A 115,343-nucleotide genomic window follows, 5' to 3' on the forward strand; every position below is an offset into this window, starting at 1 on the left:
GCGCAACACGCGCAGCAACGCCTCGTCCATGCCGATGCCGGACAAGTCGGGAATCAGGTCCACGCGCGGCTTGATGTGCGTGGCGTCGCGGTGCATGCGCGGCGGCTTGCCGAACAGCACGTCCATCGGCAGATCGATCACCGTCAGCCCGCGGCGCGGATCGGTCAGCTTCAGCACGCGCTCGGCGGTGGCCGTGCCGACCACGGCGTACGGGCAGCGCTCGCGTTGGCAATACGCCTCGAATTCGGCCAGGTCGGGCTGCGCGATGCCCAATACATAGCGTTCCTGCGACTCGTTGCTCCACACCTGCATCGGCGACAGCGAGGGGTCGTCGCACGGCACTTTCGACAGGTCGATGTCACCGCCCACGCCGGCATCGTTGAGCAGCTCGGGAATCGCGTTGGACAAACCGCCCGCACCCACGTCGTGGATGCTGACGATGGGGTTGTGCTCGCCGCGCGCCCAGCAGGCGTCGATCACCTGCTGGCAGCGACGCTCCATCTCGGCGTTGTCGCGCTGCACCGAGGCGAAATCCAGTTCGGCGCTGGACGCACCACCCGCCACCGACGAAGCCGCGCCGCCGCCCAGGCCGATCAGCATGGCCGGGCCGCCCAGCACGATCACCGCGTGGTCCGGTTCCAGCATGCGCTTTTGCACGTGGTCGTGGCGGATGTTGGCAAGTCCGCCGGCCAGCATGATCGGCTTGTCGTAGCCGCGACGCACGCCGGTCTCGCCGGTTTCCATCTCGAAGCTGCGGAAGTAGCCGCCCAGGCACGGGCGGCCGAATTCGTTGTTGAACGCGGCGGCGCCCAGCGGGCCATCGCGCATGATCTCGAACGCGCTGGCCATGCGCGGCGGCAGTGGGCGCTCCACTTCCCACGGCTGCGGATGACCGGGAATGCGCAGGTCCGACACCGAGAAACCGGTAAGCCCGGCCTTCGGCTTGGCGCCGCGGCCGGTGGCGCCTTCGTCGCGAATTTCGCCGCCGGCACCGGTGGCCGCACCGGGCCACGGCGCGATGGCGGTGGGATGGTTGTGCGTTTCCACCTTGATCGCGAAATCGATCGGTTCCTGGTGCGCACGCCACACGCCATCGGCGTCGGCGAAGAAGCGCTGGCCTTCGCTGCCGGCGATCACCGCCGCGTTGTCGTGGTAGGCGGACAGCGTGTGCGCAGGCGCGTGCTGATGCGTGTTCTTGATCATCGCGAACAGGCTCTTGTCCTGTTCCTCACCATCCAGCGTCCAACTGGCGTTGAACACCTTGTGGCGGCAATGCTCGGAGTTGGCCTGCGCGAACATGAAGAGTTCAGCATCGGTGGGATCGCGGCCCAGCTCGGCATAGCACTTGGCGAGGTAGTCGATCTCGTCCTCGGCCAGCGCCAGGCCCAGTTCGGCATTGGCCTTCGCCAGTGCCGCGCGGGCATCGCCGCCCAGCGTCACGTGCACCAGGTCACCCGGCGTACCAGCCAGGAACAGGCCCTGCGCCTGGTCCAGCGAGGTGAGCACCGATTGCGTCATCGCATCGTGCAGCACCGCCAGCACCGCCGCATGCGCGGGGTCATCGGCTTCCGGCAGGCCGACCACCTGCCAGGCAATGCCGCGTTCCACCCGGCGCACGTCGAAGCCGGCACCATGCAGGATGTCGGTGGCCTTGCTCGACCACGGCGAGATCGTGCCCAGTCGCGGCCCTACCCACAGCGTGGCCGGCGCGGGCGCCGCATCCTTCGCCTCCAGCACGGCCAGCAGGCGCTGGCGCGCCTCGCCTGCCGGTGCGGCGTCAGCATCGATGAAATAGACAAACCACGAGGCCTGCACGCAGGCGCCACGATGCAAGGCATCGAGACGTGCATTCAGGCGATCGAGACGGAACGGCGAGAGGGCGTTCTGCCCGTCGAGTGCGATCATGCGGGGAACGGCGCTATGCAAGTGGAAACCGCCATTCTACCTGATGCTGCAATACGGCATAACCTGCCGCCCCAGACCGCGCGGTTGAGCCCCTCGCCCATCGGGAGAGGGGTCGGGGTAAGGGTTCGGCAACGCTGTAACGCCACGCTCCGCCCGTACCCTCTTCCGCCTGCGGCCCCCTCTCTCGACGGGAGAGGGACAACAGCAGAAGCGTCAGCCCTCGCTGTGCTTGCGCACGGCCTGCAGCATCTGTTCCGGGGTGAGATAGCCGCCGATCATGGTGCCGTCTTCGGCCACGATGGTCGGGGTGCCGGTGACGCCCAGCTTCACGCCCAGGTCGAATTGCGATTTCACCGGGTTGTCGCAGGTGGCCGGCTTGGGCGCATGTCCTTCCATCGCCGCCGACAGCGCATCCTTGCGGTCGCTCGGGCACCACACCGAGACCATCTCGGTATAGGTCTGCGTGGGTCGGCCGCTGGTGCTGGTCACGCCTTCGCGCGGCCATGCCAGGTAGTCCACCGCGATGCCTTCCTTGTTGAACTCGGCGATGTGCTTGTGCAGCGCCCGGCAGAACCCGCAATTGACGTCGGTAAACACGGTGACGGTGTATTTCGGATGCGGCGGCGCGAACACGATGCGCTGGGCGGCCGGCACCTTGGCCAGTTCCGACTTGCGGAACTGCGCCCATGCGACATCGCCCAGGCTCTTGTGCTTGGCCAGGTCGACCAGGTCGCCATGCAGCATGTATTTGCCATCGGCGCTGACGTAGACCAGCTGGCCGGCGGCGATCACCTGGTAGAAGCCGGGCATCGGCGCCGGCTCGACCACATCCACCTTCAGCCCGGGCGCGAATTTCTCGAGTGCCTGGCGCACCTCGGCCGGCGCGTTCGCGGCATTCGCGGGGGTCGCGGCCGTGCTCGCTACGGTGGAAGCCGCGTCGGAGTTACCGGCCGCACAGGCGCTGAGCGCGAATCCGCCGACGCAAATCGCCAGCAAGCATTTCTTCAACATCGTTACACCTCGAAGGCCGTCGGGGATGCCGGCATGCCGGCCGATTCTCGCACAGCAGCGGGTGCGGGGCGCGGACGTGCTCGTCATTGCGACATCACATCCCGGCACGACGCCGTCAACCGCGTGGATGATGCTGGGCATGCAGACGCTTGAGACCCTCCCGCGCCACCAGCGTGTAGATCTGCGTGGTGCTGAGCGAACTGTGGCCCAGCAGCATCTGCAAGGCGCGCAGGTCGGCGCCGTGGTTGAGCAGATGGGTGGCGAAGGAGTGCCTGAGTACGTGCGGCGAGATGCGTTTGGGCTGGATGCCGACCTTGAGCGCATGGCGCTTCACCAGCGTCCAGAACATCTGCCGCGTCATGCCGGCGCCGCGATTGCTGAGGAACAGCGCCACCGGCTGGCGCCCCTTCGCCAGCGCGGGGCGGGCGTCGGCGAGATAGGCTTCGATGCGTTCCAGCGCCATCTCGCCTACCGGCACCAGTCGGTCCTTGCCGCCCTTGCCGGTGATGCGCAGCACGCCCTGACGGGCGTTGAGCGCGGCCAGCGGCAATTCCACCAATTCGGATACCCGCAGACCCGAGGCGTACATCAGCTCCAGCATCGCGCGATCACGCAAGCCGAGCGTGCTGCTGACATCGGGCGCATCGAGCAGGCTTTCGATCTCGCGCTCGGCCAGCGCCTTGGGCAGGCTGCGCGGCATTCTCGGGCGCTCGATCAGCAACGTGGGATCGTCGAAACCCGGTTCGTCGCGCACGCGGAACGCGTAATAACGCCGGAACGCCGATTGCCGCCGCGCCATCGTACGCACCGCCACAGGGCGATGACCCTGGAACGCGGAAAGATCCTCGCGGCGCGCCGTGCCCAGATTGCGCCCGCGCGCCGCCAGCCAACCGGCCAGCGCCTCCAGGTCACGGCGATAGGCATCCAGTGTGCGGTCGGCCAAGCCGTCTTCCGACCAGATGCGTTCGAGGAATGCGGCGATGCTGGCGGCATCCGCGGCGGAGGGGGTAGCGGCATTCGTGTCCTGCATCTGCATGATGCTTACCGCGGTGTGCACCCGACGCAAGCAAAATCACGCAACGCAGAGCCCACGCTCCTAACCACCCGGTCCGAACCGGCGCTGGCGAACCACCCGAAACCCATGCGCTGGATGCGCTCTTTATCGCGGTAAAATGAGCCACTCATACAGGTATATTCATCAACAGGATGACCATGCCCACCGCGAACGACAACCCGCTCGGCACGTACCTGAAGGACCGCCGCAGCAAGCTCGATGCGGCGGCCCTCGGCTACCCGTCGGAGCGTCGGCGCACGCCGGGACTGCGGCGCGAGGAGGTGGCCCAGCGCGCGCATATCAGCGCCACCTGGTACACGTGGCTGGAACAGGGCCGTGGCGGCGCGCCTTCGGCCGAGGTGCTCGAGCGCATCGCGAGCGCATTGATGCTGACGGATATCGAACGCGAGCACCTGTTCCTGCTCGGCCTGGGCCGGCCGCCCGAGGTCCGTTACCGGGCCGGCGAGGGCGTGACGCCACGACTGCAGCACGTCCTCGACGCGCTGCCCTACAGCCCGGCGCTGGTGAAAACGACCACCTGGGACGTGGTCGCCTGGAACCGCGCCGCGACCCTCTTGCTGACCGACTACAGCGCACTGGCGCCGAAACAGCGCAACGTCCTGCGCATGATCTTCTGTGATCCCCGCGTTCGCGCCGCCCAGTTCGACTGGGACAGCGTCGCCCGCTTCGTGGTGGCCACCTTCCGCGCGGACACGGCTCGCGCCGGCGCCACCGGGGAAGTGGGTGCGCTGGTGGACGAACTGTGCCGGTCGAGCCCCGAATTCGAAGCCCTGTGGCGCGCTCACGACGTGAGTGCCCATGGCAATGGCATCAAGCGCCTGCATCATCCGGCCATCGGCGCGATCGCGTACGAGTATTCGTCCTTTGCCGTCGACGGGCGGCCCGACCTCGGCCTGGTGATCTACAATCCGGCGACCGCGGCCGACGCGCAGCGGATACGCTCGATACTCGATGCAACGTCCGACACGTCCACTGGTCGGACCTGGTCCGGTCACGCGCCGCCCGACATCGACACACCGCCAGGAACGCCATCCGCCCGATGACCATTCACGCCGCAACGCCCTGCCCGCTGTGGCGTCGACTGATCGCGCTGGTCTACGACCTGCTGATCGTGGTGGCGCTGGTGATGGTGGTGGGCCTGCTCAGCCAGTTGGCCACGCACGGACAACTGATCACCACCGACACGCAGACGCACATCGCCTGGTGGTACCAGCCGTTGCAGGGGCTGGTGGTCGCCGCCTATTTTCTCGCGTCATGGCGGCGCGGCGGGCAAACGGTGGGCATGCGTCCATGGCGCATCCGTGTGCTGGCCGCCGACGGCTCGGGGGTGACATGGCGACAGGCGGTGCTGCGCCTGATCGTGGCCGCATTGCCGCTGCTGGGACTGGGACTGGCGCCGTGGCTGGGACAAGCGAGCGCACTGTGGGTGATCGGCATCGCCTGGGCCGCGTGGTTCGGCATCGGCCTGTTCGATCCGCAGCGGCGCGCGTTGCATGACATCGCCGCCGGCACCTTCGTCGCCCGGTAGCCCGACGCCCGCGGACATGTGGCGGTGCAACAAATTCACCCGCCACGCGCTAGAATCCGCATTTTGGTCTTCCGGGGGCATCCCCATGCTCTATCAGATCCATGAATGGCAGCGCGCCTTCCTTGGCCCGCTCAGCCATTTCGCCGAAGCCAGCGCACGCATGCTCAACGAACCGGGCAATCCGATGTCGCAATGGCCCGGCACGCAGCGCATGGCGGCCGGCTACGAGTTGATCCACCGCCTTGGCAAGGATTACGAAAAGCCGGCTTTCGACATCCACAGCGTCGAAGCCCACGGCCACGAGATCGCGGTGATCGAACGCGTGGCGCTGGATACGCCGTTCTGCCAGTTGAAGCGTTTCAAGCGCTTCAGCGACGATCCGGCCACCATCGAGGCGATGAAAAACGAGCCGGTGGTACTGGTGGTGGCGCCGTTGTCCGGCCATCACGCCACGCTGTTGCGCGACACCGTGCGCACGCTGCTGCGCGAACACAAGGTTTACGTCACCGACTGGGTCGACGCACGCATGGTGCCCACCGACGCCGGCCCGTTCGGGCTGGATGACTACGTGGCGCTGATCGAGCAATGCATCCGCCACATCGGCGCCGACCATTTGCACGTGATCTCGGTCTGCCAGCCCACCGTGCCGGTGCTTGCGGCGGTGTCGCTGATGGCCGCGCGCGGCGAAGCCACCCCGCGCAGCCTGACCATGATGGGCGGCCCGATCGATCCGCGACGCAGCCCCACCAGCGTCAACAATCTGGCCACCACGCAGCCGTTGTCGTGGTTCAAGGGCAACGTGATCCACACCGTGCCGGCCAACTATCCCGGCCATGGCCGCGAGGTGTATCCGGGCTTCCTGCAACACGCCGGCTTCATCGCGATGAACCCCAGCCGCCACCTGCAATCGCACTGGGACTTCTACCAGAACCTGCTGCGCGGCGACCTGGAAGACGCCCAGTCGCACCGCAAGTTCTACGACGAATACAACGCCGTGCTGGACATGCCGGCGGAGTTCTACCTCGACACCATCGCCACCGTGTTCCAGCAATTCCTGCTGCCCCGCGGCCTGTGGGACGTGGCCGGTGAACGCGTGAACCCCGCCGCGATCAAGCACAGCGCCCTGCTCACCGTGGAAGGTGAACTGGACGACATCGCCGGCCTCGGCCAGACCCAGGCCGCGCACGACCTGTGCAGCGGCATCCCGGCGAAGCGGCGCGCGCACAAGGTGATCGAGGGTGCCGGTCATTACGGCATTTTCAGTGGGCGTCGCTGGCGCGAAGTGGTGTATCCGCAGGTACGGGATTTCATCCGCAAGTTCGATCAGGCGACCGGCTGACCCTCGCCGGCTTTCGGTAGGAGCGCACCCTGTGCGCGATGGCTTTTGGCTCGGATGGAGCGCCAGAGCCTTCGCGCACAGGGTGCGCTCCTACAAGAGTTTCGGGTGAATCTGCGCTCAACGCAGCGGATGCCGCTCCACTCCGCGCCGGGTGATCTTCACCGGCAGGATGAAACCCTTGGCGTCGAAGTACAGCCGATCGATGCAGACCACCCGATGGTTGGCCGCCGTCTCGCCCTTCGGCCGGCGGTGGTAAACGATGTACCAGTTGCCGTCCGGGGTGTGCAGCAGCGAATGGTGGCCGGCGCCGGTGGCGATCGCCGGGTCCTGCTGCAGGATCTTGCCGATGCGCTTGAACGGCCCCAGCGGCGAGTCGCCGATGGCGTACGCCACCGAGTAGTCCGGCCCGGTCCAGCCGCCTTCCGACCACATCAGGTAATACTTGCCGTCGCGGCGGAACATCAGCGGCCCTTCCACGTAGTGTTCGGGCGTGATCTCCTTGAACGTCTGGCCGTCGGGCAGCGGCTCGAAGCCGGTGAAGTCCGGTTTCAGGTGCGCGATGACGAGATGGCCCCAGCCGCCGTAGAGCAGGTAATAGCTGCCATCGTCGTCGCGGAACACGCCCGGGTCGATCGGCTGCGCGCCGTGGTGGAAGGCGCCGACCAGCGGCTTGCCCAGCAGGTCGCGGAACGGCCCCTGCGGCCGGTCGGCCACCGCCACGCCGATGCCGCCCACTTCGCTGTCACTGTGGATGTCGTTGGCGGCGAAAAACAGGTAGTACTTGCCGTCCTTGTGCACGATCGCCGGCGCCCACAGGGCCTTCTTCACCCACGCCACCGCGCGGGCGTCCAGCACGTGCGGATGCTTGGTCCAGTGCACCAGGTCGGGCGAGGAGAACGCATCGAAGAACAATTGCTTGTCGTAGTCCGCCGAGTAGGTGGGATAGATCCAGTACTGCTTGCCGAAGATCGCCGACTCGGGGTCCGCGTACCAGCCGTGCAGGATCGGGTTGCCGGAGAACTGTTTCGTTCCGGTGGCGACGGGCGTACCACTCCACGCCGCGGTCGCGACGATCCACAGGCCCCAGGCCAGGATCACGGAAAGCCGTCGGCCTGCCGCCAGGCGTGGGCGCTGCGCGCGCTGCTGCAATCGAATCATCACCACCTCTCTCAACGTGCGAAAAACCGTGCGAACGCCTCAAGCGTGCGCTGCACGCCGTCGTCGTCGATATCCAGGTGCGTCACCAGGCGCAAGGTCGGAAGGTAACCGATGCTGATGCGGACGCTCGCCGCCTGCAAATGGACGTCCAGATCACGCAGGCGATCAGCCGGCACATCGACGAAAGCCATGTTGGTGTGGTGACCCAGCAGGTGCACGCCCGGGATCTCGCGCAAGCCATCAGCCAGCCGTGCGGCGCGCGCATGGTCCTCGGCCAGACGTTCGACGTGATGATCCAGCGCATGCAAACCCGCCGCAGCGAGAATACCCGCCTGGCGCCAGCCGCCACCGGTCACCTTGCGCCAGCGCCGGGCCTTGTCGATCAGCGCCGCGGAACCCACCAGCACCGAACCCACCGGTGCGCCCAGCCCCTTGGACAGGCAGATCGATACGCTGTCGAAAAGCTGCGCGATCTCGCGTGCCGGCACGCCATCGGCCACTGCCGCGTTGAACAGGCGCGCGCCATCCAGATGCAAGGCCAGGCCGCGCTCGCGGGCAAAGTCATGCGCGGCCCGCAGGTAATCCCGCGGCAACACGCGACCGTGCCAGGTGTTTTCCAGCGCCAGCAATTTCGTGCGTGCAAAATGCGGATCGACCGGCTTGATCGCCGCCGCGATCTTCTCCAGCGGCAGCGTGCCATCCACGTCATGCGGAATCGGCTGCGGCTGGATCGAACCCAGCACCGCCGCGCCGCCGCCTTCGAACTTGTAGGTATGCGCATCGGCGCCGACCAGGTATTCGTCGCCGCGTTCGCAATGCGACATCAGCGCCAGCAGGTTGGACTGCGTGCCGCTGGGTACGAACAACCCCGCCTCGAAACCGAGATCACTGGCCAGTCGCTGCTGCAAGGCGTTGACGGTGGGGTCTTCACCGTAGACGTCGTCGCCCACTTCGGCCTCGACCATCGCCACGCGCATCGCGGGCGTGGGCCGGGTCACCGTGTCGCTGCGCAGATCCACCCATTCCACGGCACACCTCGTCGTATTCCGGAAAACGGTCAGATTGGAAGATGTGCGCTGCCACGGCAAGTGCGGGATGGCGCTGAATCAGCGCGACCGATGCCGACGTCCCATCAGGCCGACTCGATTTCGTGCCATGCCCACGGTGGCAGGATGGCGAACAGTCCGTCGCGCTGCGTACGACGGGCCAGCCGCAGCAAGGCGTCGTCACGACTGAGCAAGACCTGCGCACCGGCCATCGCGGCCAGCTCCAGGAATTTCTGGTCATCCGGATCGGCGCAGCGCGGCAAGCGCGCATCCACCGGTGTCGATGGCAGGCAGCGGACGCAGGCATCGAACGCGGCAGCAGCCTGCGCGCGTCGTTCCGGCGCGAGTGCCAGCCGCGGATACGCCAGCACGGCCAGCCATTCGGCGCGGCAATCGTCGCGCGTCACCGCCTCGACGCGGCCTTCGCGCAAGGCCGCCCGCAGGTCCGCGCAACGCGGATCGTCGAACACGAACAGGTCGAGGCAGACATTGGTGTCCAGCACAAGGCGCGGTCGCGCCGGCGGTTGCCGCTCAGACACGCTTGCGGAAATACAGCCATGCCAGCCCCGCCAGCAGGATCGCGGGCAAGACGTTGGCCACCCCCGGCGGCACGCCGTAGACGGTGCCGAAACTGACCATCGCCTTCTGCAGGAAATACCAGCCGATTGCCAGCAGCATGCCGATGAAGATGCGTTTGCCCAGACCACCCGAACGCAGCGTGCCAAACGCGAACGGCATCGCGCACAACACCAGCACCAGCACGTTGAATGGATACAGTGCGCGCGCCCAGAATGCGATGGCGTAAGGGCCGGGATTCTCGCCGTTGCTTTCCAGGTAACGCATGCTGCGATGCAGATCGCGCATCGGCAGGTACTGCGGCTGGATCAGCGACTGTTCGAGGATGCGCGGGTTGAGATGCGACGCCCACAGCACGCGCGCGGACTGGCTGCTGTGCGTGCCCTTGTCGTCCAGGGTGGTGGTGCGAACGTTGTTCAGTACCCACTGACCGCCCACGTGCTCGGCGGTCTTGGCCCAGTCGAAGCGGCTGAGCTGGCCATCCGGAGTCAGCGTGAACACGCGCACGTCGGCCAGTTGCACTTCGCTGTGGCCGTCCTCGTGCTTGAGCATGCTGGCGCGGGCATTGATGATGCGATCGCCGTCGCGCGCCCACAGCCCGCTGCCGTTGGTCAGGCCGAGGTTGCCGGACTTCATGCGCAACTGCATGGCCTGGGCTTGCTGGTCGCCCCACGGCCCCACCGTCTCGCCCATGACCACCACGGCCACCAGCAGCACAGCCACCACGCCGGCGGCCGAGGCGGCAATGCGCATGCGCGACATGCCCGCCGCGCGCAACGCGGTCAGCTCGCCGCTGGAAGCCAGCGCACCGAGGCCGAGCAGGCCGCCGATCAGCGCGGCATTCGGAAACATCTCGTACATGCGTCGCGGCACGGTGACCAGGATGTACACCGCCGCGTTGCTGACCGTATAACCGTTCTTGCCCACGTTGCCGAGCTGGCGCAGGAATTCGAACACTGCGTCAAAACCGGTCAGTACCAGCCATACCATGAGCATCGAGCCGAGCACGCTCAGGCTGACCAGCCAGTCGACGCGCTTGATGCGCCAAGCCTCCATCAGGCATTCCCCCCGCGCGGCTTACGCGCGGCGTATTGCCGTTGGAACAGCCATGCCCCGAGCACGAATACCAGTGCACTCACTACCCACAATGCGCCGGCATGGTGCCAGTGGCCCTTGACGATCTGGCCGCGGCACAGCGCCAGCACCAGGTAATAGGCATAGAACCCGAGCACCGCCAGCAGCATGCGACCGAAGCGCGGTTCGCGCGGACTTTGCCGCGCCATCGGCAGCGCCAGCATCACCAGCACCAGTGCCATCGCCGGGGCGATGGTGCGCCAGGCGAACTCGGCCCGCGCGTCGGCGTTGTCGACATGCGCCAGGGTGAAGGTATCCAGCGTATGTGCCGGATCGTCGCCATCATCCGACTGCACATTGGTCAGCGAGGTGTCGTTGCGCTGGTACTGCATGCGGCGCCAGTTGTCGCCACCCAGCGGAATCTCGTACTGCCAGCCATCGTCCAGCGACAGGTAACGGTCCTCGCCGTTGCTGCCCTGGTACAGGTGGCCCTTGGTTCCCGTGATCAGCTTGACCTGCTGAACGCCGTCCTTGCCAGTGCGTTCGGTGGCGATGAAGGTGCGCCCGAGCTGGCTGCCATCGCGGCTCAAGGTATCGACCAGGATGATGCCACCCTTGCCGGGCAACTCGGTGAAGCGCCCCGCGTCGAGGCCGGCCGCGATCACCGAACGGTTCGCCGCCGCCACCACCTGGTTGGACTTGGCGGCAGCCCACGGCCCCAGCCATAGCGAGACCACGCCCACCACCAACGCGAGAATCAGCGCCAGCAGCGCCACCGGCCGCAACAACCCGCGCGGGCCCATGCCGGACGAGGCCAGCACGTGCATCTCGCTCTCGCGGTACATCCGACCCAGCGCCAGCAGGATGCCGATGAAGCCGGCCAGCAGCAGCAACGTGGACAGGCTGTCGAGCATGTTCAGCCCCAGCACCTGGAACATCACGCTGGCCGGGAAGCTGCCGTTGGCGACCTGCTTGAGCACCTGCGCGAAGGTGGTGCCGGACATGATCGCCAGCAACACGATGGCGGTCGCAGCCACGGTCTGGCCCAGCTCACGCAGGAAGTAGCGGTCGAGGATGCTCAGCATGCGATAGAATCAATGGCTTCACGCCGCGCCACGCGGCCGGCAAACCCCAAGTCTAGCCGGTTCCACCCCGCCGGCGCTCTGCAGGACATTTCCGATGACGCTTCAGTTCAGCCTTGCCTCCGCCGCCCCCGAAACCGTCGACAGCCCCTGCGTGGTGGTCGGTGTGTACGAGAACGGCCTGCTCACCAGCGCCGCCGCGCGCATCGATGGTGCCGCCGGCGGCGTGATCAAGCGGCAGGTGGAAAGCGGCGACATCAACGGCAAGGCCGGCAGCGTCACCGTGCTGTTCGCGCCCGAGGGCGTCAGCGCCAAGCGCGTGCTGGTGGTGGGCTTGGGTGCGCAGAAAAGCTTCGACGCCGCCCGCTTCCAGAAGGTGAACATCGAAGCCGCCCGCGCCCTGGGCAAGTTGCCGCTGGACAATGCCGCATCCTGGCTCACCGAGCTGGACGTGCCCGGCCACGATACCGCCTGGCGCGTGCGCACCGCTGCGCTGGCCGCCGACTACGCCGCCTACCGCTACACCGCCACCGTCAAGCCGCGCGATCAAGGCAAGCCGGCGCTGACCACGCTCGCCTTTGCCGCCGCTGACGACGCCCACGCCGGGCTCGACCAGGCCCGCGGCATCGCCGAAGGCGTGCGCTTCGCCCGCGAGCTGGCCAACCTGCCGCCGAATATCTGCACTCCCGCCTATATCGCCGAACAGGCGCAGGCCTTCGCCGATGCGCATGACAAGGTCAGCTGCCGCGTGCTCGATCACGTGGAAATGGAAAAGCTCGGCTTCGGCTCGCTGCTTGCGGTGGGTCGCGGCTCGGCCAACAAGCCGAAACTGATCGCGCTGGAATATCGCGGTGGCGCCGAGGGTGACAAGCCCTACGCCTTCGTCGGCAAGGGCATCACTTTCGACACCGGCGGTATCAGCCTGAAGCCCGGCCCCGGCATGGACGAAATGAAGTTCGACATGGGTGGCGCCGCCGGCGTGCTGGGTGGCTTCGTCTCTGCGGTGAAGATGGGCCTGCCACTCAACCTGGTCTGCGTGGTGCCCTCGGCCGAGAACATGCCCGACGGCGACAGCTATCGCCCCGGCGACGTGCTGACCAGCCTGTCCGGCCAGACCATCGAAGTGCTCAACACCGATGCCGAAGGGCGCCTGATCCTGTGCGATGCACTGACTTGGACCGCGCAGACGTTCCAGCCGGTCTCGATCATCGACGCCGCCACGCTGACCGGCGCCTGCGTGATCGCGCTGGGCAAGCATGCCAGCGGCCTGATGAGCAAGCACGACGACCTCGCCGCCGAACTGCTCGCCGCCGGCGAAACCACGCTGGACCGCGCCTGGCGCCTGCCGTTGTGGGACGACTACCAGGTGCAGCTGGAATCCGGCTTCGCCGACATGGCCAACATCGGCGGCAAGAGCGCCGGTGCGATCACCGCCGGCTGCTTCCTGTCGCGCTTCACCGACGGCCAGCGCTGGGCCCACCTGGACATCGCCGGCACCGCCTGGGACGAAGGCCGCAAGGGCGGCTCCACCGGCCGCCCGGTGGCGCTGCTGGCGCAGTGGCTGATCGATCGGAGCGAGAAGCGAGTGAAGAGAAGTTGAGGAGTGAGAGATGCGCGTTTGAGGCATCATCACGCTCACCGTTTTCTCTCACTTCTCTCTCCTCTCCACTCACTCCTGCCCTATGCGCGCCGACTTTTACCTGATCGACAAGCCGCGCTTTCGCGAGCAGCCGCTGTTGCTGGTTTGCGAACTGGCGAAGAAAGCCTGCGCGGCGGCACAGCCCACGCTGATCCTGTGCCGCGACTTCGCCCAGGCCGAGGCGCTGGATGATCTGCTGTGGGCGTTCGACGACGACGCCTTCATCCCGCACCAGCTCGCCGGCGACGACGACGATGCCGACACTGCGGTGCTGGTCGCGCCGCCCGGCATCGACACGCCGCCGCGACCGCTGATGATCAACCTGCGCGACGATTGCCCCGATGCCGTCGGCGAACGCGTGCTGGAAGTGGTGGCGGCCGATCCCTCCGCCCGCGAAGGCTCGCGCACCCGTTGGCGCGAATACCTGCGTCGCGGATTCCAGGTGAACAAGTTCGACATGTGAGGGGCGGCGGCCCCTGCAGCCAGCCACCCCGCTTTTCACAGGAGCGCACCCTGTGCGCGAATGCCCTCGGTTCTGATCAAGCGCAGAGCATTCGCGCACAGGGTGCGCTCCTACCCGGTTACGGCGAGAACACACGTGGTGTTTTTGGCGATCGTCTTACACCGAATCGGTTTCGACGGCGCCCGCAACAGGCACCATCGCCAGCACCTCGGCCAGTTGCGCACCGGTCAGCGGTTTGCGCAGAAAATCGTCCATGCCGGCAGCGCGGCTGCGTGCTTCCTCGTCACCGCCGGATCGCGCGGTGATCGCGACGATCCACACGCGGGCGTGCTCGCCCTGGCGGATCAGCCGGGCCAGCTGCAGGCCGTCGACACCGGGCAAGTCCAGGTCCAGCAGGATCGCATCGCACGGCCCCTGCTCCAGTTCGGCCAGCGCCTGCAAGCCGTTGCCGGCGTAGCGCACGCGATGCCCCTGGTGTTCCAGCAGGCCGCGTACCACCGCGGCCACGATGGCATCGTCCTCCACCAGCAGCACGTCGAGCACGCGCCCATTCCCGCTGGGTTTCGTCTTGGCCGTGCGCTTCGTCATGCTCGGCGCCAGCTTCAGCGGCAAGCGCACGCTGAAGGTGCTGCCCTGCCCGGACGCCGAGTGCAGGCTGATCGTGCCCTCCATCAACGCGACCAGTTCGCGACAGATCGCCAGGCCCAGCCCGCTGCCGGAGCGCCGCTGCGGGCCATCGTCCTGTTCGAACCGCTCGAACAGGCGCGCCTGGCTTTCCTTGGGAATGCCCGGGCCGGTGTCGATGACCGTGCACACCAGCGCATCGCCGCGCCAACGCATCGCCAGCGTCACGCTGCCGCGCTCGGTGAATTTCAGTGCATTGTTGACCAGGTTGAACAACACCTGCTTGATGCGCATCGCATCGCCAACCAGGCGCAGAGGCAGCTCATCATCCAGTTCCGTCTTCATGACCAGGCCCTTGGCCTGGGCCTGCCCGCACTCCAGTCGCGCCACATCCTCCGCCAGCAGGCGCGGACTGAACGGCGCCAGCTCCAGCTCCAGCTTGCCGGCCTCGATGCGGGCCAGGTCCAGCGCATCGTTCACCAGCTTCAGCAACAAGCCGCCGGAACGCTGCATGGCCTCGGTGTAGTCGCGCTGCTGCTCGGTCTGCGACGTGCTCAGCAGCAATTCGGCCATGCCCATCACGCCGGTCATCGGCGTACGGATCTCGTGGCTCAGCGTGGCCAGGAACTGGCTCTTCGCCGCGCTGGCCTGCTCGGCCAGGTTGCGCCGCTGCTCGGCCATCAACATCTGGTGCCGATGTGCCAGCCGGCGGCGCCAGGCCAGCAAGATCAGCCATATCAGCAAGCCCAGCAGCGCGACGTACACCAGCCATGCCCACCAACGCAGCCAGGGTGGCGACTGCACCCGGATCTGCAATGGCGTGGCCAGCCGGCCCCACACGCCATTGGCGCCGGCAGCCATGACCTGCAGCTGGTAATCGCCATTGGCCAGTCCGGCAAAGTCGCGCTCGCCGCGACTGCCGGTATCGACCCAGTCGGCATCGAAGCCGCTCAAGCGGAACCGGTAGTCGTTGGCCGTCGGATTCATGTACGAGGCCACCCGCGCGCTGACGTGCAGATCGCGATCGCGCCAACCCAGATGGATCGTCGCGTCGTCGATGGGCAAGGACTGGACCTGGCCATCGCGACGCACCTCGATGCCGGCCAGTCTGACCAGGGGCACTCCTGCTTTCACCGCGCTTTTTCGACGCAGCGCGCGAAACCCGATCACGCCGCTTTTGGATACCGCGTAGATGCTGCCATCGGCGGTAGTGGCCGTGATCTCGTTGAGGAATTGCGCATCCGTCAGCCCATCCTTCGGACCGTAGCGATACGTGGCACGCGTCACGGGATCGAAACGTCGAAGCCCGTTCATGTCGAGCAGCCAGACCTGGTCCAGCGCGTCGACCTTGATGCCCATCAGGTTCTGCGCCGACCAGTCCGGCAGGTCGTCGACGCGATCATCCAGCACCGCGTGCAAGTCATGCCCGGGGCTGCCGGCGAGGTGGTAGTGCTGCAATCCCTGGTCCAGCGCCAGCCAGAAGCCGTGCGAATCGAAATCGATCGAGTAGATGGGCACCCGCGGCACACCCGACACGAACCGCATGCGCTGGGCGCCGTCGTCCAGCCGCAACAAGCCTTTTTTCGAGGCATACCAGAGCGTGTCGGCATGCGCCAGCAACTGATTGGGCAGCGGCACCGTGCCCCCCGAGCCGGCCAGCGGCAACGGCTTCAACGCGAGACTGTCCGGGTCGATCGCGAACAGGCCCTTGTGCCAACAGGCCAGGAAAACCCGCCCATCGGCAAACGTCGCCAGCCTGACCGGGCGGGTGACACCCGCCTTGCCGAGATCCAGCGGCGTCAGCTTGCCCCGGTCGAACAGGGACACGCTGCCTTCGGCATTGATCCATACGCGCCCGCGCACGTCCTCGACGATGTCGATGACCGCGCCACGCAGCCCGGTGACCACATGCTGCGCATGGCCGGTAACCGGGTCGAGCCGATCAACCCAGCCGGTACCGCCCACCCAGAGCGAACCATGGTCGCCCAGGGCAATCGTCTGCGCCGACGTGCCGGCCAGGCTGTCCGCCTGGTCGGGGATGTGCGTGAAGCGGGTGAAGTGGTCCCAGCCCGGTGGCAGGTAGGCGACGCCGCCGTCTTCGCCGGCCAGCCACAAGCCGCCTTCGCGATCGCGGCACAGCTGCCAGATCCAGCTGCCCGGCAAGCCACCTTGCAACAACGGCTCGCCACCGATCAGTTGCCACTGGCCCGGGGCCTTCTCGAAAAACATCCCTTTCTCGGTCGCGACCCACAGGCGCCCGGCATGGTCATGCACGCTGCTCATCACGCGCTGGCCGGCCAGACCGTCGATCTTCAGCGGGTGCGCCACGCCATCGGCGCCGACTTTCAGCAGCCCGCCGGTCACCGCTATCCGCACGTCGTCGCCGCTGCCGTCGATGCGCCAGATCTTCAGCTTTGCCGTGAATGCCGGATCCACCGGCACGCGCTGCAGCCGGCCATCGAGCTGGCGCAGGTAGATGCCCGTGGAGGTGCCCAGCCACATCCGGCCATCGGCTTCGACATGCAAGGCACGAACCGCGCCGAGGTCGCGCAAGCCCGGAACGTTGCCGTAGACATGGGTAAAACCTTTCCGATCGGCATTCATGCGATCGAGGCCGGCGTCCGTGGCCACCCATAGGCGGCCATCGGGTGTGGTGGCGGTGGCCCACACTTCGTCGTTCGACAGGCTGGCCGGATCCTTGTCGCTGTGCTGCCAGTTGCGAAAGTCACCGGTGGTGGGATCGTACCGGCTCAGGCCCTTGTCGATGCCACCGATCCAGAGCATGTCGTGGCTATCCACCGACAAGCTGTAAATGTTGCCGCCGACGAGCGAATCGGGATTGCCGGCCTCGTGCAGGAAGGTCTTGAAGCTGACGCCGTCGTAGCGCACCAGGCCACCGGACATGCCGAACCACATGTTGCCCCGCCGGTCCTGGGTGACGGCGTAAACCACGCCACCGGGCAAGCCGTCGCTCACGCTGTAGGAACGAAATTGCGGCGTCAGCGTGGGCGCAGTCACCGCGATCCCGGGCACAGCCGCGCGCGCACCTTCCGCCACCGGCCTGGCCGATGCCGCGAATGCCGATAACGCCAGCACGAAGCCGAATAACCAGGACGCCCGCACGCGATTCCCCTGCAGCTGCCTTGCATCATGCCCAAGCCCCGCCGTCACGACGAATCGATCGAGGTTCGGGAGCGCTGGCCGAGAAAGATCCGTCATTGTAGTCAATATCGAAATCGCCATCCCGATGCCTTTCGGGCCAATGAATGCAAGACCCGCCCCGACACGGGACGGTCGACTCGCGCAGACCGGCGGTCAAACCGCCGCGAATGGCATTCCCGGCATCCTCGCCAGCCCCTCGGTCCCTTGCCTCAACTCGTCGACGCGGTCGACGGCGAGGCCCATTCCGCCAGCACTTCAGCCAATTGCGCACCGGTCAGCGGCTTGCGCAGGAAATCGTCCATGCCGGCGGCACGACTGCGGGCCTCGTCGTCACCACCGGTGCGGGCGGTGACGGCAATGATCGGCACATGCTCGCCGGGCGCTTCGTTCTGGCGAATCAGACGCGCTACCTGGAAGCCGTCGAGACCGGGCAGGTCCAGATCCATCAACACCAGGTCGCAAGGTTCTTGTGCCAGTTCGGCCATCGCCTCCAGTCCGTTCACCGCGTGGCGAACGCCGTGCCCCAGGCGTTCGAGCAAGCCACGGACGACTGCTGCCACGATGGCGTCGTCTTCCACCAGCAGGATCTGGCGCGTCGTGCCATCGCCCCGGCGTGGCACCGGCAATGTCCGCGGTGCCGGCGTGCTGACCTCGTGCAGTGGCAGGTGCAACCGGAAAATGCTGCCCTCGCCCATCCGCGATTCCAGCCCGATGCGCCCATCCAGCAGCAAGGCCAGTTCGCGACAGATCGACAGGCCAAGGCCCGTGCCCACGCGGCGTTGCGGACTCTCGCCCTGCTCGAACGGTTCGAACAGATGCGCCTGCACGTCCTCGGGAATGCCCGGGCCAGTGTCGCAGACGCTGAACACCAGTTCCTCGCCGTAGCACCCCACGCCAAGCACCACGCGACCGTGTTCGGTGAACTTCAATGCGTTGTTGGCGAGGTTCAGCAGGATCTGGCGGATGCGGAACACGTCGCCCATCGCGCGCGGCGGCAGGTCGGTTTCGATTTCCACGTCGAACTCCAGCCCCTTGGCACGCGCGTGGCCGGTTTGCAGGCGGCCGATCTCCTGCACCAGGGCGCAGGGATCGAATGGTGCCGGCTCCAGTTGCAATCGGCCCGATTCGATGCGAGCCAGGTCCAACGCATCGTTGAGCAATTTCAGCAGCAGCTCGCCGGAACGCTGCATGGTTTCGGCGTAACTGTGCTGGACGGCATTGAGCGGCGTGGCGAGCAGCAGTTCGGCCATGCCCATCACGCCGGTCATCGGCGTGCGGATCTCGTGGCTCAGCGTAGCCAGGAACTGGCTTTTTGCCGCGCTGGCCTGCTCGGCCAGGCTGCGCCGCTGCTCGGCCAGCATGATCTGTTGCCGGCTTGCCATGCGCCGCCGCCATGCCAGCAGGATGGCCCATGCCAGCAACACGATCAGCACGGCGTAAACCAGCCACGCCCACCAGCGCAGCCACGGTGGCGACTGCACATGGATGCGCAACGGCGCGGCCAGCGAGGTCCAGTGGCCGTTGACGAAAGCATGCACTTCCAGCGTGTAATCGCCTGCGCTCAGGCCGATGAACGTGCGTTCGCCGCGATTGCCGGTATCGACCCAGCCATTGTCGAAACCGACCAGCTTGAAGCAGTAGAGCGTCGACGGCGGATCGAGGTAACTGAATGCCCGCGTCTGCACCATCAAGCGGTGTTCGCCCCAACCCATGTGCAACACGCCATTGCGGACTGGCACCGCAGTCCAGTTCTTGCCGGCGTTGATGCTGACCTGGGTGATGGCCAGATGCGGCTTGCCGGGATGGTCCTGCACCCGATCGGGATCGAACGCGACCACCCCGCCAAGCGTGGGTGCGTAGATGTAGCCACTCGGCATCAGCGCATAGCCACGCGTGAACTCGCCGTTGGTCAGTCCATCCTGCAACCCGAGCGCACGGAATTTCCCGCTGGCCGGATCGAAGCACCACAGGCCGTCGTGGCCGAATATCCAGACCCGGCCATGCGCATCCACGCGCAGATCCACCACGCTGACCGGCGGCCAGCCATGCGCGCTGTCGACGGTGCGATCCAGCGCGATGCCGTCGCCCTGATAGTGGTAATGGGTCAGGCCGTTGTCGTTGGCCATCCACAAGCCATGCGCATCGAACGAGAAGGCATCCACCGATTGCCCCACCGGTCCGCCGGGTACCATCTCGAAACGGCTGTTGGTGGCGTTCAGGCGCATCATGCCGCCATCGCTGGCATACCAGAAAACGCCGCCATGCTCGGTCATCTGGCTGCCCCACAGCACCTTGTCGCTGGGCTGGTCCATCGGCATCCGCGTGACCTTCAGGCTGTCCGGGTCGATCCGGAACACGCCATGGCCGAATGTACGCGCATACATCTGGCCATCGGGACCGGGCTCCACTTCAAGCGGGCGCTTGGCACCGGCCGATCCGATATCCACCTTGGTGCAGCGCCAGGACGAAATCGCGCACACGTAGAGCCCGCCCTGCACCGCCACCCACAGCCGGTGCCGATTGTCCTGGGTCATCCCGACCACGTCGCCGACAAGCCCGGAGATCACCTGCTCGACATGGCCGGTGGCCGGATCGAGCCGATCCACCCGCCCCCGCCGCTCGCCCACCCAGACGTGTCGGCCGTCACGCCCACGCGCCATCGTGGTGGCCATCGCGTCGCGCAGGCTGGACGGATCATCCGGCACATGGGTGAAGCGGCTGAAGCTGTTCCAGCCGGGCGCCAGATAAGCCACGCCACCGTCGAACAAGGCCATCCAAACGCCGCCCTCGCGGTCGGTCATGATCTGCCACACCCAGGTGCCGGGCAGGTTGCCGTACAGCACCGGATGATTGCTGACCGGCGTAACCGGTCCGCCCGCCGTCGTCTGCACGAACAGGCCCTTCTGCGTGCCCACCCACAAGCGACCGGCCGCATCGCGGACGCTCGACATCACGTTGGTGGCCGGAATCGTCGGCGCACCGAAAGGATGCGCATAGCCGTCCTTGCCCACGATCATCAAGCCATCGACGGTCGCGATGCGCACCTCGTCGCCGGTGCCCTCGATGCGCCAGGGCACGACGCGCCGCTTGCTGCCCGCCTCCAGCACTTCGTGCATGCTGCCGTCGGCTTCGCGCACGAAGGTGCCGTGGTCGCTGCCGATCCACAGCCGCCCCTTCGCATCCACGTAGAGCGCGCCCACCGGGCCAAAGTCGCCCGGCTTGTCGCCCAGCAACGGATTGACGATATGCTCGAAATCCTTGCCATCCGGACTCATGCGATCGAGGCCGGCGCTGGTGCCCACCCACAGGCTGCCATCGGCGGTCTGCGCGATCGACCAGACGCGGTCGCTGACCAGACTGTGCGGATCGGCCGGGTCGTGGCCCCAGTGCAGGAACGTGCCGGTGGCGGCGACATAACGGTTCAGGCCCGCGTTCAGGCCCCCGGCCCAGAGACGCCCCTGGTGGTCGACCAGCAACGCGTCGATGCCATTGTCGAAAAGCGACCCCGGATCGTTCTTGGCATGCCGGAAAACCTGGAACTGCACGCCATCGAAGCGGGCGATGCCCCCCTTGGTACCGAACCAGATCGCGCCGTCAGGCGATTGCGCCACGGCATAGACATGCGTGCTGGGCAGGCCATCGCTGGTGCCATAGCGGCGAAACTGCGGGGTTGGCAGCGGCGTATTCGTTGCCGATACGGAGGCCACCGGCGCCGTACCGACCATCGGCGCATGGGGCGTTGGCGCACGCACCGAAGCACCAGGCATCGTGGTACCCAGCAGCATCGCCATTCCCAGCAAAAGCGTCCCCGCCATGAGCCTCCCCCATGCCTCCCTGGACGACGGACGACCGTGTCGCGGTCCGTCACAACCCGTGCATGATGCCAAAACCCCGCCGTTCGGGCGAGTCGGCGACCCTGCCGCTACACTTCGGCGCATGACCCGACGCCCCCGACTGCTGCTCGCCGCACTCGCCATCGCCGCGCTGTCATGGCTGCTGTTTGCCGCCGCCGACCGCGCGCTGGCGCTGGCCCAACGCTTCCTCACCCTGCCCACGTGGCTGCAATGGACCCTGGGCCTCGTGCTGCTGGTCTTCGCGCTGATCGGGCTGGGCGTGCTGTGGTGGCTGCTGCGTCCGCGCCGCAAGCGTCGTCCCGTGCCGGCGCCCGATCGCGGCAGCCTGGAGCGCCGCATCGGCCAGCTGCGCGAACGCGGGACCGACACCGCGGCGCTCAACGCGGAATTGTCCGAACTCGATCGCCGCCGCAGTAGCGCCCGTGTCTACGTGGCGTTATTCGGCGAAATCTCCAGCGGCAAAAGCAGCCTGATCCGTGCGCTGGCGCCGCAAGCGCTGGCCACCAGCGATGTGCGCGGCGGCACCACGCAAAGCGTCACCCATCACGACGGCCAGTTGCCCGATGGCCGCGTGCTGGTGCTGGCCGACGTCCCCGGCAGCCGCGAGGCCGGCGGCGAGACGCACGAAACCCTGGCCCGCCACGAAGCCCTGCGCGCGCATGCCGTGGTTTACCTGTGCGCCGGCGACCTCACCCGCACCCAGATGGATGAACTGCGCTGGCTCGGCGATTTCGGCAAGCCGCTGCTGCTGGCACTGAACAAGGCCGACCAGTGGAACGAGGCCGAGCGCGCGCAACTGCTCGATCGCCTGCGCCGGCAGACCCGCGGGATCGCCGCCACCGTGGTGGCGATCAGCGCCGGCGGCAGCGAGCGTTTCCAGCGCCGGCTCGCCGACGGCAGCACCGAGCAGGTCGAACGCCAGCGCACGCCCGACATCGAGCCGTTGCTGCACGCCCTGGCCCGACTCACCGCCCCCGGCGCCGAAGGGCTGGAGCCACTGCGCGAACACGCCGTGCTGGCCGGCGTGCACGAACGCACCGGCGTCCTCGAGGCGCAAACCCGCGCCGCCGAATCCGAACGCATCGTGCGCAAGTACGCGCGGCGCGCCATCGTCGGCGCACTGGCGGCGGTGGTGCCAGGCAGCGACCTGGTGATCCAGGGCGCACTGGCCACCGCGCTCACCCGCGAACTGGCCGCGTTGTACGGCGTGCGCGTCAGCGACGTCCAGATCGAGGACTTCATCCAGCAAGCCCGGCTCACCCTGCGCACCGGCAGTTCCATCGTGCTGGCCGTGGCCGGCAATGCACTGAAGGCCTTCCCCGGACTCGGTACATTGGGCGGCGGCGTGCTGCACGCATTCGCTTACGCCTTGATCTTCGATTCGATGGGCCGCGCGCTGTCCGCCTCGCTGGCCGAGCGCAAGACGCTGGATCAGCAGGATGCCGGGGAACGGTTGAAGGGGTTGCTGGCGGATGCGCGGGGGGCGCGGATGCGGCAGTTGGCGGCGCTGACGATGGAGGCCTGGCGGGAGCGGGACGAGGATCACGCCTCGTAGGCTTCGCTGTCTGTTTGTTGTTTCGCCCTGTTGAAGGTGGTCGACAAGTGGCTCGCCTGCGGCGGGCTTTCGAGCGCCTGCCGGCGCCCGAGTTACCTCTCTTTGCTGGCCCAAAGAGACGTAACCCAGAGAAATGGCCTGATGGGACCCGCCGACCCTACAAGCCTTGTCGGTCGAGGTGTTTGGAACTTGCGTGACTCTTCCTGTTACACGGGCGGCCACACCGCGCCGTCACCGTTAACTGAAGGCTAGGGAGGGCAGGCTCGCGTAATTGAACTCGACGCTTGGGTGTGCGGCTCTTGGGTTACTTTCTCTCGGGCAAGCGAGAGAAAGTGACTCGGCCGTCGGCAGACGGGTGAAACCCCGACACCTTAGATGGCGGCACGCGGCCGAAACATTTCAGTCAAGGCAAAACACCACTCAAAGCGCCTCGGGCAACAGCAGCAAACCGGCGAAACAAGTGCGCGCAACGAGCAGCACCGCATCGCGAACACTTTGTTCGCAACTGGCAACTGGCATCGCCCGCATCATTCGGCCAGACTTCGCCCATGCCCCGTTTCCGCCCCACATGCTGGTTGTCGTTTGCCCTGGCCATCCTGCTATTGCCAGCAGCGGCGCAAGCCGCCACGCACACCTACCGCTATGACACGGTGCACAGCCAGATCGTCTTCAGCATCGACCACGACGGCTATTCGCGGCCGTTCGGGCGGCTGCATATCGCGCGCGGCTGGTTGCGCTTCGATCCGGATGACTGGAGCCATGCGTCCACGGTGCTGGATATCGACATGGGCAGCGTCGACATGGGCGATGCGAAGTGGAATGACGCAGTCTGCGGCGGCTCGCTGCTCGATTGCTCGCACGAACGTTACGCCCATTTCGTCAGCACCTCGGTGGAACGCAAGGATGCCAGCCACGGTGTGTTGCATGGCGAATTGACCCTGCATGGCGTGACCCGGCCGGTCGCGTTGCCGTTCACCCTCAACCGGCTGGCGCGCACGATCTTCGGCATGCACGTGGTGGCCGGCTTCTCGGCCACTGCCACGCTGGACCGCACCGCCTTCGGCATCACCGCGTTTCCGAACGCCATCGGTCACAACGTCGCCGTATGGCTGGAACTCGAGGCGATTCGCGATGATCACATCGACACCACTTCCGGAGCCAAACCATGAGTCTGCGCAGCAACCATCGCCAATGGGGCAGCGTCATCAAGTGCTTCCACTGGATCATGGCGCTGGGCATTCTCGGCAATGGTGTGTGGGGCTTGCTGATGGTCGGCATGTCGCCGTCGATCTCGAAGATCAACGTGTTCGCGCTGCACAAGTCGATCGGCCTGACCCTGCTGGCCTTGCTGCTGCTGCGGCTGGCGTGGCGACTGAGCGAACGCGCGCCACCGGATGAACCGATGCCGTGCTGGCAGCGCCGGGTCGCGCACGCCACGCATGCCTTCCTGTACGTGCTGATCGCGGCGATTCCGCTCAGCGGCTGGTGGTTCAACTCGGTCACCGGCAAGCCGCTGCAATGGTTCAAGCTGTTCAACCTGCCCGCGCTGACGGCGAAGAACGAGGGCATCAGCCATGTCGTGCGCGACGTGCACGAATACCTGTTTTTCCTGCTGTTGCTGGTGCTGGTGTCGCATGTGGGCGCCGCCCTGAAGCATCACGTATTCGATCGCGACAATGTGCTGCGCCGGATGCTGCCGTTCGGCCGCCCGCGCACGCCGCCCGAAGGAGACCATCGATGAAACATCCCGCCCTGAAATCCCTGCTGTTACTCGCTGCACTGACGCTGCCCTGCGCGGGCTTCGCCACCGATTACACCGTGCAACCGGCCGCCAGCAAGCTCGGTTTTGTCGGCGTTTTCCAGGGCGCCAATTTCGATGGCAGCTTCAGCCAGTGGACCGCGACGATCAGCTACGACCCGGCACATCTGGCCAGCTCGAAGTTCGACGTCGACGTGAACCTGGCCAGTGCGAAAACCGGCGACAGTGATCGTGACAGCGCCCTGCCCGGCCCCGACTTCTTCGATGTGGCCAAATTTCCCACCGCGCACTTTGTCACCACCGGTTTCCGCGATGTTGGCGGCAAGGTGATCGCCGATGGCCAGCTCACCCTGCGTGGCGTGACCAAGCCAGTCAGCCTGACGGTGGATTTCAAGCCGCAGGGCAGCGGTGCCACGCTGGATGTCAGCGGCAACCTCAAGCGCCTCGATTTCAACGTGGGCGGCGGCCAGTACGCCGATACCTCGGTGATCGGCGCTGACGTGAAAGTCAGCGCACACCTCGTGCTCGCTGCCAAGTAGCCGATCACGCGTGGATTTCGACGCACTCTGGCAGCGATTGCGCAACCGGCTCACGCCGGAGCCTGCGCCCGCGCCGACGCGTACAGCCTCCGGCAACGCCGATACGCGCGTGGCCGACAGCCTGCGCAAGCTGATCGATGATCCCGCCATTCCGCCGTCGGTTCGCCACGAACTGGCCGCCGATTTCGCGCGCATCGAGTCGATGCTGGCCCGGCTGGAGCGCGGTGAATTGCACGTGGCGGTGTTCGGCCGCGTCTCCGCCGGCAAGTCGTCGCTGGCCAACGCGTTGCTTGGACACGAGGCATTCGCGGTCGGCGTCCTGCACGGCACCACCACCCAGGCTGCGCAGGCCACGCTGGACGAGGCGCAGCACGACGGTCTGGTATTGATCGACACGCCCGGCATCAACGAGCTGGATGGCGAAGCACGCGAGAAGCTGGCCTTCGATGTCGCCGAAATATGCGATTTGGTGATCTTCGTCTGTGATGGCGACCTGACCCGCGAAGAACTCGACGCACTGAAAACCCTGGCCGCCACCCAGCGCCCGCTGCTGCTGGCGTTGAACAAGGCCGACCGCTACAGCGCGGCCGAGCGTGTGGATCTGCTCGATCACCTGCGCCAGCGCACGCAGGGGCTGCTGCGCGCGCAGGATGTGCTGGCGGTGGCGGCACGCCCGGCCGCACAATACGTCGTCGATGACACCGTGAACAGGCACGGGCTTTCGTCCGAACAAGCCACACCACCCGACGTCGCCGCCCTGCGCGAACGGCTGCTGGCCATCGCCGCGCGCGAAGGCAAGACGCTGTCCGCGCTCAATGCCGGCTTGTACGCAGGGCGACTTACCGATCAGGTCAGCGCACGCATCGCCGAAACGCGCCGCGCGGTGGCCAGCAAGCTGATCCGCCATTACTGCATCGCCAAGGGCGTGGCGGTGGCGCTGAATCCGATTCCCGTCGCCGACCTGCTCGCCGCCGCCGGCCTCGATGCGGCGATGGTGGTGCAACTGTCGCGCGTCTACGGTCTGCCGCTGACCCGCGCCGAATCCGGACGGTTGGTGGCGGTGATCTCCGCCCAGCTCGCCGCCTTGATGGGCGCGATCTGGGGCGTGCAACTGGTGGCCTCGGCGCTGAAAGGCGTCAGTGCCGGGCTGTCCACCGTAGTCACTGCCGCGGCCCAGGGCGCGCTCGGCTGGTACGCCACGGTGCTGATCGGCCGCGCGGCCGAACGCTATCTGATCGCCGGCAAGTCCTGGGGCGAACAAGGCGCCAAACGCGCCGTCGCCGAGATCGTCGCCAGCCTCGACCGTGATTCGATCCTGCGCGAAGCGCGCGAGGAGATTCTCAAGCGGTTGAGACGCGCACCGTAGGTCGCTCGCATCACCTGCCCCATCATGCAGGAGCGCACCCTGTGCGCGATGCTTTGCGGCGCAAACGCCACAGGAAGAGCATCGCGCACAGGGTGCGCTCCTACAGGAGGCGTTTGCTGCCCAGGAATGCCCGCACCGCGGCCGCGTCGAACGGCCAGTCCAGCTCGCGGCCGTCGTCGAGATTGCGCAATACCGGCACGCGCGTGCCGTATCGCCGCTCCAGTTCCTCGCTGTCGTCCACCCACACGCTGTCGAATTCCGGCGTGCGCGCTTCGGCCAGTACGGCCAGCGCCATGTCGCAAAGGTGACAGTAGTCGCGTTGGTAGAGGATCAGTCGGGGCATGCGGCTGCGGATGGATGGAGATCCCGCGTAGAATAACCGTTCATCCCCATCTTCCCAGCAGCGTAGCCATGGCCGTCAGCGTATTCGACCTGTTCAAGATCGGCATCGGGCCGTCCTCCTCCCACACCGTGGGGCCGATGCGCGCCGCCGCGCGTTTTGCCGAACGCTGGCTGGAAGAGAAAGGCGTGCTTGCCAACGTAGTGCGCGTGCGCGCGGAACTGTACGGCTCGCTGGCGATGACCGGGCGCGGCCACGGTACCGACAAGGCGGTGTTGCTCGGCTTCACCGGCGAGCATCCGGATACGGTCGATCCCGACCGGATTCCGGCCACGCTGGAACACATTCGCGGCAGCGGTCGCCTGTCGTTGCTGGGCAAGCACGAGATCGAGTTCGACGAGAAGCGCGACCTGGTTTTCAACAAGCGCCAGAAGCTGCCGTTCCACACCAATGGCATGCGTTTTTCCGCCTACGATGCCGACGGCAACGAACTGGCCACGCGCGATTACTACTCGGTCGGCGGCGGCTTCGTGGTCAACACCGATGAAGCGGCGGAAGACCGCATCGTCGCCGACACCACCGCACAGCCCTACCCGTTCTCCACCGGCGACGAACTGCTGGCGCAGTGCGAAAAGCATCACCTCAGCATCGCCCAGTTGATGCTGGCCAACGAAAGCGTGTGGCGCCCCGAGGCGGAAACCCGCGCCGGCCTGCTGGTGATCTGGAAGGCCATGCGCGACTGCGTGGCTCGCGGCCTGCGCTCGCCCGGCACCCTGCCCGGCGGCCTGCACGTGACGCGCCGCGCCCCGGCGATGGCCGATGAATTGCGCAACCAGCCGGAAGCCTCGCTGAAGGATCCGCTGACCATCCTGGACTGGGTCAACCTGTACGCGCTGGCGGTGAACGAGGAAAACGCCGCCGGCGGCCGCGTGGTCACCGCACCCACCAACGGTGCCGCCGGCATCGTGCCGGCCGTGGGGCATTACTACCTGCACTTCTGCCCCAAGGCCGACGAGAACGGCATCGTCGACTACCTGCTCACCGCCGCCGCCATCGGCATCCTGTACAAGGAAAACGCCTCGATCTCCGGCGCCGAAGTGGGCTGCCAGGGCGAAGTCGGCGTGGCCTGCTCGATGGCCGCGGGCGGCCTCACCGCCGCACTGGGTGGCAATATCCACCAGGTCGAGAACGCCGCCGAGATCGGCATGGAACACAACCTCGGCCTCACCTGCGACCCGATCGGCGGCCTGGTGCAGATTCCCTGCATCGAACGCAACGCGATGGGCTCGGTCAAGGCGATCAACGCCAGCCGCATGGCGATGAAGAGCGACGGCAAGCACCGCGTCTCGCTCGACAAGGTCATCAAGACCATGCGCGACACCGGCCGCGACATGAAGGACAAGTACAAGGAAACCAGCCGCGGCGGCCTGGCGGTCAACGTCATCGAGTGCTGAGCGCCCCCATGCAGGAGCGCACCCTGTGCGCGAAGGCTTTTGCTTCGATCAGCGCCAGCGCCTTCGCGCACAAGGTGCGCTCCTACAGGTACGGGTCGAGTACAGCCTGGAGGGCGAGGGTTGGTTCAGTCGAACACGATGCTCGCAATGGCGCCGTTGGCGTCGCTGCGTGGGCGCATCGATACGTTCCAGCCGTAGAGGTCGCACAGGCGGCGCACGATGGCCAGGCCGAGCCCGGCACCGCTGCCGCCGGCGCCTTCGCCGCGCACGCCGCGCTGGAACAGGCGTTCGGCATCTTCGGGCTTGATGCCGGGGCCGGTGTCGATCACTTCGATGCGGCCTTTCCCCACTTCCACGCGCACGGTGCCTTCCAGCGTGTATTTGATGGCGTTGCCGATCAGGTTGGTCAGCGCCACTGACAGCACCGAGGCCGGGGCGTTGACGCTCACCGCCTCGTTCGTCGCCAGCTCGATCTCCACCGGCTTGCCGCGCAGCTGCGGACGCTGGCTTTCGATCACGTCGGCGGCAACCTTGCCCACGTCGGTGGTTTCGCCGCGGGTAGGGCCGCGACGCTCGGCGCGCGACAGCAGCAGCAACGCCTCGATCAGTTCGGTCGCCTGGCGCGACGCGCGCTCGATGCGCTTGAGCCGCTCGGCGAGCTTCGGCGTCAGGTCGGGCGATCCCTGCAGCAACTCGGTGGTACTGGCGACCACCGCCAGCGGCGTGCGCAATTCATGGCTGACGTCGGAGTTGAATTCGCGGTCGCGCTCGACCATCGCGGTGAGCCGCGCGGCGTATTCGTCCAGCGCCAGCGCCAGTTCGCCCACTTCGTCGTCGGCGAAGTTCGCCGCCAGCGGCTCGGCCTTGCCGGCCTTGCGGAAGTCGCGCAGCCGCTGCGCCAGTTGGGTCACCGGTTTGAGCACCTTTCGCGACAGCCACAGGCCGATCGCCAGCGAGAGCAGGCTGAAAAGAAACACGGCTGCGATCAGCGAAGTGATCAGTTGCCGCTTGCCCAGCTCCTCGCGCCCCACGTCGTAGCGCACAAAGCCGATGATGCCATCCTTCCGGCGCACCGCCAGTTTGTAGTGCTTGACCGTACCGTCGGCATTGGTTTCGGTGATGTCGTGCACACCACTCTGCAGGTTCTGCCAAGCCAATGGCATCTTGTAAAGCGTACGTTCGCTCTTGAACCATGCCTCCAGCAATTCAGAATGCGACTGCTGATCAGGGTGCGCAATGATCTGATTCACTGCCTGATCAACGTCGTGCTGCAACGCCGAGACCACCAACTGATCTTCCACCTTGGCGCGCACGTACAACGAGGCCACGGCAAACAACGCGCTGAGGCCGAAGCCGAACAGCGCGAAGGAAACGACGAGGCGAAACCGCAGCTTACGCCTGGACTGCATCCGGATCGACCATGCGGTAGCCGATGCCGTGCCGCGTGTGGATCAGCGGCTTGTCGAACGGCTTGTCGATCGCGGCGCGCAGGCCGTGGATGTGTACGCGCAGGGAGTCGCTGTCGGGCAGTTCCTCGCCCCACACTTTCTGCTCCAGGTCCTGCCGTGTCACCACCGAGGGGCTGGCTTCCATCAGCGCCTGCAGCAGTTTCAGGCCGATCGGGTTGAGCTGGATCGACTTGCCATCGCGATTCACGGTAAGCGTGTCGAGGTTGTAGGTCAGGTCGGACACCTTCAGCACCCGGCTCTGCGGGCCCTTGCCGCGGCGCGCCAGCACTTCCAGCCGCGCGGCCAGCTCCTGCAGCGCGAACGGCTTGGTCATGTAGTCGTCGGCACCGGATTCGAAGCCGGTGAGCTTCTGTTCCAGTGCGTCGCGCGCGGTCAGCATCAGCACCGGGGTCTGCTTGTGCGCCTCGTGGCGCAGCTTGCGCGCCACGTCCAGGCCGTCCATGCCGGGCAGGGTCAGATCCAGCACGATCACGTCGAAATCGTGCACCACGGCAAGATGCAGGCCGGTCACGCCATCGCCGGCGAAATCCACCACATGGCCGCGGTCTTCCAGATAATCGCCGATGTTCGTCGCGATATCGCTGTTGTCTTCAATCACCAGAACGCGCATGCGTCACTCCGCTACGCTGCCGGCACACAGTCCGGCGGAAGCTCAAGCTTAAACGGTGTGCCGCACCGACGTAAGCGGTAAAGCTGAATGCATCGTGGTGAATCGCGGCCGAAACCGCCCCACCCAGCTCTTTTGCAGGAGCGCACCCTGTGCGCGAAGGCTCTTGGCCGGGTATCGCGAGAAGCCTTTCGCGCACAGAGTGCGCCCCTGCAAAGGACATGGCATGGCCGGTTTCGGCCGCGATCCACCCAACAGCACAAAAAAGCCCGGGCGCATGACCTTGCGGCCACCCTGCCCGGGCTGAAGCTACTTGCCCCGATACCGTCATCTGCTGCCACCGTAGCCTTGCGGTTGAAGTGTCCAGCAAAAAACAGTGGGGTCTTTATAGGGGTGGCAGGGTTACGCGGCAGTTAATCCCATCCATACGCGGTCGCACAGTGTTCATGAAACCTCTCGAAATGCGCAGCGCCGCACATTCACTTTGCCGTGTTCCGCTCCAGGTGTTCGATGATGCAGGTGGATACATCCACGCCAGTCGCCGCTTCGATGCCTTCGAGCCCCGGCGAGGCATTCACTTCCAGCACCAGCGGGCCACGATGGGAGCGCAGCAGGTCGACGCCGGCGATACCCAGACCCAACGCACCGGCCGCGCGTACCGCGATGCGTTTTTCCGCCGCGCTCAGCACGGCCGCGCTGGCGCTGCCGCCACGATGCAGGTTGGCGCGAAAATCGCCGGGGCTGGCCTCGCGTTGCATCGCCGCGACCACCTTGCCGCCGACCACGAAACAGCGCAGGTCGCAGCCCTTCGCTTCGGCCACGAATTCCTGCACCAGGAAGTTGGCGTACAAGCCGCGAAACGCCTCGACCACGCTCTGCGAGGCGCTGCGCTTTTCCGCCAGCACCACACCGGTGCCTTGGCTTCCCTCGTTGAGCTTGATCACGTGCGGCGGCTCGCCCAGCATCGCCAGCACGTCGTCGGTGTCGTCGGGGTTGTCGCCGAACACCGTCACCGGCATGGCAATGCCTTGGGCGGCAAGGATTTGCAGGCTGCGCAGCTTGTCGCGCGCGCGCAGCACCGCGTCGGACGGGTTGGGCGTGTACACGCCCATCATTTCCAGCTGGCGCAATACCGCCGTGCCGTAGAACGTGGTGTTGGTGCCGATGCGCGGGATCACCGCGTCGATATCGCGCAGCGGCTTGCCCTTGTAGCGCATCTGCACCGCCTCCGGCGCGATGCGCACGTAGCAGCGCAACGGGTCGAGCACGCGTACCACGTGGTCGCGGGCACGGGCCGCCTCCACCAGCCGACGCGTGGAATACAGCCGCGCATTGCGCGAGAGAATGGCGATCTTCATGGGGTTCCGGGATGACCAGCGCGGCTGTCGTCGAAAAAGCGCGACCGGTTCAGTTGTACGTTTCGGTGATCTTCGTCACGCGACCATCCTGGCCGACGTAGATGGAGATGGTCTTGTTGCCTTCGTCGTAGTCCAGCCGATGCGCGACCACGGCGCCAAAGCGGTTCTGCACATCGCTCTGTATCGCGGGCTTGCCGGCCACCTTCAGCACATGCGCCTGGGTATCGCCAAGCACCACCAGGCTGGAACCGAAGCGCACGCTGTCGGCAGCCGCTGCGGAAAACGCCAGCACCAGGCCGGCCATCAGGACAATCCATCGTTTCATGACTCCATCTCCATGCCACCGCGGGGAAATCCAAGCTTATACAACCCGGCACCCGAGGCAAATGTTGCAACGACGTCATCTCACGCATGTGACGAAAGCCCGGCGACCGCGGCGTGAGCGAGCGTTGCCGCCACGTAGGACAAGGCCGGATCCACGCGGAACCGCTGATGCAGCGCGGTGCGCCCCAGCAGCAGCGGAAAACGCATGCCGCGGCGGTCGGTCAGGCTGATCTCGGCATCGAAGCAATGCCCCGCGAGCAGGATCTGGCTGCGGATGAACCAGCGTTCGGCACGATGGCCGCTGCTGTTGGTCACCACGCGCCGGCCCAGCGCCGGTGCCTCGCACGTCACACCGTACTGCGCATGCCGCCCCTGGCTCACGTCAAAGCGCAGCCAGACCGAACCATCGCGCATGAACGTTTCAAGGGAATCCACATGCAGCGCACTGGAACGCGCGCCGGTGTCGAGCTTGGCGCGCAGCCGCTCGATGCCAAGTTGCGGCAACCCGACCCGCTCCCGCCAACCAAGAGTCATCACGCCTGCAGTCATCGGCACACGCTGGTTGCTTGGAGGATTCGGGGAAGTTCGACGGGGATCGAACCGGTCGTTCAAACCAGCTGCGGGGACAGCGTGGTGGAGCGGGTGAAGGGAATCGAACCCTCGTCAGTAGTCGGGTGGGAAGGTGGCCTCGCGGCCACCCTCCCCCCTAAGAACCGTACGTGAGACTTTCGCCTCATACGGCTCAAGCAGCCAAGAACTCGACCGACACCCGCGCCGGTGGAGCGGCAGCCTATCCCTTTGTGGCACGAGCGTGCAACTGCGCGTGACACGTCGGGTGGAGCAACTGCAAGTTGGACAACCGATCCGAACCGCCATAGACCCGCCAGACCACGTGATGAACATGCCATCCCGTAGCTTTTGTGATCTTGGCGGCGCAAATCGGACAGAGCCCTTCTTGCCGATTCCAAAGCCAAAACAACTTCCTGCGTCCCTGCAGGCTTGCCCCCATCCGGCGAGTCATCCGCTCGTCGAAGTAGGTTTCATCCTTGGGATCGTAGGGGTTTGCGTCGGACCGTACCTTGATGTGATTGCCCACGGAAATGCTGGACAATCGCACTAGCGGGTACTTCTCCGCCTGAAAGAGCCAATCGCGAGAGCCATTCGAGCGGAAATACCGCCGCTTGACCCAGCGCTTGCCTTTCGTCGGATGCCGACGTACTGCCCAACGCCACAGCGCATGCCATAGCTGGTGGTCCATCCTTGCAAACGGACGGGATGCATGCACGACCCGGTGATAGTTGCCCCAGCCCCGAATCATCGGGTTGAGGGCAAAGATCACGTCGTCTTGCCGGGCACCCCGCAGCTCACGCAGACGTTCCCTGACCTTGGCGTAGAACGCTTTGGCGTTTCGCCTCGACGGCACGATGCGCAGGAAATCCTTTCGAGCGTTCTCCTTGACGTGCTTCTGCACATGCCATCCAAGAAAATCGAACCCTTCCGTTACGTGGGTGATCTTCGTTTTCTGCACCGAGAGCTGCAAACCGCGCTCGGCAAGAAATCCCACGATCAGCGGCTTGACCCGCGCTTCCAGAATCTCTTTCGAGACCCCGGTCACGATGAAGTCATCCGCATAACGGACAAAGTTGATCTTGGCGCGGCGTGGAAGACTGTCTTTCAACAACCGTTCCATGCCATCCAGCACCAGGTTTGCCAAGGTCGGAGAAATGATTCCTCCCTGTGGCGTACCGGCGACCGTCGGAAACAACGTACGACCCTCGACATATCCGGCCTTTAGCCATCCCAACAACACGCGCTTGTCCATAGGCACGTGGCGCATCAGCCATTCATGGCTAATGTTGTCGAAACAACCTTTGATGTCGCCCTCCAGCACCCATTCCGGCGAATGCTTTCTCGCCAGCCCGTTGTGGCACTGGGCGATGGCATCCGCAGTAGAGCGTCCGGATCGAAAGCCGTAGGAGTTTAAGTCCCCTCGGGTTTCCGCGACGGGATCGAGCGCAAGCCAGTAAAGCGCCTGCATTGCCCGATCTTTCATCGTCGGAATCCCAAGAGGGCGCATCCCTCCGTTGGCCTTCGGGATATGCACCCGTCGGAGCGGCTTCGGACGATAGCCTCGCGTCTCCAGCGCGGTTATCGCCCTCCCCTTCTCCGTGGGTGTGGACCAAGTAACGCCATCCACTCCCGGGGTCTTGCGGCCTTGGTTCTCCGTAACTCGACGCACCGCGACTGCTTTTGCGGTGGTCGAGCGGACGAGCAACCGTTGCAGGAAACGAACCCTGCGCCAGTCTTCGTCCTTGGCTGCCTTCGCTATGCGGATCTGCAACCTCCGGACACCCTGGAACGTCTCGGCCCACGGGATCGTGTGCCAATCAGTCCAGCGCGTGGAGGCAATATCACCATCGATGATGGCGTCCATATCAGTCCTCCAGAGTTGGAGCGGGTGAAGGGAATCGAACCCTCGTCAGTTGCTTGGGAAGCAACAGCTCTACCATTGAGCTACACCCGCCCATGACCCTCTGGGGATGGACGTCTCCCCTGATGGGGGTTCGTCACCCCATCGGGAGTAGGTTGTCAGACCTGTCTAGCGACAGGCCACCACGCGGAAGTCTGCACCCTTTCGGGTCGGGGCGATCGTTCCATCCCCTATCCCGGCCATTACAGCCGAGCCTTCGCTTCTTCCGCGATCCTGTGCCCGCTAGGCATTCAACACCCCTTGCGGGGGGCCTAGTCGGCGCCGAAGCGCAGACAGCCTAACGGGATTTCCACGTTCCGCACAAGTAACAGCACAACGAGGATCCCATCTTTTCGCCGGAGGTACCGGTATCAGCGCACTTCCACCAAGCAGGGAAGTGACCGACCTCGTCCCATTTTGGGTAGGGCCTATCAGATGTTTTGGCCCGTCTAGCTTGACGACGTTTAGATGATGGTTCGCTTGCGCTAACCCTTGTTGCGCAGCCTAGCGTCTACTCGGATACATCTTCCGAGGTCACGCCAACCCCTCACGGGGCAGACGTACCCGCGAGGGTGACTACATTGTCAGATCGCTCAGCACCGGGCAGTTACCCGCCCCGCACCGATCCTAGGCTACTGATGGCTGAACATCAGGTCAGGTTGAAATGCATGCACTCCACCTGACAATTACTTGCACGGCCTTCGCCGCGAAACATCGTGGCCACGTGTTTCTTGTGGACACGACTCTCCCTTGCTGCGTCCAGACATAACAGACCTGTCTGGAACAACCGGCAATCAGCGCCGGGTACCGCCCCTGTTTACGATGGGGAATCGGCTGCTACAGCAAAGGCGTGTGACTCGCAGCTCGTGTCGCACGCTTGGGAAGCTACAGCTCTACCATTGAGCTACACCCGCGTTGCCGGCGGATGGTAACCCGGGATCGGCTGATTTTGGAATCCCGGTCGCTCGTCATTCCTGCGAAGGCAGCAATCCAGCACCATTGGTTTCGATGGCCCGGAGTCGAGGAGTTTCGTACTGAGCGGCGGTTCGGCTGGCGAGGTTCGTTGGACGACGGCGGCTTCCGGGGTCCTTCAGACGTCGCAGCCACGCATGAATCCGGTCGAAACCGACTCATCGATGGCCTTGCCCGCCACCTCGCCCGCTGTCATCGTCATGGCCATTCGCACGTTATTCCGGGTGCAGGACTCACGAAAGCGCGTCCCCGCGCGCTCCCGCAAGAAGAGGATGTCATGCGCATGCCCACCAGCCTGCCCCCATCACTTCGCCGCTGGCGCGTAACCGCGCTGCTTTTGCTGCTGAGCCTGACCGCCACCGCATGGGCACAAACCACCGACACCACCGCCGTCGACCCGCCCACACGGGTGGCGCGCCTGTCTTACCTGGCCGGGGATGTCGGCGTACTGCCGGCCGGTGCGCATGACTGGAGCGATGCCGACGTCAACCGCCCGCTGACCGACGGTGACCGGCTTTCCAGCGGTGCCGACGCGCGTGCCGAGCTGGAACTGGGCGGCGCCACGCTGCACGTCGATGGCGATACCGACCTGGGCCTGCTCGCCCTGAACGGGCAGCTTGGCCAGTTCGAGCTGACCCAGGGCACGCTGGAGCTCAGCGTGCGCAGCCTCGCCAACGGCCAGAGCTACGAGATCGACACGCCCACCGTGGCGCTGGTGATGGACCAGCCGGGCTCGTTCCGCGTGGATATCGGCGCCGATGGCCGATCCACCACGGTCACCGCCTTCAACGGCAATGCGGTGGTGTTCGGCCAGAACAACGCACAGCAGGATGTGATCGCCGGACGCAGCTACCAGTTCGACGACGCGTCGCTGAGCGACGTGGGAATCACCGATGTGGGCGGCAGCGACGCGTTCGATGCCTGGTGCAGCGACCGCGACCGCCGCTACACCGACGCGATGACGCCGCGCTACGTCTCCACCGAAGTGGTAGGCGCCGAGGACCTGGGCAACTACGGCGACTGGAACGACGACCCCGAATATGGCGAAGTGTGGTATCCCGCCCATGTCGTCGCCGGCTGGGCACCGTACCGGTTCGGCCACTGGGTATGGATCACGCCATGGGGCTGGACCTGGGTGGATGACGCGCCGTGGGGCTTCGCCCCGTTCCACTACGGTCGCTGGGCCTATATCCGCGGCGCATGGGGCTGGCTGCCCGGTCCGCGTTACGCGCGGCCGATCTATGCGCCGGCGCTGGTCGCCTTCGTCGGCGGCGGGCGACACTGGGGCGTATCGGTGGGCCTGGGTGCACCGGTGGGCTGGTTTCCGCTCGGCCCGGGCGAGATCTTCAACCCGTGGTACCACGCCAGCCGCGGTTACTACTCGCGCGTCAACATCGCCGACCTGCGCGATCGCCACGGGCACAGCCCGCACGACATCGCCGGCCGCATCGAACGCGATTACGGCGACTTCCATCGCGGCCGTACAGCCCCGGGCATGGACTACGCCCACCATCACCCGCACGGCTTCACCGCCGTACCCGAACGCAGCTTCGCCGAGGCGCACGACGTGCATCGGCATCTGCTGCATGTCGACCCCCGCCGCCTGGCCCGTGCGCCGATCGAAGCCCGCGGGGTTCGCGTGAAGCCCGTGCCGGTCAACCCACTGTCGTCGCGCAACCCGCGCCTGCGCTCACTGCCCACGGCCGGCTTCCGCCGCCCCGTGGTGATGCGCCACGCGCCAGACGACGACCGCTTTGCCCGTGCCGGACGCTACAACGTGGCGCACTCGGACTACCGCGTGTCCGCCGGGGCTGCCCGTCCGGACGCACCACCAGCCCCGCCGCGCAGCAACGTGCGCGCCTACGGCGGCAACCACCCGGCGACACTGCCAACGCCGCCGCGCCTCATCACCGCGCATGACCCGCAACGCACCGGCGAGCTTCCTTCTGCCCGCTTCGCGCAGCAACACCGGGACACGCGTCGCGAATACGTGCAACGTCCCGGCGTGAGTTTTGTGGGTCGCGGATCGGAACCATCACGGGAAACACAGCATCCCGTGGGCGCACTGCCGCCGGAACCGCGTTTCGAACGCGTGCAATCCCTGCCACGCGACACCGGCGCCCGTGAATCCGCCGCGCGCTTCGAAGCAGCCCGGCGCATGCGCGACGAACGCGCGCCTCCAGCCACCTACCGCACACATGTCGACGCGATGCCGCGCAGCTACAACAACGCCGCGCCACGCCCATACAACAACATCCCCCAGCGCAGCTACAACAGTGCGCCGCACCCGGATTACCGCGGGCCCGCCTTCCGTCCGCCACCGCGGGTAGAGCCGGAACGGCGTGCACCCCAAGCCCATTCGGCGCCCAGCCGCAGACATGGCGGGCACGCACCGGCGTCCCATCAAAGCAACGATCGGCAGCACTGAAACAGCCGTTTCGACGCCACTGTAGGAGCGCACCCTGTGCGCGATGCTTTTTCGCAGTGTGCTACCGAGAGCATCGCGCACAGGGTGCGCTCCTACCTCCTCCGCGCGACGGACTACATCCGGACAAAATGACTTTCGATACGTTCCATCATCCTGGCGCCAAGGCCGGGCCGCTCCCAACAGCCCCGGGCACAACCGCTACAATGGGCGGATGCATATCACGCTCAATGGCCAGCCGCGCGATTGCACGGCCTCGATCACCATCGCCCACCTGCTCAATGAAGCCGGTTATGCCGGCCGTCGCGTGGCGGTGGAAGTGAACCGCGAGATCATTCCGCGCAGCCGCCATGCCGAGCATGCGCTGGCCGAAGGCGATGAGGTGGAAATCGTCCACGCCATCGGCGGCGGCTGACCGCACGCTTCGCCCTTTCCCCCACATTCCGGCCACGTCATGAACCTGAAAACCACCGACATCGTCGACCCGTTGATCATCGCTGGCAAAAGCTACGGCTCGCGCCTGCTCACCGGCACCGGCAAGTACAAGGATTTCGATGAAACCCGCGCCGCCTCGCAGGCTGCGGGCGCCGAGATCGTCACGGTGGCGATCCGTCGCGTGAACATCGGCCAGGACGCCAGCCAGCCCAGCCTGCTCGATGCACTGCCGCCCGACGAGTTCACCCTGCTGCCGAATACCGCCGGCTGCTACAACGCGGTCGACGCCGTGCGCACCTGCAAGCTGGCGCGCGAGCTGCTGGACGGCCACAAGCTGGTGAAGCTGGAAGTGCTGGGCGACCCGAAGACCCTGTTCCCGGACGTGGTGGAAACCCTGAAGGCGGCAGAGGAACTGGTCGCCGACGGTTTCGACGTGATGGTCTACACCAGCGACGATCCGATCCTGGCCAAGCGGCTGGAGCAGATCGGCTGTGTAGCAGTGATGCCGCTGGCCGCGCCGATCGGCTCGGGCCTGGGCATCCAGAACCGCTACAACCTGCTGGAGATCGTGGAGAACGCCACGGTACCGATCATCGTCGACGCCGGCGTGGGCACCGCGTCCGACGCCGCCGTGGCGATGGAACTAGGCTGCGACGGCGTGCTGATGAACACCGCCATCGCCGGCGCGAAGGATCCCGTGCTGATGGCCCACGCGATGAAACTGGCGATCCAGGCTGGCCGCGCTGCATTCAAGGCCGGACGGATTCCGCGCAAGCGCTATGCTTCGGCCTCCAGCCCGGTCGACGGCATCATCGGCTGATCGCACTCCCCTCTCCCGCCGGGAGAGGAACTTCACCCTACGCCGTTCGCCCTGAGCGTAGGCCCGCAGGGGCCGAAGTCGAAGGGCAGCCCTTCGACTTCGCTACGCTCAGGGCGAACGGTGAAAAACCACGCTCACTGCTGCGAAAAGCCTGCACCTACTCGCTCCGCCCGCACCCTCACCCGCCTGCCGGCACCCTCTCCCAAAGGGAGAGGGACTCACTCGATAGCTTTCGCCCGACATGACCGACCATCCCGTTCCCGAACATCTCCGCCGCATCCGCAGCTTCGTGCTGCGCGAGGGCCGCATGACGCCCGCGCAACAGCGCGCCTTCGACGATCACTGGGCCCGTTTCGGCATCGATTACACCGGCTGTGCGCAGGACTTCGCCACCCGCTTCGGACGCACCGCGCCACTGGTGATGGAAATCGGTTTCGGCAACGGCGAGGCGTTGGCGTGGGCCAGCGAGTACGATCCGGCGCGTGATTACCTCGGCGTGGAAGTACACGGTCCCGGCGTCGGCCGGCTGATGAACGTGCTGGCAGCGCGCGATGCCGGCAATGTGCGCCTGTATCGGCACGACGCGGTGGAAGTGCTGGAAAACGAGATCGCCCCGGACACCCTGGCCGAAGCGCGCATCTGGTTTCCCGACCCGTGGCACAAGAAGCGCCACAACAAGCGCCGCATTATCCAGCCCGGGTTCGTCGCCCAGCTCGCCACGCGCATGGCCCCCGGCGGCCTGCTGCACCTGGCCACCGACTGGCAGGCCTACGCCGAGCACATGCTCGAAGTGATGGAAGCCGCGCCGGCCTGGTCCAATGCCATCGCCCCCGGCGAGTACGCCGAGAAACCCGCCTGGCGCATCGAAACCCACTTCGAACGGCGCGGATTGAAGTTGGGTCACGGGGTGTGGGATCTGCTTTACCGTCGCGTCTGACGCCCGCGAAGCACAAGATCCACCACATCGAATGACCTACCTGGCAGGAGCGCACCCTGTGCGCGATGCTTTCGGTATTTACTGGCGAAGGCATCGCGCACAGGGTGCGCTCCTGCAATCAGCAACGGCATGGAGGGGGATGTTGGGAGGGGGTCAATCACTCGCGCCACAAGCTTGCCTACCCCACCCCAACCCACCCCTGCTGGCAGGGGTGGGGGCAAAAGCGAGAACTGCGGTGATCCACTTGCTCCCGATTCACCAGCCCTTGCACTTGGCCGCTTATACTTGCGATCAATCAGGGACCCAAGCTGCCGCAGCGTGAATCATCCACTGCCCATCCATCGCCAGACTGATCGCTCGCCCCGCCGGGACGCTCGCTAGTGGGACTGACCCTCACACCCGACATGATGCTGGTGCTCGGGCTGGTGGTCTTCACCATGCTGATGCTGGTGCTGGAGTGGATCCGCGCCGACATGGTGGCGCTGCTGGTGGTGGTGGTGATCGGCCTGACCGGGCTGATTCCGGCCGACAAGGTCTTCAACGGATTCGCCGGCAACGCGGTCATCGCGATCATCGCGATCATGATCATGGGCGAAGGGTTGGACCGCGCCGGCGTGCTGAGCCTGACCGCCCGTTTCGTGATGCGCATGGCGCGTGGCAAGGAATCCCGGCTGGGCGTGGTGATCAACTCGGTCGCCAGCCTGTTCAGCGCGGTGATCCCCAGTCAGGCGCTGGCGGCGCTGATGATTCCCGTGTCCAGCCGCCTGTCTGCGCGCACCGGCGTGCCGATCTCGCGGCTGTTGCTGCCGATGGCGTTTTGTATCCTCACCGCCACCAACACCACTCTGATCGCGAATTCCCCGCTGATCATGCTGAACGACCTGATCGCCAGCGCCAACAACAACCTGCCGCCGGGCGCGCAGACCATTCCCAAGTTCGGCCTGTTCAGCGTGACCCCGGTGGGCCTGGCGCTGGCCATTACCGGTGTGCTGTTCTTCTGGCTGTTCACCCGCAAGGTGCTGCCCGAGCGCGAAGACGCGCGCCAGAAGGTGACCCCGGGCCGTACCGAAAGCTACTTCGCCGAGACCTACGGCATCGTCGGCGAGACCGCCGAGCTCACCGTCACCGCGGAAAGCCCGCTGGTGGGCATGAGCATCGGCGAAGCGGAACAACTGCACGGCGCGCCGTTGATCCTGGCCATCAAGAGCGGCAACGATGCACGCATGGCCCCGCCGGCGGACCACGTGATCTGGGTCGGCTCGGTGCTGGGCGTGCTCGGCCCCCGCGAGCAGCTCAACCAGTTCGCCAACAACCAGTTGTGCCGTCTGCTGCCACGCATGCGCCAGTTGGGCGAGCTGTTCAATCCGACCCGCGCGGGCATTTCCGAGGCGGTAATTCCACCCAACTCACGCTTCATCAAGCAGACCATCGGCGACCTGCACCTGCGCAAACGCCACGGCATCTCGGTGTTGGCGGTGACCCGTGGCGAGCACGTGTATCGCGACGACGTGCGCGCGGTCAGCCTGCGTGCCGGCGACACCATGGTGCTGCATTCAAGCTGGCGCGAACTGGCGCAAACCGCCGAGGACCGCGATCTGGTGGTGGTCACCGACATTCCGCGCGAAGAGCAGCGCCCGAACAAGATCTGGCAGGCGGTAGGCTTCTTCTTCACCGCCAAGTGCCTGGCCCTGTTCACCAATCTGGATCTATCCATCGCCATGATGACCGGCGCCATCGGCATGCTGCTGTCCGGCGTGCTGAACATGGACGAGGCCTACAAGGCGATCAACTGGAAGACCATCTTCGTCACCGCCTGCCTGATCCCGCTGGGCTGGTCGATGGACTCCACCGGCACCGCCGCGTGGCTGGCGCAGGAAGTGCTGGTGCACATGGGCGGCGCCTCGCCGTGGGTGCTGCAACTGGCACTGGCGACGCTCACCCTGCTGTTCTCGCAGGTGATGTCCAACGTGGGCGCCACCGTGATGATGGTGCCCGTGGCGATCAGCGTGGCCGTGGCCACCGGCGGCAATCCGTCCGCCTATGCGCTGATTGTGGCCGTGTCCTCGTCCAACACCTTCCTGATCAGCTCCGGCCACCCCGCCCTGATGATGGTCACCGGCCCCGGCGGCTACAAGAGCAAGGACTTCCTGCGCGCCGGCATCCCGCTGACCTTCGTGGTCCTGGCCATCACTCTGGTGGCGATCAACCTGATGTTCCATTGAGGGCTCCCACGCCTCCGCGCGATGATTTCTCCACCCGCGCGGGCACCCGAGCCGGGGACCGCAACCGATACGTGCCTCCAGGCAAATCTGGTCGCGGCCGAAATCGCCTCCGTCAAAAAGGTTCTTGTCTCATTGAACGCACACCGGGAACCTCAAAAATCTCTCAAAGTGCGTCATTCCGGCGAAGGCCGGAGGCGCCTTTCAACAGACGGCTGTCTGGTCATCCAGTGGCCGCATGGCCTGAACAAGCGTGGTCGCTACTGGATCCCGGCCTTCGCCGGGATGACGAGCACGATAGGTCGTCGCTGGCCGATTTTGAGTCGCTCCGTTACCAGTCCCATAGAAGTCTCCACAGCCCTCATGCATCAGGGCTATGCCCAGATTATTCCGGACAGCAATCGGCGCAGGCCGGGATGACGAACAAATAAAGCGGTTATTCGAGATACCCAGTGGGAGGTGCGCGCTTCACGCAACTTGCCATCATCACGCGCAGCCATCGGCGGCAACAACATCGAGTCGACGCTGCAAGGCACGCAGTCGTTGTTGCAGCGCCGCTGGCGGCAGCGTCATCGACAAGGCACCCAGGCAGTGCTGCAAATGCACTGGATCGCCGCGCAGACGCTTCAATGCCTTGTCCAGATCGATGCGCACGACATCGCCATAGGCACACCGCGCTTTCTCCAGCGCAGGGCGCAGCCGGCGTGGTGGCTGGTTCATCATGGCCAGATCGATCGCGTCACGGGAAAAAACGCTGTCGTCGCGCCAACGGTCGGCATTGGCCAGCAATTTACTGGCGGCCGCGTCTATATCAGTGAGTGTCCCGATGCCGCATAGCCGGTCATTACGACCAGGCGGATCCAGCACGATGCGCGCTTCGTGCACAATCTCAAACTTGATTTCGCTGCTTTCAACCTGCAGCACGGTGAGGATACCGCATTGGTCGATCCGCCACGGGCGCAGCAGGCGGATCGGTGCAACGCCTGCTTGCAGCAGCGGCGCCAGGTCATCGGCACCGGCAAGGCATTGACGCAGCTCACGGTAGGCTTCTGCATCGGAGACGAGGAAGTCCATGTCGACGGACTCGCGGAATTCGCCCCAGCGCAAGGCGATGGCCGTACCCCCGCCGAAGCGGCATTGCATGGCATCCAGCCGTCCACCATCCAGGGCCAGCAATACCTGGGCGACACGGCGATGATGCAGGCGTTCAAACATCCAGTAGTCCCTTGCCATAGACCTGTTGCAATGCCTTGATCAGGGCACGTTCCCGCAGCTCGAGAGCCTCAAGTTCAACGTGCCGCCAATTGCGCTCATACAAATCCAGCGCTTCGCGTGGCGTGAGCACCTGCGTATCGTCGGCTACCTGCCAAGCCAGCCGGCGCAATTGCGGAAAATCGTGCAGACGGATATGCAATGGCAAATGATCCGCCAGGGGGCCCGTAGCCGTCGCCTGCTCCGGTATCGAAGCAGGCGCAAGCAGCTCGACACGCAAGCCGAGTACCTCGGCAGCGGCCAATAGCGAACCGGCCGCCACGCTGGCCTCACCCTTTTCCAGTCGATGCCAGGTCACACGGGAAATCCCGGCGGCTTCTGCAGCCGCCACTGCGCTCAGACCCAGCGACTTGCGCCGGATGCGCAATGTTTGCCCGAGCGTGAGGGCAGTTTCCAACTTGGATACGAGAAGATTCATGGTGCCAACTTCCGTAAAGTGTTTCTTATAATGATCATTTATCAAAAAATGTCAACTTAAAGAAACATTTTTCGGCGCAGCGCGCCCTGCAAAAGGTCCGCCCGAGTGCGGCATTCCGCTGACCTTCGTGGTCCTGGCCATCACCTTGGTGGCAATCAACCTGATTGTTCCATTGAGGGCGTCACGGAAGGCCGCTTTAAGGACCCTCGAGCACCCCTTTTTGGTCGTCATCCGGCCCGACCAGCCCTTCGGCTGTCGAAAGGCACCTCGCCGGAATGACGCAAATTGATGGGTCTTCCGAGGAACCCTTCGGGGCCCCTCGAACAATTCTGTTGCAGGAGCCCGTTCGCGGGCGATGCTTTTCTGGAGGGAATAGCTGCAAGAGCATCGCCCGCCAACGGGCTACAAGCATCGGTCGCAAATTGGAGCCCAAGATCATGACCTCCGATCATCCTGCCTTGCACCACGACGATTTTGACGCCGCCTCCGGGCGGCAACCAGTCGGCGCGGCAATAACGCAAACGGCGAGTTCCCGCCAAAACGTCCCTGAATATGCCGTCCTTCACCACCTCTACACATATTCGGCAAAATCATGGACATACAGCCGTTTTATTTCGCTCCGGTTTAGTTTCGGGCTTGTAATGACATGCTAGAATCACGGTTCGTTTGACGTCTATGGCACGGAGTGGAACGGACGCATCAGACAGGGGGCGGTTCCAAATCTTCATGCGTATGTCATCCGGGCGTCGTTGATCGATGTCAAGGATTGCTTTACCGCCCCTATCGGACAGTTTTGTCTGCCCGGTGCCTTTCAACAGGGATGGATTGAGGAGAATCCAATGCTCGACACACGGATCGTTCTCGCCTGCGCCTTGGCAGCAGGCGTCTCGGCCATCGCACTGTTCATACTGGCAAACCTTGCCGAGCGGCTCGGCCTGGTTGACCGGCCCAACAAACGCAAACTGCACCAAGGCAACATCCCGCTGGTGGGCGGCCTTTCCGTCTTCATCGGCATGCTGGTGGCCGCGCTGTGGTTCGACGGCTTCTCGTATTTCGTGAAGATGCTGCTCGCCACCTCGGCAGTACTCGCCTTGCTCGGCGCCCTGGACGACCGCTACGACCTGAGCGTGCGCGCCCGTCTGCTGGTGCAAACCGCCGCCATCCTCACCGTGGTCGGGACGACGGGCGTCTACATTCACAGCGTGGGTCACCTGTTCGGTCACGAGCTGCTCCTCGGTTGGCTGGGCGTGCCCTTTACCGTGGTCGCAGTCATCGGCCTGCTCAACGCCTTCAACATGATGGACGGCATCGATGGCCTGGCCGGCAGCCTGTCGCTGGTCACCATTGGCGCCATCCTGCTGTACAGCAATGCTGCACAAATGCACGGCCCGACCGCGCTGATGCTGCTCACGGGCTGCGCCCTGCTGCCTTATCTGGCCGCCAATCTCGGCTTGGTCGGCCGCAAGATTTTCCTGGGCGACGCCGGCTCCATGGTGCTGGGCTACCTGTTTGCCCGGACCCTGATCGACTTCAGCCAGGCTTCGCCGAGACATATTTCTCCCATTGACGTGCTGTGGTGCGTCGCGCTTCCCGTACTCGACACCATCGCCGTGATGTACCGCCGACTGCGCCAAGGTAAGTCGCCGTTCAAGCCGGATCGCGGGCATATCCACCACATCCTCATGGGCGCCGGCCTGAGTTCCCGCCGCACCCTTGTCTGCCTGATCGCACTGGCCGCCACCCTCGCTTTCTGCGGCTCGGTCACGCGCATGCTGGGCACCGAAGCCAGCCTATTGGCGTTTAGCACCCTGCTGGCCGTGTACGTCGTCATGGTTACGCGTATTTGGCTGCGGCAGGAATCGCGTCGTCGCGGCTTGGTCGGGCCACCGGCTGCCAATGATGCTGATATCACCGCGGGCATCCTGGCAAACCGAAACGTGTTCCAAGACGGGACACAAGGCAGCTAAAGAGACTTTGATTTTGCTCGTCATTCCTGCGAGGCGCCTTTCAACAGCCGAAGGGGCTGGTCAAGCAGGAGGTGATTTTCAACAGACGAATGTCTGGTCATCCAGCGCCGGTGTTTTCAATGGCTTACAGACACTGGATCCCAGCTTTGCTGGGATAACGCGCAGAAAGTCGATTGATCAGATTTCCCCTAAGAAGCGGCAGGATACCGACAGCCGACGATAGAGCGGGGAGCTGCCGCTACTGGCCACCTCGAAAGAAAGGCGAGAACAAGCGAGCCAAGGTACGGGAACCGAGAACCGAAGGCGCTGTCGTAGTAAAACGCATCTGGCTACAAAAGGAATCGCGCCGCTGAGGTTTTGGGCGAGCAATCAACCTCCCAAGGCATGGGACTCAAACCGAACAGCCTTCGGTAAACTCCGAGACGAGTCATGTCATCGAATAATTAATTGGACTCAAAGTCAGTCGGAGTCGATATATTGATAAGCCGACTCAACTCTGGAGTAAAATGGCGATGATTTCCACCTCGCGTCGTAAGTTCATAACAACGTTGACGATAGGGATGCTTAGCCTTTGCTGCGAAAGGGCATCTGCGTCATCCGAGTCCACCCTTCCGACTGTTAAACTGGCATCTTTCTCTGATGGCGCCACAGATGCCACAGCCGCCATTCAGTCGCTTATTGATTCTTGCCCCAGCGCGGGTGGCGTTATAAGTATTCCAAAAGGGAAATATCTGATCGACTGTGTGAAGGGTGTCACTTTACGCTCCGGTGTGCATTTGATTCTTAGCAGTGATGCATACTTGTTGGCCAAACCAACGTCCATGGGGACGTATGCCATCTTGAAAATATATAACGTAAAGAATGTTACTATTGAGGGAGGAAACATAGTAGGCGAGCGGGGCAAGCACTTGGGCACGGTTGGAGAGTGGGGTTTCGGAATCGATATACGTGGAAGCTCCAACGTCATAATTCGCGACTCACATATCAGTAATTGCTGGGGTGACGGAATTTATGTGGCCGCGTCGAATAGATATGGAAAAGAAGTTGATTGTCACAATGTAACCATCGAAAGAGTGACATGCAAAAATAATCGACGACAGGGGTTGAGCATAACCGGCTGCGAAACGGCTTTAATATTGGATTCAACTTTTTCTTTCACTCATGGAACACGTCCAGCGAGCGGAATAGATCTTGAAGCCGAAAAAGGAGGGACGGTTGACAGTATCGTAATAAAAAATTGTGATGTTAGTGATAATTTTGGGCGCGGAATTCAGTTAAATAACAAGAACTCTATGATTAAGATAATTAATTGCACGATTAATCGTAATCACGAATATGGTGTATGGATCGGTGGAGAGACTGAAGGGATTGAAATTTCAGGAAACGAAGCCAGAAACAATGGGATTTATGATCTTTTCGTAGGGAAAAGCGTGAACCTTCTGAGACTTGGATCAAAGATGATGACCTCCACTACGCCCGGCTCAGGCGGCTTCAAGCTCATTTATATCGATAGAAAGTGAGTGGTGTATGAATTTATGAATATGAATACTGCGTCTGTTCAACTAAGTTACCGTTGCATGCTAAGGCTGTTATCCATTTTTAAGGGAAAGGCTTGGCTCGCCCGACGACTTGGAGTCATTATTGGTTCCGATTGTCGTATTTATATATCGACGTGGGGCTCCGAACCTTTTCTTATTACATTGGGAAACAGGGTTACCGTGACATCTGGTGTCAAGTTTTTGACGCACGATGGCGCCACATGGCTCGTTCGAACCGACGGTGTCCGACGTCAAAGATATGGCAGCATCTTGGTCGGGGATGATGTTTTTATCGGCGTCAATGCCATCATTATGCCCGGAGTGGTAATAGGCTCGAAAGTTGTAATCGGATCGGGAAGCGTTGTAACAAAAAATGTCGCTGACAATTCCGTTGTCGCGGGAGCCCCTGCCAGGAAATTGGATTCATTTGACGGTTATTGCGAGAAAATCAACAATACTTGCCCATTGAATTCGGATCTCACAGGTAGTGATTATAAGGCCAAGGTTTTTAGTGCCCTCCATATTCAGGCGGAGATGGAACGACAATGAGGTTGTGCTGGCGCCCCAGACTGATCTTGCCCCCGAATTTCGGACACTCGGTTAAGCCGCGTGAGCCCGCTCGAACTGCTCTGGGCTGAGATAATCCAGGGTCGAGTGGAGCCGGGTTCGATTGTAATCAACCTCGATGTACTCGAACACGTGCGCACGAGCCTGCTCGTGTGTGGCAAAGCGTTCGCCGTGGATCGCCTCGACCTTCAGGCTGTGGTTCCAGCTCTCCATCGCCGCGTTGTCGTAGCAGTTGCCCCTGGCGCTCATGCTGGCGATGAAACCGTGTTCGTCCAGAAGTTTGCGGTGCTCATGCGTGTAATGACCCAGCAAATCCTGCACAGGTCAGGCCGCTAAAGCATACGCCTGAGCGGGTGTTTTCATGCCCAGCGACTAGTGGGGCCGTCGGTGGTTGTAGAACGCGATCCAGTCGCTGATCACGCGGCTGGCATGTTGCTGGGTTTCGAAGCGATGGCGGTGAGCACACTGTCCGTGTAACGGGGGCAGGATCAACCTAGCGCCGCGTTAGCGACGGGGCACGTCTATTAAGAGTTCCTCGTACACACCCAGCGTGAGCTGAGTAACAATGCGCTCGTCAAAAAACAACTCCACCTTTCTACGAGCTGCTGCGCCCAGACGGGCCGCCAACGGGCGGTCATCCGTCAGACGCGCAATCGCGCACGCGAGGGCACGTGCATCACGCACGGGGACAAGAAGTCCATCAGCGCCATCAGTCACCACCTCGCGACAGCCCGGAACGTCTGTTGCAATCAATGGCAAACCACACGCAGCGGCCTCAACCAGGATCGTTGGCAATCCCTCGCGGTAACTCGGAAGGACGACTAGGTCGACAGACCCCAGTAGTGCCCGCATATCACTCACGTGCCCAAGCCATTCCACGATGCCCTCATTCACCCACGCCCGTATGACATCCTCAGGTATCGCTGCAGGGTTGCCAAGATCTGAAGATCCAGCTAATAGAAAGCGGATCTCCCGACCTTGCGCCAGTAAATATCTACAGGCCTGAATGTACTCCCCAACGCCCTTGTCCCACAGCAGTCGCGCCGCCAAGAGCACTCGCGAAGGCGTTCCCGTGCTCGCAGTGGAGGATCGCGAGAAAAGATTAAGATCGACGCCCACGCCCCGAATGAGTCTTATCTGATCTAATCTAGCAAGTCTGTCCTCTAAAAACTGACTGACATCGTCCGAATTAAGCAATATTACCTTTGCTCGCCCGCCACGAAGAGACTGGCGCAAAAGCATCCGCACTACCGGACGAAGAATCCCAGCAACTTTGTCGTTACTTGTGAAAACATAGCCAAGCCCATCTATAGACATGATTCTTGCCCTGACGCCAGCTATGCGTGAGGCGATAGAACCGTAAATGGCTCCTTTAATAGTGAAGCCGTGGACCAGCGCCGGCTTCTCACGTCGGATAAGTCTGATAAGCTGCAGTAAAAAGCGAAATTCATTTAGTGGATTCAGGCTGCGGCGCCTCATGGTCAAGGGCTTCCAGCTCAAACCAAGCGCCATGAGCTTTGCACCAAAGTTTCCTGGCGGCGAAATAAGCAGCACGTCATACCCTCTAGCTTGAAGCTCCAAGGCTAGCGAGCGTCGGAAGTTGTATAAATACCAGTCTGTATTTGCAAACAAAATAACCTTAATTCCAGCCACTGCGGCTCCTAAACAATTCCAGTTGGATAATTAACATTCTATTTATCTTTATCAAAAGAATCGAAAATATGAAAAATATGGCATCACTCATCTGGTTGGCACACGGACTTCCAGGCTTTCTCATAGGCCAATACCATCCCTCCGATCGAATATCGATCTTCAATGCTTTTCCGAGCCGCCTCGCATAACTTTATCAACCGCGAGGAGGGTTCGCCAAGCGCCTCACGCAGTGCAGCTGATAGTGCAAATGAATCGGACGGTGGAACCACCCAGCCGTTGTTACCTACAATTTCCCTTACATCCCCAACATCGGTGGCAACGCACGGAATGCCACAGGCCATTGCTTCAACTACCACGTTAGGAAAAGCCTCTCCAACTGAACTCAATACGAACACGTCGAAAGAGCGCATAACCATGGGGATATCATTTTGAGGTCCCATCGCAATTATATAATCACGAACATCATAACGATCAAGTAGCGCCTCAAGATACGGATCACCACTCGCAAGTCCCTTCCCAACAAGGACTAGATACACACCAGACGTCATTTCAAGCAATCTAGAAAATGATGAAATGAGATTTAGATGATCCTTCTGAGGATCTGCTCGACCTATGTGCCCAAGCACTCGCACACCTGGCGGCAGCCCGATTTCGCCCCGGACGCTACATTGCTCGGCGCGACTGGGAGAATATTCATTTAGGTCAATGCCATTAGGTATTACAATGAACTTCTTAGCATATAGGAACCTTCGATGCACCAATATTGCACGACGACTACAGGATATAATTAGACTGGGTATAAAGTGAGATAACACGGCACAAATTAAAACAACGATCAGTGTAGTAAATTTGTTATATCTCGGAGACAAATTACTATGCCTAATCCCCCAACAGACTTTTATTCCCACACATCTAGCAGCTATTCCGCCAATAAGATCTGCGTGATACATCCATGTCTGCGCAACTTGAGGATTAATTTTCCTTAGAATTCGGGACAGTCGAAATATTACAAATGGCGACGGGATATTCCGCCGCATACCGAGACTTATGACCTCGACTCCAATAGAACGCAGGCGATTACCATAAAAACCATCATCCGTAAGGCTGACGACACAAGTTTTTTCTGAATTTTCTCGTGCCGAAAGAAGTCGGTACAACGCATTTTCTGCACCGCCTCGCCCAAGCCCAGTGATTATATGCACCACTTTTACATCGGATAATATTTTAGACATAAAAGCGGAAAATTTCTGCAAGTTGTGTGGCAACTTTTTCAGTCGCATAAAAGCGGCACACAGCGTTTCTGGCTTCTTTTGCGAGTTTACCCCGCAGCGAATCGTCGACCAATATTGACACAATTGCCTCCTGCCATTCACTGAGTGTTGCGGCAAGTAGAGCGCCGCCTTTCTCCGCAACTTGCACATTCATTCCAACTGGCGAAACGACCGCAGGAACGGAGCATGACATATATTGAAGCATCTTGAAGCTACACTTCCCCTGTGCCCAAGGACTATCTGCAAGCGGCATCAAGCCTAATGTCATTGACTGAATGTCAGACACTTCGTTTTCCTCGCTCCATGTTCGATAATATACTCTACTAGGCGCAAGCGATTTAAATTCTGGCGCCTTGTCGCTTACTACCAATAAGTCCACGTCATCGTAAAGCTTCAAAACATTCTCGATTACCTTCTCGATTGCATAGAGATATTTCAAATTACCAGAAGTCCCTACCCAACCTATTTTACGCCTGACCGATTTATCATCAGAATTTTTAGGAATAAATATACGCACATCAATTGCGGTCGGTATAATGTATATGCATCTATTCAACCGCGAAAAGTGATCGGCAATTCTATCGTTTCCGCAAATTACTCCGTCACAGCGCTTCGCCAAACTGTCAACCGAGCCAAACCGAGCCGACATCCAGATCGCATCGTCGACATCTAGCAGTCGCGGTCTCTTCGTAAATCGTTCCAACGTGTTAATTGTGGAAACCATTTGGCGCTGTAGTAATGTAATATCCGATGCCATTGAACTGCCCAAATCAGAAAACCTTTGTGAAAGCAGAGATGGCAGCCATCGAATACGATCAAGTGTGCCACGCGGCGGGTAAGCGCTTCCTTTCCGAGGGAAATATTCATTCATGAGAACTCCGCTCGCTCGCAAATCCCCAATGTACTGACGCACGCGAAATCGCGCCGATGGCGCTACGCTACCGGCAGTAAAAGCAGCAATGCGGATTAATGACTCATTCATTTGTAAACAACGTCCATCTTCATTAAAAATCTTGCGAAGAGCACCCCGGTAATAATTACAAAGAATTCACTACATAACTAATGACTATAATTGTAACTAGAAGCCAGTTTATACGCTGGCAATAGATCAGATCTGCTCAATATTATTAGCAATAAAATGCAATAGGCTGCACCCACGAGCCATGTGCTCGTGGTTTTTTTAAGTAACGCGGCAGCAACGATAAAGACGCTAAAGGCGTCAAACAATGCATACACTCTGAATGCAAGCCATGTTGCGGAATGCATAAACATAAGAAGGAAAGCCAAGCCAACCCACGAAAATATGCAACATTGAATGAGCAATCTTCGCTGCGGGATATCGACCTGGCCCTTCACTAATATGGCGGCCATATAACTGAGTACGCCAGATTTGAATAAAGCTACCAGGACCATGCTAACCGTCATGTCGAAGTGCTCTCCAACATACTCAAGGACCCTTCCGTCGAACTTGCCCATCTGAGAAAGGATATTTCCGACTCCCGCAATAACCAAAAGCATAAAAACGCTAATAATCCACTGGTATCTCTGAAGTCCGAATAGCATTGGCAGCTCAAATATCACAACCAAGATGGCCGACGCATGGAATCCGACAGCCAGCATGCTGTATATTAACCACCTTACTTTCTTCCCATTACATATTTCCAATAATGCCAAAAAGCTAAATCCAAGAGCAATTGCTAACCTTATCTGGGCAAATTCGTGCGAGAAATATGATAGGCAAACCATAACAAAAAACGGCGTTATGTAGGCTCCAAAGATGCGCTGAAACGCTCTTGCTTTAAGACTGAGCCCGAATCCAACCGCAACCAAGAACATCCACTGAGAGCCGAGGCCAACGGCTTGAATCCAAGTTATTAGAACCCCGAAAAGCGGGTCCTTGCCGAGGAAAACCTTTTCTGGATACGCTAATGCCGACGCGCCTATTTCCTGAAACATATTTATGTAGTTGGAATAATCTTTACTCGAAGACGAAATCCCCGCAAAAAGCACCGCGTAGGCGAAAAGGATCATACCCAAGTATTTTGCATATTTTGGGCATAACCACGACCATGCCGTTAAAAAAAACGCGCAAAATATAAAAGCTACATATGCCATGTCATGTTTCTCGAGCCATTGATTACAGATTGATCTGTATTTTCGGGAGCGCACGAAACGATAATATCCATTTAAATGATTTCGAAGCGATACGAAAGTTTTACCGGACTCAACATCTGCCAACCTGAACTATCCGCCCGAGACTATTTTTGCTGAAGTGTACCGGCTAAGAGCGACTATTGCTCTTCCGGCCCATCAATCTACTCACAAAGAAACGTGCGGCTCGATGAAACAAATGCCAAATCACGATTGGCGACGGGTTTGTCTTAAATCCAAGAAAGAAGGTCGCAAGCCCTTTGCGCCAACAGCCTTCATAGAGAAGTGCTAACCCGATTTTGATTCGCACATTCCCTTGGCAAGTGCGCCGATATCGGGGCGGTACAAGAGTGGCTGCCACCTGCTCTGTAACACGAAGATGCCGATCCAATTGAGCATGGATTCCCTGTGCATGCACGCGGTATCGGCACAACTGTACCGAAGATGCGTACTTTATATTGGCAGAGAGTTGCGCTTCGGCTGCAAAGACCCTGATGAACGTTGGCCAGTCGTCCAGTTCGAGAGAATCCTCCCAAGGATGCAGGCTTCGGAGGAAATGAGTATTGAACACTGTAGCCTGAAGAAGCATTGGGGAGGGCGGCGCTGTCCATACTTTCTCTAACCTACTAAATGCATTCTTTTCAAAAAGACGCTCCATATCCAACCCATACACCATTCGGTCCACAAGACCCACTGTTCGTGCTTGGCATAATAATGCGTCAATAGGGCGACTTTCCTTCTCGAGTAAACTCAATGCCGCCTCCAGCCCCCCTCTCTCGTAAAAGTCGTCTGATGCCATGGCCGCGAAATACGTACCTCGCGCTAGGCTGAGGCCTAACCGTAGCGAGTCCACCAGCCCCTTATTCGTCTTGGTATAAACACGAACGGCGATTCCTTCGCGATACGGAAACTTGAGGCACTTTTCGAACGTGTCATCCGGTGAGCCGTCGTCTATTACCAGCAGCTCGATTGACGTGACCATCGAGTCATTAATGCTCCGCAAACACTCCTCAATGTAATCCGAATGCCGATATGCACAAACCGCTATCGTTAAATGCGGTTCCGCGACGGAAGTTGAGAGGCCCGACTCCAACATTAGCCGCGCACTTGAGCTATTTTGTACTTTTTTATCTTGCCTCATATACGACAACCATTATTCCAATTCAGACTCGACCAAATTAGATTGTTAATGTAATCATGCGAAAGAGCGCTTGAAACCAACTTTATCACGCGAAAACTTACCACTAACGCTTGCCGCACAATGTTTTTCGAAGCCATCCGCTTATATCCCCACCGAACCCACCTATTTCTGATAGTCGATTCAATGCGTAAACGCCCAATGAGATGGCCAAGAAAACTCCTATTACGGCAGCAGCAGTTACGCTTCGACCAGCGAGTGCGTGTACGAGAGTAGTCATAAGTACCAAGACGAGTAGTTGCATGCGCACCCTCGAGTCCCAGCGAAAACCGGTTCGTCGCCGGGCCAGCCAATACATCAGCGGCAGATGCAAAAGGTACATGATAAAGAATGCGACTCCCGTGACTTCTACACCAATCAGCGGCAAGCCACACCAAACCAGTGCGACAAAGATGCCGATGATCGACGACTCGGTCAAGACATAAGTCCGGCCATCACCGGAAGCCAAAATGATAAAACCCAGTGGCCAGCTAGCAACCTTCAGCACATCGCCAAGCACCTGCCAACGAAAAATCAGAGTGGCCTCAACAAACTCACTTGAATACAACAGCTTGATCAACCAAGGCGCCAATGCCAGCATGACCAAAAATACCGGGCCGGCGAGTAAAAACGCGACTTCGGTTTGTTCGTTCACCATGCGATTAACTACAACATGATCACCAATGGCCGCCGTCAGGCGCGGGTAATAGTCCGTACCCATCGCCGCCAGCACGAATCCGATGTATGTCATCGAGATAGCCCAGGCTGCTTGGAACTGGCCCAACGCCATCGAGCCCAATTCACGCTGAACCAGTGCGCGCACCACCAGCTGACCCAATGTTCCGGCGGCGCCAGCCACCATGAAGGCGGCGCCCAATCGTACTAGCACATTCCATTGGGACATCAATTGCGAAAATGGAGTTCGCGGGAACACTACTTTGGGTAGCCGCGCCACGTACAGGTGTCCCATCACGAAGCTGGCCAGTGGAGCTGCGAGCACGAATGCCAACAAGCCTTGCGCGCCCCATAGCCATAACGCACCAACGCCAAGCGTGGTAGATAGGACAGCCGACGACACGCTAACGCGGGCGATGTCTCCGATCTTGCGCAAGCCGTTCAGTAATGCGGCCTGAGAGCCGGCCGCTACCGTAAGCACCACGCCAAGTGTTAACCAGCCAACGTCTCCAGTGAGGGCCGGATTCCCCAATATGCGTTTCGCCAGAACGGCGCGTAGCATCCAGAATACGATGCCACCGATGAAAGCCAAAACCAACGTACCCAAGAACAACGCCCGGCGTGCAGCAGCAGCAGCAGCGTTATCTTCTTGGCCGACAGCCTCGGCGATCTGTCGCGTACCCACGCTTCCAAAACCCAGCGATGCCACAGCTGAAGCAGTCAAGACGAGATTTTGGAACAACCCGATCAGACCCACACCGGCGGGGCCTAATAACAGCGCTGCCGCCTTGGTGCGCAACAGGCTAATCAGAATGTTAATAACCGATGCACCGCCTATGATCGAGGATGACCGAAGGATCTGGCGATAGGAGTTAGCCATTCGCGTCAATCGTCTTGAGCAATTTGGCCGGATTCCCCCCCGCGATCGCGCCACTAGGTACACTCTTTGTTACTACGGAACCATTGGCAATTATCGCACCACTACCAATCGTTACGCCTTTCATAATCTTTACGTTCGATCCAATAAACACATTGTCCTCGATTACCACTGGCTTGGCCCATTCAGGACGAGACAATCTGCGCTCCTCAACCCTTATTCCATGAAAGTCGCTGTCAAGAATCTCGACATTGGACCCGACGAGGCAATTTCTCCCAATTGCAATCGACGTATATTCAGCAATTGCGCAAAAGTTGTTGTTCAACCAGGTCCCGCGCCCGATCGAAATCGTTGCGGAATGATGTCGCGCCTCTAGATATGCATACGTCGAGAAAAAAAAAGGCGACGGATATACTCCGATACTGACGTTACTTTCGACGCCAATAGCCCCCTTTCCCGCACACTGCAGCGGCTGATAAAGACACGGCGCCCCCTGCACCGAATTCGTTGAAATGCATCGATAAAAAAATATCCTTGGAAGCTGTGCAAGTCGCAAAGCAAAGCGCTGAATGCTCTTGGCACCTATGTTAAACATATGAATCAATTGCACCGATGACCGCAGCCTGCTTTGACAACTCCAAGTGAGGACCCATCGGAAGACTCAGTACTTCCTTTGCCATTCGCGATGCCAGTGGGAACGGATCCAATGGCCAATTCACATATGCGTAGGCCTGCTGTTTATGCGGTGGAATCGGGTAATGGATCAAGCTACCAACGCCAGCGCCAGTCAGATGCTCTTGTAAGGTATCACGCTGGGGGTGACGCACCACGAACAAATGCCACACAGGAGAAGCCCACACAGGTACCTGAGGCAACACCAGCCCAGAATCTGCAAGCCCTCGCAGATACTGCGCCGCTAACGACGCGCGACGCGCGTTCCATTCATCAAGCTTTTTCAGTTTGACGCGTAGCACCGCCGCTTGGATGGGGTCCAGTCGGCTGTTAAATCCCTGCACCTCATTGACGTACTTCGCCCTCGAGCCATAGTTGCGCAGGACACGGATACGATCGGCCAGCTCCGCATCATTGGTCGTGATTGCGCCACCATCGCCGAGCGCGCCCAAGTTCTTGCCGGGGTAGAAACTCCAGGCGACCACGTCACCATGCGCACCGAGGCGCCGCCCCTTGTAGCGTGCTCCATGCGCCTGAGCACCGTCTTCGAGCACGCGGAGACCATGCTTGCGGGCGATTGCAAGAATGGGGTCCATGTCGGCCGGTTGACCGTACAGGTGCACCGGAAGAACAACTTTGGTGCGCGGCGTGAGCGCCGCCTCAATCAGGGCTGGATCAATATTGTACGTCGCCTCCACTGGCTCCACGGGCACCGGCGTCGCCCCACACTGGCTGACAGCCAGCCAGGTCGCGATGTAGGTATTGGATGGCACTATGACTTCATCGCCCGGCCCAACACCCATGGCGCGCAACGCAAGATGCAGCGCATCAAGGCCATTAGCAAGGCTGACGCAATGCGAAGCCTCGCAATAGGTCGCGTACTCGGCTTCGAATGCTTCCACTTCCGGGCCAAGCACGTACCAGCCAGATGACACCACACGGTCGATTGCCGCGTTGATTTCATCGCGCAATTCGATGTGGGGAGCTTTCAGATCAAGGAACGGAATCATGCGCTGGCACCTGTTAGCTTCACAAACTCGCTGTAATCCCGAATGTAATCAGCACCATCGTAGTAGTGCGATGCGAAAACCAGTAGCACAGCATCGGCAGAGTACTTGTACTGGATTCCCCATACCATCGGCGACAAGTGCAAGCCAAGGTTAGGGCGATCAAGCAGAAACTCCTCGCGATGAACGCCGTCATCGGCCACGACCGAAACCCTCCCGCGCACGCAGATAAGAAATTGATGGCATTGACGATGGGCATGCTCACCGCGCGTCTCCACGCTGGGTACGTCGAACACCATGAAGTAGCGTTTGGCTTCGAATGGCACGACGCGCTGAAATTCACCGACCGTGAGGCTACCCCGAATGTCCGTTATACGGGGCAGCGTTACCAGGCTCACGCCTGCAACCCGCGAAGACTGTACCGTGCCAGTTGCAGCTGCTTCCGTCACCTTGTCGAGCGAACCACCACTTTGTGCATCTGCATAACCTACGATCCTGGCGGGATTTCCCACGACGATCGCGTTGGCAGGCACAGATCGCGTAACCACAGCACCAGCACCCACCATCGCATGACGACCAATCTTCAAGCCCGGGAGGATGGTTGCGCCAGCGCCCAGCGATGCACCGGATTCAATCTCGGTCAGTAGCGCGGTCGCCAGGTGCTGCTTGCTGCGCGGAAACTTGTCATTGCTGAAAGTGACATTGGGGCCGATGAAAACGTCATCGCCGACACGTAAACCGTCCCATAGCTGCACGCCATTCTTGATGGTGACGCGATCGCCGATGACCACGTCGTTTTCGATGAAGCAGTGCGAGCAGATGTTGCAGTCGTTGCCGATGCGAGCGCCCGGCAAGGCCACCACGAATTGCCAGATGTGCGTACCCGCACCGATGCTGGCGGTCTGCACATCGGCCAGCGCATGGACGTGGACAGGTTGAGGCATTCTCATGACCTCACTCCGATGTATTCCTTGTACCAGCGCACAAAGTTCGCCACGCCCTCCTCCACGCCGACTTGCGGGCGGTACTCGACCGAGGCAATGAGAGCGGACACATCGGCTTCCGTACCAGTGAGCAATATTTTCATGAGTGCATTTTCAATGTTGGTAATTACGTCTTCGCCAAACCAGCGAACACGCTCGCGCTGAACCTTAGGCACGTGGTCTCATATACCAAGGCATGGCCAAGGCCAGCCCTTGCCCAATATTTTGCGTCGGTGTGAACCCAAGCTTCGCCGTCGCCTTGCTTATGTCGGCCAGACTGTGCCGCACATCACCCTCGCGAAACTCACGATACACGGGCTGTGCATCTTGCAGATGCGGGTAATGCGGCAGCAAGTTGGTCACAAGCTGGGCGTAAAGCTCGTTGAGTGTCGTACGGTCACCTACCGCCACGTTGTAAACCTGATTCACGGCCGCGGGACTTTCCGCCGTCGCAGCCAGCAAGTTCGCCTGCACGACGTTTGCCACATAACAGAAATCACGACTGGTCTCGCCGTCACCATTGATGAAGACCGACTCGCCCTTGATCAGGCTGTCGATCCACTTGGGAATGACGGCGGCATAGGCCCCATCGGGATCCTGGCGCGGACCGAATACGTTGAAGTAACGCAAACCGATGGCATTGAAACCGTAGCACCGTGCGAAAACGCTGGCATACAACTCATTGACATATTTCGTTACGGCGTAAGGACTCAGGGGATTGCCAATCTGATCTTCCACCTTGGGCAACCCGGGGTGATCGCCATAGGTGGAACTGCTGGCGGCATAGGTAAAGCTTCGCACCTTGGCATCCCGCGCAGCCACCAGCATGTTGAGTGAGCCGGTGCAATTGGCGTCATGCGTTGCCAGCGGATCTTCCATCGAACGAGGTACCGACCCCAGCGCCGCCTGATGCAGTACGTGCTGTACGCCTGCGCACGCCTTGCGGCAGTCTTCGATACTCCGGATGTCGCCCTCGATGAAATGGAACCGTGACCAGGCCTGCGCTCCCACGATCTGTTCGACTTCATCCAGATTGCGCTGGTAGCCCGTAGCGAAATTGTCCAAGCCAACCACATCCTGACCTAGCCCAAGCAGTGCCTCGACAAGATTGGAACCGATGAAACCCGCCGCACCCGTGACTAACCATTTTTGGCGTGATGCGAGCACACGTTCCTTGAGCGCGGCTGGAAGTACCTTGACCAATGCGCTCATCACAGCCTCCCGTCCACTGCACCACGCGGCAAGACGTATTTCACGTCATAGACAATAGACTCCACTTTACCGAACGCGCGGATGCCTTTGCCACCTAGCGCCACAAACTGCTGATGCCCAACTGCAACGATCACCGCGTCATAGCCGCCCCGCTGCGGCTGCGCGATGGTAGTTATACCGTATTCGCGCACAGCCTCAGCAGCGTCGACCCATGGATCGTGAATATCGACTTTAGCGTTGTAGCCGCGCAGCGACTGCACGATGTCCACTACGCGGGTATTGCGTAGATCTGGGCAATTCTCCTTGAACGCCAGACCCAACACCAAGACGCGCGCGCGCACCGGATTGATGCCTTTACATACCATCAGGCGGATCACTTCGCTCGCTATATACGGGCCCATCCCATCGTTAGTGCGGCGCCCAGCCAAGATCACATCCGGGTGGTGCCCCACTTCCTGGGCTTTGTGGGTGAGATAGTAGGGATCAACACTGATGCAGTGCCCACCAACCAAGCCAGGACGGAATGGCAGGAAGTTCCACTTGGTACCGGCGGCCTCCAGTACTTCCAGCGTGTCGATGCCGAGCTTGTTGAACAGCATGGCCAAATCATTGACCAAGGCGATATTGAGATCTCGCTGGGTGTTCTCGATGACCTTGGCGGCTTCGGCCACTTTCAATGAGCTCGCTTTGTGCGTTCCCGCAGTGATGATGCTGGCATAGAGGCTATCGACAAAGTCGGCTGCCTCGGGAGTTGATCCCGAGGTAACCTTGAGAATGGTGGTCACGCGATGTTGTTTGTCGCCGGGATTGATCCGCTCGGGGCTATAGCCCGCAAAGAAGTCCTCGTTGAACTTCAAGCCAGATACCTGTTCCAGCAATGGCACACACACTTCTTCGGTGCAGCCAGGATAAACAGTGGATTCGTAGATCACGATATCACCACGCTTGAGCACCTTGCCCAGGCTTTGGCTAGCCTTGATCAACGGGGTGAGGTCGGGACGCTTGGCGGAGTCAATGGGCGTCGGCACGGTCACGATGAATACCGTGCAATCACGCAGAGCTTCAAGATCGGTGGTGTAGCGAAGTTGGCTCGCAGACGCCAACTCCTCGGCCGAGGTCTCCTGGGTATGGTCGACTCCGGCGCGCAATTGCTCGATGCGCGCGGCATGGATATCGAAACCTGTCACGTCGAATTGCTTGCCGAATTCCACCGCCAGTGGCAGGCCGACGTAACCCAAACCGATGATGGCAATCTTCGCGTTGTCCAGTGACTGCATGAGGCTTCCGTTGGGTGATGTTCGAAGGGGAATCCGTTCGTTCCGGTACGAGACGGACTGGGGGACTGTTGGTCAATCAAGCATGGTTGGGAATGATGGGCTTGAAATGTTTCATGGGGCGCGCGGGCGTGTGACCTGGTATTTTTTGAGCGTTGTGCATTGGAACCTAAGGGGCTTTATCTCCCCCCCCCAAAGCTTTACCCCTCCCCAGCCCTCCCCTGCAGGCAGGGGAGGGAGTTAAGGGCGTCGCAGCCCTCCCCCTGCTTGCGAGGGAGGGAGTTAACGGCGGGAGTTATTTGGCGGTTTTGTATTCGTAGTAGCCGTAGGAGTAGTAGCCGGCGCTACGCTTCTCCACTGCGTTGAAGATGGCACCCTTGATTTCCACACCATTCTGTTCGAAGCGCTGTTTGGCCAAGGCAATTTCGCGCGCCTGATTCAGGCCGAAGCGCACCACCAGCAGGCTGGTACCCGCGTGATGGCCGATCACGGCGGCGTCGGTCACGGCCAGGATCGGCGGTGTATCGACAATGATCAGGTCGTAAAGCGGCATCAGCTGCTTCAGCAGGGCGGTGAAGCCGGAGTGCATCAGCAGCTCGGACGGATTCGGCGGCACCTTGCCGCGGGCGATGAAGTGCAGGCTGTCCAATCCTGTCACGGGGCGAATGGCTGCGGCCAGTTCGAGCTGCCCGGAGATCAATTCGGACAGACCGTTTTCGGCACGCCCACCCAACACCTTGTGCTGGCTGCCTTTGCGCATGTCAGCATCAATCAGCAGCACTTTTTGCCCTGCCTGGGCGATCACCGCAGCCAGGTTGGCGGACACGAAGGTTTTGCCGGCGCCAGGGCTGGAGCCGGAGATCATCAGCAGGTTGTTCTTCGCTTCCAGCCGGGCGAAATGCAGGCTGGTACGCAGGCTGCGCAAGGCTTCGGTGGCCAAGTCCGCGGGGTCGGTCACGGCCAGCAGATGTTGTCGCCCGTCGCCGTGCTGATGTGTGCCGCGCAACGAAATATCGCGTTCCTTGTCGCTCTGCGGGATGGAGGCATACACCGGCAAGCCCAGTTGCTCGATATCGGCGGGATCTTCCACGCCGCGGTTCAGCATCTGGCGAAGGAAGATGAAAGCAATCGCCAGGAAACCACCCAGGAACGTGCCGCCCAACACGATAATGGCCTTCTTCGGCTTTACCGGGTGGGTGACATCGACGGCGGCTGTATCCACCACTCGCACATTGCCCACGGTGCCGGCGCGAGCAATTTCCAGTTGCTGCGCCTGGTTAAGCAAACCGGTATAGGTGCTGTCACTGACCTGCACATCGCGCGTCAAGCGCAGCAGTTCCTGTTGGGTATCCGGCAGGCTTCCCACCTGCTTTTCCATGCCCGCTTTCTGCGCCTGCAACTGGCCAATCTGCTGCATCAAGGCCTTGTAGGCCGGGTGATCCTTGGTGAAGCGGCGCTCCATGTCCGCCTTCTGCATGTCCAGTTGCTGGATGCTGGTTTCAACCGCCACGATCTGGTCGAGCAAACCCTTGGTCTGCAGCGTGATATCGACGGAATGGGCCTTGGTCTGGAATGCATTCAAGGCTGCCTGGGCCTTCTCCAGCTTTTCACGCACGATCGGCATTTGTTCCTTGACGAACTGCAGGCTGTTGGCCGCTTGTGCCGAGTTGCGATCCACGTTCTGGCGCACGTAGGCCTGCTCGACCTGGTCCAGCACATCGGTTGCCAGCTGCGGATCGGCATTGTCGTAGGTCAAGGCGATGATGCCGGAATCCTTGCCCTGCTCGCTGGCATTGATTTTCTGTGCAAGATCACTAACCGTCGTCAGATCCCGATTACGTACCACATCGAAACGCATTCCCGGGTTGGCTGCCAAGGTTTTCACCTGCATGGTGACGCCATGGCCCTTGGCCACCTGCCCCACTTGACCGCGCAGCAGCAGGTTATCGTCGTCATCCAGTACGGTGTAGGCACCGTGCTCACCCGCGATCAGGGTCAGGTGCTTGCCCAGCAAGCCATTTGGCACATCCAGTTGAAACACATCCAACTTGGAGCCACCCCAGTCGTCACGACTGAGGCCCAGCCATGGCGAGGCTACGTCACCGGGCTGGGCTGGCGAGTAACGACGCGCCATGAAATTGCCAATCAGCGGAAACCGGTGCGGCGTCACCACCACGTTGAGATTGAGCTTGTCCACCGCCTTGCTGATCACCGAGCGCGAAGTGATGATCGCAATCTCGGTAGTCGCCTCGGAACTGGAGGCACCCAGGGTCTGGCTAATCGCGCTCAGCCCAGGCAGATCAGGCACCTTCTGCTCCACCTGCACCATGGCGTTGGCTTGGTAAATCGGCGTGGCCAGGATGGCGTAAGCCACACTGAGCACGCAGAACACCGCCGTCACCACGATGATCAACCATTTGTGGTCGAGCAAGGTTCCCAGCAGAGCGTTCAGGTCGATTTCGTCGTCGTTCGAGGTCGTGCTTTGCGCAGCTGCCATGGAATTCGCTTTTCGGCTGAAAGGACTATTTAAAGGTGCGACACGTTGATTACAGGTAGGGCAGCCAGCCACGGACGCCTTGATCGATCAGCGCATAGACGTGCTCGAACGCCGGGCGCTGCTGTCGATATGGATCAGGAATATCCCGCGCTTCCCCCCACTTGTCGAGCAGGAACATCTTGCCGCTGGCCTCGGGGGCCAGTTGTGCAAGCGTGGTCAGGTGGCTTTTTTCCATGCCGAGGATGAGATCGGATTCGCGCAGCATTCCCGGCGTCACCTGGCGCGCGCGATGCACGGAGCCATCCACGCCCCGCTCCCCCATGACCTGCAGGGCAGTCGCATCCATGGGATAGTCGCGCATGGCGGAAATGCCGGCGCTGCCCACCTCGATGCCGCGGTGGGCCAACTGCTGCCGAAAGAGGTATTCGGCTGTGGGGCTGCGGCAGATGTTGCCAACGCAGACCGTCAATATCCTTTTGAACACCTTGACTTGACTCTCCGAATCATCGCCGGCGCAGGTGCAAAGCGACACGGCAGCCATTCCATTGACCGTCGTTCCGAGGAAGCACCGTTTCGGCATGGCTTGGGTTGTAGCCGGCATCTCCCCCTGATAACGCGAGATTCCGGCCGTTCGCACTGTTTGTGCAGTGCAACAGAATATGCGACAGCTTGTATCCAAGAAAGGTCTGGGTAACCAGCTTTTGGTTCGTCATTCCTGAGCAAGCAGGAATCCAGTGCCTTGTGCCTTGTGTCTGCTGGCTTGGAGGCACTGGATCCCAGCCTGCGCTGGGATGACGAGCTAAACGCTCAGACCATACTCAACCGGCTGCGTTGTATCCTGCCAAAGTCGGTTATGGTACCCGACCAAGCGGCAAAGTTTCGCATGAAACTGGCCTGGCAAGCTGAATGCGTGCCCCATCAGTGTCAAAACTGCAAGACAACCGCGACACAGTTATGGTTATACTTCCCCAACTATCACGGCACGGAGCTCCTACCATGAAAACACTGCTCATCGCACTGTTGGCCACGGGATTGGCTAGCCAAGCTTTCGCCCAGGCGCCTTCTTCACCGAGCCCGGCTGCGCCTGCACCTTCTGCTGCAGCCACCGTCCCTGGCGCAAACACCGCAGGCCAGGCGTCGAAGGGCGCGCTGACCGCCGTCTATATCGGCATGGGCGCCACGGCTGTGGCCGTGCTTGCTGGCGCTACCAGCAGCAGCAACCACGGCAACGAGAACAGTGGCCCCGGCGGCACCACCGGCACCACTGGCACCACCGGCACGCATTAAGCTCAAGTTCGTCGCGCCGTGATGACTGCATAAACAGCCGTGCCGGATGCGTCCGGCACGGTTTTTCGTGCCTGATTGCAAAGCAGAAAAGGTAGCTGCTCGCCATGAAGATACTCCCGCTCCTGACCCTTGCCGCCTCCGTCAGCCTGCTGGCTGGCTGCATCTGGGCACCCGGTCAGCACATGTCCACCGGCAAGCTGGTGCGCGACGGCAACGCCGACAATAGTCACGTTCAGCTCGTGCAGATCACGCCAAAGCTGCTGGCGATGGACCAGGCCTCCGAGCAAAGTGCCGCCGTACCACCCGCGCTGCTGGCCTATCAGCCCCAGCCTTACCGCATCGGTGCGGGCGACACGTTGTACATCACGGTGTGGGATCACCCCGAGCTGACCTCGCCTGCCGGCCCCCAGCAGCAGCCGCTGGCCAATGGGCGTCTGGTGCGCTCCGACGGCACATTGTTCTACCCGTATGTGGGCCAGCTCAAGGTCGAGGGCATGACCATCGAGCAGTTGCGCCAAGCCATCAGCAACAAACTGGCCACCTACATCGAGAAGCCGCAGGTGGACGTCAGCGTGATCGGCTACGGTAGCCAACACGTGACGTTGAGCGGTGCGTTCGTGAAAACCGATCCGCAGCCGATTACCGCCGTACCGTTGACGCTGGCACAGGCGATTGGCGTGGCCACGATCAATACCCAGGACGCCAACCTGTCCAACCTGGTGCTGACCCGCGACGGCCAGACCTACCATATCAATCTGGACAAGCTTGATCACGGCAGGGACCTGGCTCGCGCCATCTACCTGAAGCCCGGCGATCGCCTCTACCTGCCCTACAACGATCGTCAGGAAGCCTACGTGCTGGGCGAGGTCAACCACCCGATGGCCATCCCGTTCAAGACGTCCGACCTGACCCTGACCCAGGCGCTCGGGCGTGCCGGCGGCCTCAGTCAGACCACATCCAAGGGCAAGTCGGTGTATGTGATCCGCGGGGCGAAGAACATCGAGAACGAGCCGGCGACCGTGTTTGAACTGAACGCGCATTCGCCCGCCGCTTTCGCACTGGCCGATCATTTCCAGGTGCAACCGGGTGACGTGGTGTTCGTGGGTGCCGCCGGCGTCACCCGCTGGAACCGTTTCCTGAGCCAGGTCATACCGCTGACCAGCGTGCTGAGCACCGCCGCCTCTTCAAGTTACTACCTGAATCACAGCAGCAACTGACCGTTCGCGCCGTCGCCTGACGACGGCGCCCCACGGGCACGCACCGCCGCATGGCCGCGTGAACCGATCTTCCGAGGAACAAGGAATCCACGGCTTGTCACCGGACCATTACGCAGCCTCCATTCTCCGAGCTTTGGCGACAAGGCTGAGAGCCCGTGATTCTGGTGCGGGAACGGAGCTCCCCCCTCGCCGTCATTCCAGCTTTCGCTCACGGCTATCCGGAATAATCCTGGGATGTCCTTCGAGAGTGAATACCTGCGCCGCTTGCGCGAGATGCAACAAGGGAGCGGGCAGCGACCACCTCTCCGGCTCGTCATCCCGGCGCAGGCCGGAGGCGCCTTTCAACAGACGGCTGTCTGGTCATCCAGTAACGATCACGCCTGTCCAGGCCATACGGCTACTGGATTCCGGCCTGCGCCGGAATGACGAGCGAGGGTGCGGTATCGGTACAAGTTATGTGGAACCACAGGGTTCAAAATTATTCCGGACAGCCGTGAGCGGAAGCTGGGATCCCGTGGCTTCAAGCTCTGGGGTGCACAAGGCACTGGATTCCAGCTTTCGCTGGAATGACGCCGCTGCACAATACGAAGCATCAGGGATAGCACCCTCGGCCAAAGGCAAGATGCTCTATCGCGGTCTAACCAGCCTGCTGCTCGTGACCGTGCTTGCCGGCTGCACGGCAGTGTCTTCTTCCTCCGTCGATGCCGTGAAGCTGGTGGTGCAGCAGCATCGTGACCACAGCCCGACGGCCGCCGAAGTCGCCGCCCGTCCGTATTACCAGATGCAGGCGAGCACGCGTGAAGGCCACGCCGTGCTGATCCTCGGCAACGTCGATGGCGCGCGCGAGGACTGGTACGGTAGCCACGGCGTGGTGGTGTTCCTCAAGCACGGCCAGGTCGTGCAAACCGCCGGGCTGTCGCAGAATCTCGACGGCCTTCACCAATCCCCCGACAACCCTTTCGCGCGCGGCCTGCAGCACCTCAACGGACCGCTTGATTACGTCCGCCACGAAGACTGGTCACCCGGTTATCGCTACGACGTCGTGGTCCAGGCCCGGCTGGTACCGGCCGGCACGGAGCAGCTCACCATCCTCGGCCAGACGCATACCGTGTTGCGCGTGGACGAACACTTGAGCGCGCCGGCCGCCCACTACCGCGCCACCAACCGTTACTGGGTCGATCCAGTCGACGGCTTCATATGGAAAAGCGTGCAGCAAGTGGCGCCGGGCATGGCCATCACCCTGGTGCAGTTGCGCCCGTATCGCGGGAAGGCGTCATGAAGCGGTGGATGCTGACCAGCCTGGCCCTGTTGCTGGCCTCCGCTACCCTGCCCGTCCTGGCGCAGGTACAGGTGCGCGTCGAAGGGGCCGTGGATCATCCTGGCGTGCTGAATCTCAAGGACTCGGCCCGCCTCAGTGACGCCGCGCTTGCGGCCCAGGTACGGCCTGACGCCTACATGCTCGGCGCCGCCTGGCTGCGGCCATCGCTGCAATCGGAGCAACAGCGCCAGAAAGCCGGCGTACTGTTCGACCTGGACAGCCTGCACCTTCAGGCGCTCCAACACGGTGACGCGACGCTGGCGGAAGAGGTTGGCCGCCTGCGCAACCGGATCGCCGCGTTGCCGGTCACCGGTCGCGTGCCGGCCTTGCTCGACCCGCGTCCGGTAGAGGCCAATGCCGCTGCCAACCTGCCGCTACAGCCGGGCGACCGTCTGTTCTATCCGCTGCGCCCCACCACGATCCGCGTCGTCGGCGCGGTGCAGCAGCCATGTACGCTGCCGCTGCAAGCCATGCAGGACGCACGCAGCTATCTCGCTGCGTGCCCTTACTCCCGACGCGCCGACCACGACTGGATCTACGTGATCGAACCGGACGGCCGGGTATTCCGCCAGGGCGTGGCACTGTGGAACCGCTCCCTGCCACTGTCACTGGCCCCGGGGGCAGTGATCTATGTGCCGTTGCCGGCGCGTGCCGCCCAGCGCGTCGATGCCACGCTGAACCATGACGTGGCTGCGTTCCTGGCCACCCAGACCTTGCCTGGCCCGGGAGCAACGCCATGAAGCAACGCATCCGTCATACGCGTCGCTCGCGCGTTTCCGCCCCGTGTCGCCGCGCCTGCCTGTTGGCCGGGTTGCTGATTGCCGCGCCGGCCCTGGCCGACACCACGCCGACCGGCTATGCACCCACGCAAAGCGACTGGGGTGGCGCCGGCCTGTGGCAGACCCCCACCGCACGCATGGCCGACGCCGGCGAAGTCGCCTTCACCGCCAGCCACGCGCAGCCGTACACACGCTACAACTTCACCCTGCAGCCGCTGCCGTGGCTGGAAGGGATCATTCGCTATTCCGATATCAGCAACATTCCATACGGTCCCGAGTCACTCAGCGGCAATCAAAGCCTGAAGGACAAATCGATCGACGCCAAGGTGCGGCTGTGGCAGGAAAGCCATTGGTTACCGGCCGTAGCCGTGGGCATCCGCGACCTGGGTGGCACTGGCTTGTTCTCCGGCGAATACGTGGTGACCAGCAAGCGCTTCGGTCCGATCGACGCCAGCCTTGGCATGGCTTGGGGCTACATGGGCGCCCGCGGCGACATCTCCAATCCGTTCGGCATCCTCAGCGACAAGTTCAAGACGCGCCCCACCGGACACTCCAGCACCGGCGGCGAGTTCAACAGCCATACTTATTTCCGTGGTCCGGCGGCGCTGTTCGGTGGCATCAGCTACCAGACGCCGTGGCAACCGCTGGTGATCAAGCTGGAATACGACGGCAACAACTACAAGCACGAGCCGCATAACGACAATCAACCGCAGAGCAGCCCGTTCAACGTCGGCGCCGTGTTCCGGCTGAACCGCAGCGTGGATTTCAGCGCGGCGCTGGAACGCGGCAACACGGCCATGTTCAGCATCACGCTGCACACCAACCTGGCTGAACACGCGGCGCCGCCGAAGGTGCTCGATCCGCCGCTGCCGCCACGCAAGACGACGCCCGTTACCACCGCGCCGGAACAGGTGAACTGGGCCGACGTCAGCCGCCAGTTGCATGACAACGCCGGCATTCGCGTATCGAAGATCACCCGTCGCGGCCGCGAGGTAGTGGTCACCGGCGAACAGGTCCGCTACTTCTACAGCGCCAAGGCGATGGGCCGTACCGCGCGCGTGCTGGATGATTACCTGGGGCCGGGCATCGACTGGTTCACGGTGGAATCCACCCGCGAGGGCCTGCCCATCGTCGATACCAGCGTGCATCGCGAACGCTTCGATGCCCTGCTCGACCACCGCATCCCGCTGGACGAGTTCCGCCTCAGTGTGGAGCAGGACCAGCCCATGCCGCAGCACGAGGAAGTGCTGTATCAGCCCAAGCCGAAGAAATTCGATGGCGGTGCCTCGATCACCTACGGCCAGAGCCTAGGCGGTCCGAACGCGTTCATCCTGTACCAGATTGCCGCGAACTACGAAGCCAACTTCCACTTCACGCCCAACTTCTGGTGGAGCGGCGTGGTCAGCGCCAACCTGATCAACAACTACGACAAGTTCACCTACGACGCACCCAGCAATCTGCCGCGCGTGCGCACCTACATTCGCGAATACCTCACCAGCCGGCGCATCACCCTGCCGGTGTTCCAGCTGACCGCCACGAAACGGTTGGGCCAGGACTGGTACGGCATGGCCTATGCCGGCATGTTCGAGAGCATGTATGGCGGTGTCGGCGGCGAAGTGCTGTACCGGCCGTTCGGCGAACGCTGGGCGCTGGGCGCCGATGCGGCGTGGGTGAAGCAGCGCGGCTTCGACCAGGATTTCTCGTTCCGCCACTATCACGTCGCCACCGGTCACGTGACGGCCTACATCGACACCGGCGTGGACGACGTCACCCTGGCGCTGAGCGCCGGCCGTTATCTCGCCGGCGACTGGGGCGGCACCATCGACGTCTCGCGTGAATTCCGCAACGGCGTGCGCATGGGCGCCTACGCGACGTTGACCAGCGCCGACGGCAAGAAATACGGCGAAGGCAGCTTCGACAAGGGCATCTACATCTCGATCCCGTTCGACCTGATGCTGCCCCGCTCCACCGTCAACCGCGCCAACATCCTGTGGCAACCGTTGATCCGCGACGGCGGTGCCACGCTGGGTCGCCGCTATTCGCTGTACACCCTGACCGATGGCCGCGACAGCGACAACTTCAACGGCAATTTGCAGATGATTACGCAGTAGGTACGCGGATAGAAGCGCCAAGCGCCAAACGTGACTGCCACTGTAGGAGCGCACCCTGTGCGCGATGCTCTGACGACGACCAAGATCAAGAGCCATCGCGCACAGGGTGCGCTCCTACAATGTGGGGATCGCGGCCAGGTGTGCCGTTGTAAGAGCGGCTTCAGCCGCGATCATCCCGCCACCAGCCACACCTCGCCGTCTTCAATCGTCAGCGGCACCGCGCGCAAGCTGTCGCCACGGCATGGGCCGCCCACGCAACAACCATCATCGGTGCGGAAGCTGGCGCCGTGTACGGCGCAGACCAGGGTGCCGCGAGTGATCAGGAATTTACCCGGCGCCCAATCCAGTCGACGCCCGGCGTGCGGGCAGACATTGATCCACGCCCGCACGCCGTCGCCATGCCGCAGCACGATCAGATTTTCCTCGCCATCGGGCAACATCGCGTCCAGCGCCACGGCTTCGCCATCGGGCAGATCATCGAGTCGGCACAGTGGGCGGAGCGGGGTGAGTGTATCCATCGGCACTTGTCTCGCGGGCCGTCAGGCCCCATCGTTGCACATGTAAGTCATTGATTTTAGCACACGGATTTTTAACACATGCGCTTTGTCCTGCCGCCCATGCGTCGCCCTCGCCACCCGCTGGCCCGTGCCCTGTCCCTGCTGATCGGGCTGGCCGTGGTCGGTGTCCTGCTGGTCTTCGGCCTGATGGTGGCCGGCATCCTGCTGGTCGGCGGCGGCTTGTTGCTGGCTTGGCGACAGTGGAAACAGGGTCGCGCAGGTGCGAAACCTGCCATGCAAGGTCGGCAGCCGCACCAGCCCGATGTGCTGGAAGGCGAATTCGTGGTGATCCAGCACGGGCGACCGGTTTCGCGTTGAATCGGGTGGACCGCGGCTGAAGAAGCCGCTCCTGCCGACGATGCAGGCTCTCGTAGGAGCGCACCCTGTGCGCGAAAGGCTTCTCGCGATATCCGGCCAAGGGCATTCGCGCACAGGGTGCGCTCCTACAAAAACGGGCTACCGGCACACGATTTGCTCTGTGCGCACGATCCGGATAGCCGGAACGATGCTCGCGCCCTAATCTCGTCTCATGTATCCGCATGGGGCTCCCCATGAACAAATCCACCGAATCCACGCTCGAACAAGTGCGTCGACAGCTCGACTGCACCGATGAAGCGCCGACACTCGACACCCTGGCCAAGACCGCCCGGCTCAGCCCGAGCCATCTGCAGCGTGCCTTTCGTCGGCGCTATGGCATGAGTCCGGCCGAATACCACCGCGCCCGTCGCTTCGGCCAGCTCAAGGCGGCCCTGCGTGAAGGTGCCGGCGTCAGCGACGCGGTCTATGAAGCCGGCTTCGGCTCGGGCAGCCGCGTCTACGAACACAGCGACCGTCTGCTCGGCATGACCCCGGCCAGCTACCGAGCCGGTGGTGCCGGCGCCAGCATCCGCTACACCACCACCGACACATCGCTTGGCCGCTTGCTGGTGGCCGCCACCACCCGTGGCATCTGCTCGGTGACACTGGGTGCGGACGACACCGAACTGGAAACGCGCCTGGCCAATGAATTTCCCAAAGCCGCCCGCGAACGCGTGGATGCCGGCCGCGAGGAATGGCTGGATGCGGTGATCGCCCGCATTGCCGGTCAACTGGGCTGGATCGACGCCGACGCCCCTGCACTGCCGCCCCTGGACGTGGCCGCCACCGCATTCCAGTGGCGCGTATGGGATGCACTGACCCGCATCCCCTCCGGCCAGACGCGCAGCTACGGCGAACTGGCCGCCGAGCTCGGCCAGCCGAAAGCCGCCCGCGCCGTCGGCAACGCCTGCGGCAGCAACCGGCTGGCGCTGATCGTGCCCTGCCACCGCGTGGTGCGCGAAGACGGCTCGCCGGGCGGCTGGCGCTGGGGCGTGGAGCGCAAGCGCCAGCTTCTGGCCAGCGAACAACGCATGACAGAACGGTAGGAGCGCACCCTGTGCGCGATTGCCTGAGCCTGCAACAGGCTTTTCGCGCACAGGGTGCGCTCCTACCTGCCGCAAACCGGACGTCTTGACGCTGCCTCAAACCTGCCTTGCGAAATGCTCGCTGGCGTCTGCTGCCGTCACGATGCAGCATGCTTCCGGCGCTACACTGCGCCGCCCCCTCCCCTCGACTCCCCATGAACGACTCCACCACCACGCCTGCCGTTGCGGCGATCCCGCTGTCCGCCAATCCGCGCGTGATGGTGCCGCTGGGCCTGCTCGCGCTGTATGTGATCTGGGGTTCGACCTATCTGGGCATCCACTTCGCGTTGGCCAGCTATCCGCCGTTCCTGCTGGCCGGCGTGCGCTTCCTGTGCGCCGGTGGTTTGTTGTTCGGTTACCTGCGACTGCGCGGGGTGGCGCCGCCCTCGCCACGCCAATGGCGCAATGCGGCAGTCACCGGCATCCTGCTGCTTGGCCTGGGCAACGGGCTGGTCTGCTTCGCCGAGGAGCGCGTGAGCTCGGGTATCGCTGCCGTGGCGGTCGCCAGCATGCCGCTGTTCGCCGCGCTGTTCTCCGGCTTCTACAACGATTGGCCCAGCCGCCGTGAAAGCCTGGGGCTGGCGATCGGCTTCGCCGGGGTGATCGTGCTTAACCTCGGCAGCAGCCTGTCCGGTTCGCGCCTCGGTGCACTGGCGCTGTTGGCCGCCGCTGCCGCATGGGCCTTCGGCTCGGTGTGGAGCAAGCGCCAGGACATGCCCTCCGGCCCGATGAACACCGCGGCGCAGATGCTGTGCGGCAGTGCCGCGCTGCTTGTCATGGGCTTCGGCGGCGGCGAACACTTGCCGGCGCATCCTACCGCCCACGCCACGCTGGCGCTCGCCTATCTGGTGGTGTTCGGTTCGCTGATCGGCTTCAGCGCGTTCCTCTACGTGCTCAAGCACGCCCGACCGGTGCTGGCTACCAGCTACGCCTATGTGAATCCGCCGGTAGCGGTGTTGTTCGGCCTGTTGCTGGCGGGCGAACACGTCGGACCGTTCGATCTCGCCGGCATGGCGGTGATCCTGCTGGGCGTGGCGGTGATCACGCTGGCTCGGCAGAAGCCGTCCAAACTCGCCAGCATTTCCCCTCCCCCTGCGGCGCAGGGGGAGGCCGGGAGGGGGTAAGGCTCTACTGCAACGCGTAACCCCGCCCCAACCCTCCCCTGCACGCAGAGGAGGGAGAAAACCCTGGCTTCCTCACACTTACGCGCATCGACCATCGTCGGCTTGTCCTGCCCGCGTGACGCGCGCCACCATGGCCGGGACACCGCATGGGGACTGGCATGAATACAGTGAATGAAGGTCGGATGGCGCGCGCCGCACTGCGCAGCGCGGCATGGTCGGAGCGCTGGTTCCCGGATGCGTGGGTATTTGCTGCGCTGGGTGTGGTCATCGTGGCCGTGGTCGCACTGAGCTTCGGCAGTTCGCCAGTGGCGACGGTGAACGCCTTCGGCAGCGGTTTCTGGAGTCTGATTCCGTTCACCATGCAGATGGCTTTCGTGGTGATTGGCGGCTACGTGGTGGCCACCGCACCAGTGGTGGCACGTTTCATCGACGTGCTGGCGCGCGCACCGAGGAGTGGGCGCGGCGCGATCTGCTACGTGGCACTGGTGAGCATGCTGGCCTCGCTGCTGTCGTGGGGTTTCTCGCTGGTGTTCGGCGGCTTGTTGGTGCGTGCGCTGGCGCGGCGGAAGGACCTGCGCATGGATTACCGCGCGGCGGGCGCGGCAGCCTACCTCGGCCTGGGTGCGGTGTGGGCGATGGGCTTGTCCTCGTCCGCGGCGCAGTTGCAGGCCAACCCGGCAAGCATGCCGCCGGGCCTGCTCGCCATCACCGGCGTGCTGCCTTTCAGCAACACCATTTTCCTGTGGCAATCGTTCGCGCTCACCGGCTGTCTGATCGCAGCTTCGCTGGTGGTGTGCTGGCTTACCGCTCCGTCGGACCGCAATGCGCGCACCGCCGAGGATTTCGGCATCGCCGAGGAAACCGCCACGCCGGCCTTGCCGCCGCGCACGCGACCGGGCGAATGGCTGGAATACAGCCCGTTGCTGTCGGTGCTGATCGGCCTGCTGGGACTGGGTTGGCTGGGCCACGAATTCGCCAGCAAGCCGGCAGTCAGCGCCATCGCCAACCTCAACACCTACAACTTTCTGTTCCTCACCGTGGGACTGTTGCTGCACTGGCGTCCGCGCAGCTTTCTGGATGCAGTGACCCGCGCAGTGCCGAGCACGGCGGGCGTGCTGATCCAGTTCCCGTTGTATGGCGGCATCGCCGCCTTGCTCACCCACGTGCAGGGCCATGGCGGCCTGACGCTGGCACACCGGCTGTCGCAACTGTTCGTGCACGTGGCCAACGCCGACACCTTCCCGTTGGTGATGGGCGCGTATTCATCCATCCTCGGCTTCTTCGTGCCGTCGGGCGGCGGCAAATGGCTGGTGGAAGCGCCTTACGTGATGCAAGCGGCCAACGACCTGCACGTGCACCTGGGCTGGGCCGTGCAGGTCTACAACGCCGCCGAAGCGCTGCCGAACCTGATCAACCCGTTCTGGATGCTGCCGCTGCTCGGCGTGCTGGGCCTGAAGGCGCGCGACGTGGTCGGCTACACCTTCATGCAACTGCTGGTGCATGTGCCGCTGGTACTGGGTTTGCTGTGGTTGCTTGGGCTCACGCTGACGTACGTGCCGCCAGTGATGCCATAACCGCGAATTCCAGGATGCATTCCTCTCCCTTCGGCGACCAACGAGAGTCCCCTTGCGGGTGAGAGGGTGGCGGCAGCCGGGTAAGGGTACGGACAAAGCGGAGCGGAGCAGTGCTACCGAACCCTCACCCCAACCCCTCTTCCTCGCTCCTCAAAGCAGGGCCATCCATGGCCCTTCTCCGCGTCCGAGGGGAGAGGGGCTTTGCAAGCTCAAAGCTCGCGCAGCGCCGCGGTCACCAGCAATCTTGCTGCGCACGTGCGGAACGGGAACCGCGGTAGGCGGCAATGGCATATAGCCAGGGCAATCCCCATCAGGCCCAGCTGGCAAGCCATCGATCCATTTCAGCATGGGCGGAAACAGCCGGTCGGTGCGTAGCGGCAGCGTAAGATGGCCTTCGCCGGCGATTTCCACATAACGCGCTTTGGGGGAACGCCGCGCCAGTGCGCGCAAGGCAGACGGCGGGATGAGCTCGTCGTGGTTGCCGCCCAGGATCAGCGTGCAGACCTTCGTCCTTGCCAGAGCTTCTCCCGGATCGATTCGGTACAGGTCAATTCCCAGCACGCGGTCAGCGCGGGCAATCGCCTCGTCCATTTCGTGCGAACTGATCCAGCGCACCAGCCATCGATAACCGAACAGCCCGCTGGCTGGCGCACGATGGATTACGTTCACTGCGTCGGCATACGGCTCGAGTGCGATCACGCCATGTACCTCGGGCAATCGCGGCGCGGTAAACAGAGCCACCGTGGCGCCATAGGAGGCGCCCAACAGGTACAGCGGGCCAGGCAGACGGTGCGTTGCCTCAAGGGCATGGACCAGGCTGACCATGTCGCCTGCCTCACGCGGCCCGTAGCCCACGGGCGCGTCGTCCGAACGCCCTTGGCTTCGCAAGTCGGGCATCACCACCACATAACCTGCGCTGGCGAATGCCAGTCCCCAGCCAGCCATGGCACTACCTTCGGTACCCCATGGATGCAGCAGCACGATGCTCCCGCGCACCGGAAGCGGCGCAGCCTTCTTCAGCGCTCGGAAATGGAAGTCGACATGAAACGAGACATGCCCAGCCCTGCGTTGTTCCGAGGCAACCTGAGTTGCGCCGTAATCACGCGGCAAGCCATGCCAGTAGGCGATACGCACGCCTTGCGCAGTCCGCATTGTGTCGTAGTGGAGCCCAGCCTGCTCAAGCATCTGCCGAAAGGGAGCCATCTGCTTCTGGTCGGAACGGCCCGGCTTCTCGATCTGGCGCGCCACGAAACCCGTGCAGCCCGATAGGCCCAACGCCATCAGCATCGCACTCGCCAGTCCCCACCATCGTCCATGACGCATATCGCTCCCCAGCGATTACCGGATACGGGAATCATAGTCCCTGCCCCGTGATCGACGACGACAATCCCTCGAATCACAGGCTGCAACGCTGCGTTCCTCTCCCTTCAGCGGCCAACGAGAGTCCCTTTGCGGGTGAGAGGGTGGCGGCAGCCGGGTAAGGGTACGGACGCAGACGAGTGTCTTGGCGAAACCGAACCCTCACCCCAACCCCTCTTCCTCGCTCCTCAAAGCAGGGCCATCCATGGCCCTTCTCCGCGTCCGAGGGGAGAGGGGCTTTGCAAGCTCAAAGTTCGCGCAAGGCGGTGGTTACCGGCAAGCGCGCGGCCCGCACGGCGGGGAACAGGCCGCCGATGAAGCCGATGGCGAGGGCCCACTTCAGGCCGGTCCAGATCAGGGCACCGTCGACCTTGAACTGGAATACCACGTCGGAGAAGCCGCTGAGGGTGGAGGCGGTGTAGCCGTCGAAGACCAGCCACACGACGACCGCGCCGAGTACACCGCCAAGCAGTGCCAGCAGCATGGTTTCCAGCATCACCGACACCACTACCGGGCCACCGCGAAAACCGATGGCGCGCAACGTGGCGATCTCGCGGGCCCGCGCGGCGACTGCGGCGAACATGCAGTTGAGTGCGCCGAATACCGCGCCGATGGCCATGATCACGCCCACCACCAGGCCCACGATACGGATGATCTTGGCCAGCCCTGCCGATTGCTTGGCGAAGTAGGCTTTCGTCGTATCGGCTTCCACCTTCAACTTGGGATCGGCGGCCAGCGCCGCCTTGAAGGGTGCGAATGCCGACGCACTGGACAACTTCACCAGCACCGATTCGGTGCTGTCACCACGACGGTAGTCCGCCGCCACTTCCTTGCGATCGGCCCACAATTCCGAGGCGTAGGCGTCGCCGCTGGCAAACACGCCGACGACCTTCCAGCGCTGCCGGCCCAGCTTCACCTCGTCGCCCACGCCGAGATGGGCGAACTCGCGTTGTGCGCCCTGCCCCACTACCAATTCGCGTAGACCGGGTTTGAACTTGCGGCCTTGCACGATTTTCAGGTTCGGTCGCAGCGCCCAGGCGGTGTCGTCCACGCCGCGCAATTGCGCATTGCCATCGTCGTCCGAATTTTTCTTGCGCATGCTCGCGGCCACCACCAGCTCGGCCGACACCAGCGGCTTGCCGGCGGCGTCACGGGCGATGCCCGGTGCCTGTTCGATCGCATTCACGTCGTCGTGCGTCATCACCGACTGCGCCTCGGACACCGAGCCGCCACGCAGCACGATGGCAGTGTCGTCGCGCCCGCCGCCCTGCAGCGTGGCCTGGAAGCCTTGGCCCATCGCCAGCAGCGCCACCAGCACGCCAACCACACCGGCGATGCCGATCACGATTACCGACGACGAACCGATCCGCTGGCGCAAGGTGCCCATGCCCACCGCCGTCACCGAGCTCGCCTGCCGCCCGGTGCGCGTCAGCACCATCCACAGGGCCAGCAGCACTGCCAGCGCCACGGCACCGATCCACGGCAGCTTCGTCCATATCACCAGCGCCACCACCATCAGCAGCAGCAAGCCGAGATTGATCAGGAATTTTTTCATGCGCCCATCCTCAAGGCTTCCACGATGTTCAAGCGCATCGCGCGCAGCGCGGGCGGCAGGCCCACCACCGCACCGATGAGCACCATCAGCAACACGCCAACCAGCCAGGTGCTGCCGGCCACCGCGTGCACCGGCATCATGCCGCCGCTTTTGGCACTGAGAGCCGGCACGATCAGCGACACCAATGCCAACCCGATCGCACCGCCAAGCACCAGCATCAGCACGCCTTCGGCCAGCACCATCGCCAGCACACTGGTGTTGGAAAACCCTATCGTCTTGAGTACGGCCAGCTCATTGGTGCGCTCGCGTACCGCCTGCATCATGGTGTTGCCGGTAAGCAGCAACAGGGTGAAGAACACTGCGCCCATGATTGCCGTGACGATGAAACCGATATTCACCATCTGCTTGATGAACGACGCCTGGAACGCCTGCTCGGTCTGCGCCTTGGTCTCGTGATCGGAGTTGGCCGAGATCGCGTCGATGGCATGCGCCACCGCGTCGGCTTGCGACGGATGGGCCACCTTCACCACGTACCAGTGCACGGTGCCGGAGCCGAAGGCATTGTTCTCGTCGAAGTATTTCCAGTGGAACATCAGCATCTGCTCGCGCCCGGCCTGGGCGGGGTCCCTGGCGTGGAAGATGCCCACGATGTCGAAGGTCCAGGTCTGGTTGCCGCTGGCCTTGGACGGAAAGATCGTCGACTGCAGCGGGATCTTGTCGCCGATCTTCCAGCCGAATCGTTTCGCCAGCGCCGCGCCGACCACGGCACCGGTGCGCGTCTTGTCCCAGATGGCGCGCTGGTCCGCCGGCAGGTTCAACTCGGGGTACAGGTCGAAATAATTCGGACTCACCGCGAAGCTGACCACCTGGTTCTTCGGGTCCTGGTAGACCCCGCCGAACCAGTTCGCCGAGGCCACCGCCGCCACGCCTGGCACGGTGGCGATGCGTGCGCCCAGGCTTTCCGGCAAGGGCTGTTGCATCGACATCTTCGAGTTCACGATCAGCCGACCGGCACCCGCCACATCGTTGCCGGCGGTGAATGCCACGCGCACCGAATCGAGCAGGCCGAACAACACGAAGGCAGCGATGATCGACACCAGTGTGAGGAAGGTGCGCGACTTGCGCCGGAACAATGCGGCCCAGATGAGGTGGAGGTATTTCATGGCCGTATCCCCTCGACATGATTCCTTCTCCCCTTCGGGGAGAAGGTGCCCGAAGGGCGGATGAGGGGCGAGTGCTCGCGACAAGGTTTCCCGAAGCGGGCTTTCACCCAACCTCGCCGCAAGATTGCCCCCTCACCCCAACCCTCTCCCCAAAGGGGAGAGGGAGTCGCCTTGAACGAACCTCGCGGCGACGTTGCCGCTTCGCCCTCCGTCACCCCAGCGAAAGCTGGGGTCCAGCGCCTGTACGCCTCCAACGGCAAAGGCTCTGGATTCCTGCCTGCGCAGGAATGACGAGCAGAGGAGATTCCGCTGCGGGGAGAGGAAGTTATTGCAGCACGCGCGTTCATGCCGTCACCTGCTCGACCAGCGTGCCCTTGTCCAGCTGCAAGGTGTGATTGGCGTATTCGGCGGCCTTGGGATCGTGGGTGACCATCACGATGGTTTTGCCGTGTTCGCGGTTGAGCGTGCGCAGCAGGCCCAGCACATCCTCGGCGGACTGGCGGTCCAGGTCGCCGGTGGGCTCGTCGCACACCAGCAAGGTGGGATCGGAGACGATGGCGCGGGCAATCGCCACGCGCTGCTGCTGACCACCGGACAGCTCGCTGGGCTTGTGCGAGGCACGCTCGGACAGGCCGACCAATTGCAAGGCAATCGCCGCATTCTTGCGCCGCTGTGCGCCCGACAGCTTGGTCAGCAGCAGCGGCAGCTCCACGTTGCGCTGCGCGCTCAGCATCGGCATCAGGTTGTAGAACTGGAAGATGAAGCCGACGTGGGCTGCGCGCCACTTGGCCAGCGCCCCGCCGCCGAGCTGGTCGATGCGCTGCCCGGCCACGCTGATGCTGCCGCCGGTCGGCGTGTCCAGGCCGCCGATCAGGTTGAGCAAGGTGGTCTTGCCCGAGCCGGATGGCCCCATCAATGCCAGGAAGTCGCCTTCGGCGATGTCCAGGTTGATGTGATGCAGCACCTCGACCTTCTGCTTGCCACGCGTGTAGCGCTTGGAGAGGTCGCGAATTTCGATCAACGTGTCCATGATTGTCTCCGGTGAATGAGCGCGTGTAGGAGCGCACCCGGTACGCAATGAAGCTCTTCGCGAAAATCATTCGCGCACAAGGTGCGCTCCTACAGTGATTAGGGTTTTGATACTTTCGTCTGGACGTCCGAACCGTCATGCAGCCCAGCCGACGGCGATACCACTACGACATCGCCCGCCTTCACCGCCGCCGGGATGAGCTTCAGATCGCCGTAGTTCTGCGTTGCCGGTTGCACTTCGCGGCGGAACGCCTTGCCGTCATCGACCACGAACACCACGGCATGACCACCGCGCTGCACGATGGCCCTGGCCGGCACCAGCACGCCCTTGGGCGCCTGTGCCGCAGGCTCGGGCTTGGCATCCAGGAACGACACGCGCACGCCCATGTCCGGCACGATGCGCTGATCCTTCCGCTCCAGCGCCACGCGCACCTTCACCGTCGCCTTGCCGCGGTCGGCGGCGGGCACGATGGCGATGACGTGGGCGGGGATCTTCCAGTCCGGGTAGGCATCGAGCACGGCTTCGGCAGGCATGTCCGGCTTCACGCGGCCGATGTAGGCCTCGTTGACGTCCACGTCCACCTCCAGCGAATTCATGTCGACGATGGTGCCCACGCCGGTGCGGGTGAAACCCCCGCCGGCGGACAGCGGCGAGATGATCTCGCCCACCTGCGCGTCCTTGGTGGTGATCACACCGCTGAACGGCGCGCGCACCACGCAGTAGTCGAAATTCACCTGCGCCTGGGTGACCTGCGCATCGGCTGCGGCGGCCTGCTTGCGTTGCGACATCAGCTGGGCGCGGGCGGTATCGACCAGGGTGCGTGCCTGTTCGGCCGTCTGTTTCGCCACCAGCCCGCGTGCCGCCAGGGACTGCTGACGCCCCGCGTCGCGCGTGTCCTGCGCCAGTTGCGCCTGGTACTGGTTCACCAGCGCATGGGCCGCGGCAGCCTGTGCCTTGGCCGCCGTCAACGCGGCCTTCCAGGCGCTGTCGTCCAGCCGCGCCAGCACCTGGCCCTTGTGCACGTGGTCGCCTTCCTCGATCAGCACCGCGGTCAGCGTGCCGGTGATCTGCGCCGACACCGTGGCCTGCCGCCGCGCGGTGACGTAGCCGGTGGCCTGCAGCACCGCGCCGGCGTCAGCGTCCGATGACGGCGCTACCGCCATGGCCACCTGCACCGGCATGGCGCGATGGCCCCACCACCACCAGCCACCGGCAGCGACCAGCACCAGCACGACCAGCACGCCGACCAGCCACGGCCAGCGCGGCGAGCCCGTTCCGTGGTCTTCACGCTGATGGCGCTCGATGCGCAATTCCTTCAACAGATCGGTGTCGCTCACCCTTGTCCCCTGGCCCTTGGCATGGCTGGCACGATAGGCGTCACTCACCGCCGCAACCATGCACGCCCATCAACCATCGCTGGTGACAGGTGTCACCCGCTGCCGTGGTGAACTGCTACGCTTGGACGCATGCGCTACGTCATCGATCCGCCTTCCGTCCCCAGCCTGCCGGTGCTCGGCAGCGAGCTGCGTTTTCCGATCCGCCGCGTGTTCTGCGTCGGTCGCAATTACGCCGAGCATGCCCGCGAAATGGGCTCCACCGTGGACAAGGGCACGCCCATGTTCTTCGGCAAGCCGGCCGATGCCGTGGTCAGTGACGGTGCCGACGTGCCCTACCCCAGCATCACCACCGACCTGCACCACGAAGTGGAAATGGTGGTGGCGCTGAAAGCCGGCGGGCGCGACCTTTCCGCCGAGCAGGCCATGGCCGCCATCTTCGGCTACGGCGTGGGCCTGGACCTGACCCGGCGCGACCTGCAGGCGCAGGTGAAGGCCAAGGGGCATCCGTGGGACGTGGCCAAGGGCTTCGACCATTCCGCCCCCGTTTCGGCCTTGCGTCCGGCCAGCGACGCCACGCCCGGGCCGGACACCGAGTTGCGCCTGAGCGTGAACGACGAACTGCGCCAGCACGGCCGCCTGGGCGAGATGATTCACGACGTGCCCGCGATCCTGGTCGCGCTGTCCACCCTGTTCGAACTGAAGCCCGGCGACCTGATCTTCACCGGCACGCCGGCCGGCGTGGCGGCGCTCAAGCGCGGCGACCGCTTCCATGCCGAACTGGCAGGCATCGCCGAGCTGAACGGCCGCATCGTCTGAGTCCTGGGAGCGTGGGCGGTAGAAACTTTCGAGGCGAAAAAGTGGCTGCGTGAGGACAGATTTTCGACGATTCGCCGGCCCATAGTGGTTCTATGGGCCAAGAAGCGACGAAGCGCTTCATAACAGCGAAGCTGGTCAAATATGGACCACACAGACACTTTTGCAGCCCGGAAGATTTCTGCCGCCCACGCTCCTAGTGCGGACGAGAGCGGCTCCTGCGTGGAGAAATGAAGGAATGGGGCTGTGCCTGCCTGACCGGGCTGCAAGCTGACGTACAGCCCAATATCGGAAAATTCCTAGCTGACAAACCTGTGCGGAATCCGTCCGTTACGCTAGAGTCTCCATGCCATATGGCAGCATTTCGGGGAGAAAGCGATGAGCATGATGAAGGAATTCAAGGAATTCGCGATGCGCGGCAACGTCATCGACATGGCGGTCGGTATCGTCATCGGTGGCGCATTCGGCAAGATCGTCACCTCGTTGGTGAACGACGTGATCATGCCACCGATCGGCTACATCACCGGCGGCGTCGATTTCTCGAAGATGAAGTGGATCCTCAAGCCAGCGGACGACAGCGATCCGAAGCACAAGATCGCCGAGGTTGCGATCAACTACGGCACCTTCATCAACACCATCATCACCTTCATCATCATCGCCTTCGCGATCTTCATGGTGGTCAAGCTGATCAACAAGGTGCACAAGAAGGAAGAAGCCGCTCCTGCTGCGCCGCCGGCCGACGTGACCCTGCTCACCGAGATCCGCGATTTGCTGAAGAACAAGGCGTAAGTCCGACACGCTGTCGGATGCGCGAAAAAGGCGACCCATGGTCGCCTTTTTCGTATCTGACAAACTGCTTCGGCAAACCGCAGGGCAAGGTCAGCGGGTAGACGACTCCGGCGTGGGCATCACGGGATCGAGCCGCTCCTGCTCCAGGCGAATCGGCTGTTGCATCAGCGTCTGTGCCAACGGTTCCCAACCGGCCCGGCTCGCCCAGTGGCACATCGCTGCCAGCACGGGCGTCGAAGGCACGTCGGCGATGCGCAAGAGCGAAGCCTCCAGGTCAGTGGGCGACATCAGCCATGGCTGCAAAACGCGGCCGGCACCGCGCGCGGCCCCGGCCAGCACCGCGGCAATGCGGAAGCCGCCCTCGTCGATATCGCCCCAGTGGTAGACCGGACAGGTCGACGGCAAGCTCTCCAGAATGCGCGCGTACGCCGTTCGCCACGCAGGCGATGGCATACCGCCGGTATAGAGCAGCAAGCCGGCAGCCGCATCCGGTGAAAGTGCGGCGTCATGAAAACTGGCGAGGTTCTCGATGCTCAGAACATAGTCTGCCGTCACCGCCACCGACTGCACCGATTCGACCGGCAAGCCCAGATAGGGACGCACCAGCGGCGCGCTGGCATCGGTCAACACGACCCTGCCGCAGCCGGAAATCAACAGCGGTTGTGGTTCGCGGCGCAGGCCGATCGCCGACCACACTTCCTCTTTCGACAAGCCGCTAGCGGCCAGCTCCCCGGTGACCAGCAACTCCAGCCACGTGGTCAGCTTCTCCAGCCGTTTGCTGTCGCCAAACAGGCGCACGCTCTCGCGACGCAGGATGCGTTCGTGACCGGCGTCGTCGGCACGGGCCGCGACGGCAATCGCCGCGTCCGACAGGTCCCTGGCGGCTTCCGGGCCGCAACTGCGCAGCTTGCGTCCGCTGCGCCAGGCGTCGAGCACGTCGGCGATGACGGGGAAGCGTTCGACCCATGCCGCCAGACGGGAAGCGGCTTCGGTCACGCGGTCGTCCAGCAACGGCACATCAAGATGGCGCGCCAATGCGGGAAGATCCGCTACGCCCAGACGCAGCAGGCGCGAACCATCACCACTGCGGGCTTCGCGCTGTACGCTGACCGCACCGTCGCGCTCGGCCAGCGCCACCTCGGCATGGAAACGTTCCAGCTCGGCCAGCGAGCGCAAATCCGTGTATTCGCGGGTACTGCCCATCGGCAGCGAAACGTGTTCATCAGCGCCACGCAGACGCGCACTTTCGGCGCGGCGCAGCAGGCGCTCGAGCACGCTGCGCGCCGCGCTCATGCGCTCGATGACTCACGGGCGATGCGGGCAGCTTCCTCGGCCAGCAAGGCCGGATGCAGATCAAACTGGTCGCTCAGCAGCAGGTCGCGTGCCGCCTGCTTTACCTCGATGCGTTCGGCCTGCAGCAGGTCGCCATCGCGGAACAGTTCGATATAGCTTTCCAGCACGCCGCTCAAGGTGCCTTGGGCGGTGTCCGGCGCGGCCAGCACCAGTTGCAGGCCGAGCGAGCGCAGGTAATCGACCACGGCGCGGGCGTTCTGCGCGTCGATCTTGTCGCCGAATTCATCGAGCAGGATCAGGCCGATGCCACCGGGCCACGCCTCGCTCTTGCCGTAGGCGGCCGCCAGCGCGGCACCGGCGATCACGTACAGCGGCGCACGATGCTCGCCGCCCGACCCCGAGCGCATGCGTTCGCTGAGCGTGCCGACCACGCGTTCGTCCTGCCGGATCTGCACCTCGAAGCGGAAGAAGCGGCGGTAGTCGTCCAGCGGTGACGTACTGCCGCGCGTCGTGGCGTTGTCCTCGATCAGTTCGCGGAACGCGGCAGGCACTTCGCCGGCACTGCCGAACAGGTTGTCCTCGCCGCCGACATCCGCGGCGCGCTGGATGAAGCGATGCAGCTCGCGATACTCCGGCGCCACCTCGTAATGGAACTGGTAGCGCTCGTTGTTGGAGAACGCAGGACTGCCGCGCAGCGTGCGGTTGAGCGTAGTGATCTGGTACCTGAGCTTGCTGAAGTTGTCGTACAGCGTGGAGGCCACGTTGCTGCGGAAGGTCTCCACCGCGGTGGCGTAGGCCTCGTCGGCCTGCCCCTGGTAGTTGGCCAGTTCGGTATCGCGCAAGTGATGCAGTTCCTTCTGCAGCAGCGCCTGCGCCGGACGCCACTGGTCCGGGGCGAATTCCATGCCGAGGCCATGGTCCTTCGCATACTGGGCCAACCCGCTCCAGGCTTCGGGCAACAGGCTGCGCAGGCGTGCATCGCTTTCGCCGGCACGTTCGGTACAGCGCTTGCCGCGTTCTTCCAGCGAGGGGAATTTCGCGTCCAGTTCCTCGCGCTGGCGCTCGACCCGTGCGTTGTCGACATCGGCATCGCGGAAGGCCTCGACGGCGCGCTGCGCCACCATCGCTTCCTGCGCGCGCAGGCCGTCGAACAGGCGTTGCGCCTCTTCGACGGCACGCGCTGCCAAGGCTTCTTCACCAATCAGGCGGTTGCTCTGCTTGCGCCACTCGGCCATGCGCTCGTGCAGCTCGCGCACCTGTTCGGCCAGTCGCAGCAGATCCGGGTTGAGCGTGGACTCGCGATTTTCCAATGCGGCGCGATAGCGCTGGGCGACCTGGCGATGCTCCAGCACGCGATCGTGCAATGACTGCGCCGGTTCGTCGGGGTTGCTCAGTCGTGCCAGTCCGCGCTGGCAGGCTTCGGCACGGCGCAGTTCCGGTTCGAGCTGGCGCACGTCGCGCTCGGCCGCTTCGATGTCTTCGCGCAGCACGCGCTGGCGCGCGCGGTTGTCGGTGGCGCCGATCTTCAAATCACCGGCCGCCGGCAGGCGCAGCCGTTCGATGCTGCCGCCCTTGGCCAGCAGGCCGTCACGGGTCAGGCCCTGGCGGCTGCGGATCAACTCGGCCTCGGTTTCCACGCAGCGCAGTTCGCCGAGCTGGCGGCGCAGGAAGGCGAGCGCATCGGCGTTGTCGCCATCGAGCAGCGCGGCCACGCTGTCGGATGCAGGCCGGTCGTTGCCGCGGCTGTTGCGCGCCTGGCTGCTCAGCGCCAGCTTCACGCCGTAGACGCTGCGCCCACCCTGCAGCGAGCGATACAGTTTGGTGGCGCGTTCCTCGTCGGTGGCAGGAATCAGCAAGGCCTCGACGTTGCTGCGCAAATAGGCTTCGATCACCGGTTGCCACGCGGCATCGGTGACCCGCACCAGGTCACATACCGGTCGCGCGTCGATCCCTTCGTCGTGCAGGTAACTCATCAGGCGCACGGCATCCGGGTTCAGTTCGGCCTGGCCGGCAGCGAGCCGCTTCTGGTTCTGGCGGGCAGCGGCGAGCCGCGCCTGCGCGTCCTCGAAGGTGGCATGCAACTGGCGCGCGTGGCCGTCTGCCGCGGCGATCAACGGGCCAGCCACTGCCAGCGCCTGGTGCGCCTGCGCATGCAATGAAGCGGCATCCCACGGCAGCTCGGCGTCGGCGGGCAACGCCACCAGCGTGTCGTACCAGCCATGCCACGCGGCCTGTGCGTGTTCCAGCATCGCGGCATCCACGTTGGGCAAACCGAGTTTGCCGAGCGCGAGAAACTGTTCGCGCACGAAGCTGATCTCGCGCAACAGTTCCTTCTTCAAGCGCGCCAGTTCGTTGCGATCGCGCGCAGCCAGTTCGTCGATCTGCGCCTGTTCGCCGTAGCCCTGGCTGCCCTGCAGGCGCGCGCTGGCCTGCTGGTGCGCGTCCTCGGCCGACTGCTGTTCGAGGGTCGATTCCTGCAAGGCGCGCCGCGTGGCGGCCAGCTTGTCGGTGGCCTGCTCGCTGGCCTGCTCGGCCTGGTCGACCTGCTCGGCCAGCAGGTCACGGGCGTATTCGGCGGCCAGCGCCCGATAGGATGCGGCACGCGTGGCCTGCGTGGCGATCTTGGCATATTGCTGCTCGACGCCCTCGGCCGCATCAATGCGCTCGACCACTTGCGCGATCTTTTCCTTCAACTGGCGAAACGATTCCAGCAGCCCGCGGAAACGCGCAATGTCGGTGGGCCTGTCCTCGGCCACCAGCGTACGCACGAACAGGTCGACGTCCTCGACACGCTGCAGGTTGAGCGCGTTCTGGAACGCCTTGCGATAAGCCGCGACATCCGGGTGCGCGGTGGGCGCGGCACGCAGGCGGAACAGCAGATCCTTGACGAAGCGTTCGCTGGTCGGATGCAACTCCAGCTTGCCGTTGGCATCGCGACAGCGGCGCACCGCCAACTCGCGGAACGCGGCCCACTCCAGCGGCAGCTCGCGACCCTTGCTGCGTTCCAGATGATCGTCCAGTTCCAGCGCCACGCCGGGCAGCAGGTACTGGCCGTACAGACGGTGATCCGGTTCGTCGGCCGACGCGCCCAGCGCGATGCCGGCGGTCAGCGGCACGCCGCTGTCCTGGTCGCGGAACACCAGGCTGATGTAGGTGGTGGCGGTGCGCCGTTTGCGACCTTCCTCGCCGCTGCGAAACACGCCGAGGCAGTAATCACGAATGCTGCGCGCCCGCGCGCTGCCGCCGGCCTGCGCATTGAAACGGATGCGACTGCGGTCGCCACCGAGCAGCACGATCTGCAATGCATCCAGCAACGCGCTCTTGCCGGCACCGTTCGGCGCGATGATCGCGCTGGTGGCGTCCAGCGTCAGGGTCTGCGCCTCGAACAGGAAAAACTGCACCAGGTGCACACGCTCAAGCAGCTGCATCGTCGTCCTCCGTGACATCGGTGTCGGTGTCGGCGTCGTCGCGAGCTTCATCCGGGATGTCGTCGTCGCGATTATGCTGGTCCAGCCGCTGCAGCCATTGCTCGCCGACGATCTCCACGATGGCCGGGCGTACGCGCAAATGGAACGGCTGCGGATCGTCGCCCTCGGTATCGACCAGGCGGCATACACCCCAGCGTTTGAGCGTCCGGACCAGCGTGCGCAGCGTGCCGACCTCGGGCATCGCGCGACCAGCCAGCGCCGGATACGCCTCCTGCAGGTCGGGCAGCTCGACCACCACTTCGCCCTGGTCCTCGATCTGACCCTGGCGCATCGCCTCGTCGTAGCGCTGGCGGAGCACCAGCAACAGCAGGGTTTCGTCCAGCGTCACCGGCGTGCCTTCGCCGTGCGTGGGCAGCGCCACCACGTAGCGATAGTGCGCGTTGCGTTCCAGCCGGATGCCGAGCGGTTCGAGCACGGCAAGATAATCGTCGAAGTGATCCTCGATCAGGTGATACGCCGTGCGTGCGTTGCGATCGCTGGCGTAGAGCACTTGCTCGGTGACCAGGCGATAGGCGGCGCGCTCGAAATCCTGCACGGCGTACACGCCGTTGGAGATCTGGCTGAGCGTGTTCCAGCTGCGTTTCATGCGGTTTTCCGTAATCGATGCACGGCGAAGCGCGGTGCGCGCAGGTAGCCGTTGTCGCCCGCTTCGCCCGCGTCGAGCAGTTCCACGCGGAAGCCGCGCTGCAGGCGACCCAGCGGATCCTCGCGGCGCAAGCCACCAATGCGGCGACTGCGCAATGCTAGGGTAAGCAGGGTCTGATAGGCGCGCAGATCCTCGATCGAGCCGATCGACAATTGCGTGGAGTCGATGCCACCTTCGGGCGGCAAATGACGACCGAGGTAGCGGGCCATGTCCTCGGCGTTGACCAGCCGTGCGCGCTTCATCCGGCGCAGCAAACTGAGTCGCGCCAGCTGCTCGGGCGTGGGCTGCTGCATGGCGTTGGCGCTGCGCGGAATCGGCTGCGGCTTGCGTCGAGGCGGGCGCAATTGCGCGTCATCCATCAGTGCACCGGGTGCCACCGGCAGACGCAGTGCATCTTCCGGCGCCTGCAACACGCCACGGCAGGCACGACGCAGCAGCACGTCGAGCTTGGCCGGCGCGCGCAGACGGTAGTCGAGGAAGGCCAGTGCGCGGCGATTGGCCTGGCGGATGTCCTCGTCCAGCCGACCGAGATATTCGTCGATGCGTTCAAGCTCGTGCAGCCGGCGCAGACTGCGTTGCAAGCGCAGCTCGGCGCGCTCGGTATCGCCGCCGGTCAGATGCTCGCGATACCAGCCGAGCATGGCTTCGTGCAGCGACGCGTCTTCCACCTGCTGCGCCATCGACAGGATCGCGCTGCGCCGTGCCAGCGGATGGTCGGCCTTGTGCAGGTCGGCGTAGTCGCCCACGAAGAAGCTGCTGACGTAACGTTCGAACCACTGCCGCGCAAACTGCGCCGTGGTTTCCGAACGGCTCAGCTCCGGCATTAGGTCGCGCACCTTCAAACTCATCGAAGACAGCGACACCAGCAATCGCCGCGCCTGGTCGGCGGCCTCGTCCAGCGCATCGCCAAACGCCTTGCCGTCCACCACCTGCTGCAATTGCAGCTCGATCGAACGCACCTTGGCCGAGACGAACGTCGGACCATGCTCGGCGAACTCGACCAGGGTGGATAGCAGCTGCGACACCACCGGCATCATCGACACCATTTCGCGCGCACCCACGCGCTCCTGACGCAACCAGCCGGTGGAACGAAAGCGTTCGTAGATCGCGTTGGCGCGTTCCAGCAACGAGGCGCCCGGCGCGCCGCCCTCGCCGCCGTCTTCATCCACCCACGGATCGTCGGTGAGCAGATAGCGCTCGACCGCGCCGGTGATTTCGCGCCGCTGAAAGCCGATGCTGGGCGGCAACGGCGCGTCCGGCCCGAAGAACTCGTCGAACAACCGACACAACAGTTCCCAGTAACGCTCGCGATTGGCACTCGCCAACGGACCAAACAGCCCGCCCGGCACCACCGAAAACAGCGGCGGCACGCTGGTGCTCAAGCAAGGCTCCGTGAGGACATGGGATGGCTTGGAATCATGCTCCGGATTATGGCGCAACGAGGCCGAGGCTACCCAGCCGGTGGCGTTAGTGGGTGTGTCGTGCCTCCGGAGCGCGCTCGCCTGAGTGCCGCCACCTAGGGTGTCGGGATTTCTCCCGTCTGCCGACGGGCGAGTCACTTTCTCTCGCTTGCCCGAGAGAAAGTAACCCAAGAGAGGGGCACCCTGCGTTCGCGCCCACCGGCTCTACGAGCCGGAGGGTCCGCGCACGGCTACAGGGGTTCGCCGACAGGACTTCCTGCCCTGGCGTCGAACTGGCCGGCATCCCTGCCAGCCACCCTGCGGGCCTGATCCTCCGCCGTGCGCCGCTTCTCGAAGGGAAGGAAAAAGCCGCACACCGCAGCGCCAAGCTCGACCACACGCCCCTGCTCTTCCTAACCCTCAGTTTTCGGTGACGGCGCGGCGTGGCCGTGCGTGTAACAGGAAGTGTCACGCAAGTTCCAAACACCTCGACCGCCAAGGCTTGTAGGGTCGGCGGGTCCCACAGGCCATTTCTCTGGGTTACGTCTCTTTGGGCCAGCAAAGAGAGGTAACTCGGGCGCCGGCAGGCGCTCGAAAGCCCGCCGCAGGCGAGCAATCTAGCGACCACGTCAGAACGAGCAAAAGCCCCCCGCAGGCGAGCCAGTGTGCGCCCCCCCCTCCCCTCCTTAGCCACATACACCAACAAGAAGATGCCTACTCCGCCCCCACACCCACAGCGCGCCCCCGGCGCCCAAACCGCTGCTGCAGCCGATCCATATAAAGATAAATCACCGGCGTCAGATACAACGTGAGCACCTGCGACACCAGCAACCCGCCCACCACCGCCAGCCCCAGTGGTCGCCGCGACGAGGCACCCGCGCCAATGCCAAGCGCGATCGGCAAGGTGCCGGCGAACGCCGCCATCGTGGTCATCATGATCGGGCGGAAACGCACGTGGCAGGCCTCGACGATGGCCTCGGCCGGCGACATGCCCTCCACGCGCTGCCGCTCCAGCGCGAAGTCGATCAGCATGATCGCGTTCTTCTTGACGATGCCGATCAGCATCACGATGCCGACGAACGAGAACAGGTCCAGTGGCGCGTGGAAGATCATCAGCGTGAGCAACGCACCCACGCCCGCGGCTGGCAGGCCGGACAGGATCGTCAGCGGGTGGATGAAGCTTTCGTACAGGATGCCCAGCACCAGGTAGATCACGAACAGCGCCAGCGCCAGCAGCAGGCCCATGCCCTGCAGGGATTGCTCGAACGCCTGCGCCGTGCCCTGCACGCTGCCGGTGATCGACGCGGGCAGGTCCAGCTTCTGCATGGCGCCGTCGATCTCGCCCACGGCCTGGCTGAGGCTCACGCCCGGCGCGAGGTTGAACGAGATGGTCACCGCGGGAAGCTCGCCCTGGTGATTCACGGTCAGCGGCTGCGAGGTGCGCTTGAACGTCGCCACCGCGCTCAACGGCACCAGCGTGCCGGTGTTGGAGGTGACGTACAGCTGCGACAGCACCGCCGGATCATTCTGCTGCGCGTAATCGACCTGCAGGATCACCCAGTATTGCGTGGCCGAACCGTAGATCGTCGACACCTGGTTCTCACCGAACGCACTGCCCAGGGCCGACTGCACCTGATTCATGGTGAGCCCCAGCGGCGCCAGCTTGTTGCGATCCACATGCACGCTGATCGCCGGGCCGTTGAGGTCGAGATCGCTGGTGACATCCTGGAAACCGGGCAGCTTGGCGAACGCGTCGAGCACCTTGCCCGACTCGCCATACAACGCGCTCAACTCGGTCGACTGCAAGGTGTACTGGTATTCCGCCTTTGACGAGCGCCCGCCCACCTGAATCGCCGGCGGGTTCTGGATGTAGGCGCGGATGCCGGGAATCTTCGCGAACTTCTGGCGCAGCTCCTGGATGATCTGCGACGGATCGAGCGCCCGTTCGCCCTCCGGCTTCAGGCGCATGAAGATCGAGCCGTTGTTGGTGGTGGCGCGCGAGCCACCCGAGCCCACCGACGACATGTAGCCGGCGATATTCGGGTCCTTCGCCACGATCGCCGCCAGCTCCTGCTGGCGCTTCATCATCCCGGTGATGGAGATGTCGTCGGGACCTTCCGTGTTGACGATCAGCTGGCCACTGTCGCCCGCCGGAATGAAATCCTTGTTGACCACCACGAACAGCAGCGCCGTCGCCAGCAGGCTGGCAAAGAACACGCCCAGCACCACCCGCGGATGTTCCACCGACCAGCCCAACGAACGGTTGTAGCCATCGCGCACATGGTTGAAGCCGCGGTCGAACAGCAGCGCCACGCGCGATTTTTTCTCGTGCTCGGCATGCTTGACGAAGCGACTGCACAACATCGGCGTGAGGGTGATCGAGACAAAGCCCGAGATCAGGATCGCGGTACTGATGACCACGGCGAACTCGTGGAACAGGCGCCCCACGATGCCGCCCATGAACATCACCGGCAGGAACACCGCCATCAACGACAGCGTCATCGAGAAGATGGTGAAACCGATCTCGCCGGAACCCTTCAGCGAGGCCTCGTACGGGTCCATGCCGACCTCGACATGGCGCACGATGTTCTCCAGCATCACGATCGCATCGTCCACCACGAAACCGACCACCAGGGTCAGCGCCAACAGCGAGAGATTGTCCAGGCTGTAGCCCAGCGCATACATCACGCCGAAGGTACCGATCACCGATACCGGCAACGCCAGCGCGGGAATCAGCGTGGCCGATGCGTTGCCGAGGAACAGGTAGATCACCAGGATCACCAGCACACCGGCCAGCAGCAACGTGTACTGCACGTCGTCGACCGAGGCACGGATCGAATCGGAGCGGTCGTACAACACGTTCAGCTTGATCGATGGTGGCAACGTGGCCTCGAACTGCGGCAGCACCGCGCGGATGCGATCGATCGTGGCCACCGTATTCGAGCCGGGCTGACGATCGATCGCCAGCACCACCGCGCGCTTGCCGTTGTACCAGCTGGCCACCTGGTCGTTCTGCACGCCGTCCGACGCATGCCCAAGCTGCGACAACGTTACCGGCGCGCCGTTGCGATAGGCCACGATGATGTGGTTGTACGGCGCCGCATCCTGCAGCTGGCCGTCCGAACTGATCTGCAGCAACTGCCGGCTGCCATTGAGCGAGCCGGTGGCAAGATTGACGTTGGCGTCGGCAATCGCCTTCTGCAAGGTGTCGATGCCGATACCGTTGGCCGCCAGCTTGGCCGGGTCGACACTGATGCGCACCGCGTACTTCTGCGAACCGAACACGTTCACCTGCGCCACGCCCTCGATCATCGAGAGCTCCTGCGCCAGTTGGGTTTCGCCGTATTGATCCACGGTGGACAGCGGCAGCGTGTCCGAACCGAGCGTGAGATAAAGGATGGCCTTGTCCGCCGGGTTCACCTTGCGGAACGTGGGCGGCGTGGGCATGTTGGTGGGCAATTGGCGCTGCGCCGCCGAAATGGCCGCCTGCACATCCTGCGCGGCGCCATCGATGCTGCGGTTGAGATCGAACGTCAGCGTGATCCTGGTCGACCCCAGTGCGCTGGTCGAGGTCATCTGGTCGATGCCGGCGATGGTGGAGAACTGGTTCTCCAGCGGCGTCGCCACCGCGGTGGCCATCGTTTCCGGCGACGCACCCGGCACGCTGGCGCTGACCGAGATGGTGGGGAAATCCACGTTCGGCAGTTCGTTCACCGGCAGATGCGGATAGGCGACCACGCCGAACACGATCAGCGCGATCATCAGCAGCGCCGTCATCACCGGCCGGCGAATGCACAGGGCGGGAATGTTCAAAGGATTCGCACTCCGCGCAAACCGTGTCGTGTTTGGTCGCGACACACCCCGAGACACGAACCCTCACCGCGGCTTTGCTCCCTCTCCCCGCCGGGGAGAGGGTTGGGGTGAGGGGCCAGCCTCGCCTCGCCCCTGCTCACCCTTCCACCACTTTCACATGCGAACCGTTGGTCAGCAGCATCTGGCCATCGGTGACCACTGTTTCGCCACCGGCCAGGCCCTTGCTGATCACCAGTCGACCATGGCTGTCCGGGCCGGCCGTCACCATCCGCTGCTGCACCGTGTGGTCCGCACTCACCACGAACACGAAACTGCCCTTCGGCGAGTTCTGCAACGCCTCCACCGGCACCGTCACCACGTTGACCAGGCGCGTGGTGGGCAAGCTCACCTGCAGGAACTGGCCGGGCGTGACGCGATCATCGGTATTGGGGGATTCCGCCTTCAACTGGATCGTGCCGGTGCCGGCATCCACGGTGTTGTTGATGAAATCCAGCGTGCCCGTGAGCGGCGCGCCCCTGGTGCCGGGAACCGTGGCACTCACCGCCACCTTGCCGCGCGCAAAGGCCGCCCGGATGCCATCCAGCGACGCTTCCGGCACGGAGAACGTGATGTAGATCGGCTGCACCTGGTTCAACACCACCAGATCGGTGCCATTGGCGGTGACCTGTGCACCGGGGTAAACCAGCGGCGCACCGGCGATGCTGTTCACCGGCGCGGTGATCCGGGCGTAGCCGAGCTGGGTCCGGGCCATTTCCACGGCAGCCTGGTCGGCCTTCACCGAAGCGGCGTAGATGCCCACGTTGGCCTTGTAGTTGTCGTAGTCGGTCTTCGACACGTAGCCCTTGGACAGCAACGGCGTGTAGCGCGCCAGCACGCTTCGCGCCTGGGTCAGTTGCGCCTGGTCCTTCGCCAGCTCGCCGCGCGCCTGGTCCAGTTGCGCCTGCAGCAGGCTGGGATCGATTTGCGCAATCACCTGCCCCGCGTGCACATGGCCGCCCGGCGTGAAGGCCAGCGACTGCAATTGCCCGCTGACGCGCGATTGCACGGTAACGGTGGAATACGCCTCGGCGCGGCCGATCACCTTCAGCGCGAGATCAAGATTGCCGCGCGCGGCCACCGCCACCTTCACCGGCACCACCGGCGGCGCCTTGGTTGCATGCGCCTTCTCATGACTGCCGAGCCAGCCGTGCAGAGCCACACCGATGATCGCCAGCGCCACCACCGCCAGCAGCATGTTCTTCCGGGAATTGCGTTGCATGGTTTCTCCGGCCCTTGGCCGTCGACACGACAAGCGCAGCTTGATGCGGTCATGTCGGATATGACGAAGTTCGTCAGGAACGTGTCTCGCTATCAACGCGCATGACGTCGATCAGTTGACCTCCCGAGGGGCCATTCTGCGCCATTTCAGGGTTGCGCCGGGCGGTACCGATGGCACATGACAAGGCGGCGCATGCGCGCATGACGTGCCACGCGCGCGGCCGTCTATGCCGCCGGATCGATGGGCTCGTCGGCACTTTCCAGTGCCTGCAGGTTTTCCTTGATGCGGTTCAGTACCGCGATCATGTGCGCCATGTCGTCATGGGCGATGCCTGCGGTGGCGTCAACGCGCAGGCCCTGGGCGATGCGTTCCATGTCACCGATGACATCGTGCGCCTGCTCGGTGGTATGCAGGCGCCACGCGCGACGATCCTTCGGATCGGGACGACGCTCCACGAAGCCGGCCGCCTGCAGGCGATCGATCACCCGGCCCACCGCGATCGGCTCCATTTCCAGGAACTCGGCCAGCTCGGTCTGGCGCAGGCCCGGGCGGTGGTACAACATCTTGGTGGCGCGCCATTGCGCGCGGGTCAAACCGAACTTCACCGCGCGACGATCGAAGTGCTTGCGGAACAGCAAGGTCACGTCGCTCATCAGGTAACCGAAGGAAATGTCTTCCGTTTTCGCCATGGTCTGTCGCACCCTCCATCTTGCATATCCCAAGCATATCGCCTGCGCATGTCCATCAGCGTGATCACCGCCGACATCGTCCGCCTCGACGTGGACGCCATCGTCAACGCCGCCAATGAAACACTGCTGGGCGGTGGTGGGGTCGACGGCGCCATCCATCGCGCCGCCGGACCGCAACTGCTGGCCGCCTGCCGCGCCCTGCCGGAGGTTTCAGCCGGCGTACGCTGCCCCACGGGCGAAGCACGCATCACGCCGGGCTTCGAGCTGCCGGCACGCTGGGTGATCCACACCGTGGGCCCGGTCTGGCACGGCGGCCACCATGGCGAACCCGAGCTACTGGCCCGCTGCTACCGCGCCAGCCTCAAGCTGGCCATGGCACACCGAGTACAGTCCATCGCCTTCCCTGCGATCAGTTGCGGCGTCTATGGCTACCCGCCCGAGCTCGCCGCGCCCATGGCCATCGCCACATTGCGCGAAACGCTGCGTGGATCGCCCAGCCTGCACGTGCAATTTTGCGCCTTCAGCGAATACATGCGTGCCATCCTTCAGCGCGCACTGGACGCGTCGACCTTCGGGTAGGAGCGCACCCTGTGCGCGATGCTCTTGCGTGGACATGCCGAAGAGCATCGCGCACAAGGTGCGCTCCTGCCAAAGCCCCGTCGACAAGAGCGACTGAAACCACGCCTGTCGTCTGCGACGAAAAGCGCTTCAACGTGACCCAAGGTCGAACGGGTACAGCGGCGGCAACGGTGAATCGTCTCCACCGGCGGTGTCGTTTCGCCACGCAAAACCGCGCGCGAAAGTCGCCGCCAGATCCACACCCTCGCCTGCCGGCGTGCCGCCGTATTGGCGCTGCTGGATGGCGGCAATCGCGGCGCGTTGCGACGAGGACGACAAGGCAGCCGACAACTCGCCCAGGTTGCGCAAGTTCGGCCGTTCCACGCGCGCCCACGCCAGCAAGGCATGCGCCTGGATCGAGGCATCGTCGCCACGCGCCGCCTGCATGAAGGCTTCGCGCAACGCCCGTGTGGCAGGCGGTGCCGGGATGACGGGCTCGACACGCGTCACCGCACCCTTCGCTGCTCCACGATGACGCCGGTACCACCACCAACCCAGCATGCTCAACAGCCACAACAGCAGGCTGGCCAACGCAATCCAGCGCCACCACCTCACCTGGCCATGCGACGAAGCCGCCACTGCGGAGGTTGGCGCCGATGCCGCGCTTGCCGGTGTTGGCGCCGCAGCCGTTGATGTGGAAGCCGCCGGCGCCGCACCACTGGTACCAGCGGTCGCCGGCAGCACCGTGAAGCTGCGCGCGGGAATGCTCGCCGTTTCCGCCTGGCCACTCTGCACGTTGAACCATTTCAGCGTGGTGGCCGGAATCGTCAGCGTGCCGGTCCGCTGCGGCACCACCGCAAAGGCGCGCTCGCGCTTGCCGTGCATCCACTTGCCGTCGTCGCTGGTGCTGTCCACGGGACGGTCGGGATAGACCGTCGCGCCACTCAACGCGGGCAGGCTCGGTTCGGGCAACACGTCGGCCGGCAGGCCGCTCGCCTGCACGCTCATGTGCAGGTTCAACGGCTGCCCCACATGCAGCTCGCCATTCGCCGGCAGGCCATCCAGCGTAAGCGTGAGCTGTCGCGCCGGCAGCCAGCTGCTGCTGCCCCAGTCCGCCGGCGGCGCCTGCACATGCAAGCTCACCGCGGGCGACGCCGCCGAGACCGAAGTGCCCCCGCCGAACAACCCGTTCTGGCCGAAGAAATTGCCCGGATCCATCGGGTTCGACGGATCGTCCGCCGTGCCCTGGAATTGCAGCGACGGGATCTCCAGCGTGCCGGCATGATGCGGCACCAGCGCATAGCGCCGTTCAAGCACGTGGTATTGGCGCCCGCCACGCTCGGCATCGTAATTGAGGCTCTTGCCCAGCTTGTGCACGTCCACGCCGGCCAGTTGCGGTTCGTCCAGCGAGCCGCTGAGGTTGACGTCGTAATACAGCCGCACGGTGTACACCAGTTGCTGTCCGACGTAACCGTGGTCCGGCTCGACGCTGGCCTCGACGAATACATCCTTGCCACTGTTCGCCGCGGCATTCGGGTCGGGCGGCGTCACCGTCAGCAGCAACGGCGAAGTATGCCCACCGGCCACCGCCAGCGACGGCACCTTGAGTTGCCCCACGTGCTTCGGCCGCAATGCGATGCCGATGGTGAACTGCGCGCTGCGGCTGCCGTTGACGATGCTGATGCTGCTGTTGGTGGAACTGCCCAGCACCTGGAAATCCTTCGCCAGCGGACTCAGGTCGGGCATGTCGATATTGCCATTGCCGTCCACGCTGAGATTCAGCGTGACGGTCTCGCCAAGCTGCACCCGGCTGCGATCCAGCGTCGCCCGCACGCCACTGGCACAGGCCCATGCCGGCAGCAGCAACACGAGCAGCAACAGTGCCAGCCGAGCTCTCAGGGTCACGCTCATGGTTGTCCATCCTCCGCCGGCGCGCCGTTCTGGCGCTCCTGGTATTCAAGCTGGAACTTGCGTCGCAACAGCGCCCCCGGATCGTCGGGCACTTGCTGCAGCGCCTGGCGTACGTTGGCCGGCAACTTCGACAGCGGATCGTTCGCGTCGTCGGCACCCAATTGATGTACCGGCGCCGGTTTGCCGGTCGACTTGCCCTCGTGTGCCAGCGCCTGGTTCATCTGCTTGCCCAGCGCCTGCTCGGCCTTGGCGGCCTGCGCCTGTTGCGCAGCGCGCTGTTGCGGCGTCGATGCGGGTGGCGCGCCAGCTTTCTGGTCCGAGTCCGGCTTGTCATTGCCTGGCTTGGCAGAGGCAGCGCCCTGGTCCTGCTTGCCCTGCGATCCCTTTTCCGACGCATCCTTCTTGCCGGCATCGGGTTGCCCCGAAGTAGGCGACTGCGATGCCTTGTCCGCATCCTTGCCTTGCCCGCTCTTGCCCTGCTTGCCTTGATCCTTGTCGTTGCCCTTGCCCGACGCATTCGAGCCGCCGCCCCCCTGCGACTTCTGCTTGTCCTGGCCGCCTTGCCCGTTCTTGTCCTGCGACGACTTCTGTTGTTGTTTCTGCCGCCGCATGGCGTCTTCCACCGCCTTGCGGTTGGCGCGGGCATCATCGTTGTGCGGATTCAGTTGCAAGGCGTGGTCATAGGCCTTGATCGCCTCCGGATAGCGCCCCAGTTTCGCCAGCGCGTTGCCCAGGTTGTACGGCGCATCCGCGCCCCTGGCTTGCTGCAACGCCTGGACGGCCGCGGGATAATTGCCGGCCCGGTAGGCCGCGGCGCCGCGCAGTGCCGGGTCGCGGGCGAGTTGTTCGGCCTGTTTCGGATGGCCGTCGCGCAAGGCGCTGGCGGCCCGCTGGTCGGGCCGTTGCCACCAGTCATGCCAGCTTGAATCCTGCCAACCTTCATGCGCCGCCGCAGCATGGGCCGGCGCAGGCACCGCCAACGGCAGCAACACCAGGGGAAGCAACAACAACCAGCCACGGCGAAAACCCAGCGCAACGATCAACAACAGCGGCAGCAACAGCCACGGTCCACGGTCCTGCCAGGCATCGCCTTGCTGCCCGACGGCCACGCTCGCGTGACTCGCCGGCTGCAGTTCACTGCGCAGGGCGGTGATGTCGCTGTCGTTGTCGCTCATCGGCACATAACGTCCACCACCGGCCGACGCCAAGGCGGCAAGCGCCGCGTCGTCGCGCCTGGCCAGCACCAGGTTGCCATGCGCATCGTGCAGGAAACTGCCGTCGCCCAGCGGCACCGGACCACCTTGCGCAGTGCCCACGCCAAGTACGGAAACACGCACGCCTTCGGCACGCGCCTTGCGCGCCGCTGCTTGTGCGGCGTCACCGGCCGTATCGGTGATGAGCACCAGCGAACCGGCCTTGGCCTTGGCGTCGCGAATCAGGGCTGCACCTTGCGCAATCGCCTGCGCCGCGTTGTTGCCATCCACCGGCATGGTGTCCGGCGCCATCGCGTCGAGCAGGTCGGACAGGCTGTGCGCATCGCTGGTCAGCGGCGCCACCACGAAGGACTCGCCGGCATAACCGATCAACGCGTTGAGTCCGTCGCGATTGGCGCTCAGCAAGTCGTGCGCCTTGTAGCGCGCCCGGTCGATCCGGCTCGGTGCCACGTCGCGTGCCAGCATGCGCTGTGACAGCGAGATTGCCACGACCTGGGCGGCGCGATCGGCATACAGCGGTTGCGCCACGCGACTCCAGGTGGGACCGGCCAGCGCCAGCACGCCCAACAGCCAGCCGAGTGCCAGCAATCCGGACGGCACGCGTCGGCTGCTCGGGCGGCCATGCAGCAGATGCGGCAACAGTTCCGCATCGACCAGTCGCGACAACTCGCGTTGTGCCGTGTCGCCACGCGTGCCCAGCCAGAGCAGCAGCGGCAACGCCAGCAAGGCCAACAGCCACCATGGCTGCAGGAAATGAAACTGATGCAGGAGCTGGCTCATGCGCGCCGCTCCCGCCACTTCGGCCAGCACGCCAGCAGCAGCAACAGCGCGGCAGCCAGCAACGGCCAGCGGAACAATTCATGATGCAGGCGCAGGCTGGGGCCGTGTTGCGGCATCGGCTCCAGCGCATCGATGGCACGATAGGCCCCGGCCAGCTGGTGGCTGTCGGTGGCGCGGAAAAACTGGCCGCCGGTCATGTCGGCGATCTTGGTCAACATGTCCGCGTCGAGATCCGCCGACGGATTGATCAGCTGGCTGCCGAAAAAGCCCGGCACGCGCATGCGCGTGGCGCCGATGCCGATGGTGTAGATGCGCACACCGGCGGCCTTCGCCGCGCGTGCCGCATCCAGTGGCGCGATGCTGCCGGCATTGTTGACGCCATCGGTCAGCAGGATCAGGACGCGCGACTGCTCGGGCAATGCGGAAAGCCGTTTCACCGCCACGGCGATGGCATCGCCGATCGCCGTCTGCGTACCCGCCAGGCCCACGGCGGCGCCGCGCAATTGCGCGCGCACGGCGCTGAGGTCGTACGTCAGCGGGGTGACCAGAAATGCGCGGCTGCCGAACAGGATCAGGCCCAGCTCATCGCCGCTGCGCCGCGAGATGAAATCCCCGGCAATCGCCTCGACCGCACCGAAGCGGCTGACCGATTGCCCGGCCAGCTCCATGTCCGGCGTCTGCATGCTGCCGGACAGGTCCACCGCCAGCATCAACGCGCGCCCACTGTGGTGCTGCGCTTGCGGCGGCCCCAGGCGTTGCGGCCGGGCAGCGGCAGCCAGCAGGCACAGCCACGCGAGCGCCAACAACCAAGGCAGTGCGCCGCGTACCGTGGCGCCGCGGGCTTCGTGCAGTACCAGTCCCGGTTGTGGCAGATGCAGCGCCTGTCCGGGCGCAGCCGGGCGCAACCAGAGCCGCAACAGCCACGGCAGCGGCAGCAGCACGAACATCCACGGCCAGGCGAAATCAGGCATGTTCCGGCGCCTCCTGCTTGCGTGGCTGCCGACGCCATGCGGCCGACAACCATTCGCGCGTGGCGGCCAGCGCTGTGGCCCGGTCGAACGTGCCCATCGGTTGGTACATGCGTTGTTCCAGCAGCATCAACACGTCAACCGTGCTGGCTTTCACCTTTACCCGGGCCAGGGTCTGCCGCCACGCATCGCCGCGCTTTTGCACGGCAGTCGCGTCGTAGCGGCGTGCACTACGACGCAGCAATTGATGCAATCCGCGCGCCAGCGCCTCGTCGTCGGCATGGCGAGCGTCCAGCGCAGACACTTCCGCCAACACGCGCTGGCAGGCGCGTCGTCGCCGGCGCCGCCGCAATCCGAAAAGCACGCCAAGGCCAAGCAGCACGAGCAATAGCGCGGCAAGCAGCCACCAGCCCGGCGCTGGCGGCCACCACGGCGGTGACGGCGGCATGTGAATGTCGCGCAATACCAGTTTTGGGGGTGCGGACGGCAGCGCCGGCATCATCGCCGACCTCCACGGGTCCGCAGCAAGGTCGCCACGGTGTCGACCGGATCGGCCGCGGTATCGATACATTGCAGCGGCAAGGCCAGCGAACGCGCCACGCTTTGCAGCCGTGCCTGCCCCGCACCGAGGCTGGCCTGGAAATCGCGCCTTTCGCGTTCGGCGAGCAGCAGCACCTCGCGTTGCTCGCCGGCATGTTCGAGGGGATAACGCCCCGGTGCCGGCAAGGCCAGCTCCAGGGCATCCGCCACCACCATCACGTAGACGGCGGCATGCCGCCGCATATCCAGCAAGCGGCCACGCGCGGCTTCATCGCAACTCCAGCCGTCGCTGATCAGCAGGACGCGGCTGGCACCGTGTTGCAGTCGCCGTACCCGTTGCAGGGCTGCAGACAGCGATTCACCAGCGTCATCTGGCTGGCCATCCCATTCGGCCAGCGCACCACATGCAGCCAGCGCGCCGCGCACGCCGCCGCGCGGTTGCAGCACGTGCTGGCGCCCGCCGAAAGCCATCAAGCCGACCCGCTCACCGGCACGTACCGCATGCCATGCGGCCAACGCGGCCACGCGCGCGGCCTGCACCGATTTGAAGCGGGCACGGGTACCGAAACGCATGCCGGCATGCTGGTCCAGCACGATCAGCAGGCGACCTTCGCGCTCCTCCTGGAACAGCTTGGTGTGCAATTTGCCGCTGCGCGCGGTGAGTCGCCAGTCGAGCCGGCGCACGTCGTCGCCGGGCTGGTAGGCCCGTGATTCGGCGTAATCCATGCCGCGTCCGTAGAGCCGGCTGGATTGCTGGCCGGCGCGGGCGGCATGACTCTCGGTCGGCACCAGCGCGGAACGCGCCACGCGGGCACGCAGGCCGATCAGTTCATCCAGGTTGACCCGCGTGCGGCCATCGCCGACTGGCGGCTGTGACGGCACGGCACTCATGGCAATGGCACGAGATCCAGCAAACGGGTGATCACCTGGTCGCTGCGCACGCCTTCAGCCTCGGCCTCGTAGCTGAGCAGCACGCGATGGCGCAGCACCTCGTGGGCAATCGCGTGCACGTCATCCGGCAACACGAAATCGCGTCCGGCCAACCACGCATGGGCACGGGCACAGCGATCCAGCGCGATGGTGGCGCGCGGACTGGCGCCCCAGGCAATCCAGCGTTTCAGCTCTGGCCCGTAGCGGCCGGCATCGCGACTGGCCAGCACCAGTTGCGCGATGTATTCCTCCAAGGCTGGCGCCATGTGCACGGCCAATGCCGCCTCGCGCGCGGCGAACACATCGGCCTGGCTGAGCACGGCCTTCGGCGCGGCATGGGGGTGCATCTGCTGACGTGCCTGCTCGCGGGCCAGGCGCAGGATCGCCAGCTCGGACGCGGCATCGGGATAATCGATACGCACATGCATCACGAAGCGGTCGAGCTGGGCTTCGGGCAACGCGAACGTACCTTCCTGCTCGATCGGATTCTGCGTGGCCATCACCATGAACAGGTCCGGCAACGGCCAGGTGCTGCGACCCACGGTGATTTGCCGCTCGGCCATCGCCTCCAGCAACGCCGACTGCACCTTGGCGGGCGCGCGGTTGATTTCATCGGCCAGCACGATGTTGTGGAACAGCGGACCACGCTCGAACTCGAAACTGCCCGACTGCGGGCGAAAGATGTCGGTACCGGTGAGATCGGCCGGCAACAGGTCCGGCGTGAACTGCACGCGGTGGAAATCCGCCTTGATGCGCTCCGCCAGCGCCTTCACCGCCGTGGTCTTGGCCAGGCCCGGCGCGCCTTCCAGCAGCAGATGGCCATCGGCCAGCAGCGCTACCAGCAGGCAGTCGATCAGGTGTGGCTGGCCGATGACGCCTTGTTGCAACTCCTCGCGCAATCGCGCGAACGATGACTGCAAGGAGTCGGCCGGCTGGCCCTGGGGCATGTCCATCATGGGGTATCCGTTGTTCTGCATGGTGCCGTCATTGACCACGAACAGGCCCGAAAGTTTGCCATGCGACGGCACGCCGCAGATTCGAGCTCGCCCGCAAACGAAAGGGGCGACCGATTGGCCGCCCCTTTGGCTACACGTGTGACGTCTTATTGCAGGTTGTCGTTCAAGATGCGCGGCGTCACGAAGATCAGCAGTTCGGCCTTGTCGTTCTGCCGCGTGGTCTTGCGGAATAGCGTGCCCAAGATCGGGATATCGCCCAGGCCCGGCACCTTCACCACCGAGTCGTTCTTGGTGATCTCGTAGATGCCACCGAGCACCACGGTCTGCCCGTTGTCGACCAGCGCAGAGGTGTTCACCGAGCGTGTGTCGATCAGCGGCACCTGGCCGTTGGGCGTGTCCACCATCTTGTTCAGCGCGTCCTTCTTGACGTTGATCGCCAGGTAGATGCGGTTGTCGGCGGTGATCGTCGGGGTCACCTTCAGCTCCAGCACGGCGTCCTTGAACTGCACCGAGGCAGTGGGCGTGCCCGAGTTGCCGACACTGCCCTGGTAGGTGACGTAGCCGATTTCCTGGCCCTGGCGGATATCCGCTTCCTGCTGGTTGGCGGTAATCACGCGCGGGCTGGAGATGACCTCGCCACGACCTTCGGTCTGCGCTGCGGAGAGTTCCAGATCCAGCGCGTAGTTCTTGCCCAGGATGGCGAGACCCAAGGCACCAGCCGGGGACGTAACCGGCAGGTTCACGTTAAGTCCATTCGGCCCACCGACAGTACCGGTGGTACCACTTGAGGAGCCCGTCGAAGTGGTCGTGCCGGCCAATTGCCCACCTATCTGCACCACCTGCCCACTGGGGTTGACCCTCTGCCCATTGGCGCCCCACTTCACACCCAGATCGCGCTCGAAGCTGTCGGTCGCAATCACGATGCGCGATTCGATCAGCACCTGCCGTACCGGCTTGTCCAGCTCCGCAACCAGCTTGCGAATATCGGCCGTCTTCTCGGCGGTGTCGTTGAGCAACAGCGTATTGGTGCGCTGGTCGAAAGACACGCTGCCACGCGGAGACAGGAAGCCGCGACTGGTGTTTGCACCGCCACTGCCACCGCCGCCATTACCTTGCTTGGCGCCCGTAGTCAGCAACTTGGCGATCTCGGACGCCTTGCCATAACTGATCGGGATGAAGCTGGTGATCAGCGGCGCGTTGTCCTGGGCCTTCATGCGGGCCTCGGCCACGCTCTGCTCGTAATCGGCCAGTTCCTTCTGCGGGGCGATCCAGATCACGTTGCCGTCGCGACGCTTGTCCAGGCCCTTGGCGCGCAGGATCACGTCCAGTGCCTGGTCCCATGGCACATTGACCAGCCGCAGGGTGACGCTGCCGCCCACGGAATCGGAGGCGACCAGGTTGAGGCCGGAAACATCGGCGAGAAGTTGCAGCGCCGAACGCACCGGGATGTCCTGGAAATTGAAGGTCACGCGATTGCCGGTATAGACAGGCTGCAAATCGCCCTTGGCCGCCGCTTCCGCCTTGGGATCCACCTTCTTCGGTGCGATTTCAACCACGTACTGGTTACCGGTCTGGTAGGACGAGGTATCCACCGCCCCCTTGAACGCGATCTCCATATGCGCGCCGCCGGGAGTGGCACGCGTGGCGATGGACTGCACCGGCGTGGCGAAGTCGAGCACGCTCAGGCGCTGGGCTTGGCTGGCCGGCAGATTCACGTGATCGAGATCGACCAGAACCCGATCGCCCTCGCGACGCATGTTGGCGTGCGCGCCGGGACCGGCGAAGTTGATCAGCACGCGGCCGGCACCGTTCGCGCCACGGCGGAAGTCGATGTTGGTCACGGCCGGGCCGTCCATCGCCGAAGGCAGCGCCTTGGACGGATCGAGGTTGGCGGTCGTGGGGGTCGCGTCCGCAGCGGAGCCGTTGTTGACGGTCAGTATCAGGCTGTCACCCTCGACCTTGGTCAGGTAGGTCGAGCTGCGCATCAGCTCCACCAGCACGCGGGTACGGCCACCAGCGGAAACGGCCGTAACGCCCGAGGTGGAACCTACGCCGACATCGGTATGGCGTGCGGCACCGTTCACCGTGTCCGGCAGGTCGACCGCGATGCGCGGCGGATCGTCGGTGGTGAAGATCCGCGGCTGCGGCACCGGGCCGTTGGCGAAATCGAGGTGAAGTGCCACGCGACCGCCCGGGAGCGTTTCGGCGTGGATGTCCTTCAGCGTGGTTGCCGCTGTCGCGTCAGTCGCCCATGCGGCGCCACCGATCAGCAGGCCTACCATCAGGCAACGGCTTGCGAGGCGCATGGCAGGGCTCCGGACAGAGTGGATTGAATTGGTCATTGCATCAGCCCCTGTAATCCTATTTCTCGCCGAGCGCGATGCTGGCAGGACGTTCCATCCAGCCACCATTGCCGTTGGGAACCAGTTCGACCAGGTCGACGTGATCCGGTGCCACATCAGTGACCCGACCATAGTTCTGGCCCATGTATTCGTTGTCGATGACGCGATGGATCACGCCACCCGGGTCCTTGATCAGCGCCTGGATGTGCGCACCGGTACCGATCGTGCCGACCATCTTCAGGCTGTCCAGCGCGAACATCTCCAGCGGCTGCTTGGCGCGATTCTGGTCGGGCCGCGGCCCGGAGTTGTTGCTGGACTGCGCTTCGGTCGGGCTCGGGCTGAACGGGTCGCGGCGGCCTTGATCCTTGTAGGTGAAGGTCTCGAACGTCTTGATCACCGGCAACGGCGGGATCGGCGCACCCTTGAGGGATTTCTCGTGAGCCACCCAGGCACGCAGGTCCGACATGCCGCGGGTACAACCACCGAGCACGAGGGCCGCACCGAGCATCAGCGAGACGCGCGCCAGGCGGGCAGGTTTGATGGCAGCGATGATGTTCATTTCCGCCTCCTCGCCTTGCCGTGCGCCGATTTCTTGTCGGCCTCGCTGGTTTCGCTGTCGTCGAGATAGCGGTAAGTCTTCACCGTGCCCTGCAACACCAACTGTTCATTGGCTGCCGGCTCGGCACCCTTGGCCGGCGCATGCAGTGGCGTCAGCGAGACGTCATGCATGGTCAGGATCACCACGCGCGGCAACGAGGCCACGTCGCTGATGAAGGTGCCGAACTGGTGGTAGGTACCGATCATCTTGAGCTTGATCGGCTGCTCGGCATAGAAATCCTTGGGCGTTTCCGAACCCGGCTGGAACAGCTCGGTTTCCAGGCCCGCGGACAGCGCCGCCTGGGAAACATCCACCAGCAGCTCGGGCATTTCGGTCTTGCTGGGCAACTGGCGCAGCAACTGGCGCAGCATGTCCTTCATCTCGTCGAGCTGCTGCTGCAGCGCCTCGAGATTGACCGCCTTGGCCTGCTTCTGGGCGAACTCCTGCTTGAGCTGGACTTCCTTGCCGGCCAGCGATGTCAGGCTGTCCTGCTGGTTGCTGACGTGCAGGTACCAGCCGAAGAACACGATCACGGCGAACACCAGCACCGTGAAGAAAACCTTGACCGATTTCGGCCAGCCGCCAATGTTGTTGCGGTCGAGGTTGCGCAAGTCGTCGAAGAATTTCATCACTTGGCCCCTCCCTTGACGGCAGCGTTATGGGCGGGAGTCGCAGGTTTGTCCGACTCGACGGGCGTCACCGAAATCGATGGCTTCTTGCCGGGCTGCACTGGCGCGGTGGGCTTGGGCTTGGGCAGGGTCTGCGCATTTTCCAGCGCATTCGCCATCGCACTGAGTCTCGCACTGTCCGCCGGCGTTTTCGCCTGTGCCGCCCCATCTTTCAGCTTCTTTACGAACACCTCGATTTGCGCACGTTCCGCAGGTGTGTGGGCAACTGGTGGCGGGGGAATCTTGCTGTCGTTGGCATCGTCCTGCTTCGGCCGGCTCAGGGCGACCCGCAATCCGAAGCTGTACGGCATGCGCGAGGAATCGTGCGTGTTCTCGGTCTTGCTCAGGTCGGCCTGCCCCATCCAGGGCGAAGCCTCGATGTTGCGCATGTAGTCGGCCACGCTGGCATTGGATTGGGCCACGCCATTCAAGGTCATCGACTGGCCGTTCTGCTTGAGCGCGGTGAGGCGTGCGCTGGTCGGGATGGTCTTCACCAGTTCGTCGAACAGATGCACCATCTGCGAGCGGTTGGCCTGCAGTTGCTCGATGATCTGCTTGCGTGCCAGCAGCCGTGAACGCACCTTCTCGAGGTCGTTGATCTTGGCGATCTTCACGTCCACCTGCTTGATCTCGCCCTGCAGGTAGGTGTTGCGCTCGTTCTGGTTGTCGATGCGCATGCCCATCCAGAACGACCACACCAGCACGCACAGGATGCCGACCACGAAGGCCGCTCCCAGCTGCATGAAAAACTCGCGTTCGCGCTGCTTGCGGCGCTCGGCGCGCCACGGAAGTAGGTTGATATGTGCCATCAGTCGAAGCTCCTCAGCGCGAGTCCGACCGCGATCATCAGCGCCGGCGCATCCTGGGCCAGCGTCTGGGCCTGCACGCGCGAGGACAACGACATCCGCGCCAGCGGATTGGCCACCACGCACGGTACGCCGAGCTGCTCTTCGAGCATGCCGTCGATGCCTTCGATCGAGGCACAACCGCCGGCCAGCACCACCTGGTCGACCTTGCTGTATTCGCTACCGGCGTAGAAGAACTGCAGCAGGCGGCTGATTTGCTGCACCAGCGATTCCTTGAACGGCTCCAGCGCTTCGCTTTCGTAGGATTCCGGCAGACCGCCCTTGCGCTTGGCCCGACCGGCTTCCTCGTAGGAAAGTCCGTAGCGGCGCATGATCTCGTCGGTAAGCTGCTTGCCGCCGAACACCTGCTCGCGCGAGTAGATGGTGCGCTGGTTGCGCAGCACCGACAGCGTGGTCATGGTGGCGCCGATGTCGATCACCGCCACCAGTGCGTCGCGACCCACGTTGAGCTGGTCGGCGATCAGGGCGAAGGCGTTCTCCATCGCAAAGGCCTCGACATCGACCACCTGCGCGGTGAGTCCGCCCAGGTCCAGCGCGGCGACGCGCATGTCAACGTTCTCGGTACGCGAGGCCGCGAGCAGGATGTTGTTCATCTCGGGGTTGTCGCGCACCGGGCCGAGGATCTCGTAATCGAGACTCACCTCGTCGATCGGATACGGGATGTACTGGTTGGCCTCGACCTGGATCTGACCCTCCAGGTCATCTTCCGACAACTCGCTGGCCATCGGCACGATGCGCGTGATGACGGCCGAACCGGCCACCGCCGCCCCCGCGTGCTTGAGCTTGGAGCCCGAGCGCGCCAGTGCGCGCCGGATCGCCTCGCCCACCGCCTCGACCTCGACGATGTTCTTCTCGACCACGGCATTGGGTGGCAGCGGCTCTACCGCGTAGTGTTCCACGCGATAACGGCCGCCAGACTGACTGAGCTGCAGCAGCTTTACGGCAGTCGAACTGATATCGACGCCGACCAGCGGCGGCTTCTTGGGTGTAAAGAGACCCACGGTTTTCCCCCTTGCCCCTTGCGGCTGCGGCCAGAAATCTGGCGAGCCCGCAAGGGCATTAGATCCAAAAATTAACGCAATCGCAACGGCCTACGCGATCTTTCTCGACTTTTTGACGTGATGGCCTGCACATTTGAGCTATCGCGCTTTGCGGCATCGGACCTGGATCCACGTCTTCGCCGTTCCGGTAGTGGATACTGCTACATCTATACTCTGGCGTGTTTTGACTCAGGTCTCGCTACATCCACATGACTCCCTTTTTGAAGCGTTTGTTGCGCTGGCTGCTGATCCTGGGCTTTTCCGGACTGCTGCTGGCTGCCCTTGCCGTGGGCGTCGCCTACTGGCTGGTCGCCCCTCGCCTGCCTTCGGTGGCGGTGCTGAAGGACTATCACATGCAGGTGCCGCTGCGGGTGCTCAGTGCCGATGGCAAGCTGATTGCCAGCTTCGGCGAGACCCGGCGCATCCCGGTCAGCATCGGCCAGGTGCCGGACATGCTCAAGCATGCCGTGCTGTCGGCCGAGGATGCGGACTTCTACCACCACCCGGGCGTGGACTGGCGCAGCGTCGTGCGCGCCGGCTGGCATGTGATCCTGGCCGGCGGTCAGAAGGTGCAGGGTGGCTCGACCATCACCCAGCAGGTGGCGCGCAACTTCTTCCTCAGCCCGCAGAAGCTGTATTCGCGCAAGCTGATCGAGATGTTCACCGCGATGCGCATGGAGGACGAGTTCACCAAGGACCAGATCCTCGAGCTGTATCTCAACAAGATGTTCCTCGGCCACCGCGCCTACGGCGTGGCGGCCGCGGCGGAGTACTACTACGGCAAGAAGCTCGACCAGCTGACCATTCCGGAATGTGCGGCGATCGCCTCCACTTTCCAGTTGCCGTCGGCGGTCAACCCGGTCAGCAATCCCCAGCGCCTGGTGGCCCGCCGCAACTGGGTGCTGGGCCAGATGCACGAACACCACTACATCAACGACGCCCAGTATCAGCAGGCCATTGCCGCCCCGGACGACGCCTCGCCGCATGAGCAGCCGATCCAGGTGGAAGCGCCGTACCTGGCCGAAATGGTGCGCCAGCAGGTGCTCAAGCGGTTCGGCAACGACGCCCTGACCGAAGGCTACGTGGTGAAAACCACGGTCGAAAGCACCCGCCAGCAGGACGCCCTGGCCGCCGTGCGCAAAGGCCTGATCGCCTATGACCGTCGCCATGGCTGGCGCGGCCCCGAGGCGCACCAGGACCTAACTGCCGCACCGACCGATGCGGAGTTGGACCACGTGCTGGCCGGCTACAACGAGATCGCCGGCATGCAGCCGGCCATCGTCACCGCGGTGTCTGCCAGCGCGGCCACCGTCTACCTCGGCCACGACACCAGCGTGCAACTGGGCCTGGCCGCGATGAGCTGGGCCCGCAAGTACATCAGCGACAGTCGCATCGGCGTCGCGCCCAAGGCCGTCAGCGACGTGCTCGCGCGCGGCGATGTCATCCGCGTGTCGCGTAACGGCAAGGACCAGTGGGAACTGGCCCAGATTCCCAACGCCGAGGCCGCGCTGGCCTCGATCAGGCCCGAGGACGGCTCGATCCAGGCGCTGGTGGGTGGCTTCAGCTTCCTGCGCAGCAAGTTCAACCGCGCCACCATGGCGGCGCGCCAGCCCGGCTCCAGCTTCAAGCCGTATTTCTACTCGGCCTCGTTCGACCGCGGCTTCACCCCGGCCTCCATCATCAACGACGCCCCGCTGGCCCTGCCCGACCCGTCGCGACCCGGCGGCCTGTGGACGCCGAGCAACGACGACAACAAGTTCGCCGGCCCGATGCGCCTGCGCGAGGCGCTGGTGCAATCGAAGAACCTGGTCTCGGTACGCCTGCTCGACGCGATCGGCGTGGGTTACGCGCGTACCTTCGCCACCCGCTTCGGCTTCTCACTGGCGGCACTGCCGGACAACCTGTCGCTGGCGCTGGGCACCGCCTCGGTCTCGCCGATCGGCATGGCCCGCGGCTATGCGGTGTTCGCCAATGGCGGCTACCTGGTCACGCCGTACTTCATCAAGGAAATCGATGACCGCGACGGCAAGCCGGTGTATATCGCCAATCCCGCGCGCGCCTGCCGCACCTGCGAAGAACGCCTGCTCAATCCCACGCCACCGGCACCGCCGCCGGCCGACATGCTGTCTGCCCCGGCCAACAGCGTGGTGGCCAGCGCCGATTCGACCCCGGCACCGGCCAGCACGACTGCCGACGAGACCGGCGACGACCAGGGCCCGCTGCCTGCCGATGCCCATGGCGGCGGCACGCATCCGCCGGTACTGGCGCCGCATGTACTGGATATCCGCACCGACTACCTGATCACCTCGCTGATGAAGGACGTGATCCTGCGCGGTACCGGCTCCGCCGCCCGTGCGCTGGATCGCCCGGATCTGGCCGGCAAGACCGGCACCACAAACGACCACCGCGACGCCTGGTTCGTCGGTTTCGACGGTGATCTGTCCACCGCGGTATGGGTTGGCTTCGACAATTTCAGCTCGCTCGGACGCGGCGAATTCGGCGCCAAGGCCGCCCTGCCGATCTGGATGAGCTACATGGGCTCCGCACTGAAAGGCCTGCCCGAAGACAGCCTGGCCATGCCACCGGGCATCAGCACCGTGCTGATCAATCGCGACAGCGGCCTGCCGACCACGGCCAGCGATCCCAATGCGATGTCCGAAATCTTCAAGGTGGAAGATGTCGACAAGCTGCGTGCCAAGGCTGCGCAGCAGCAGAACAAGGATCAGCAGCACGCCTATGACATCTTCTGATGCGGCGAGCGAGAAGTGAGTCGAGAGGAGTGAGGAGCGAGAGAAAGCCGGCAGGCGCCATCGGCTTCCTCGCTTCGTGAAATCCCAGGTGCCAGGAGCGTACGTGCACAGGGTGCGCTCCTGCACAAAAGTACGTGATGGCAGGTTTTCGCCACACCCCGTGCACGCACAGTCCGACGTTTCCATGTAGCCTGTTGACGCAGGCTACGGAGGAACCGTCATGGCACGAGGCGAACACCACCGCATCCACGCGCACGATCGCGTGCAACGCAACCGGGTGCTGATTGCCCAGGAAGCAGCGCGATTGATGAGTGAGCACGGCATCCGCGATTTCCATCGCGCCAAGCTCAAGGCCGCCGAGCGGCTGGGCATCCTCGACACCCAGGCCTTGCCGCGCAACCACGAGATCGAACAGGCACTGCGCGAGCACCAGCGCCTGTTCCAGGCCGAAAGCCAGCCCCGGCTGCTTCAGCAACGTCGCGAGGCTGCCGTGGAGGCCATGCGTTTCCTGCAGGCCTTCGAACCACGTCTGGTCGGCGCGGTGCTCGAAGGCACCGCCGACACCCACTCGGCGATCTGCCTGCACGTATTCAGCGACGATCCCGAAGCCGTCGGCCTGTACCTGCACGAGCACGGCGTACCGTTCGAAGCGCAGATGCGACGGCTGCGCACCAGCCGCGAGTCGACCGACGACTACCCGGTATTGCTGTTCGCCGCGGACGAGCTTCCCTTCGACCTGACCGTACTGCCCCGCGATGCCCTGCGCCAGGCACCGCTGGACCGCATCGACGAGAAACCGATGCGTCGCGCACCGCTGGCCATGGTGGAGGCCCTGCTCGCCGACGATGCCGACAACGAGGACGACTTCGAGCGCAAGCTGTCCGCCGCGTTGCGCTGACCATCCCGCAAAAGGAAACGCCCCAGCCGAAGCCGGGGCGTTTTGTCGAACTGCTACGCTTGCGTGAGACTCAGCGCTTGTCCGCGGTCACGTAATCGCGCACGTCGTGGCCGGTGTAGATCTGGCGCGGACGACCGATGCGCGATCCCGGAGTCTCGTGCTGCTCGATCCAGTGCGAGATCCAGCCGGCGGTGCGGGCGATGGCGAACATCACGGTGAACATCTCGGTGGGGATGCCCAGGGCCTTGTAGATGATGCCGGAGTAGAAATCGACGTTCGGGTACAGCTTGCGCTCGACGAAGTACTCGTCCTTCAGCGCCGCCTCTTCCAGCTTCATCGCCACGTCCAGCAGCGGATCCTTGACGCCCAGCTCCGCCAGCACCTTGTGGCACATCTCGCGGATGATCTTCGCGCGCGGGTCGAAGTTCTTGTACACGCGATGGCCGAAGCCCATCAGGCGGAAGCTGTCGTTCTTGTCCTTGGCGCGCAGGATCGCCGACTCGACGTTGTCCGGCGTGCCGATTTCCTGCAGCTGCTTGAGCACCGCCTCGTTGGCGCCGCCATGGGCCGGGCCCCACAACGCAGTGATGCCGGCGGCGATCGACGCATACGGATTGGCACCGGTGGAACCGACCAGCCGCACGGTCGAGGTCGACGCATTCTGCTCGTGGTCGGCGTGCAGGATGAACAGCAGGTCCAGTGCCTTGGCGGTCACCGGCTTGAGCTCCAGCGGCTCGCTCGGCACCTCGAACATCATGTGCAGGAAGCGGTCGACGTACTCGAGGTTGTTGCGCGGATAGCGGAACGGCCAGCCGATCGAATAGCGGTAGCAGGCCGCGGCAATGGTCGGCATCTTGGCCAGCAGGCGGATCGCGGCCATCTTGCGATCGGCCGGGTTTTCCACGTTCAGGTCGTCATGGTAGAACGCCGACAGCGAGGCCACCGCGGCGGCCAGCATCGCCATCGGATGCGCGTCGTGGTGGAAGCCCTGGAAGAAGTTCTTCAGCGACTCGTGCATCATCGTGTGATGCGAAACGTCGTGCTCGAACGTGGTGAACTCTTCCTTCGAGGGCAGCTCGCCGTTGAGCAGCAGGTACGCCACTTCGAGGAAGCTGGACTTCTCGGCCAATTGCTCGATCGGATAGCCGCGATACAGCAGCACGCCCTTGTCGCCATCGATGTATGTGATCGCGCTCTTGGTGCTGGCGGTGGCGCCAAAACCCGGGTCGAAGGTGTAGTGCCCCGTATCCTTGTAGAGCGTGGCAATGTCGATGCAGGCCGGGCCGAGCGTGCCACTGATCAGCGGGAGTTCGCTGCTGCGGTTGCTCGACTCGTCCATCAATTTGACGGTCTTGGTATCGGACACGGAAACCTCCTTGCGGCAAAGTGGCGTCGCCGGCTTGTGTCACGCAGGACATGGACCAGCGGGGGAAATGGGGCATCGCGGGCGGGGAAACCACGCCATGCATCCGTGACATTATCGCACAACGGCAGATGAACATCCGTTCGCGGATGGTCGAATTTGAAACGCAAAAAAACACGGGGTGAGCGATGCCCACCCCGTGTCTTGCGTTCGTCCGGATGGCCGCTCAGCGCGGCCCGCGCTTACTTCTGCGCGTAACGACGACGGAACTTGTCGACGCGACCGCCGACGTCCAGCGTCTTCTGCTTGCCGGTGTAGAACGGATGGGAATGGCTGGAGATATCCACCTTGACCAGCGGGTACTCGTTGCCGTCTTCCCACTTGACGGTGTCCTTGGTCGCGATCGTCGAGCGCGTCAGGAACGCGAACTCGGACGACAGGTCCTGGAACACCACCGGGCGATAATTCGGATGGACATCAGGCTTCATGATGGACTCAAAGTGGTGCGTGAAAAGAAGGCAATTGTACTGAGTCGCCTGCGATGCAGTCAACTGACGCCTTGCCCGGAATGCCGAACCCCCTGTCACAGGGCGCTTCGTGAAGGCTCACGCCGCACCCAGCGCCCCGCGAATCAGCGCCGCGAACCGCTCCCGGTCCAGCTCCAGCACCACGTTGGCATTGGCCGGTCGACCGAGCCGACCGGCCCAGTCCACCACCGTGGCACCCCGGGTCAGGCGGCCGTCCAGTTCCACCGCCACGTGGCGGCGTTCGCTGCGGGTGACAATGGCCGGGTCGATCGCCACCGCCATCGCCAGCGCATCGGCGGCCACCACCCCATGACGATCGTGGCTGGCGTTGTAGGCGCGCGCGGTGCCGAAAATCTTGCCGAAGAAATCGGCGCGCTTGTCGCCGGCGGCGAGCCACTGGTCGAACTCGGCATCGTCGAAGGCGTGTCGCAGGGTGGCTTCCCAGTCGACCAGGTCGAATTCGGGAAAACCTTCGAAGACCACATGCGCCGCCTCGGGATCGAAACCGATGTTGAATTCGGCGGGAATCTTGCCGGTGTTGCCATGTCCGGTCACCGCCCCGCCCATCACCACCAGCCGCTTGACCCGCTGCGGCA

94 protein-coding genes, 1 tRNA gene and 1 pseudogene (2 of these 96 cut by a window edge) are annotated in these 115,343 nt (G+C 63.5%); 33 read left to right on the forward strand and 63 right to left on the reverse strand.

The window, feature by feature from the left end:
• The 3 genes from purL to xerD form a co-directional block, all read right to left on the reverse strand.
• A protein-coding gene (gene purL, locus AB7849_RS01970; RefSeq protein ID WP_008215231.1) for a phosphoribosylformylglycinamidine synthase crosses the window boundary here: on the reverse strand, window positions 1–1,905 show its start. Its footprint begins 1,956 nt before the window's first position; 1,905 of the gene's 3,861 nt are visible here — the first part of the coding sequence; the start codon lies at window positions 1,903–1,905; the stop codon falls past the left edge of the window.
• A 213-nt stretch (window positions 1,906–2,118) separates the two neighbouring features.
• Window positions 2,119–2,916 carry a disulfide isomerase DsbC N-terminal domain-containing protein gene (locus AB7849_RS01975; RefSeq protein WP_369500501.1) on the reverse strand — a complete coding sequence of 266 codons (798 nt, stop codon included), beginning with the start codon at window positions 2,914–2,916 and terminating at the stop codon, window positions 2,119–2,121.
• A gap of 115 nt (window positions 2,917–3,031) precedes the next feature.
• Window positions 3,032–3,952: a site-specific tyrosine recombinase XerD gene (gene xerD / locus AB7849_RS01980; protein ID WP_037101860.1), complete on the reverse strand. Its 921-nt coding sequence runs from the start codon at window positions 3,950–3,952 to the stop codon at window positions 3,032–3,034.
• A gap of 176 nt (window positions 3,953–4,128) precedes the next feature.
• Here xerD and AB7849_RS01985 point away from each other — a divergent pair, with 176 nt between their 5' ends.
• The 3 genes from AB7849_RS01985 (at window position 4,129) to AB7849_RS01995 (ending at window position 6,858) form a co-directional block, all read left to right on the forward strand.
• Window positions 4,129–5,034, forward strand: coding sequence for a helix-turn-helix transcriptional regulator (locus AB7849_RS01985; RefSeq protein ID WP_008215222.1), 906 nt, complete (start codon window positions 4,129–4,131; stop codon window positions 5,032–5,034).
• Entirely contained in the window at window positions 5,031–5,519 is a 489-nt protein-coding gene (locus AB7849_RS01990) for an RDD family protein (RefSeq protein ID WP_369500502.1), read from the forward strand. Before AB7849_RS01985 ends, AB7849_RS01990 begins: the two co-directional genes overlap by 4 nt.
• A gap of 85 nt (window positions 5,520–5,604) precedes the next feature.
• The gene (locus AB7849_RS01995; RefSeq protein ID WP_008215218.1) at window positions 5,605–6,858 is read left to right on the forward strand and encodes a polyhydroxyalkanoate depolymerase; all 1,254 of its coding nucleotides are present in this window, start codon (window positions 5,605–5,607) and stop codon (window positions 6,856–6,858) included.
• A 117-nt stretch (window positions 6,859–6,975) separates the two neighbouring features.
• Here the strand turns inward: AB7849_RS01995 and AB7849_RS02000 are convergent, their stop codons facing one another.
• The 5 genes from AB7849_RS02000 to lptF all read right to left on the reverse strand — a co-directional run bounded on the left by AB7849_RS02000 (window position 6,976) and on the right by lptF (window position 11,797).
• The gene (locus tag AB7849_RS02000; protein WP_008215217.1) at window positions 6,976–8,016 is read right to left on the reverse strand and encodes a glycoside hydrolase family 43 protein; all 1,041 of its coding nucleotides are present in this window, start codon (window positions 8,014–8,016) and stop codon (window positions 6,976–6,978) included.
• An 11-nt stretch (window positions 8,017–8,027) separates the two neighbouring features.
• Complete coding sequence (gene ltaE / locus AB7849_RS02005; protein WP_008215216.1) at window positions 8,028–9,044, reverse strand: low-specificity L-threonine aldolase; 1,017 nt, start codon at window positions 9,042–9,044, stop codon at window positions 8,028–8,030.
• Between the two features lie 104 nt (window positions 9,045–9,148).
• A complete protein-coding gene (locus AB7849_RS02010; protein WP_037101843.1) occupies window positions 9,149–9,601 on the reverse strand; it encodes a putative toxin-antitoxin system toxin component, PIN family in 453 nt (150 codons plus the stop codon).
• Window positions 9,594–10,694, reverse strand: coding sequence for an LPS export ABC transporter permease LptG (gene lptG / locus AB7849_RS02015; RefSeq protein WP_008215211.1), 1,101 nt, complete (start codon window positions 10,692–10,694; stop codon window positions 9,594–9,596). Before lptG ends, AB7849_RS02010 begins: the two co-directional genes overlap by 8 nt.
• Entirely contained in the window at window positions 10,694–11,797 is a 1,104-nt protein-coding gene (gene lptF / locus AB7849_RS02020) for an LPS export ABC transporter permease LptF (RefSeq protein WP_008215209.1), read from the reverse strand. Before lptF ends, lptG begins: the two co-directional genes overlap by 1 nt.
• Window positions 11,798–11,891: 94 nt before the next feature.
• On the opposite strand from lptF, the gene AB7849_RS02025 reads away from it, so the two are divergent.
• Both AB7849_RS02025 and AB7849_RS02030 read left to right on the forward strand, forming a co-directional pair.
• Window positions 11,892–13,394 carry a leucyl aminopeptidase gene (locus tag AB7849_RS02025; RefSeq protein WP_008215207.1) on the forward strand — a complete coding sequence of 501 codons (1,503 nt, stop codon included), beginning with the start codon at window positions 11,892–11,894 and terminating at the stop codon, window positions 13,392–13,394.
• 82 nt (window positions 13,395–13,476) lie between these two features.
• Window positions 13,477–13,896, forward strand: a complete 420-nt coding sequence (locus AB7849_RS02030) for a DNA polymerase III subunit chi (RefSeq protein ID WP_008215205.1) — start codon at window positions 13,477–13,479, stop codon at window positions 13,894–13,896.
• A 156-nt stretch (window positions 13,897–14,052) separates the two neighbouring features.
• Here AB7849_RS02030 and AB7849_RS02035 read toward each other — a convergent pair whose 3' ends face one another.
• Window positions 14,053–17,643, reverse strand: coding sequence for a hybrid sensor histidine kinase/response regulator (locus AB7849_RS02035; protein ID WP_008215203.1), 3,591 nt, complete (start codon window positions 17,641–17,643; stop codon window positions 14,053–14,055).
• Between the two features lie 248 nt (window positions 17,644–17,891).
• Window positions 17,892–21,497 carry a hybrid sensor histidine kinase/response regulator gene (locus AB7849_RS02040; RefSeq protein ID WP_157618195.1) on the reverse strand — a complete coding sequence of 1,202 codons (3,606 nt, stop codon included), beginning with the start codon at window positions 21,495–21,497 and terminating at the stop codon, window positions 17,892–17,894.
• 121 nt (window positions 21,498–21,618) lie between these two features.
• On the opposite strand from AB7849_RS02040, the gene AB7849_RS02045 reads away from it, so the two are divergent.
• From AB7849_RS02045 to AB7849_RS02065, 5 genes are all read left to right on the forward strand, one after another.
• Window positions 21,619–23,091 carry a GTPase gene (locus AB7849_RS02045; RefSeq protein WP_369500503.1) on the forward strand — a complete coding sequence of 491 codons (1,473 nt, stop codon included), beginning with the start codon at window positions 21,619–21,621 and terminating at the stop codon, window positions 23,089–23,091.
• A 548-nt stretch (window positions 23,092–23,639) separates the two neighbouring features.
• On the forward strand, window positions 23,640–24,260 hold the full coding sequence (locus AB7849_RS02050) for a YceI family protein (protein WP_008210016.1): 621 nt from the start codon (window positions 23,640–23,642) through the stop codon (window positions 24,258–24,260).
• A complete protein-coding gene (locus tag AB7849_RS02055; protein WP_008210018.1) occupies window positions 24,257–24,832 on the forward strand; it encodes a cytochrome b in 576 nt (191 codons plus the stop codon). The genes AB7849_RS02050 and AB7849_RS02055 overlap by 4 nt, the downstream gene beginning before the upstream one ends.
• Complete coding sequence (locus AB7849_RS02060; RefSeq protein WP_008210019.1) at window positions 24,829–25,389, forward strand: YceI family protein; 561 nt, start codon at window positions 24,829–24,831, stop codon at window positions 25,387–25,389. The genes AB7849_RS02055 and AB7849_RS02060 overlap by 4 nt, the downstream gene beginning before the upstream one ends.
• Window positions 25,390–25,399: 10 nt before the next feature.
• Window positions 25,400–26,755 (forward strand): GTP-binding protein, encoded by a 1,356-nt coding sequence (locus AB7849_RS02065; RefSeq protein WP_008210023.1) that lies wholly within the window; start codon window positions 25,400–25,402, stop codon window positions 26,753–26,755.
• Window positions 26,756–26,855: 100 nt separating this feature from the next.
• Here AB7849_RS02065 and AB7849_RS02070 read toward each other — a convergent pair whose 3' ends face one another.
• The gene (locus tag AB7849_RS02070; protein ID WP_008210026.1) at window positions 26,856–27,098 is read right to left on the reverse strand and encodes a glutaredoxin family protein; all 243 of its coding nucleotides are present in this window, start codon (window positions 27,096–27,098) and stop codon (window positions 26,856–26,858) included.
• 68 nt (window positions 27,099–27,166) lie between these two features.
• On the opposite strand from AB7849_RS02070, the gene AB7849_RS02075 reads away from it, so the two are divergent.
• Window positions 27,167–28,549, forward strand: a complete 1,383-nt coding sequence (locus AB7849_RS02075; RefSeq protein WP_369500504.1) for an L-serine ammonia-lyase — start codon at window positions 27,167–27,169, stop codon at window positions 28,547–28,549.
• Window positions 28,550–28,674: 125 nt separating this feature from the next.
• Here AB7849_RS02075 and AB7849_RS02080 read toward each other — a convergent pair whose 3' ends face one another.
• From AB7849_RS02080 to AB7849_RS02110, 7 genes are all read right to left on the reverse strand, one after another.
• Complete coding sequence (locus AB7849_RS02080) at window positions 28,675–29,958, reverse strand: sensor histidine kinase (protein ID WP_369500505.1); 1,284 nt, start codon at window positions 29,956–29,958, stop codon at window positions 28,675–28,677.
• Complete coding sequence (locus tag AB7849_RS02085) at window positions 29,942–30,628, reverse strand: response regulator transcription factor (RefSeq protein WP_008212270.1); 687 nt, start codon at window positions 30,626–30,628, stop codon at window positions 29,942–29,944. The genes AB7849_RS02080 and AB7849_RS02085 overlap by 17 nt, the downstream gene beginning before the upstream one ends.
• A 476-nt stretch (window positions 30,629–31,104) precedes the next feature.
• Window positions 31,105–31,983 (reverse strand): 30S ribosomal protein S6--L-glutamate ligase, encoded by an 879-nt coding sequence (gene rimK, locus AB7849_RS02090; RefSeq protein ID WP_092702142.1) that lies wholly within the window; start codon window positions 31,981–31,983, stop codon window positions 31,105–31,107.
• 49 nt (window positions 31,984–32,032) lie between these two features.
• Complete coding sequence (locus tag AB7849_RS02095; protein ID WP_008212265.1) at window positions 32,033–32,308, reverse strand: hypothetical protein; 276 nt, start codon at window positions 32,306–32,308, stop codon at window positions 32,033–32,035.
• 80 nt (window positions 32,309–32,388) lie between these two features.
• Entirely contained in the window at window positions 32,389–32,841 is a 453-nt protein-coding gene (locus tag AB7849_RS02100) for an ATP-dependent zinc protease family protein (RefSeq protein ID WP_037100166.1), read from the reverse strand.
• A 256-nt stretch (window positions 32,842–33,097) separates the two neighbouring features.
• Window positions 33,098–34,741 carry a group II intron reverse transcriptase/maturase gene (gene ltrA, locus AB7849_RS02105; RefSeq protein WP_369500506.1) on the reverse strand — a complete coding sequence of 548 codons (1,644 nt, stop codon included), beginning with the start codon at window positions 34,739–34,741 and terminating at the stop codon, window positions 33,098–33,100.
• A gap of 16 nt (window positions 34,742–34,757) precedes the next feature.
• A tRNA-Gly gene (locus tag AB7849_RS02110) sits at window positions 34,758–34,831 on the reverse strand.
• Window positions 34,832–36,026: 1,195 nt separating this feature from the next.
• On the opposite strand from AB7849_RS02110, the gene AB7849_RS02115 reads away from it, so the two are divergent.
• From AB7849_RS02115 to AB7849_RS02135, 5 genes are all read left to right on the forward strand, one after another.
• Window positions 36,027–38,177: a DUF6600 domain-containing protein gene (locus AB7849_RS02115; RefSeq protein WP_008212260.1), complete on the forward strand. Its 2,151-nt coding sequence runs from the start codon at window positions 36,027–36,029 to the stop codon at window positions 38,175–38,177.
• A gap of 211 nt (window positions 38,178–38,388) precedes the next feature.
• The gene (thiS, locus tag AB7849_RS02120; RefSeq protein ID WP_037100157.1) at window positions 38,389–38,589 is read left to right on the forward strand and encodes a sulfur carrier protein ThiS; all 201 of its coding nucleotides are present in this window, start codon (window positions 38,389–38,391) and stop codon (window positions 38,587–38,589) included.
• Window positions 38,590–38,628: 39 nt separating this feature from the next.
• Window positions 38,629–39,429 (forward strand): thiazole synthase, encoded by an 801-nt coding sequence (locus AB7849_RS02125; protein WP_008212257.1) that lies wholly within the window; start codon window positions 38,629–38,631, stop codon window positions 39,427–39,429.
• Between the two features lie 241 nt (window positions 39,430–39,670).
• Window positions 39,671–40,366: a tRNA (guanosine(46)-N7)-methyltransferase TrmB gene (gene trmB, locus AB7849_RS02130; RefSeq protein ID WP_369500507.1), complete on the forward strand. Its 696-nt coding sequence runs from the start codon at window positions 39,671–39,673 to the stop codon at window positions 40,364–40,366.
• A 404-nt stretch (window positions 40,367–40,770) separates the two neighbouring features.
• The gene (locus AB7849_RS02135; RefSeq protein ID WP_037101107.1) at window positions 40,771–42,588 is read left to right on the forward strand and encodes an SLC13 family permease; all 1,818 of its coding nucleotides are present in this window, start codon (window positions 40,771–40,773) and stop codon (window positions 42,586–42,588) included.
• A 483-nt stretch (window positions 42,589–43,071) separates the two neighbouring features.
• On the opposite strand, the gene AB7849_RS02140 is transcribed toward AB7849_RS02135, so the two are convergent.
• Window positions 43,072–43,818 carry a nucleotidyl transferase AbiEii/AbiGii toxin family protein gene (locus tag AB7849_RS02140; RefSeq protein WP_369500508.1) on the reverse strand — a complete coding sequence of 249 codons (747 nt, stop codon included), beginning with the start codon at window positions 43,816–43,818 and terminating at the stop codon, window positions 43,072–43,074.
• Window positions 43,793–44,275 carry a helix-turn-helix domain-containing protein gene (locus AB7849_RS02145; RefSeq protein WP_008213800.1) on the reverse strand — a complete coding sequence of 161 codons (483 nt, stop codon included), beginning with the start codon at window positions 44,273–44,275 and terminating at the stop codon, window positions 43,793–43,795. The genes AB7849_RS02140 and AB7849_RS02145 overlap by 26 nt, the downstream gene beginning before the upstream one ends.
• Window positions 44,276–45,114: 839 nt before the next feature.
• On the opposite strand from AB7849_RS02145, the gene AB7849_RS02150 reads away from it, so the two are divergent.
• From AB7849_RS02150 to AB7849_RS02160, 3 genes are all read left to right on the forward strand, one after another.
• Complete coding sequence (locus AB7849_RS02150; protein ID WP_008213798.1) at window positions 45,115–46,242, forward strand: undecaprenyl-phosphate alpha-N-acetylglucosaminyl 1-phosphate transferase; 1,128 nt, start codon at window positions 45,115–45,117, stop codon at window positions 46,240–46,242.
• A gap of 512 nt (window positions 46,243–46,754) precedes the next feature.
• Window positions 46,755–47,762 (forward strand): right-handed parallel beta-helix repeat-containing protein, encoded by a 1,008-nt coding sequence (locus AB7849_RS02155; RefSeq protein WP_369500509.1) that lies wholly within the window; start codon window positions 46,755–46,757, stop codon window positions 47,760–47,762.
• Window positions 47,763–47,960: 198 nt separating this feature from the next.
• Entirely contained in the window at window positions 47,961–48,329 is a 369-nt protein-coding gene (locus AB7849_RS02160; protein ID WP_237711880.1) for an acyltransferase, read from the forward strand.
• Window positions 48,330–48,380: 51 nt separating this feature from the next.
• Here the strand turns inward: AB7849_RS02160 and AB7849_RS02165 are convergent.
• The 16 genes and pseudogenes from AB7849_RS02165 to AB7849_RS02240 form a co-directional block, all read right to left on the reverse strand.
• A pseudogene (locus AB7849_RS02165) lies at window positions 48,381–48,635 on the reverse strand (IS3 family transposase); the annotation flags it as partial.
• Window positions 48,636–48,719: 84 nt separating this feature from the next.
• Window positions 48,720–48,839 carry an integrase core domain-containing protein gene (locus tag AB7849_RS02170; protein WP_237711879.1) on the reverse strand — a complete coding sequence of 40 codons (120 nt, stop codon included), beginning with the start codon at window positions 48,837–48,839 and terminating at the stop codon, window positions 48,720–48,722.
• Between the two features lie 12 nt (window positions 48,840–48,851).
• On the reverse strand, window positions 48,852–50,000 hold the full coding sequence (locus AB7849_RS02175; RefSeq protein ID WP_369500510.1) for a glycosyltransferase family 4 protein: 1,149 nt from the start codon (window positions 49,998–50,000) through the stop codon (window positions 48,852–48,854).
• 83 nt (window positions 50,001–50,083) lie between these two features.
• Complete coding sequence (locus AB7849_RS02180; protein WP_369500511.1) at window positions 50,084–51,232, reverse strand: glycosyltransferase family 4 protein; 1,149 nt, start codon at window positions 51,230–51,232, stop codon at window positions 50,084–50,086.
• Complete coding sequence (locus AB7849_RS02185; protein WP_157618150.1) at window positions 51,225–52,142, reverse strand: glycosyltransferase; 918 nt, start codon at window positions 52,140–52,142, stop codon at window positions 51,225–51,227. Before AB7849_RS02185 ends, AB7849_RS02180 begins: the two co-directional genes overlap by 8 nt.
• A 188-nt stretch (window positions 52,143–52,330) precedes the next feature.
• The gene (locus AB7849_RS02190) at window positions 52,331–53,386 is read right to left on the reverse strand and encodes an EpsG family protein (RefSeq protein WP_369500512.1); all 1,056 of its coding nucleotides are present in this window, start codon (window positions 53,384–53,386) and stop codon (window positions 52,331–52,333) included.
• A gap of 166 nt (window positions 53,387–53,552) precedes the next feature.
• Entirely contained in the window at window positions 53,553–54,563 is a 1,011-nt protein-coding gene (locus AB7849_RS02195; RefSeq protein WP_369500513.1) for a glycosyltransferase family A protein, read from the reverse strand.
• Between the two features lie 103 nt (window positions 54,564–54,666).
• Window positions 54,667–56,154 carry an O-antigen translocase gene (locus AB7849_RS02200; RefSeq protein WP_008212530.1) on the reverse strand — a complete coding sequence of 496 codons (1,488 nt, stop codon included), beginning with the start codon at window positions 56,152–56,154 and terminating at the stop codon, window positions 54,667–54,669.
• The gene (locus AB7849_RS02205) at window positions 56,147–56,707 is read right to left on the reverse strand and encodes an acyltransferase (protein ID WP_008212529.1); all 561 of its coding nucleotides are present in this window, start codon (window positions 56,705–56,707) and stop codon (window positions 56,147–56,149) included. Before AB7849_RS02205 ends, AB7849_RS02200 begins: the two co-directional genes overlap by 8 nt.
• Window positions 56,708–56,738: 31 nt before the next feature.
• The gene (locus AB7849_RS02210) at window positions 56,739–57,833 is read right to left on the reverse strand and encodes a DegT/DnrJ/EryC1/StrS family aminotransferase (protein ID WP_008212528.1); all 1,095 of its coding nucleotides are present in this window, start codon (window positions 57,831–57,833) and stop codon (window positions 56,739–56,741) included.
• On the reverse strand, window positions 57,830–58,774 hold the full coding sequence (locus AB7849_RS02215) for a WxcM-like domain-containing protein (RefSeq protein WP_008212526.1): 945 nt from the start codon (window positions 58,772–58,774) through the stop codon (window positions 57,830–57,832). The genes AB7849_RS02210 and AB7849_RS02215 overlap by 4 nt, the downstream gene beginning before the upstream one ends.
• A gap of 2 nt (window positions 58,775–58,776) precedes the next feature.
• Window positions 58,777–58,989: a hypothetical protein gene (locus tag AB7849_RS02220; RefSeq protein WP_037100307.1), complete on the reverse strand. Its 213-nt coding sequence runs from the start codon at window positions 58,987–58,989 to the stop codon at window positions 58,777–58,779.
• A complete protein-coding gene (locus AB7849_RS02225) occupies window positions 58,982–60,025 on the reverse strand; it encodes an SDR family oxidoreductase (RefSeq protein ID WP_008212524.1) in 1,044 nt (347 codons plus the stop codon). The genes AB7849_RS02220 and AB7849_RS02225 overlap by 8 nt, the downstream gene beginning before the upstream one ends.
• On the reverse strand, window positions 60,025–61,302 hold the full coding sequence (gene tviB, locus AB7849_RS02230; protein WP_008212523.1) for a Vi polysaccharide biosynthesis UDP-N-acetylglucosamine C-6 dehydrogenase TviB: 1,278 nt from the start codon (window positions 61,300–61,302) through the stop codon (window positions 60,025–60,027). The genes AB7849_RS02225 and tviB overlap by 1 nt, the downstream gene beginning before the upstream one ends.
• A 292-nt stretch (window positions 61,303–61,594) precedes the next feature.
• The gene (locus AB7849_RS02235; protein ID WP_008212522.1) at window positions 61,595–63,796 is read right to left on the reverse strand and encodes a polysaccharide biosynthesis tyrosine autokinase; all 2,202 of its coding nucleotides are present in this window, start codon (window positions 63,794–63,796) and stop codon (window positions 61,595–61,597) included.
• A gap of 49 nt (window positions 63,797–63,845) precedes the next feature.
• Window positions 63,846–64,337, reverse strand: coding sequence for a low molecular weight protein-tyrosine-phosphatase (locus tag AB7849_RS02240; RefSeq protein WP_008212521.1), 492 nt, complete (start codon window positions 64,335–64,337; stop codon window positions 63,846–63,848).
• Window positions 64,338–64,792: 455 nt separating this feature from the next.
• Here AB7849_RS02240 and AB7849_RS02245 point away from each other — a divergent pair, with 455 nt between their 5' ends.
• From AB7849_RS02245 to AB7849_RS02265, 5 genes are all read left to right on the forward strand, one after another.
• Window positions 64,793–65,083, forward strand: a complete 291-nt coding sequence (locus AB7849_RS02245) for a hypothetical protein (protein ID WP_008212520.1) — start codon at window positions 64,793–64,795, stop codon at window positions 65,081–65,083.
• 104 nt (window positions 65,084–65,187) lie between these two features.
• A complete protein-coding gene (locus tag AB7849_RS02250) occupies window positions 65,188–66,300 on the forward strand; it encodes a polysaccharide biosynthesis/export family protein (protein WP_008212518.1) in 1,113 nt (370 codons plus the stop codon).
• Between the two features lie 514 nt (window positions 66,301–66,814).
• Window positions 66,815–67,579 carry a YjbF family lipoprotein gene (locus AB7849_RS02255; RefSeq protein ID WP_237711841.1) on the forward strand — a complete coding sequence of 255 codons (765 nt, stop codon included), beginning with the start codon at window positions 66,815–66,817 and terminating at the stop codon, window positions 67,577–67,579.
• Window positions 67,576–68,358 (forward strand): capsule biosynthesis GfcC family protein, encoded by a 783-nt coding sequence (locus AB7849_RS02260; RefSeq protein WP_008212516.1) that lies wholly within the window; start codon window positions 67,576–67,578, stop codon window positions 68,356–68,358. The genes AB7849_RS02255 and AB7849_RS02260 overlap by 4 nt, the downstream gene beginning before the upstream one ends.
• Window positions 68,355–70,508, forward strand: coding sequence for a YjbH domain-containing protein (locus AB7849_RS02265; RefSeq protein ID WP_008212515.1), 2,154 nt, complete (start codon window positions 68,355–68,357; stop codon window positions 70,506–70,508). Before AB7849_RS02260 ends, AB7849_RS02265 begins: the two co-directional genes overlap by 4 nt.
• Window positions 70,509–70,678: 170 nt before the next feature.
• Here the strand turns inward: AB7849_RS02265 and AB7849_RS02270 are convergent, their stop codons facing one another.
• Entirely contained in the window at window positions 70,679–71,026 is a 348-nt protein-coding gene (locus AB7849_RS02270; RefSeq protein WP_008212514.1) for a Rieske (2Fe-2S) protein, read from the reverse strand.
• Window positions 71,027–71,104: 78 nt separating this feature from the next.
• Between AB7849_RS02270 and AB7849_RS02275 the strand changes: the two genes are divergently transcribed.
• From AB7849_RS02275 to AB7849_RS02290, 4 genes are all read left to right on the forward strand, one after another.
• Window positions 71,105–71,383, forward strand: a complete 279-nt coding sequence (locus AB7849_RS02275) for a hypothetical protein (RefSeq protein WP_008212513.1) — start codon at window positions 71,105–71,107, stop codon at window positions 71,381–71,383.
• Window positions 71,384–71,616: 233 nt separating this feature from the next.
• On the forward strand, window positions 71,617–72,468 hold the full coding sequence (locus AB7849_RS02280) for a methylated-DNA--[protein]-cysteine S-methyltransferase (protein WP_369500514.1): 852 nt from the start codon (window positions 71,617–71,619) through the stop codon (window positions 72,466–72,468).
• 194 nt (window positions 72,469–72,662) lie between these two features.
• Window positions 72,663–73,631, forward strand: a complete 969-nt coding sequence (yedA, locus tag AB7849_RS02285) for a drug/metabolite exporter YedA (RefSeq protein WP_008212508.1) — start codon at window positions 72,663–72,665, stop codon at window positions 73,629–73,631.
• A 182-nt stretch (window positions 73,632–73,813) separates the two neighbouring features.
• Entirely contained in the window at window positions 73,814–75,205 is a 1,392-nt protein-coding gene (locus tag AB7849_RS02290) for a short-chain fatty acid transporter (protein ID WP_008212506.1), read from the forward strand.
• A gap of 150 nt (window positions 75,206–75,355) precedes the next feature.
• On the opposite strand, the gene AB7849_RS02295 is transcribed toward AB7849_RS02290, so the two are convergent.
• From AB7849_RS02295 to AB7849_RS02315, 5 genes are all read right to left on the reverse strand, one after another.
• On the reverse strand, window positions 75,356–76,492 hold the full coding sequence (locus AB7849_RS02295) for an alpha/beta fold hydrolase (protein WP_008212504.1): 1,137 nt from the start codon (window positions 76,490–76,492) through the stop codon (window positions 75,356–75,358).
• A 319-nt stretch (window positions 76,493–76,811) separates the two neighbouring features.
• Window positions 76,812–78,119: an ABC transporter permease gene (locus tag AB7849_RS02300; protein WP_369500515.1), complete on the reverse strand. Its 1,308-nt coding sequence runs from the start codon at window positions 78,117–78,119 to the stop codon at window positions 76,812–76,814.
• Window positions 78,116–79,282: an ABC transporter permease gene (locus AB7849_RS02305; RefSeq protein ID WP_008212499.1), complete on the reverse strand. Its 1,167-nt coding sequence runs from the start codon at window positions 79,280–79,282 to the stop codon at window positions 78,116–78,118. The genes AB7849_RS02300 and AB7849_RS02305 overlap by 4 nt, the downstream gene beginning before the upstream one ends.
• A gap of 343 nt (window positions 79,283–79,625) precedes the next feature.
• The gene (locus tag AB7849_RS02310) at window positions 79,626–80,312 is read right to left on the reverse strand and encodes an ABC transporter ATP-binding protein (RefSeq protein WP_008212497.1); all 687 of its coding nucleotides are present in this window, start codon (window positions 80,310–80,312) and stop codon (window positions 79,626–79,628) included.
• 98 nt (window positions 80,313–80,410) lie between these two features.
• Window positions 80,411–81,649, reverse strand: coding sequence for an efflux RND transporter periplasmic adaptor subunit (locus AB7849_RS02315; protein WP_369500516.1), 1,239 nt, complete (start codon window positions 81,647–81,649; stop codon window positions 80,411–80,413).
• Window positions 81,650–81,778: 129 nt separating this feature from the next.
• Between AB7849_RS02315 and AB7849_RS02320 the strand changes: the two genes are divergently transcribed.
• Together AB7849_RS02320 and mscL are read left to right on the forward strand one after the other, a co-directional pair.
• The gene (locus AB7849_RS02320) at window positions 81,779–82,465 is read left to right on the forward strand and encodes a fumarylacetoacetate hydrolase family protein (protein WP_008212494.1); all 687 of its coding nucleotides are present in this window, start codon (window positions 81,779–81,781) and stop codon (window positions 82,463–82,465) included.
• A 375-nt stretch (window positions 82,466–82,840) separates the two neighbouring features.
• The gene (mscL, locus tag AB7849_RS02325) at window positions 82,841–83,251 is read left to right on the forward strand and encodes a large-conductance mechanosensitive channel protein MscL (RefSeq protein WP_008214049.1); all 411 of its coding nucleotides are present in this window, start codon (window positions 82,841–82,843) and stop codon (window positions 83,249–83,251) included.
• Window positions 83,252–83,341: 90 nt separating this feature from the next.
• Here the strand turns inward: mscL and AB7849_RS02330 are convergent, their stop codons facing one another.
• The 7 genes from AB7849_RS02330 to AB7849_RS02360 all read right to left on the reverse strand — a co-directional run bounded on the left by AB7849_RS02330 (window position 83,342) and on the right by AB7849_RS02360 (window position 95,838).
• The gene (locus AB7849_RS02330) at window positions 83,342–84,544 is read right to left on the reverse strand and encodes a Wadjet anti-phage system protein JetD domain-containing protein (protein WP_008214051.1); all 1,203 of its coding nucleotides are present in this window, start codon (window positions 84,542–84,544) and stop codon (window positions 83,342–83,344) included.
• Window positions 84,541–87,972, reverse strand: coding sequence for an SbcC/MukB-like Walker B domain-containing protein (locus AB7849_RS02335; protein ID WP_008214053.1), 3,432 nt, complete (start codon window positions 87,970–87,972; stop codon window positions 84,541–84,543). The genes AB7849_RS02330 and AB7849_RS02335 overlap by 4 nt, the downstream gene beginning before the upstream one ends.
• Window positions 87,959–88,618, reverse strand: coding sequence for a DUF4194 domain-containing protein (locus AB7849_RS02340; RefSeq protein WP_008214054.1), 660 nt, complete (start codon window positions 88,616–88,618; stop codon window positions 87,959–87,961). Before AB7849_RS02340 ends, AB7849_RS02335 begins: the two co-directional genes overlap by 14 nt.
• Entirely contained in the window at window positions 88,615–90,060 is a 1,446-nt protein-coding gene (locus tag AB7849_RS02345) for a Wadjet anti-phage system protein JetA family protein (protein ID WP_008214055.1), read from the reverse strand. Before AB7849_RS02345 ends, AB7849_RS02340 begins: the two co-directional genes overlap by 4 nt.
• A 732-nt stretch (window positions 90,061–90,792) precedes the next feature.
• Window positions 90,793–93,891 carry an efflux RND transporter permease subunit gene (locus tag AB7849_RS02350; protein ID WP_369500517.1) on the reverse strand — a complete coding sequence of 1,033 codons (3,099 nt, stop codon included), beginning with the start codon at window positions 93,889–93,891 and terminating at the stop codon, window positions 90,793–90,795.
• A 136-nt stretch (window positions 93,892–94,027) separates the two neighbouring features.
• Window positions 94,028–95,149 carry an efflux RND transporter periplasmic adaptor subunit gene (locus AB7849_RS02355; RefSeq protein ID WP_008211538.1) on the reverse strand — a complete coding sequence of 374 codons (1,122 nt, stop codon included), beginning with the start codon at window positions 95,147–95,149 and terminating at the stop codon, window positions 94,028–94,030.
• A gap of 224 nt (window positions 95,150–95,373) precedes the next feature.
• Window positions 95,374–95,838, reverse strand: coding sequence for a MarR family winged helix-turn-helix transcriptional regulator (locus tag AB7849_RS02360; protein WP_008211540.1), 465 nt, complete (start codon window positions 95,836–95,838; stop codon window positions 95,374–95,376).
• Between the two features lie 48 nt (window positions 95,839–95,886).
• On the opposite strand from AB7849_RS02360, the gene AB7849_RS02365 reads away from it, so the two are divergent.
• Window positions 95,887–96,417: an O-acetyl-ADP-ribose deacetylase gene (locus tag AB7849_RS02365; RefSeq protein WP_008211541.1), complete on the forward strand. Its 531-nt coding sequence runs from the start codon at window positions 95,887–95,889 to the stop codon at window positions 96,415–96,417.
• A gap of 129 nt (window positions 96,418–96,546) precedes the next feature.
• Here the strand turns inward: AB7849_RS02365 and AB7849_RS02370 are convergent, their stop codons facing one another.
• From AB7849_RS02370 to AB7849_RS02420, 11 genes are all read right to left on the reverse strand, one after another.
• Window positions 96,547–98,307, reverse strand: coding sequence for a BatD family protein (locus AB7849_RS02370; protein ID WP_008211543.1), 1,761 nt, complete (start codon window positions 98,305–98,307; stop codon window positions 96,547–96,549).
• Window positions 98,304–100,301, reverse strand: a complete 1,998-nt coding sequence (locus AB7849_RS02375) for a tetratricopeptide repeat protein (protein WP_037099844.1) — start codon at window positions 100,299–100,301, stop codon at window positions 98,304–98,306. Before AB7849_RS02375 ends, AB7849_RS02370 begins: the two co-directional genes overlap by 4 nt.
• The gene (locus AB7849_RS02380; protein ID WP_008211547.1) at window positions 100,298–101,272 is read right to left on the reverse strand and encodes a VWA domain-containing protein; all 975 of its coding nucleotides are present in this window, start codon (window positions 101,270–101,272) and stop codon (window positions 100,298–100,300) included. Before AB7849_RS02380 ends, AB7849_RS02375 begins: the two co-directional genes overlap by 4 nt.
• On the reverse strand, window positions 101,265–101,771 hold the full coding sequence (locus tag AB7849_RS02385; RefSeq protein ID WP_008211549.1) for a DUF4381 family protein: 507 nt from the start codon (window positions 101,769–101,771) through the stop codon (window positions 101,265–101,267). The genes AB7849_RS02380 and AB7849_RS02385 overlap by 8 nt, the downstream gene beginning before the upstream one ends.
• The gene (locus AB7849_RS02390) at window positions 101,768–102,700 is read right to left on the reverse strand and encodes a DUF58 domain-containing protein (protein WP_008211550.1); all 933 of its coding nucleotides are present in this window, start codon (window positions 102,698–102,700) and stop codon (window positions 101,768–101,770) included. The genes AB7849_RS02385 and AB7849_RS02390 overlap by 4 nt, the downstream gene beginning before the upstream one ends.
• A complete protein-coding gene (locus tag AB7849_RS02395; protein ID WP_008211552.1) occupies window positions 102,697–103,692 on the reverse strand; it encodes an AAA family ATPase in 996 nt (331 codons plus the stop codon). The genes AB7849_RS02390 and AB7849_RS02395 overlap by 4 nt, the downstream gene beginning before the upstream one ends.
• Window positions 103,693–103,841: 149 nt before the next feature.
• Window positions 103,842–106,001, reverse strand: coding sequence for a type IV pilus secretin PilQ (gene pilQ, locus AB7849_RS02400; RefSeq protein WP_008211554.1), 2,160 nt, complete (start codon window positions 105,999–106,001; stop codon window positions 103,842–103,844).
• A 55-nt stretch (window positions 106,002–106,056) separates the two neighbouring features.
• The gene (locus tag AB7849_RS02405) at window positions 106,057–106,596 is read right to left on the reverse strand and encodes a pilus assembly protein PilP (RefSeq protein WP_008211555.1); all 540 of its coding nucleotides are present in this window, start codon (window positions 106,594–106,596) and stop codon (window positions 106,057–106,059) included.
• Entirely contained in the window at window positions 106,593–107,264 is a 672-nt protein-coding gene (locus AB7849_RS02410) for a type 4a pilus biogenesis protein PilO (protein ID WP_008211557.1), read from the reverse strand. The genes AB7849_RS02405 and AB7849_RS02410 overlap by 4 nt, the downstream gene beginning before the upstream one ends.
• A complete protein-coding gene (locus AB7849_RS02415) occupies window positions 107,264–108,112 on the reverse strand; it encodes a PilN domain-containing protein (protein WP_008211559.1) in 849 nt (282 codons plus the stop codon). Before AB7849_RS02415 ends, AB7849_RS02410 begins: the two co-directional genes overlap by 1 nt.
• A complete protein-coding gene (locus AB7849_RS02420) occupies window positions 108,112–109,170 on the reverse strand; it encodes a pilus assembly protein PilM (RefSeq protein WP_008211562.1) in 1,059 nt (352 codons plus the stop codon). The genes AB7849_RS02415 and AB7849_RS02420 overlap by 1 nt, the downstream gene beginning before the upstream one ends.
• A gap of 248 nt (window positions 109,171–109,418) precedes the next feature.
• Between AB7849_RS02420 and AB7849_RS02425 the strand changes: the two genes are divergently transcribed.
• Window positions 109,419–111,959, forward strand: coding sequence for a penicillin-binding protein 1A (locus tag AB7849_RS02425; RefSeq protein ID WP_008211564.1), 2,541 nt, complete (start codon window positions 109,419–109,421; stop codon window positions 111,957–111,959).
• Between the two features lie 220 nt (window positions 111,960–112,179).
• Window positions 112,180–112,857: a hypothetical protein gene (locus AB7849_RS02430; RefSeq protein WP_008211565.1), complete on the forward strand. Its 678-nt coding sequence runs from the start codon at window positions 112,180–112,182 to the stop codon at window positions 112,855–112,857.
• A gap of 70 nt (window positions 112,858–112,927) precedes the next feature.
• On the opposite strand, the gene AB7849_RS02435 is transcribed toward AB7849_RS02430, so the two are convergent.
• From AB7849_RS02435 to AB7849_RS02445, 3 genes are all read right to left on the reverse strand, one after another.
• Window positions 112,928–114,223 (reverse strand): citrate synthase, encoded by a 1,296-nt coding sequence (locus AB7849_RS02435; RefSeq protein ID WP_369500518.1) that lies wholly within the window; start codon window positions 114,221–114,223, stop codon window positions 112,928–112,930.
• Between the two features lie 239 nt (window positions 114,224–114,462).
• On the reverse strand, window positions 114,463–114,708 hold the full coding sequence (locus AB7849_RS02440; RefSeq protein ID WP_008211571.1) for a type B 50S ribosomal protein L31: 246 nt from the start codon (window positions 114,706–114,708) through the stop codon (window positions 114,463–114,465).
• A gap of 117 nt (window positions 114,709–114,825) precedes the next feature.
• Window positions 114,826–115,343 carry the 3' portion of a nucleoside hydrolase gene (locus tag AB7849_RS02445; RefSeq protein ID WP_369500519.1) on the reverse strand. It continues 415 nt past the right edge of the window, so the window shows 518 of its 933 coding nt (coding positions 416–933); the start codon falls outside the window, past its right edge — the gene reads right to left on this strand; the stop codon is at window positions 114,826–114,828.

It is taken from the genome of Rhodanobacter sp. FW021-MT20 (assembly GCF_041107475.1).
GTDB lineage: Bacteria > Pseudomonadota > Gammaproteobacteria > Xanthomonadales > Rhodanobacteraceae > Rhodanobacter_A > Rhodanobacter_A glycinis.

Bases quoted from the DNA above. Each gene is read 5' to 3' on its own strand.
- AB7849_RS01975 (WP_369500501.1), bottom strand. From the start codon at position 2,916: ATGTTGAAGAAATGCTTGCTGGCGATTTGCGTCGGCGGATTCGCGCTC.
- xerD (WP_037101860.1), bottom strand. From the start codon at position 3,952: ATGCAGATGCAGGACACGAATGCCGCTACCCCCTCCGCCGCGGATGCC.
- AB7849_RS01985 (WP_008215222.1), top strand. From the start codon at position 4,129: ATGCCCACCGCGAACGACAACCCGCTCGGCACGTACCTGAAGGACCGC.
- AB7849_RS01990 (WP_369500502.1), top strand. From the start codon at position 5,031: ATGACCATTCACGCCGCAACGCCCTGCCCGCTGTGGCGTCGACTGATC.
- AB7849_RS01995 (WP_008215218.1), top strand. From the start codon at position 5,605: ATGCTCTATCAGATCCATGAATGGCAGCGCGCCTTCCTTGGCCCGCTC.
- AB7849_RS02000 (WP_008215217.1), bottom strand. From the start codon at position 8,016: ATGATTCGATTGCAGCAGCGCGCGCAGCGCCCACGCCTGGCGGCAGGC.
- lptG (WP_008215211.1), bottom strand. From the start codon at position 10,694: ATGGAGGCTTGGCGCATCAAGCGCGTCGACTGGCTGGTCAGCCTGAGC.
- lptF (WP_008215209.1), bottom strand. From the start codon at position 11,797: ATGCTGAGCATCCTCGACCGCTACTTCCTGCGTGAGCTGGGCCAGACC.
- AB7849_RS02025 (WP_008215207.1), top strand. From the start codon at position 11,892: ATGACGCTTCAGTTCAGCCTTGCCTCCGCCGCCCCCGAAACCGTCGAC.
- AB7849_RS02030 (WP_008215205.1), top strand. From the start codon at position 13,477: ATGCGCGCCGACTTTTACCTGATCGACAAGCCGCGCTTTCGCGAGCAG.
- AB7849_RS02040 (WP_157618195.1), bottom strand. From the start codon at position 21,497: ATGGCGGGGACGCTTTTGCTGGGAATGGCGATGCTGCTGGGTACCACG.
- AB7849_RS02045 (WP_369500503.1), top strand. From the start codon at position 21,619: ATGACCCGACGCCCCCGACTGCTGCTCGCCGCACTCGCCATCGCCGCG.
- AB7849_RS02050 (WP_008210016.1), top strand. From the start codon at position 23,640: ATGCCCCGTTTCCGCCCCACATGCTGGTTGTCGTTTGCCCTGGCCATC.
- AB7849_RS02055 (WP_008210018.1), top strand. From the start codon at position 24,257: ATGAGTCTGCGCAGCAACCATCGCCAATGGGGCAGCGTCATCAAGTGC.
- AB7849_RS02060 (WP_008210019.1), top strand. From the start codon at position 24,829: ATGAAACATCCCGCCCTGAAATCCCTGCTGTTACTCGCTGCACTGACG.
- AB7849_RS02070 (WP_008210026.1), bottom strand. From the start codon at position 27,098: ATGCCCCGACTGATCCTCTACCAACGCGACTACTGTCACCTTTGCGAC.
- AB7849_RS02075 (WP_369500504.1), top strand. From the start codon at position 27,167: ATGGCCGTCAGCGTATTCGACCTGTTCAAGATCGGCATCGGGCCGTCC.
- AB7849_RS02080 (WP_369500505.1), bottom strand. From the start codon at position 29,958: ATGCAGTCCAGGCGTAAGCTGCGGTTTCGCCTCGTCGTTTCCTTCGCG.
- AB7849_RS02085 (WP_008212270.1), bottom strand. From the start codon at position 30,628: ATGCGCGTTCTGGTGATTGAAGACAACAGCGATATCGCGACGAACATC.
- rimK (WP_092702142.1), bottom strand. From the start codon at position 31,983: ATGAAGATCGCCATTCTCTCGCGCAATGCGCGGCTGTATTCCACGCGT.
- AB7849_RS02095 (WP_008212265.1), bottom strand. From the start codon at position 32,308: ATGAAACGATGGATTGTCCTGATGGCCGGCCTGGTGCTGGCGTTTTCC.
- AB7849_RS02100 (WP_037100166.1), bottom strand. From the start codon at position 32,841: ATGACTCTTGGTTGGCGGGAGCGGGTCGGGTTGCCGCAACTTGGCATC.
- ltrA (WP_369500506.1), bottom strand. From the start codon at position 34,741: ATGGACGCCATCATCGATGGTGATATTGCCTCCACGCGCTGGACTGAT.
- AB7849_RS02115 (WP_008212260.1), top strand. From the start codon at position 36,027: ATGCGCATGCCCACCAGCCTGCCCCCATCACTTCGCCGCTGGCGCGTA.
- thiS (WP_037100157.1), top strand. From the start codon at position 38,389: ATGCATATCACGCTCAATGGCCAGCCGCGCGATTGCACGGCCTCGATC.
- AB7849_RS02125 (WP_008212257.1), top strand. From the start codon at position 38,629: ATGAACCTGAAAACCACCGACATCGTCGACCCGTTGATCATCGCTGGC.
- trmB (WP_369500507.1), top strand. From the start codon at position 39,671: ATGACCGACCATCCCGTTCCCGAACATCTCCGCCGCATCCGCAGCTTC.
- AB7849_RS02135 (WP_037101107.1), top strand. From the start codon at position 40,771: ATGATGCTGGTGCTCGGGCTGGTGGTCTTCACCATGCTGATGCTGGTG.
- AB7849_RS02140 (WP_369500508.1), bottom strand. From the start codon at position 43,818: ATGGCAAGGGACTACTGGATGTTTGAACGCCTGCATCATCGCCGTGTC.
- AB7849_RS02145 (WP_008213800.1), bottom strand. From the start codon at position 44,275: ATGAATCTTCTCGTATCCAAGTTGGAAACTGCCCTCACGCTCGGGCAA.
- AB7849_RS02150 (WP_008213798.1), top strand. From the start codon at position 45,115: ATGCTCGACACACGGATCGTTCTCGCCTGCGCCTTGGCAGCAGGCGTC.
- AB7849_RS02155 (WP_369500509.1), top strand. From the start codon at position 46,755: ATGATTTCCACCTCGCGTCGTAAGTTCATAACAACGTTGACGATAGGG.
- AB7849_RS02180 (WP_369500511.1), bottom strand. From the start codon at position 51,232: ATGTCTAAAATATTATCCGATGTAAAAGTGGTGCATATAATCACTGGG.
- AB7849_RS02185 (WP_157618150.1), bottom strand. From the start codon at position 52,142: ATGAATGAATATTTCCCTCGGAAAGGAAGCGCTTACCCGCCGCGTGGC.
- AB7849_RS02190 (WP_369500512.1), bottom strand. From the start codon at position 53,386: ATGGCATATGTAGCTTTTATATTTTGCGCGTTTTTTTTAACGGCATGG.
- AB7849_RS02195 (WP_369500513.1), bottom strand. From the start codon at position 54,563: ATGAGGCAAGATAAAAAAGTACAAAATAGCTCAAGTGCGCGGCTAATG.
- AB7849_RS02200 (WP_008212530.1), bottom strand. From the start codon at position 56,154: ATGGCTAACTCCTATCGCCAGATCCTTCGGTCATCCTCGATCATAGGC.
- AB7849_RS02210 (WP_008212528.1), bottom strand. From the start codon at position 57,833: ATGATTCCGTTCCTTGATCTGAAAGCTCCCCACATCGAATTGCGCGAT.
- AB7849_RS02215 (WP_008212526.1), bottom strand. From the start codon at position 58,774: ATGCCTCAACCTGTCCACGTCCATGCGCTGGCCGATGTGCAGACCGCC.
- AB7849_RS02225 (WP_008212524.1), bottom strand. From the start codon at position 60,025: ATGAGCGCATTGGTCAAGGTACTTCCAGCCGCGCTCAAGGAACGTGTG.
- tviB (WP_008212523.1), bottom strand. From the start codon at position 61,302: ATGCAGTCACTGGACAACGCGAAGATTGCCATCATCGGTTTGGGTTAC.
- AB7849_RS02235 (WP_008212522.1), bottom strand. From the start codon at position 63,796: ATGGCAGCTGCGCAAAGCACGACCTCGAACGACGACGAAATCGACCTG.
- AB7849_RS02240 (WP_008212521.1), bottom strand. From the start codon at position 64,337: ATGGCTGCCGTGTCGCTTTGCACCTGCGCCGGCGATGATTCGGAGAGT.
- AB7849_RS02245 (WP_008212520.1), top strand. From the start codon at position 64,793: ATGAAAACACTGCTCATCGCACTGTTGGCCACGGGATTGGCTAGCCAA.
- AB7849_RS02250 (WP_008212518.1), top strand. From the start codon at position 65,188: ATGAAGATACTCCCGCTCCTGACCCTTGCCGCCTCCGTCAGCCTGCTG.
- AB7849_RS02260 (WP_008212516.1), top strand. From the start codon at position 67,576: ATGAAGCGGTGGATGCTGACCAGCCTGGCCCTGTTGCTGGCCTCCGCT.
- AB7849_RS02265 (WP_008212515.1), top strand. From the start codon at position 68,355: ATGAAGCAACGCATCCGTCATACGCGTCGCTCGCGCGTTTCCGCCCCG.
- AB7849_RS02270 (WP_008212514.1), bottom strand. From the start codon at position 71,026: ATGGATACACTCACCCCGCTCCGCCCACTGTGCCGACTCGATGATCTG.
- AB7849_RS02275 (WP_008212513.1), top strand. From the start codon at position 71,105: ATGCGCTTTGTCCTGCCGCCCATGCGTCGCCCTCGCCACCCGCTGGCC.
- AB7849_RS02280 (WP_369500514.1), top strand. From the start codon at position 71,617: ATGAACAAATCCACCGAATCCACGCTCGAACAAGTGCGTCGACAGCTC.
- yedA (WP_008212508.1), top strand. From the start codon at position 72,663: ATGAACGACTCCACCACCACGCCTGCCGTTGCGGCGATCCCGCTGTCC.
- AB7849_RS02290 (WP_008212506.1), top strand. From the start codon at position 73,814: ATGGCGCGCGCCGCACTGCGCAGCGCGGCATGGTCGGAGCGCTGGTTC.
- AB7849_RS02295 (WP_008212504.1), bottom strand. From the start codon at position 76,492: ATGCTGATGGCGTTGGGCCTATCGGGCTGCACGGGTTTCGTGGCGCGC.
- AB7849_RS02300 (WP_369500515.1), bottom strand. From the start codon at position 78,119: ATGAAAAAATTCCTGATCAATCTCGGCTTGCTGCTGCTGATGGTGGTG.
- AB7849_RS02305 (WP_008212499.1), bottom strand. From the start codon at position 79,282: ATGAAATACCTCCACCTCATCTGGGCCGCATTGTTCCGGCGCAAGTCG.
- AB7849_RS02310 (WP_008212497.1), bottom strand. From the start codon at position 80,312: ATGGACACGTTGATCGAAATTCGCGACCTCTCCAAGCGCTACACGCGT.
- AB7849_RS02320 (WP_008212494.1), top strand. From the start codon at position 81,779: ATGCGCTACGTCATCGATCCGCCTTCCGTCCCCAGCCTGCCGGTGCTC.
- mscL (WP_008214049.1), top strand. From the start codon at position 82,841: ATGAGCATGATGAAGGAATTCAAGGAATTCGCGATGCGCGGCAACGTC.
- AB7849_RS02330 (WP_008214051.1), bottom strand. From the start codon at position 84,544: ATGAGCGCGGCGCGCAGCGTGCTCGAGCGCCTGCTGCGCCGCGCCGAA.
- AB7849_RS02335 (WP_008214053.1), bottom strand. From the start codon at position 87,972: ATGCAGCTGCTTGAGCGTGTGCACCTGGTGCAGTTTTTCCTGTTCGAG.
- AB7849_RS02340 (WP_008214054.1), bottom strand. From the start codon at position 88,618: ATGAAACGCAGCTGGAACACGCTCAGCCAGATCTCCAACGGCGTGTAC.
- AB7849_RS02355 (WP_008211538.1), bottom strand. From the start codon at position 95,149: ATGCAACGCAATTCCCGGAAGAACATGCTGCTGGCGGTGGTGGCGCTG.
- AB7849_RS02360 (WP_008211540.1), bottom strand. From the start codon at position 95,838: ATGGCGAAAACGGAAGACATTTCCTTCGGTTACCTGATGAGCGACGTG.
- AB7849_RS02365 (WP_008211541.1), top strand. From the start codon at position 95,887: ATGTCCATCAGCGTGATCACCGCCGACATCGTCCGCCTCGACGTGGAC.
- AB7849_RS02370 (WP_008211543.1), bottom strand. From the start codon at position 98,307: ATGAGCGTGACCCTGAGAGCTCGGCTGGCACTGTTGCTGCTCGTGTTG.
- AB7849_RS02375 (WP_037099844.1), bottom strand. From the start codon at position 100,301: ATGAGCCAGCTCCTGCATCAGTTTCATTTCCTGCAGCCATGGTGGCTG.
- AB7849_RS02380 (WP_008211547.1), bottom strand. From the start codon at position 101,272: ATGCCTGATTTCGCCTGGCCGTGGATGTTCGTGCTGCTGCCGCTGCCG.
- AB7849_RS02385 (WP_008211549.1), bottom strand. From the start codon at position 101,771: ATGATGCCGGCGCTGCCGTCCGCACCCCCAAAACTGGTATTGCGCGAC.
- AB7849_RS02390 (WP_008211550.1), bottom strand. From the start codon at position 102,700: ATGAGTGCCGTGCCGTCACAGCCGCCAGTCGGCGATGGCCGCACGCGG.
- AB7849_RS02395 (WP_008211552.1), bottom strand. From the start codon at position 103,692: ATGGACATGCCCCAGGGCCAGCCGGCCGACTCCTTGCAGTCATCGTTC.
- pilQ (WP_008211554.1), bottom strand. From the start codon at position 106,001: ATGCGCCTCGCAAGCCGTTGCCTGATGGTAGGCCTGCTGATCGGTGGC.
- AB7849_RS02405 (WP_008211555.1), bottom strand. From the start codon at position 106,596: ATGAACATCATCGCTGCCATCAAACCTGCCCGCCTGGCGCGCGTCTCG.
- AB7849_RS02410 (WP_008211557.1), bottom strand. From the start codon at position 107,264: ATGAAATTCTTCGACGACTTGCGCAACCTCGACCGCAACAACATTGGC.
- AB7849_RS02415 (WP_008211559.1), bottom strand. From the start codon at position 108,112: ATGGCACATATCAACCTACTTCCGTGGCGCGCCGAGCGCCGCAAGCAG.
- AB7849_RS02425 (WP_008211564.1), top strand. From the start codon at position 109,419: ATGACTCCCTTTTTGAAGCGTTTGTTGCGCTGGCTGCTGATCCTGGGC.
- AB7849_RS02430 (WP_008211565.1), top strand. From the start codon at position 112,180: ATGGCACGAGGCGAACACCACCGCATCCACGCGCACGATCGCGTGCAA.
- AB7849_RS02440 (WP_008211571.1), bottom strand. From the start codon at position 114,708: ATGAAGCCTGATGTCCATCCGAATTATCGCCCGGTGGTGTTCCAGGAC.